Origin of the sequence: Novosphingobium rosa NBRC 15208, assembly GCF_001598555.1 — a bacterium.
Classification (GTDB): Bacteria; Pseudomonadota; Alphaproteobacteria; order Sphingomonadales; family Sphingomonadaceae; genus Novosphingobium; species Novosphingobium rosa.
Genome location: NZ_BCZE01000009.1, coordinates 57,672 through 172,010, shown reverse-complemented (window position 1 = coordinate 172,010; position 114,339 = coordinate 57,672). Strand labels below are relative to the sequence as shown.

Genomic DNA, 114,339 nt, shown 5'->3' with positions numbered 1-114,339 from the left:
ACAGGCGCTCATCGGTGAAGACGTCGCGACGGCAGCGGATCACGCCGGCCTCGCGGTCATCGACGATGGCCTGTTCGAGCGCGGTGAGAAGATCACTGGTCATGGTGCATTCTCCCTTCAGGCCGCGGCGCGGGCGCGGGTGGAGAACTCCTCCTCACCCTTGTCGTGAGCGTGCTGCAGCACGAAATCGAAGCCGATATGCGCGGTGTCACCCTGGCGGTTGGGGACCGGCAGCAGGCCTTCACGCGTGCCAAAGGCGAAATCGTCGGCGGCGAAGGGATCGTCGCCGAAGTTGATCTGCGTGGTCAGCGTGCGGAAGCCCGGCGCCTCGACGAAGAAATGGACATGGGCGGGGCGATGGCCATGACGGCCCAGCGCGGCCATCAGCGTATCGGTCGCGCCGCCCGGCGGCACCGAATAGCCATTGGGCATCTTCGAGCGGAAAGCATATTTGCCATCGGCGCCCAGCTTGATGCGGCGGCGGTTGTTGAAGGGCGTCTGCTCGGTGGTGGGATCGAAATGCGAGTACCAGCCCTGCGAATTGGCGTGCCACACATGCAGGATCGCGTCCTTCACGGGGTTGCCCTGAGGATCGGTGACGCGCCCGCCCATCAGCAGCGTGGTGGTGTCATCCGGATCGTCGGTGAGGTTGACTTCGCTGCCGCCATCGACCAGCGGCGCGCCCGCGACATAGAGCGGCCCCTCGATGGTGCGCGGCGTGCCGCCCGAAAGCCCTGCTTCGACATCCTTGGCGTCGAGGAACAGGTCCATGAAATGTTCAAGGCCGGTGCCGGCGGCCAGCAGGCCCATTTCCGGGCCGCTCTGGGCGAGATAGTTGACCGCGCCCCAGAACTCGCTTTCCGAAATGTCATGGCGCACGATGACCGTCATCGACGCTTCCAGCAGATCGCGCATGATCGCCTTGAGGCGCTGATCGCCCCCGGGTTCTTTGCTGCCGCTGGCCCGGTCGAGCAGGGTCTGGATGGCAGGGGTCTGGATAAAATCTTCTGTCACTTTATCTCTCCCGACTTATCGTTGTGGCCTGTGGGTCTGCGGCCAGAGGGGAAAATCAGCGGTCATCCTCGTGAATGGCCGAGGGGTGGCGGCACAGGGGCGCCACGGTGATGTCCATGAAAGGGTAGAGCGGCAGGGCCATCAGCAGATCGTGCAGATGGCTGTTGTCGCGCACATCGAAGATGGAAACATTCGCGTAGAGGCCCGCCACCCGCCAGATATGGCGCCAGATGCCCTGGCGCTGCAGATCCTGCGAGAAGGCCTTTTCCTTCGCCTTGAGGCGCTCGAACTCTTGCGGGTCGAAGCCCGGAGGAACGCGCACGGTCATCTCAACCTTGAACAGCATGTCAGGCTCCCTGCAGCGCGGCGCTGCGGTGTTGGGTCTTGGTGGCATCGCGGCGGTAGGCAGCCACCTTGTCTTCATCGAGCTGGACGCCGATCCCGGGGCGGGTCGGCACCTGAAGCTGGAAATCGGCATAGGTCAGCGGCCGGGTGACGATATCGTCCGTCAGCAGCAGCGGGCCGAAGAGTTCGGTGCCCCATTCCAGCTCCGGGAAGGTCGCGAAGACATGCGCCGAGGCCGCCGTGCCGACCGAGCCTTCCAGCATGGTGCCGCCGTAAAGACCGATACCGGCGGCATCGGCGATCATGCCCACGGCATGGGCGGGCAGCAGGCCGCCGGACTGGGCGATCTTCACGGCATAGATCCGGGCACCGGCACGCGCGGCGATGTCGAAGGCTTCAAGCGGCCCGTGCAGCGCCTCGTCGGCCATCAGCGGGATGACATGTCTGGCCGAAAGCCGCGCCATCGCCACCACGTTGAGCTTGCCGATCGGCTGCTCGACCAGATCGACGCCCGCATCCTGAAGCAGGGCCATGCCGCGATCGGCCTGAGCCTCGCTCCAGCCCTGATTGACATCGACCCGCACGCTGGCCCGGTCGCCCAGAGCGCGCTTGATGGCGGCGACATGGGCGACATCGGCCTCCACGCCGCGCTTGCCGATCTTCAGCTTGAAGATGGCATGGCGCCGTGCCTCAAGCATGGCCTCGGCCTCCTCGATATCGCGGGCCGTATCGCCGCTGGCCAAAGTCCAGGCGACGGGGAAGGCATCGCGGCGGCGACCGCCGCCGATCAGTTGCGAGACCGGCACCCCAAGGCGCTTGCCCTGCATATCCAGCAGCGCGGTTTCAACCGCGCATTTGGCGATGTGATTGCCGGCGACATGCTTGCCGATGCGGGCCATCACCGCGCCGACCCGGGTCAGATCCTGCCCCTGCAGAAGGGGCGCAATGTAGGTATCGATGGCGAGTTTGATGCCTTCGGGGCTCTCGTCGCCATAGCTCAGGCCACCGATGGTGGTGCCCTCGCCAAGGCCCTCGATCCCGTCGTCGTCCATCAGCCGCAGCAGCACCATCGCCTGGGCATGCATGGTGGCCATCGCCAGAATATGCGGGCGGATCGTGGGCAAATCCACGATGAAACTGTCGATGTGGGCCAGGCTGGCCATAACCGCTCCTGCATCTTGTCTGGTCTTGGTGAGGCAGGGCTACTCCTCCACAGGGAGTCTTGGCAAAGATCATTGAGGTCTATATGCCATACCTGAAAGGTATTACCGATGGACCTGCGCCAACTGCGCTATTTCAAGATGGTGGCCGACGAGCGCAATTTCACCCGCGCCGCGCAGCGCCTGCATATCGCCCAGCCCCCGCTCAGCCGCCAGATTCAGCAGCTTGAGGCCGAACTGGGCACCAGCCTGTTCGACCGCGATGCCCGCCCGCTGGGGCTGACGCCAACGGGCCGCCTCTTCTACGATCAGGCCAATCAGGTGCTGAGTCGCGTGGAAGACATGCGCTCGATGATCACCCGCGCCATCGCGACACAGCAACGCAACTTCGTGATCGGCTTCGTCGCCTCCACCATGTACGCGCGCCTGCCCGATCTCATCCGGGAGTTTCGCAAGGTCGCCCCCGAGGTCAATCTCAGCTTCGTGGAAATGGGCAGCATCGAACAGATTTCGGCGCTCAAGGAAGGGCTGATCGATGTCGGCTTCGGCCGCATCCGTTTCGACGATCCTGCTGTGCGGCGCACCATTCTGCGCAACGAAAGGCTGGTGGTCGCCGTGCCGATGGACCATCCCTTCACGCGGGAGACCGCCCCCATCCCGCTCTCGCGCATCGCGACCCAGCCGCAAATCCTCTATCCGCGCGCGCCGCGCCCCAGCTATGCCGATCAGGTGCTGTCACTGTTCCATGACAACGGGCTGGAGCCCACCATTGCTCACGAGGTGCGCGAGTTGCAGATCGCCGTCGGGATGGTGGCCGCGGAGGAGGGTGTCAGCATCGTCCCGGAATCCGTTCACCAGTCGCGCACGGTTGATGTCTGCTACCTGCCCATTGCCGAAACGCTTTCGTCACCGGTCATCATGAGCCACCGGGTCAACGATATCTCGCAGGAACTGGCGATCATGGCCACGGTGATCGCCACCACATACAGAAGGTGGGACTATCCTGTTCCCGATACGATCACCGAGATGGCGGAGAAATCGGGCCTGATGTAGCGGCCGCTGTCGAAATCACAATCATCTGATATTGAACACTTTTCAAGCTAGACAAGAATCCGGCGGCAAGGCGGCATACACGAAGGGTATCGCGGTCATACTTATATAGTTTTGGACCGCCCCGTGAGCTTCACCCTAGGCTTGCGATGGAAGAGGGCAAAACCCTGTCCGTCGATGATCCATAAAATCCGAAAAATGCCATGGGAGAGTACGATGAAGCCAAGTGCCTTCATCCGATAGCGCTCACGCGCGCCTTACGAAAACTCACGAATTTTAAAAATGAACAGCGCGTGATCGGGCGATGACCTCGCACCGGATCATCAGTTGTGTCCTGAAGGGAGACAGCCATTTGGCCACCACCAGCCTCAAGGCGCGCATGTCGATCCTCGCATGCTGCGCAGCCATCCCGGCGACCGCCGCGCATGCCACGGAGAACGGCACGCAGCATTACCCGGTCGGCCTGCTGACCGCCTCTCAATCGATCATGCCCGAACCCGGCCATGCGACGGTCCAGAATTACGACGTCATCTATGACGCCGATCGCATGAATGACGGCAATGGCAACAAGCTGCTTCCCGATTTTCACCTCAATGTGAAAGTGCAGGCCACCCGCTTCATCTACACCTGGCCGATCGAAATGAACGGACTGACCATCAGCAGCGGCAGCGCGGTCAACTTCTACGACACCAGCCTGAGCATCGGCGCCGAACACGGCGAGCGCTTCCAATTGGCCGACACCAATTTCTCGCCGATCATGCTGCGCTGGACCAACAAAAAGAACCTGCATGTGATGGTGGCCGCCAACGTCTGGGCGCCGACCGGTTCCTACAAGGCGAACCGGCTGGTCAATGCGGGCCTCAACTACTGGTCGGGCGATCTTGAGGCCGGCTTCACCTGGATGCCCACAAGGCGCTGGGAAATCGGCGCGGACAGCTGGACCGGCTTCGCCTTCAACCGCAACAATGCCACCGGCTACACATCGGGCAACACCTTCGATGTCGACTTCGTGGTCGGCTATCGCCCGCTGGTCAGAAAGCCGCAGCTCCAGCTGGCGCTGACCGGCGACTTCTTCCGCCAGTTCAGCGACGACAAGGTCAATGGCCTGAAGGTCGGCGCCGATGGCTTCCGCGGCAGGCAGATGGCGCTTGGGCCCAGCATCCGCTGGGATTTCCGCCCGGGTCTGGCGGTTCTCTTCAAATATCAGAAGGAATTCGACGTGCGCAACCGGCCCGAGGGCGAGAAGTTCTGGCTCGAACTGGCCGTACCGCTCGGCAAGTCGCATCGCGGGTGACCGCCAGTGGCCAGACCAGCTTTCCCCCTGCATCTCGCGCAACAAGCTCACCCCCAACAGGAGCAGTAGAATGCCCTCAGAAAAGTTCGACGTCGTGATCGTAGGCAGTGGCGCGGCCGGCTGCGTGGTGGCCGATTATCTGGCCCGCCACACCAGCGCCTCGATTGCCGTGCTGGAGGCAGGCGGCAAGGACAATGATCCGATGATCCATATCCCCGCCGGCTATTCGGCGATCCTTGCCAAGGACCGCCATGTCTGGGCCTATGATACAGTGCCGGTCCATGGCTCGGTCCGGCGCTACCGCATGGGCAAGGTCGTGGGCGGCGGCAGCTCGATCAACGCCATGTGCTATGTGCGCGGCCAGAAGCAGGACTTCGACATCTGGCAGGAGGCGGTGGGCGATACCGGCGACTGGTCATGGGAGACGATGACCGCCACCTTCATCGAGCAGGAACGCAACGACACCTTCCACAATGCCCATCACGGCATCCATGGCCAGCTCTCGGTCGAGCTGCCCAAGGGCATCAACGAGCTGAACCTGCGCTGCATGAGGGCCTTTCAGGAATACGGCCTGCCGTACAATGCCGATTACAACGGCGAGCGTCAGGACGGTGTCTCGCCGGTGCAGACCAACACGCTCAATGGCAAGCGCTGGAGCGCCGCCGTGGCCCACCTCAACCAGCATCTGGCCAGCGGACGCGTCAAGCTACTGACCAATCGAACCGTCACCAAGGTGCTGGTCGAAGGCAAGCGCGCCACCGGCGTGAGGGTGCTGCACGATGGCGCCGAGCAGGAGATCCATGCCGATCTGGTGATCGTTTCGGCAGGCGCGGTGCAATCGCCCAAGATCCTGATGCATTCGGGCATTGGCCCGCGCAAGCATCTCGAACAGTTCGGCATCACGGTGAAGCTGGATCTGCCCGGCGTCGGCGAAAACCTGCACGACCACCCCATCATCCCGATCTCCGCCTATGTGAAAGGCAAGATCGGCTATCAGAGCGCCGCGCATGGCTTCGGCTCACTGGTGGCGGGCGCACGCTATTTGCTCACCAAGGACGGCCCCGCCTCGGGCAACGGGATCGAGACGGTGTCCTATTGGGATCCGCTCGATCCGGGCAACGAACAGCCCACGGTCCAGTGCTATCATGAGCCGATTATCGCGCTCGACGGGCTCAATGCCACCGGATCGCGTTCCGGCGTGACCTTCGCCACCGTGGTGCTGCAGCCCAGAAGCCGCGGTACGGTGCGCCTGGCCAATGCCGATCCCACCTCCATGCCGCTGATCGATCCCAACTTCATCGGCGATGCCTATGACCTCAAGGTGGGCGTCGCTGCGGTCAAGGCGGTGCGCAAGGTGATGAGCCAGGAATCGCTGGTCGACATCATCGAGGAAGAGGTTCTTCCCGGCACGGACAAGCAGAGCGACGAGGAGATCGCCGACTTCGTCAAGGCGGTGGCCACCACTATGTGGCACCCGGTCGGCACCTGCCGCATGGGCACCGACGATCTTGCCGTGGTCGATGCGACATTGCAGGTCCGGGGCATCGATGCGCTGCATGTGATCGATGCCTCGATCATGCCCACGATCACCAGCGGCAACACCAATGCGCCGACGCAGGCCCTGGCGCTTCATGCCTCGAAGATGCTGGTATCGCGTTACTTCGCATGATCTGAACACCCGGCCCGAAAGGGGACGCGGCAGCGGTCCTTTTTCGGGCATCGGGCCTGCCTGTCTCCGTCCCGGAGGCAGATATCCGCCTTCCCGATCGAGGAAGCGCCCGGCCTCTTCCCGCTTACAAAGCGCACATCGCCGCCTGCCATCGCCCTCCCCGCAAGGGCGCCCCTGCCTGTCAGCTTTTGGGCTGCAATCGGCAGACTGGTTCAGAGCAGCCAGCACCAGATCGCAAGAGAACGCGGCCACGATGGGCACGCCTTGCACAATGCTTGCGCCAATCGCCATGCCCCGGACCGCTCCTGCCATCGGCGCCAGCCCGCTCGATCGGCTTACCCGCGTTCATTTTTTCATATTATTCAATTCATTGATCCAATACTGAACATTACGGCATTATTATAATTTGCCAATGTTGGTCTTTTCCTGACCAAGTCAACGAAACCGTCACAGATCAGTCATCTGATCCGCCTAGTCCGCAGCTCGTCAAGTTCGCGTTGCACTTTCTTTTCATAACACAGGGTCCATCCTATGCTCACCCGCTTCTTGGGGTCGACGGCGCTTGCCGTCTGCTGTCTTGCGTCCGCCTCTGTCAGCCATGCCGCTTCCGCCCCGGCCTATGCCGTTGTGGACAAGGTGGCCGGTGCCGATGGCGGCTGGGATTTCGCCAATGTCGATCCCGTGCGCGGTGTGCTGTATGTCGCGCGCAGCAATGCGGTGATGGCGATGGACATCGCCACGCATAAGGTCACCGATGCGCTCGCCGCAGCTGATGGCAGCCATCAGGCCGTGGCCATCGATGGCGGCAAGACCGTGGTGCAGACCGACGGCAAGACCGGCATGACGCGCTTTATCGACGCCGCCACCGGCCATATCGACGCGCAGGTGCCCAGCGGCCAGAAGCCCGACGCCGCCTTCTATGACGCGCAGACCGGCAAGGTTGCCGTGATGAGCCCCGGCAATGACACGATCACCACCATCGATGCCAAAAGCCGCAAGGTGGTGGGCACGATGACGCTGGCGGGCGGTCTGGAATTCGCCGTCAGCAATGGCAAGGGCGGCGCCTTCATCAATCTGGAGGACGCGGCCAAGATCGCCGAAGTCGATCTGGCCAGGGGCAGGCTGCTGCGCAAGATCGACCTGCCCGGCTGCGAGGGGCCCACGGGTCTGGCCCGCTTCGCGCACGGCACGCGGCTGATTTCGGCCTGCGCGAACGGTGTGGCTCTGGTGGTTGATACGGCCAGCGGCAAGACGCTGACCACCCTGCCGATCGGCAAGGACGCCGATGCCGTGCTGCTGGACGAAGCGCGCGGCCTGGCCTTCGTGCCCTGCGGCGGCAGCGGCACGCTGGTGGCTCTCTCCATCGCCGATGCCAACAAGGTGACCGTGGCGCAGGTAATCCCCACGCAGGTGGGCGCCAAGACCGGCGCCGTCGACCCGCGTGACGGGCGCATCTATCTGCCCACCGCCACGCTGGCCACGCCCGAGCCCGGCGCCAAGCGCGGCAAGCCGCTGCCCGGCACCTTCACCATCCTGATCGTGGCCCCCAAGGCCTGACGCAAGCTTTCCCAAAGGAATACACCATGAAGCGCTTTCTCTCCCTCGCGCTGGCTTGCGCCGCCCTCCCCGCTGTTGCGCAGGCCGAAGCCCCCAAGCATCTCGACTATCTGGATGCCGCCAAGTTCACCCCTTCGCAGATCCTTCCGCCGCCTGCCGCCCATGGCTCGGCCTCCGAGGCTTTCGAGCTGGAAACCCTGCACCGCCTGCTCGCCAAGGCCAGCCCGGAGCGTCTGGCGCAGGCCAAGGTGGACAGCGACAATGAGAACCCCTCGCTGTTCAACAATGTCGTCGGCTTCGATCTGAAGACCAAGCCCGCCACCTGGGCGTTGCTGACGCTGGTGCAGTCCGAGGGCGATCTGGCAGCGGACAAGAGCAAGACCTTCTTCCACCGCATGCGCCCCTACAGCGCCGATCCCTCGATCCCCTTCTGCGAGCACAAGCCCGATCCGGCCAAGCCGGAATACCGCTCCTATCCCTCGGGCCATTCGACGCTGGGCTATTCGGTGGGCTGGGTGCTGGCGCATCTGATGCCTGCCAAGGCGGATGCCATCCTCGCCCGCGCCGCCGACTATGCGATGAGCCGCGAATATTGCGGCGCGCATTATGCCAGCGACACCGAGGCCAGCCATGTCATCGGCACGATGGTGGGCATCGACCTGCTCGCCGATCCGCGTCTGGCCGGCAAGATCGCTGCCGCGCGTGCCGAACTCTCCAAGCCGTAATTCCTTCCTTCAGGGGGCTTTTATCATGATTTCTCTTCCTTCATTGCTGAAGGGCGGCACGGCGCTGGCCGCCGTCCTCGTCGCCACCTCTGCTCTGGCCGCCACAGAGCCCGCACCCGCACCGGCGGACAATCCCGCCGATCCGCAATCGACCAGCGCCAATCAGGCCGGTCAGGCCAATGACAAGCAGGCGCTGACCTCTTCGGACATCATCGTGCTGGGTTCGGGCACGGCGCAGGCCGCCCCGCTCTCGGCTTCGCTGACCACCACCCAGCCGCAGTCGGCGGTCAGCCGCGACTTCATCGACAACGCCAATGCCGCCTCGGACTTCAACGAGCTGATCGCGCTGACGCCCAGCGTCTCGATCACCGGCACCGGCAACGGTCTGGGCTTTGGCGAGACCAAGGCGGTGATCCGCGGCTTTCAGGATGGCGAATACAACGTCACCTATGACTCGATCCCCTTTGCCGACACCAACAACCCCACCCATCACTCCACCGCCTTCTTCCCCTCGGACACGATCGAGACCATCGTGGTCGATCGCGGCCCGGGCAACGCCAGCCAGCTAGGTCAGGCCACCTATGGCGGCAACCTCAACATGTATTCGCGCGGCGTCAGCGACAAGCGCGGCGTGATGGCCGAAGGTCTGCTGGGCAACTGGAACAGCGCCATCGGCCGTTTCGAACTCCAGAGCGGCAAGATCGACAGCCTGAACGGCGCCAAATTCGTGCTGGCCGGGCAGTATCTGCGTTCAGACGGTGCGCTGACCAATTCGCCGGTCAATTCCAAGAACCTGTTCTTCAAGGGCGTGGTGCCCATCGGCGAGCATAACACGCTGACCATCCTGAGCACCTACAACCGCAACTTCTACTATCAGTCCGACGTGCTGAAGGGCGCGAGCTGCGGCGCTCAGGTTTCGGGCGAGGCCACGCTGAAGGCCACCAATTGCACCGCCAGCTCCAACATCGGCCAATATGGGCTGAATTATGGCATGGGCAGCGATCCGACGAAGCAGGATTACTGGAAGTACAATCGCACCGACAAGGCCACCGACTTCTCCTATCTCCGCCTGCAGAGCGAGCTGGGCAGCGGTTTCTCGATGGACAACCGTGTCTATATGTACGGTTACACCAACAACACGCTCTCGGGGAACACCACCAAGGTGCTGAAGGGCGCCACCAACGGTGTCGTGCCGAGCTTCTCCGGCGCGGGCACCGCGGCCTCGCCCTATGTGCCCAATGCCGTTGCGGGCATTCCCGGCTACAACAAGCTGAACAAGTATCGCGTGCTGGGCTACATCGGCCAGGTCGATTACACCTTCCAGTACGGCAAGGTGAAGGTCGGCGGCTGGTACGAGCATGCCAACAGCTGGCGCCACACCTGGGATTTCGACTGGGCCACCGGCCTGCCCAGCTATGACCAGAACGCCAATCTGGGTACGGCGGCCACGTCGCAATATCCCTCGATCTCGATGGCCAATCTGAAGTATGAGCAGAATTCGAGCTGGGATCAGTTCCAGCTCTTCGGCGAGTTCGAAATCCGACCCACCGATACGCTCTCGGTCACGCCCGGCGTGAAGTATGTGAACTTCAACCGCGGCGTGAACGCGCTGGTCAATGCCGACGCCAACCGCTCGCCCTCGAACAATTCGCACACCTGGACCAAGACTCTGCCCTTCGCCACTATCAACTGGCAGCCGGTGCAGAATCTGTCGGTCTATGGCCAGTATGCGCAGGGCATGTATGTGCCTGATCTGTCGAGCTTCTACACGCCCACCACCGGCACCGGCAGCTCGGTGCAGCAGAGCACCGCTCTGGCTTCGGTCAAGCCGCAGACCTCGACCAACTATCAGCTGGGTTCGGTCTGGCATGGCAAGAAGGTCTCGGTGGACGTCGATGTCTACAAGATCGACGTGAACAACAAGATCGCCACGGACAATTCGGTCGGCGCCATCTCTGGCGCGCTGGTGAACATCGGCAGCGTGCATTACAAGGGCGTGGAAGGCCAGCTGGCCTATATGCCCATCGAAGGGCTGACGCTGTTCGGCAATGGCTCCTACAACTATGCCCATTCGGGCAGCACGAGAGCGCAGATCGCCAAGGCGCCGTTCAGCACGGCGGCGGCGGGGCTGATCTACAAGCACCATGGCACCCGCGTGTCCTTCAGCCAGAAGTTCACCGGACCGCAGTACGCCACCGAACTGTCCGCCGCCGTGACCACCACCACCGGCATCCGCATGTATCGCCTCAGCCCCTACAGCACGGGCGAGTTCGCGATCAGCCAGGAGATCGGCCAGCACTTCCGCATCGGCGCCACCGTGTCGAACGTGTTCAACAGCCGGGCGATCACCGCCGTGTCGAATGGCGGCACGACCGTGGTGGGCGGCCAGACCTATTACGCGGGTGCAGACCAGTTCAACTTCCTGCCGCCGCGTTCCTTCCTGATGGATGTGCGCGTAAAATACTGATTTCACGCCACGGGCCGGTTGCAGTCTGGTCGCCGCTGCAACCGGCCTTCTTGTCGCAGACATGGCCTCAAGATTGTCATTTCCCAACCTTGCGATCCGGTGATGGCGCTTGCCCGCGCGGTCTCATACAGGGGACCGATCCCCACCGGCAGACCTTTTCAGGACAACAGACCAGCATGCCTTCCCAGCCCGCCACCTCGCCTCAGGACGATGCATCCGCACTGGCCAAGGTGCCCGCCGTCACGCTGGGCTTCTGGGTGATAAAGATCCTGGCCACCACGCTGGGCGAAACCGGCGCCGATCTGTTCACCCAGCAATATGACATGGGCTATGCCGCCGGCATCGCGCTGTTCTGCATTCCGCTGCTGATCCTTGTCGCCGCGCAGATCCGCGCGAAAGGCTTCCATTCCCTGCTCTATTGGGCGACCATCCTGGCCTCCACCACGGCGGGCACGGCGCTGGCCGATTTCTTCGACCGTTCGCTGGGCATCGGCTATACGGGGGGCAGCGCGGTGCTGCTGGCCTGCGTCGCCGGATCGCTGCTGGCATGGCGGCTGGTGCTGGGTACGGTCTCTGTCACCAGCGTTTCGGAGCCGCGCGCCGAGGCTTTCTACTGGCTGACCATCACCTTCTCGCAGACGCTGGGCACCGCGCTGGGCGACTGGTCGGCCGATGACGGCGGATTGGGCTATCTGGGCGGCGCGGCGGTGTTCGGCGGGGCGCTGCTGGTGCTGGCGCTGATGTATCGCCTCACCGCCCTGTCGCGCACCGCGCTGTTCTGGGCCGCCTTCATCCTCACCCGTCCGCTGGGCGCCACCGTGGGCGATTTCCTCGACAAGCCGCTCGCGCAAGGCGGGCTCAACCTTGGGCGCGACATGGCCACGCTGGTGCTGCTGGCCGCCATCGCTCTGGCGCTGTGGCTGGTGCCGCAAAAGGCGGGCAAGGCGCATTAAGGGGCGCCCGATCCGCAAGACCGCCGCTCCAGCCTGATCGCCCTGACGAAGCACGCCAGAGACAGGCTGCCGCCAGTCTGATAAATGTCGAGGCGATGGAGGCCGCGCCACCGTCGCCCTGACGGCCTCACCTCATTGCGGATCATCCAGACTGAACTGGTCGTCATCCTCGTGATAGGTGAAGATTTCTGCGTAGCGGCCCCAGTTGGTCACGGTCTTGAGCGTTTCATCGGCGAAATCCTCGCTCATGTGGTCTTCCAGCTCGTCGCGGAAACGGCGGGCGGGGGCCTTGTGGCTGGCGCGCTCATCCAGAATGCGGCGGATGTGCTGGGCCAGCGGCACATGGGCCAACAGGGCCTCGCCGAACATCGCCTTGCGCTGATCGACCTCGGCCTGCGCATAGCGGCGCGCGGCGGGGGTCAGCAGCAGCTGCGCGCCGCGCAATTCGGCGAAGCGCAGCAGTTGCAGCGTTTCGGCCATGGGAAACAGGTCGTCGATCTCGAAGTTCAACGAATCCGCCAGTTCGGCCATGCTCGCCTTGCCGTTGAAGGGCGTGCCATCGACCTCCTCAATCAACCCCGCCAGCGTGTTGGTGGAGACATGGGGCAGCACCATCGCAATGCCGGTGCCGGGGAACAGCCCGTCACGCGTGGCCTGGGCCTGAGCGGGCCGGGCTGTCATGCGGGCATAGATGTCGTCCACCAGCGCGCGGAAGGGCGGGTCCAGCCGGTCGCGCGGGCGCGGGATGTCGACCTTGATCTCGGCCACCACACGGCCCGGATTGCTGGAAAAGACCAGAATGCGGTCGCACATCTGCACCGCTTCCTCGATGTTATGCGTGACGATCAGGATCGACTTGATCGGCATCCGTCCCTCCGACCACAGATCGAGCAGATCGGTGCGCAGCGTTTCAGCGGTCAGCACATCGAGCGCGGAAAAGGGCTCGTCCATCAGCAGCAGCGCGGGATTGACCACCAGCGCCCGGGCCAGCCCGACACGCTGGCGCATGCCGCCTGACAGCTCCTTGGGATAGGCGTTCTCGAAACCGTCGAGGCCGATCAGATCGATGGCGGCCAGCGCGCGCTGGCGGCGCTCCTCGGGCGGAACCTTCTGGGCTTCGAGGCCCAGCTCGACATTCTGCTGCACCGTCAGCCAGGGGAACAGGGCGAAGGTCTGGAACACCATCGCCACGCTGGGATCGGGGCAATCCTCGCTGGGGATGCGCTCAACGCTGCCCTCGCGGGGATGGATCAACCCGGCGATGGAGCGCAGCAAGGTGGACTTGCCCGAGCCCGAACGGCCCAGCAGGCCGACGACCTCATTCTGGTTGAGCGTGAGGTTCACATCCTCCAGCACCAGATGGCCGCCCGGCGGGGGCCCGTAATAATGGTTGAGGCCCCTCACCTCGATCAGCGGCAGCGGGCTCTGTGTTGCAAGAGTGGCCATGGGAAATCTCCGGAAATTTTTGAATCAGGACAGGCTCAGGCGGCGCTCGCCAAAGGCGTAGAGCGGCCGCCAGACCAGACGGTTGAAGCCGAGAACGAAAAGACTCATCACCCCGATGCCCAGCGCCACCTGAGGCACATGGCCATCGGTGGTGGCCTGCGCGATATAGGCGCCAAGGCCATGGGCCTGCAGATGGCGATCGCCCCATGTCACGGCTTCGGCCACGATGGAGGCGTTCCACGAGCCGCCCGAGGCGGTCAGCGCACCGGTGATGTAATAGGGGAAGATCGCGGGCAGAGCGACCTGCCGCCACCATTGCCAGCCCTTCAGCCCGAACATGTCGGCCACCTCGCGCAGATCGGTGGGAATGGCGCTGGCCCCGGCGATGACGTTGAACAGGATGTACCACTGCGTGCCCAGGATCATCAGCGGCGAAAGCCAGATATCGGGCATCAGCTGCCAGCGCACGATGGCGATCACCGCGAAGGGAAACAGCACATTGGCCGGAAAGGCCGCGAGGAACTGGGCGATGGGCTGCACCGCCTCGGCCAGACGCGGGCGCAGGCCGATCGCCACGCCCAGCGGCACCCAGACCACGCTTGCCAGCGCGATCAGCACGATCACGCGCAGCATCGTCAGCGTAGCGAGCCCCAGCACCCGCGCCACCTCCATCAGGCTGAGCGCGGAGAGGATATAGCGCGCAGTCCAGCACAGAACGGCGGTCACGCTCAGCCAGATCGCGGCCTGCCAGAGGCGCCCGGCCCATGGGTTGGGCTGACGGGGCGAGATGGCGCGGCGGGGGCGCAGTGTTGGCTCCAGCGCCAGCAGCAGATTGCCGAGCTCCGTTACCGGGCGGAAGATCAGCGGCAGCAGCCGGGTGCGGCGCAGCAGATCGAACAGCCAGCTGGCGGGGCGTTCGCTGCCGGCCGTCTGCTCGAAGCGGAAGCGGTCGGCCCAGGCGACGATGGGGCGGAAGAACAGCTGGTCATAGGCCACGATCACCAGCGCCATCATGCCCACCGCCCAGCCCACGCTGCGGAAGTCCTGATGCGCGATGGCGATGGCAAGGTATGATCCAATGCCCGGCAGGGTGACGGTGGTGTTGCCCACGGTGATCGCCTCCGAGGCCACCACGAAGAACCACCCGCCCGACATCGACATCATCGCATTCCACACCAGCGCGGGGGTGGCATAGGGCAGGTCCAGACGCATGAAACGCCGGATCGGCGGCAGGGCGAAACCCTGACAGGCTTCCTCGAGATCGCCGGGCAGGTTGCGCAGCGACTGATAGAAGCTGAACGCCATGTTCCACGCCTGAGAGGTGAAGATGGCAAAGACGCTGGCCAGCTCCACCCCAAGCACATTGCCGGGAAACAGGTTCATGAAGAAGGTGACCGTGAAGGTCAGAAACCCCAGGATCGGCACCGATTGCAGGATATCGAGCGCGGGCACGATGATCTGCCCCGCCGCCTTGCTGCGCGCCGCCAGCGTGGCCACCACCAGCGTGAAAAGGGTGGAGGCCAGCAGCGCGGCGAACATGCGCAGCACGGTGCGCAGCGCGTAATAGGGCAGTTGCGCGGGATCGAGCGTCACCGGCGCCAGATGCAGCGAGGAGAGCGGCTGGATCGCCCCCTCCGCCCCGCGAAACACCAGCAGCGCCAGCGCCGCGAGCAGGGCAAAGGCCAGCGCATCCTCGCGGCTGGGGCGAGAGAGGCGCAGCATCCGGGAAAAGACCGGAAGCGCGCGGGGAGCATGGCGCTCAGCCTTCATGGGCCGCCTCCCCTGTGCGAGAGGCAGCCAGCGGCGCGCCAGCATGGGTCATAGCAATAAAACAGGTCATGATCGGGTCCTTGGAACGGGAAGCGCGCTTCCCGCCCGGGCCGACCACGGATCAGATCACGCGCGCGGTCCCGCAGGGGAAAGCTGCTTGCGGCGACGCAAGGCGAAAAGCAGGCTGCGAGGGCCTACTGTCGCATTCGTCGGCGTTTTGCTGGCAACTTCGTGGCATGGTTGGTCCTTCTGAAATCGAGCGCCCCACCATGGCGGAGCGACTCGACTTGGGCGCTTCTATACCCTAGGGGAGTATGCCATCAAGGCTTAAAGGGCAGAGCATGGGTCACGTTGCGTCGGAAAAGCAGAAGCTCCTCAACCGGCTCAAGCGGCTGCGCGGGCAGATCGATGCGCTGGAACGCGCGGTGGACGGCGAGGTGGAATGCGCCAAGGTGCTCCAGCAGGCCACCGCCTGCCGGGGGGCGCTGGAGGGCTTTATCGCCGAAGTCATCGAGGACCATATCCGCGAGCATATGGTGGACCCGCAATTGCCGGGCAGCGACCCCAAAGTGCAGGCAGCGGAAGAGCTGGTGGCCATCATCAAATCCTATCTGCGATAGAACCCCGTTCCGCCTTGCCTGAGGTTCGGGGCCGCAACGCCGCCTGACGGGCCTGCATCACCAGACATGTCGCCAGTGCTGCGCGCGGCCCGGCAAAGGCCATGGCATGCACCGCATCGGCCATGGTGCGGCGATGCTCGGTTTCGGGATCGAGCGGTTCGGCAGGTTTCGCCCCCCGTCCCTCACGCCGCCTTGCTGCCTGCTCGCAATCGCGCTTCCAGCCATCACGCAGGCTGCTGCCGCCGATCAGCAGCAGCAAACCAAGACTGCCCAGGAAGAAGGTCAGCATGCCGAGCCCTCCCTCCAGCGCCGTCGCCGGGCCGGAGGCATGAGCTTGCCAGACCGCGCGATGAACGCATGTGCTGGCGCCGGCCCCCGCCATAAAGGCAACGCCCGCCAGCCGATGCAAAAGGTCGCGATGGTTCATGTCGGCATCCTTTCCTTGGGGGTGGCGGCGTTCACCCGCAGCAAGGACAATCGGCCCGTGATCCGGGCTTTCGGTTCCGCGGTAACCGATCGCACAGGGCGCTGGGGCTTGCGGCGAGGTGCACGATGCTCAACGCTGGCCATGATGGCGTCCAGCCTCCGGTTTTAGCCGCTGCCCGGTGACGGCGACGGGCATGAGTGCGATAATAGGCGGCCAGCAGGGCGCCCCACCCGGCGATCATCAGAACCAGCATCACGCCGCCACCTTGGCGCCGCGCGGGGTTCGCGTCTTGTTGCGCACCCGGCGCATCGGCAGGCTGCGGGTGTGGCGTTTGAAGTAAACGATCTCCAGCAAGGTCGGCCAGATTTCCAGCGAGGCACGGATCAGCCCCACCTCATCATCGACGATACGGCTGACATTCTGCTGGAAGAAATCCGGCTCGAAATCATAGAAGGTGCGCGACAGGCCCGCGGCGAACTGGCCCAGCGCCATGCGCCGGTCATCATGGCGCGCATGATCGATGGCGGCCAGCACCCGGGCGTGCAGCGAACGGGCATCGTCCAATATCTGCTGGCTATCCTCCAGCGAGACATGGCCGTCATAATCAAAGGCGATGCCCCATTCGTCGGTCTTGCGCAGGGTGGAGCGGAACTTGCGCTTCAAAAGCCCGCAGATCGCCTCGTTGAACACCTCGGCGGCCAGCGGATTGCGCATATAGGCGTTCTTGATGTGGGTCTGCGCGGAATCGACATGCGCCGCCACAAAGCCCGATTGCTGGATCCACAGGCGATAGATGTAATCCTCGAAACGCAGCCTTGTGGGGAAGAAAGGCGGCAGGCCGGTGGTGTTGTCATAGCCCGCCACGCCGCAATCCATCCGCCAGTTCACATTGGTGAGGCATGGGCGGAAATTGACCATCACATAGGTGTCGTTCAGCCTTTCGGCGTCGATCTCTTCGGGATCGTCGAGGAACATGTCGACGTAATCGACCGCATCGATGTCATTGGTGCCGGTGCGGAAGGTCTGGGCCATCTTGATGATGCCGCCGCGCGGCAGCGTGCCGGGCTGCAGCGCCAGCGCATTGTCGCGGCAGAAGCCCAGCGAGGTGTTGCTCTCCAGATCCATCGCGGAATCGAGCAGCAGCTCGCCCTGATCGTAATTGGCGGGAGCCTCCGCCACGGTGCGGCCCAGCACATCGCGGAACGAGGCGAGGATGTCGAAAGACTTGCGGCTGTGGCCATTGGCGCCGCGCGGGATCAGCTTGCCTCGGCTGACCTCGTTTTCGCCCAGAGCCTCGGGGCTGTCCTCGATCAGCGCATAGGGGCGCATATCGTCGTCGGCGCTGACCATCAGGTCGCCCAGCGTGTACATCAGCGTGAAATTGCGGTTGCCGCCATAGCTGGGGCGGAACAGGTTGCGCACCAGCATATCCAGCTTGCGGTCTTTCAGGCGGCGGCAAATGTAGCCGAGGAACTGCTCCTTTTCCGCCGGCCCCACATACCACACCTCATTCTGGGTGCGGGTGGCTTCCAGCGTGTCGTAATATTTCTGATGGTTGGCGATGGAGGAATCGTCGAAGACGGTGATCGGCGCGCTCTGGCCGCAGCGGGAGAAGTTTTCGTCATAGGCTTCGACGGTCTCGCCCACATCACGCAGGCGATAGGTGGGGATCACGAAATGCAGCTGTTGTGTGGTCACGGGGACACGTCCATCCGGGCGGCGCGCCGATCTCGGCGCCGGGGACGGTCTATCTAGGGCGGCACGGCATAGCGCTTCCAGCCGACAAAACTCTGTTTCACATTGTATTTGCATAGTGGCCGGGGCGACATCAGACCTCCGCCCCGGCGCGACGGGGCGGAGATCCTGTTGCCAAGCTTAGCGCCGCATCAGCGCGTCTCCCCCAAGGTGACGACATTGTTGCGCTGGGTCACCTCCGGCGAGCCGGTCGAAACCCGAACGCGCAGCGTGGCGGGGGCGCCGCCGGGAACGGTCAGCGTCACCTTCGCGGTTTTGGCGCGCAGGTCGCCCGGGGCCTCCAGCGCGGGGACGGCAGCGGTGGCGAGCACCTTGCCCTCCGCCGTTTCCAGCATCACCTTGCCCGCAGGCGCAGCCACCGAGCCAAGGCTATGGACGGTCACCGAGAGTTGGTTGCCCTTGCGCACGACATCGTCAGCCCCGATGCCAAGGTCCGGGCGATGCTCGGGCTGGGTGTCGGCCTTCTGCCTGAGGCGGAAGGTCATGACGGTGGTGGCGCCGGGGGCGAAGCTGACGGGCAATGAACCGCTGCGCTCCAGCTCCACCATGCGCGTGGCGACATCGCCCTGCGCAACATCGCCGCCAGAGGGAGCGATGCCCTGTGTCATCTCCCATTGGCCCGCCGTCACGTTCCACGTGCCCATATCAGCGCGCTGCTCGCTGGGCGTGGTGTTGTAGGCCACCACGGTGAAGCGCTCGGGCGTGGCGTCGCGCACCAGAATGGCAACCTTCACCGCCGCCTCGGGATCGGCAAAACGCCAGCTGACGGCATTGCCCGGATAGGACTGGCCGCGCTTCAGGCCGATGCCGCCAAGGCGTTCGCGCTGAAGCAATTCGTTGGGGGCCTCCACGCGGTCGGTCCACCAGTGGCCCTGCGTGTACATATACATGTGCTGGCTCTTGTCGGCGATGCCATGGGCGTTGAGCGCTTCCAGCCAGGCGTGGTCACCCGTGCTGTTCCACGCCTCGAAGCGGGAGAAATCATCGCCGCCCTTCGCCTTTTTCAGCACCGCATCCTTCCAGTCGGCGCGCTTGCCCAACGCCGTAACGGCATTCTCGTTAAGCTCGGCCAGAGCACCGAAATTATCCTTGCCGACGCGCGCCAGCACCGGGCGCAGATATTTGTCATCGCCGGTAAAGCGCCACGCCGCCCAGGCCGACTGCATTGGCACCGAGGCGCCGCCACCATCGCCCGCCCGCTCGGTGTCATGGTCGAAGCTGATATCGTTGGGGAAACTCCAGAGGCCGTTGGCCCCCTGCTTGCCATGAGCCAGCAGACCATCGATCACCCCCGTCACCAACCCGCGCGCTGTGGGATCGGCGTTGAAGGTGCCCAGCAGGATCGGGCTATGCATGATCACGAAGCCATAGGGCTTCTGCCATGCCCATGGCTCGTCATGGTAAATCTTCCGTCCACCATACCAGCTCGACGAGATATGCATATGGCCCGCCGGGTTCACCCGGATCAGCCCGCCCAGCGCTTTGACCGTGGCCATGATGCGCTCGACCGCCTTGGGTTCGCCCCAGTTGAGGTAGAGCCGCTCGGCATCGGAATTGATGCCTTCCTCATAGACGTGGAGTTCATCGCTGGTGATATAGCTCAGCCCGTTGACGATCATCCCGTTCTTGTAGACCGCATCGGACAGCGCCCGCAGCGAGACATTGATCTTGTCCGGATCGACCCCCATCAACGCAAGGCCGGGCCATTGCTCGACCAGATCGGTGTCGTCGGAAATGCCGCCGCCGAAATCGCCATAAGGCACCTGGCGGTTGTCGATCCACCAGTTCACAAACTGGCGGGTGAGTTTCAGATCCTCAAGCTGGCGGAACGCCCAGAGCGGCATGCCTGCTGGCGCTTCAGGTTGAACGAAGGGCGGCAGCTGGTCCTCGGAATAGCCGATATCGGCCCAATAGCGACGTGCCTCCAGATTGTCGGGATCGACGCGCAGCAGATCGGTGATGTCGCCATAGAGCCGCTGATACAGCCGGGCGCGCTTGGAGGCGGTGTGTTCCTCCACCAGAAAGGCCCAATTGTCCTTCACCTGATTGAAGCGGTCGGCGATATGCTCGATCTTGGCCGCATCACGGTCCTTGAAGACCATGCGGACGTTCATGCCATCGATGGACTTCGGCCCGAAATCCGGCGCTGCCGAGGCAATGGTGAGATAGAGGCTGTCAGCGGTGAGGATACGGTCGCGCAGGTCGAGCCAGAGCGTGCGCGCCTCGCCCGGGCGGACCGAAACCTGCACATCGATCATGTCGCGGTCCGGCCAGATCGGATCTTTCACGCGGATGTCGAGCGGGATCAGCCCCTGCGCATTGGGTTTGGCGTCCATAGCAGGCAGATCGAGCGCGATGCCGTCCAGCCCGTCATGCACATTCTCCCAACCATAGTTCCAGGCGCGGGCCAGCGGCCGATCCGCCGGGGCATCGCCAAAGTTCGAGGGGATCAGCACATGGACCAGCGGCAGATCATCGGCATTGCGCCGCGCCTTGCCCGAAGCCCCCGCAGCACCCGCACCCACCGCCGCCTTCACGCCACTCGTCGGCAAGGCGACCACGGTGGCGCGTTCATTGGCAGGATAGCGGCCCGCGATATGGGCATTGAGCGACGTTAGCGCCCCCAGATCCGATGCCGCATCGGCCCGCACGGTGTAGCTGAGCTGGAACGTGCCCTTGGGCACCTCGCCGGCATGGATGTTGTAGGCCCAGATCTCCTGAATGGGCTGTTCCTGCATCACATTGGTAAAGCGCAGCGTGCCGCCCGTCGTGGTCGGCGTATCGGTCAACGAATGGACCACGCCTTGCGGGCGCGTCGCCAGCTTCTTCCATGCGGACCGGCCATCGCCCGACCATTCCAGCGCACCATAGGCCGCGCCACGGATTTCCACGCGGTTGAAGGCGGCATCCCTGGGCACGGTCAGCTGATAGGTCTTGCCGCCTTCGACATAGACGTTCCAGTCGGGCAGCTCGAAATAATCGTCACGCCCCGGCAGGCGCGAGCGGTTGTAGACGCCGGGCCAGGTGGTTTCGGCAATGCCGTCCACGCCCTTCCACATCCATTCCTTCAGATCCTTGGCGTCGGCGAATTCCACCTTGCGGATGGTGGTGACCTTGCTCTCCAGCGGCGCGGGGCTCTGCGTGTCCCAGCCGAAGCGGTGGAGCCAGGCCTTGCGAATATCCGCCGCGACAGGCGCAGGGCCCCCAGCAGGTTGCTGCTGCGCGGCCAGTTGGGCCACCTGATCGCCGCTAAGCATATGGTCATAGACGCGAATATCGTCGAGATCGGAGCCGCGCATGAAATTGTAGCGGCTTTGCACCTGATGCGGCGCGATCACGCGCCCGGCCAGACCGAACTGATCGAGCGCCATATCGAGATCGGCGGCCTGTTTCTTCGCGGCCACCTCCTTGCCGTCCCAGAACAGGCGCACGCCCTGGGTCTCGTCCCAGGCGAAGGCGATATGGTGCCAGGCATCGGGGCCCAGCGACGTGGACATCGGCGTGGGCATCGTCCAGCTGACACGCACCCGCGAAAGGTTGGCATCGGTGACGAAGGCGTCGAAACCATGGCCGTTCCAGTCGAGGCGCAGAAAGGCCATGTCCCAGCTGGAATGGTCGCCCGCCCCGGCGCGGAAGATCACGAAAGGCGCCTCGCCCACCGGCGTATGGCTGCGCCAGAAGAAGGAAAGTGTGCCGCGCTGGGCATAGATATTGCCCGGCGCATTCCATGCGACATAGCCGCCATCGGACCAGCGCCCCGCCCCTCCGATAGCGCCGTCTTTCACAATGGACACATCGCTGCGGAAATTGGGCGCGGCGTCACCGCCCGAGACGGCCGCATCGAAACCGGTGTCAAGCGGTGCGCGGAACAGCAGCCCGTCAGGCGCCTGTGCCTGAACAGGAGCTCCCACAGCCGCGGCCACGCAGGCGCTGGCCAGCGCGATCCGCGAGCAGGCAAGCTTGATCGCGACGTGCCATCGGGGATGCGCCATGGGGGTTCCTCTCTCTTTCCGGATATCCGGTTTGTTGCTCTTTGCGTCAGCTTATGACACCGGTATCATAAGGGCAAGCCCCCTTGCCGACGAAATCATGCAGCATCGCGCTGCCCTCTCGCCGCAGAACGTCATGGGAGTGCGAAGAGGTGCCACCTCGCCTGACGCGTCCTTCAAATCTTCCTTAAAAACAGCGCTCCTAAAACCTTGCCCTGAACAATCATTCTCCTTACGCCAAGCCTATGGCGGCTCCACCTCTCAGCCTGCGCGGCGTGTATGATTCCCTGCGCGTGCCGACGCTGCGGGATCTGGTCTTTTCCGCCAAGGCCTATCTGGCCACCGCTCTGGCGCTGATCGTGGGCTTCAGCCAGAACCTCGAAAATCCCTATTGGGCCGTGCTGACGATCTACATCGTGCTGACCCCTCCAGAGAGCGGCGCGATCCGCTCCAAGGCGCTGTTCCGCTTTCTGGGCACCATCGGGGGCGGCATGCTGATGATGGGGGTGACGGGCCTGCTGGGTGACCAGTTGGGCGTGTTGATTACCGTGACGATCCTTATCATCACCGGCGCCACCTTCCTGAAGCAAACAGATCGGACGCCCGCCAACTATCTGTGGTTCTCCGGCGGGATTACGGCGGGCGTGGTGGGCCTCACCAATCTGATGCAGCCCACCAATGTCTTCGATTACGCCACGGCGCGCATGGGCGAGATTTCGCTGGGCATTCTGGCCATCGCGGCGGTCGACAGCGTGTTCTGGCCCCGCCCGATGACGCCCGATTTCCTGAAAACCATGGCCGACTGGCGCGGGCAGGCGCGCAATTGGCTGGTCGATGCGCTCAGCCTGACCGCCGCGCAATCCAGCGACGAGGACCGCCGCAAGGTGCTCAGGCAGGGCCTGCGCGATATGACCAAGGCGGTCGGCGTGATCGATGCCAAGGCAGTGCAATTGCCCTTCGATGTGGTGGCCATGGCGCCGCGCGGGCGGCAGCTCAATCTGGTGCGGCGGCAGGTGGTGGAGTTGATCGCCGACCTTGCCGGGATCGAGATCTGGGCCCGCGCCCTGCGCCACGATCAGACCCTGCACACCGATCTGGGCGAGGCGCTGGATCAGGTCAGCCGCTGGATCGAGGCCTCGCCCGATCAGCCCGATGACCGGACCGAGGCCCATGCGGCGGAAGGCGAAGCGCTGATCGCGGCGCTGAACGCCCGCCACGATGCGCTCGACCCGGTTGGCGGGCTGGTGCTCTCGATGGAGCGGGGCCTGCTCTCCCGCCTTGCCGCCTTTGTGCGGGACTGGGCTGGTCTGTCGCTGGCGCTGCGCGCCGTCGAAACGGGAGGAAAGCTATCCCCCCGGCTCGATCAGGTGGCCCGTCAGGCCAAGCCGGTGCGCAGTGTCGATTACCTCGGTGCGCTTTTCGATGTGGCGCCGATGCTCCTTTCAATGGGGCTGACCGCCACCATCTGGTACTGGACCGCATGGAGTTCGGGCGGCGGGGCGCTGCTGTTTTCCATGATCGGCTGCGTCTTTCTGGTCGGGCAGGACCGCATTCTGCAATCCAGCACGGGCTTGCTGAGCTGGATTCTGACCGCTTTCGGCCTCGTGTTCCTCTATCAATATGCGATCCTGCCTCAGGTCACGGATTTTCCGGTGCTGATCGCGGTGCTGGGCTGCGCCTTGCTGCCGTTCGGCCTGATGATGGCGATGAGCACGGCGGGCATGCTGATCTGCGTCTACATCTTTGCCTTCCTCGGCCTGCAGAGCGCCTATGCCGCCGATTTCAACCAGAGCCTGCAGACGCTCAACGCCTCGCTGGCGGGGCTGCTGATCGCTTTCGCCTGCCTGTATCTCTGCAGCTATGACCATGCCCGCTTCGCCGCGCGCCGGTTGCTGCTGGCGGTGCGGCGCGACATTCTGGACATCGCCCGCAGCCGCCGCATCCCCGATCGCGAACGCTTCCTCTTTCTGGCCATCGACCGGCTGGCGCTCTACTTCCCGGCGGCGGAGCAGATCTTCGGCGAAGGGCAGTTGCCACGCGTGCGGATGATCGACGATTTCGGCATCGGCATCAATCTGCTGACCCTGCGCCACAGCGAGCCCGAGGTCTCCCCCGCCATGCGCACGGTGCTGCAAGGCCTGCGCGCTCAGGCCGAAGAAACCTATCGCGCCAAGCTGAAAGCGCGCTCCGATGGCGGGGCGCTGCGCGAGCTGGTCGATGCGGCGCTCGACAATCCGGCGCTTCTCACCGAAACCACCCGCGGCCGCCTGATCGAGGCGTTGACCGGCATGCATCTGGCCCTCCATGACGAACAAGCCCCGCCACCCGGAGAACTCATCCCATGATGGCCCATGACTTCCTGATCGGCGGCGTTGTACTCTCGCCCATCGTGGCACAGCTGCTGATCGCGCTGCTGCTGACGGGCCTGCTCTCGATCCTGCTGAGGCGGCTGGGCTTTTACCGCCTTGTCTGGCATCGACCTTTGGTTGAACTCTGTCTTTTCTGCATCCTTCTGGGGACGATTGTGGCTCTGACACCCGATGGCCAATCTCTGCGCGACGCTCCGGCGGGAGCGGCCCGATGACCCGGCTGCTGCCCACCTTTGGCCGCGTGCTGCTCACGCTGCTGCTGCTTGCCGGGGCGGTGCTGGCGCTGGTGATCGTCTGGCGCCATTATGAGGACGATCCCTGGACCCGCGACGGCAGCCTGCAGGCCGATGTGGTGCAGGTCAGCGCCGATGTGGCCGGGCTGGTCACACAGATCCATGTGCATGACAACCAGCCCGTCCACGCCGGAGACCTGCTCTTCACCGTCGATCAGGAGCGCTATGCGGCGCAGCTGGCGCAGGCCGAGGCGGCGGTGGTCAGCGCTCAGGCCACCATCGGCAATGCGCGGGCGACCATCACCAACGCCAAAGCCACGCTGGCCAATGCGCAGCGCGAAAGGGCGCGCTATGTCAGCCTCGGCAATCTGGTGAGCCAGGAGGAGCGCGACACCCGCGTCACCACGGTGGAGAAGGATCAGGCCGCGCTGGCGCAGGCTCAGGCCGGGCTCGATCAGGCGCAGGCGGGGCTGAAGCAGGCGCAGGCCAATCTGCGGCTGGCGCAGGTCAATATGGATCACTCGGCGGTGCGGGCCAGGGTGAACGGCTATATCACCGGCTTTTCGATGCGGCCGGGCGATTATGTCGCGGCGGGCAGCCCGCAATTCGCCCTGCTCGACACCGACAGCTTCTATGTGCTGGGCTATTTCGAGGAAACCAAGCTGCACCGCTTCGCGCTGGGCGACCGGGTGCGGATCGAGCTGCTGGGCGACAAGCGCCCGCTCTGGGGTCATGTCGACAGTCTGGCGGCGGGCATCACCGACCGCCAGCAGAACGCCTCGGAGGTGCGCCTGCCCAACATCACGCCCACCTTCAGCTGGATCCGGCTGGCGCAGCGCGTGCCGGTGCGCGTGGTGATCGATGCCGTGCCGCCCGATATCCGCCTTGTCGCCGGGCGCACCGCCACCGTCACCATCCTGCCCACCCGCGACCGCGTGACCCCGCGCAACGCGCCGAACTCGACGCTGGTGCCCAACACGGCGCCGCTCAACCGGGCGCCTGCCCACCCATGAGAGCACTTCTCCCCCTCCTCGGGCTGAGCATGGCGCTGGCCGGATGCGCCGTCGGCCCGAACTATCGTGCTCCGACGCTGCTGGATCATGGCACGCCGCCCGATTCTTTCACCGCCGGGGAGGAACCCGCCTATGACCGGCAGGCCGCTCTGCCCCCGCATTGGTGGCGGCTCTATGACGACCCGCTGCTCGACGGACTGGAGGAAAAGGCGCTCGCCCATAACACCGATCTGCGGGTGGCGCTGGCCAGCCTGCAACAGGCCGAGGCGGCGCTGCGCGGCGCTCAGGCCGCCCGCACGCCGCAAACCAGCCTGACGCTTGATCCCTCCTATGGACAGGCTTCCGGGGACGCGAAGGGTTCGCCGGTCGCGCTTTCGCCCGGCGCAGCCTATGCCGGGCTGGAGAGCGTCTCCTACAATCTCGACCTGTTCGGCGGACTGAAACGCTCGATTGAAGCCAGCAGCGCCGATCTGGGCGCGGCGCGGGCGGCGCTCGATCTGGCGCGGGTCAATGTCGCGGGGGCGACCGCGAAGGCCTATGTCGCGGTCTGCGCGGCGGGGTTGCAGATCGCGGTAACCAACCGCTCGATCGACGTCACGCGCCAGTCGCTGGCGGTGACGCAGCGCCGCTATGACGCCGGGATCGCCGGGATCAACGATGTGATCCGCGCCCGCACCCTGCTGCGCCAGACCGCCGCCGCCCTGCCCGCGCTGGTCGCCCAGCAGCGCAGCGGGCTGTTCACGCTGGCCACGCTGACCGGCGATGCGCCCGAGACCCTGCCCGAAGCCGTCGCCGCCTGCGCCACGCCGCCGCTGATCCGCAGCCCGATCCCCATCGGCGATGGCGCGGGACTGCTAGCCCGCCGTCCCGATGTGCGTCAGGCCGAGCGCAAGCTGGCCGCGGCGGTGGCCGGGATCGGGGTGAGCACGGCGGCGCTTTACCCTTCGGTGAGCATCGGCGGATCGCTTGGCACCACCGCGACCAGACTGCCCGACGTTGTGAAGGATCGCGGATTTCAGTGGAATGTCGGCCCGCTGCTTGCGTGGAATATTCCCAATCTCAGCCGGGCGCGCGCTCAGGTCAGGCAATCCAACGCGGCGGCACGCGGGGCTCTGGCCCAGTTCGACGGCACCGTACTGACAGCCTTGCGCGAAACCGAAACGGCGCTGACCACGCTGGCGCGCCAACTCGATACCGAGCGGCAACTGACCGATGCGCGCAACGATGCCGCCACGGCCAATGCCAACACCGCAAAGCTTTATGCCGGGGGGATCGGGCAGTTTCTCGATACGCTGGATGCCGAGCGCACGCTGATCGGGGCCGAGAACGCGCTGGCCAGCGCGACGGCACAGGTCTCGCAGGATCAGGTCACGCTGTTCATGGCGCTGGGCGGGGGCTGGCAGGACGCGCCGCCTGTTGCTGATACCTCACTGGAGAGGGTGACGGCGCCCGGCAAGGCGAAGCCCGCGTCAGGCCCATGATGCGAACCGGAAGGGGTGATTGAGATGACTGCGCTCTCCGCGATCTTCTACTTTCTCAGCCAGCACTCCATTCTGGCCTTGCCGCTGATCGGGCTGTTCTGGCTGGGGGTCGGGGCGCTGCTGGCAAGGCTGACCGGGCGGACCGCGTGGTTGTCGCTGGGCATCTTCGGTTTTGTTGCCGCGATGCTGAATGTCTTTCTGGGATCCTCGGTCAACGCGGTGTTCGTGAATGCCTTCGGAGTCCGCGGCTCCGGCGTGGTGACCAGCGCCCGGGAAACCAGTTCGCAGCTGAACGATCAGCCGGTCTGGGCCTATGATGCGGTGATCACCACCGCTGATGGCCGCGATATAAAGACCGGTTTCGACACCATGTCGATCAGCCTCTATCCGCCGCGCAATGAAATCGACGTGCCGCCCACCGGCGAGCGCTTTGTGATCAAATACGTGCCGGGCTTCGAGCGAAATGTCGCGGTGATGCGCGATGAATCCCCTTTCGGCAAGCGCCTGCTGGTGGCCGAGGCCCGCATCCCCGTCGATCGCGCCGCCAACCAGTTGGCCGCCAGCCCGCATAACGCCGGTTTCAAGACTGAATATCGCGAGGCGTTGCAGACTTTCCTCGCGCACTATGGCAGCGTTGCGGATCAGGAGTTGGTTCAGCATTATCGCGCGGAACTGGCTGGGCTGCGGTAAACCTCGAGGATATCTTCAGGGATCGCGTGCGGGAGCAGCTTTTCGGCGTGAGCCCGCTACGGCGGTCATTGCGGTGATCGGATTAGCAGGGCTGCTGCAAATCAGGTTGTCGCTTATCAGGTGGATGCAGCAGAGGTAACGCCTGCTCTCCCTGATAAAGCTGCCATGCAAATTCGAAAGCCTGCCCCGCCAATCCGGCGTAAAGACCGACACCGAAGGGATTGCAAAGGGCGCCGGAAGCATCCTGCCCCGAGACGGCTAGCTCGATTTGATCTTGATGCCCCGGCCTTCAGCGTGAGCGCTCAGCGTGAAGAGCAGATCGCTCTTGGCCTGCGTCACCGATGTTCCCGGCCTGGCGTAGACCCTCAGGTTGAAGGTCCACTCATCCTCGCCCAGCGTGGTCAGGTACAGACGCGGCGCGGGCTCATCGCGCAGACCCTTGGCATCCTTGCAGAGGTCCAGCACGGCATCGCGCGCCTCTGTCGCTGACGGGCAACCGGTGACCGTCAGCGCCAGATCGAGGCGGGACGACATCAGCGTATCGGGCTTGTTGGCCACTTGCGACGAAATAAACGCCGAGTTCGGCACAATGGCCGTGCCGCCATCGGCTGTCGCCAGTTCGGTGGCGCGCACGCGGATGCGGCGGATGGTGCCCTCCGCGCCCGAAACCGCAACCCAGTCGCCTTGCTTCACCGGGCGCTCGATCAGCAGGATCACGCCCGACACGAAATTCTGGATGATCGACTGCAGGCCAAAGCCGATGCCCACCGACAGCGCGCTGGCGATCAGCGTGATCTTTTCCAGCTGCAGCCCCAGCGTGCTGGTCGCGCTCAGCAGAGCGATGATGATGCCCACATAGCTGAGCCCCGTGACCAGCGAGGTGCGCACGCCGATGTCCAGCGAGGTCGAGGGCAGGAAGCGGTTTTCCAGCCAGCCGCGCATGATCCGCGTCAACGCCACGCCCACGATCAGCACCAGCACCGCCATGCCCACCGTGCTGGGAGATAAATGGAGCGAATGCACCGAACTCAGCAAGGGAGCGGGCCTCAGCTGATCCACCACCACCGCCTGATCGCCATGCAGCGGCGCGGTGACCAGACCGATGGCGAAGAGCCAGACGATCACCGTCAGCAAGGCGCTGCCCAGCAAGGCCAGCTGCTTGATGCGCGCACGCTTCACCCCGACCACGCCGGTGGCGAAGCGCCCGATGGTGCGGTCGGTGTCGAAGAGTTGGGAGAGCAGGGCGTCGAAAAAGCGCGTCAGCAGCCAGGCGATGGTCAGCACCAGCCCGGCCCACAGCAGCTCCTGGAGCACCATCATCGCGAAGCGGGTGTGGCCCAGCACAAAGGCGGTGCAGCCCACCGCCAGCGCGACCCAGACCAGCGCCGTCATGCCGAAGATCGCGGGGACGGCGGGGGCCGCGCCGCTTTCGGGGATAGCCTCGGCCTGTCGTTCCCGCGCATGGCCCGCCTGAATGAGGAAGCGCGCGATGACGATGGTCTCGATCAGCACGATCACGCCTTGCGCGACGATCCAGCTGGTCTGCGCGGCATGCAGCAGTTGGGCCAGCTGGTCGATCACATGGGTCAGGCCCAGCATCAGCGCGGCGGCAAAGGGGTAGAAGCCGATGGCTTGGCCAAGTCCGGGCGGCAAGGGTAGAGGGCGCAGCGCCTTGTTCTCCGGCGAGCGCAGCGCCCGGCCCACGCCCAGCCCCAGCCCCGCCATGCCGATCGCCACCGCCAATGCATGGGCCAGCACTTGCGTTTCGGGCAGCTGGGTCAGCGTCAGGTCCAGCGCGCCCAGCGCGATCTGTCCGGCCAGCACCCACAGCAGCGTGGTGATGACCACCGCGCCCACCGCCTTCAGGGCGATCGCCAGCCTTTCTTCAAGCGAGGCCGCCTCCAGCATGGAGGCGAGGCGTCCCAGTGCCCAGAGCCGGAACGGCCAGGCCAACACCAGCGCAGCCCCCAGCATCGCCACCAGCAGCGGAAAACCGAAAGCATCGGTGAAGGGCATGGCCAGCTGCCGCGTGATGAGCGAGAGCGCCGTCCCCGCATCGCGTGACAAGGCCTCGGGGATCGACAGCCTGACATCGCTAGCCACCTGAGCCTGCGCGGGACCTGCCGCCATCAACGCCCCCGGGATCAGAGCGGAAAAGCGGGCCATCGCCCGCGTCCGGCGCGGAGCCTTGGGGGAGCTTGGTTTGGGCATGCGTCAACCTTCGTCTTGTCTGCGATGGCGTGCCGGACATGCGGCGCGCGGCGTGGCGCTCTGCCGATGGCCAGATCCGCCCTGGTCTTCGCAGAAACGTTCGAAAGCCGGTTAAGTTCTTGCGATGCTTGACCAAGGGGTGGTGAAGGCGGGGCGGCTACGCCTTTCCATCATGATGTCTTTTGACATGATCCGCGCTGGATTTGCGGAATCCCATCTCGGCCAGATGATCGAAGGTGGACTGCGCTTCCTGCCTCGCTTTCTCCATCGAGGCAGGGCGTTTCAGGGCTTCATAGGCGGATCGGCTGAGCGCCTGCGCCTTGGCGGCGAGGCGATGCCAGTTCAGAAGATTGATCACAAGACATGCCTTTCACGTCGCCACTCTCTCATGAAGGCAAGCGCTCAGGCTTCGCGATGTTTCCTTCAGGCCAGCCCTTCAACCAACCGCCGCACCAGAATGCGCCAGATAGGGGCGCATGATCGGCCAGATATCGGCGGCCCTGGCGCCTTCCTCGATGGCGGCCGGGCTCGCGCGCCCCTCGCGCAAGGCGCGGCGCAGGGCGTGGGAGGCGGTCTCGCGGTCGACCAGACGCGGATGCCGGAACACATCGGCCAGCGTCTTGACCAGCCCGAAGACCGGCACATGCACCCCGCCGATTACATGCGTTTCCACCCCCTGCCGCAGAAAGGATGGCGCAAAACGCACGATCCGCAGTGGCGGGCAGGACGGCGCCGGGGCCCAGTCGTTCGGGCCGATGGCAATCCAGACGCGCGGGTGCTCCTCATCGATCAGACCGTGAAACATCAGCGCGGAGATCATCGCGATGACGCCTTTGGGCACGCGCATGGAGGCCACGGCCAGCTCGTGATGGTGGTGAAGATCGACAAGGCAGCGCTGATAGAGCCCGCGCGACAGGCGCTCCAGATCGCCATCCTCCACCGCGCGCGAGAGGGCGGCGGCAGTGACGCCGGCCTGTTTCAATTCGCTCGCCCGCATCACCGCGCGGGTGCGGAACAGGGCCAGCAGCTTTTCGCGTTGGGACTCTTCGCTCATCGGGCATGCCTCCTGCGCGGGAGGGTCTATCAGAGCCTTTCTTGGCCGAGGCCTGCCCTGCCCCTAAGCAGCTTTACGGTTTATCGGTTGCGATCAGGCGCAAGTTCGCTCAGTCTCGCGATCAGCGGCGTCAACAGATCGACCGGCACGGCCGGATCGGCCTTGGCCAACGGGACCCGCTCCAGCATCATCTGCGTCCCGGCGACCAGCGCCAGAAAAGCGCGGACCGCCCTCGCGAAGAAGCGATCATGGCCCGCGCCGAAAGCCTGGTACGGCTTGGGCTGGTGAGAAAGCAGCATTGAACAATGGACGCGCCCGGCATGCGCCAATGATGAAATGATCGATGCGCCCCGGATATCGATACAATCGGCGACGCAAGATGATCGTCGATATTCATCCCTAAACCCGCCGCATCATTGCAGAATATTCAACTTATCATCTGAAAATATTTTATCGTTAAATTGTTATTAACGCTGATTTTTATTTTTATCTGAAAAATATTCAACAAAATCCATCTTTGCATTACAGATATTTGTAATTCATTGTTTTCAATAAGCATCTTGCAAAGATGGATTTTTCAAGCAAGCCACAGTCCCATTGATGGACAATCGCCTCATATCCTCGCCATTTACTTTGACAGATCATGCGCCGAAGCTATGGAGGCGGGGGAACCTGTTGCATCATAACGGTCGGATTCGTCATCCTTTCGGCTATGATACCAAGTGGGACAGGTTTGGGGGCTTCCGGGTGATGGCGCAATATACGGTTTTGGGAATCGACGATCACCGCCTGTTTCAAGCCGGCCTTGAACTGCTCATCATCAAGAATTTCCCGTCCGTCGCCTTTCGCGCGGCCTCCTGCATCGAGGATGCGCTTCAGGCAGCCGACCTCTCTCCCGACCTGATCCTTCTGGATCTCGACCTTTCGGGCATGTCCGGCATCGATGGCGTGCCCCTGCTGCGCCTGCGCTGGCCGCAGTGTCGCATCGTGATCGTCAGCGCGAAGATCGACATCTCGCTGATGCTGGCGGCCAACGATCACGGTGTCGACGCCTTCATCTCCAAGGCCGAGCCGCCCGAGCGGGTGGTGGAAATCATCCGCGCCCTGACCCTGAGCAGCGGTCAGGGCGAAAGAGCGGCCAATGACATGCTCACCCGCCGCCAGACCGAAATCGTCACCTACTTGCGTGAGGGCTATTCGAACAAGGCCATCGCCCATGTGCTTGGCATTTCCGAATTCACCGTGCGCGGCCATGTGCAGACGGTGATGAAGGCCTTTGGCGCCCGCAACCGCACCGAAGTGGCGTTTGAAGCGCAAAAACGCGGATTGCTATGATCCCGATGCCCACCGCAACCGCCGAACCGGCGGATGCAGAGCTTGAACACGCCATCCTCGTCGAACGGCTCAAGCTGATCTATGGCATGCTGCGTAACGCCAATGCCTCCACGCTGCTGCTCTCGCTGCTGATCGCCGTTTTTCTGCGCCATGAGGGCGTCGTCATTCTGTGGTGGCTTGGCTGGCAGATCGCCTTCAAGGTCACGCAGGTCATCGACCTCAAATATCGCGTGTCCGATGCGCTGATCGAGCAGGCTCCCCAGCGTTACACCTATCGTCTGATCCTCTGGGAAATTCCGCAGGCCATGGCATGGTGCTGCCTGTATTTCCTGATTCCCGCCAGTTCGCATCCGGCGGAATGCTTTATCGTGCTGATTTCCCTCGCCGGCATCGTGGCGGCCTCCACCACCACCTATGGCCCGCATTTCGGGGTGCTGGCCAGCTATCTGTCGGTCTATTACGCCGCGACGGGCCTTGCCGTCATCATGGCCGGCAAGGGCATGCCCGCCTATCTGGGCGAAACCGCGACGGTGATCGTGCTCTATATCACCGGCATCGGCTACAATGGCTACAAGAATGCGGCGGCCTGTCGCAACTCCATCCTGCTGGGGCTGGCCAATGCCAGCCTCGCCCGCAAGCTGGAGCAGGAGGCGGCCAGCGCCCGCGCCGCGCACCGGCTCGCGGCGGAGGCCAATGAGGCGCGCTCGCGCTTTCTGGCGGCGGTGGCGCATGACCTGCGCCAGCCGATGCAGGCCATCGCCCTGTTTCTGGCCACGCTCGACAGCATTGCGGAGCGCAGCCTGCGCCTGCGCATGATCGGTCAGGCGCAGGAAGCCCTCACGGGCGCGTCGGACATGCTCGACATGCTGCTGGATTTCTCGCGCTTCGAGACAGGCATGGCCGCCCAGAAGCGCGTCTTCCCCTTGCAGGATCTGTTCAACCACCTGGAAATCGAGATCGCGGGCAGCGCCGAGGCCAAGGGGCTGGTCTATCGCACGCGTGAAACCCCGGCGCTGATCAACAGCGACCCGGTGCTGCTCCATTCGATCCTGCGCAATCTGCTCTCCAATGCGGTGCGTTACACGCAGACGGGCGGCGTGCTGATCGCGGCGCGGCGGCGCATGGGGGAGCTGGTGATCGAGGTGTGGGACACGGGCCGGGGCATCGCCGAAGATCAGCATGAGGCGATCTTCGAGGAATTCCGCCAGATCGACGATCCGGCGCAGCAGCAAAGCCATGGCCACCAGCGGCAGGGGCTCGGCCTTGGTCTGGCGATCGTGCAGCGGCTGGCCTGGGTGATCGGCGCAAGGGTCTCGCTGCAGTCGCGCATCGATCAGGGCAGCGTTTTTCGCCTGACCCTGCCGATGGAAGATACCGTTTCATTGCCCCCTTTGGCTGAAACGCGCCGTGAAGCGCCTTTGCCCTTCCCGCACCACCATCCGCTGGAGCTGTAAGGGCATAAGGGCACTCGCCCTGCCTTTATGCCGGGCTGATGGTCACCGTCAGCAGGATCGGCTGCGCGGCATCGATCGCCTTGGCCTGCACCAGCGACCAGGGATTGCGGACGGCTGCCGCATCACTTTCCGTGCGCTGGGCCAGACCGTTGACGATATCGAAACGACGGCTGCCGACCAGCAGCGCACCATAGTCGAGATTGGTGAAATTGGAGCTGACCCGATAACCGCTCGGGTCATTACAGATTTCCTGCACCATCCCCAGCGAGGCCTGCCCATCCTGCAGATAGACGCCCTCGGGCGCAGGGGAGCTGATCTTGCAGAACATCGGCACAACGGCCGTCAGCCGCAGATGGAAGCCGGACTCTCCGGCCATGGCGGGCGTTGCCATTGGCAGGGTCGCCAGCGCGGCGGCAACTGCCGCAGACCGAAGGACATACATCGTGGTGTTCATGACTTGGCGCACCCGGACTGATGAAAGCGAACCACTCCCTACCGTTGCGCCCGTAAATTTTCAGTGAAACCCCCGCGATTCTTCGCGGAAAAATGCAGCTATGCATCCAATATGGTTAACGAACCGCTAACCAGGATTCGACAAAGCGTGTTAAACACGGGTCGTCTCGAAAATAGACAAAACAGTACATTTTGACTGTTTTCATCCACCAATTCCGGTCATTCTGTATTATGGATTAAGATCTGATAAACCATTAGGAAGTGGGTCATCGGAGGGGGCAAGGCAGCATTCTTCCTCGAAAGTTTTCTGCCTTTTTCCAAATTTTCCAAATTCATCCAGTCGGCACGATGCCTGCATCGGGCCGGTGAAGAAGGCCGCTTGCACCTCGCAAACTTCATTCCAGACATTCACGTCATCCCGAATTATCGAAAGAGGGCTCCTTGCGCAAACTCATCATCATGCGGCGTTTGAAGAGCCCCTGTGCAGCAGCATTCTTCATGCTGTGTTCAGCGCAAACCGCTCTGGCATCCATTGCGGTTCCCGTGATCGACGTGCCCGAGGGCGCCACCCATGGCGTGCAGTTCGGCGTTACGGGGCATATCACCGCGAAGTGCTCGCTGGAGGCCAGTTCGCCCAACGTCAATCTGGGTGACATTCTCGATCCCGCCAATGGCGCCGCCGCCGCGCGCCGCGCCTCGGTCCCCATCACCTATCAGTGCAATGCGCCTTTCGACGCTTCCGTGACCTCGCTCAATGGCGGCTTGAGGTTCCAGGGCGCCGGGGTGACGAATTTCGTCGATCTGGTCAGCTATTCCATGGCCATCGACCTTCAGGCCGCCGGCGCCATCACGCTCAGCTGCACCGCCACCCAGATGAAGGGCGACATGGCGCGCGGCAACAGCGGCTGCCACGCCACCTCGGCCCCGGGCACCGGGCTGGGCGGCGGCCGCACGGAGCTGGTGATCAACACGGCGGCCGGCTCCCAGCCGCTGCTGCAAGGCACCTATTCCGACATCATCGCCATCCGCCTGACCCCCAGGCTTTCCAGCTGATCCCACCAGATATGCCGGTCAATCGTCGGACCGGTATCCCGCACGGCAGGCCCGTTCGGACCCCGCTCTCACGACGACCGAATTTCAAACACTGCTCGAAACAGCACCGAAAGGAAGTATCATGCGTCTGATCGCTACCTCGCTGGCCGCTCTGGCCCTGCTCTCCACCCCCGCTTTCGCCCAGTCCACCCCCACCGCGCTGGGCGGCGGTGACGGCATCTCCGGCCTGGTGCTGGGCGCCACCGCCGGCAACTACTGCCAGCTGGGCCAGGTCAACTCGACCAACGTGCAGGCCACCAACGCCACCGCCACCACCCCCACCGGCAACACGTCGGACGTCAATCTGGCGATCAACCTGCAGGACGTGAATGACAACATCGCGCCCTGGTCGGCCAACATCACGATCCCCAACTCGGTCTGCAACCACGCCTACAGCCTGACGGTCCAGTCGACCTACGGCGGCCTGCACTATGTCGGCAGCGAGAACGGCCCGACCAACTTCTCGACCAACGTTCCCTACACCGTCCAGGCCACCTTCGGCACCGGCGTGTCCGTGAACCAGTCCTCGACCGCCCTGCAGAGCCGCGGCGTGTCGTCCAGCAATGCTTCGGCCTATGCCGGCAGCGCCACCATCGTGCTGACCGGCGCGCAAGACACCACCAAGTACCTGCTGCAAGGCAGCTACTCGGACGTGGGCGTGGTCACCATCGGTCCGCGCGTCTCGTAATGGGACAATAAAGGCCGGATTTTCCGGTCCGGCCTGAAGCAAGGGGCGGCATCGCGCCGCCCCTTCTTTTCAAAATTTAAACGACATTTCCCCCAAAGCGCTCGCCATCACTGAACGACCATCACTGAGCAGGGGGGCAGCAGCCATGATCGAAGGTTCATCAATGAGATTCACAGTTCTCAGGCGTGGCGGTTTCGCTGCCTCTGCCATGGCCCTCGCTTTCGCCGCCGCTCCGGCTCAGGCCATGCTGGTCCAGCCCATGGTCATCCGCATGACCACCGCCGGTCAGGGATCGAATGCCGCCATCACCGTCGTCAACGACAAGAACCGGCCCGACACCATTCAGGTCAAGGTTTCCAAGCTGACGGTGAACGAGACCGGCGCCCCGGTCGTCGAGCCGATCAAGGGCGACGATTTTCTGATCTTCCCGCCGATCGCCACAATCGAGGCCGGCAAGACGCAGGTGTTCCGCGTCCGCTGGGTGGGGGAGCCGAAGCTGGACAAGGCCCAGCTTTACATGATCACGTCGCAGGAGGTGCCCGTCGACCAGCAGGCGAGCGGCGTTCAGGTGGTCTATGCCATCCAGACGCTGGTGGCCGTCAGCGCGCCCGGCATGACCGCCACGCCCGAGCTGGTGTCGCAGACCCCTGCCGAGCATGACATTCCCGCCAGCCCCCAGGGGCCCGCGCATCATGATGTGGGTCTGGATGTGGTGATCGGCAACAACGGCAACAACGCACTGTTCGTCTCCGATTACAGCCTGCGCCTGCAGGACGACAAGGGCTTCAAACAGGACCTCTCGCCCGTGGATGTGGAGCATGCGGTGGGCCTGGGGCTGGTGCCGCCGGGCGGCCGCCGCCAGATGTTCATCCCGGTGAAGGACTTGCCCAAAACCGGCCCTGTCACCATCACCTTCCGCAAAGACGATAAGGGCTGACGCTCCACCGTGCTGCAGTTTCTTATCCTGACAAGCCTGCTGGACGGCCAGCCCGGCGGCACGCCGCTGCTGCCGATGATGGCCGCCGCCAGCAGCACCACGAGCAGCAGCGGGCCCGCGGGCAAGCCTGCGTCGCGCCTCAACCCCACCGGGCGCACGATCGTGCTCAATGTGCCGCTGCGCTCTACGGTGCCGCTGGGCGATGTGGACATCACCATCGCCCCGGATGACACGCTCTCGATCAAGACCGAGGATCTGGCCATCGCGCTGGCCCACACCGTCCGGCCCGACAAGCTGGACGATCTGCGCGCCGCCGGTGATCCCAACGGGCAGATCACGCCTTTCGCCCTCCTCAAGCTGGGCTATCTGGTTCATTACGACGCGGGCAATGCCGAGCTGGTGGTGGAGATCGATCCGGCCAGCATGAGCAGTCGCGACCTCAATTTCGGGCGCGAAGGCTTTCGCAAGATCCAGCCCGACCACTCGCAGCCGGTCAGCGCCTTCATCAACTACCGGCTGGGGGTGATCTCCCGGATTTATGGCGATGGCTCGCACAATCCGGGCGTGGTCGGCGATGTCGAGGCGGCCGGGCGCCTGTCGCACCGTCTCGGCTTCGAGAATTACTTCACCTTCGACAGCACGGCGGACCGCCCCTTCCTGCGCAACGCCAGCCGTCTGATCTACGATCTGCCCTATGACGGCATTCGCGTCACGGCGGGCGATCTGGTCAGCTCCACCACCGCCTTTCAGGCCGATCAGCAGATCTCGGGCATCAGCGCCAGCCATCTGCGCAGCCAGCTTGCCGGGCTGACCACACCGCCGGGCCTGCATGGCCGCAGCCTGGTGATCGAGCGCGATTCCGACGTTCAGGTGATGGTCAATGGCCTGATCATCGGCGCCATGCATCTGGCGCCCGGCAATTACGATCTGCGCAACCTGCCGATCACGCAGGGCGCCAACAATTTCACGGTGATTGTCACTGACAACACCGGGCAGCGCCGCGAATATGCCTTCTCGCTGGTCAACTCCGCCCAGCTGCTGACGCCCGGCCAGAGCGAGTTCAATGTCTCGGTCGGCGTGCTGGCCCCGCTGGGGCTGAGCGGCCCGCATTACACCTCCGAACCGGCGATGCAGGGCTATTACAACCGCGGCCTGACCGAGACCCTGACCATGGGCGTCAATGTCGAGGCCACCAAGCGCATGCAGCTGGTGGGCGCCTCGGCGATCATGGGGCTGCCGCTGGGGCTGATCTCGCTCGACCTGTCGGGCAGCCATGCCTATGGCAATATGAGCGGCGGCGCGGTCCGTCTGCAATATTCCTATGCCCGCCCGCCCCGCAACGGCGGTCAGAGCGCCAATCTCGACATCTATGTCGAATATGATTCGCCGCATTTCCTGGTTCCCAGCGCGGCGGGCACGCTGACCCCGCCCCAGACCTTCCTGCCCGTCACCGGTTTGAACAGCTTCGATCTGAGCACCTACAACACGCGGGCGCTCCAGCTCTCGGTCAATGCTTCGGTGCCCCTGATCAAGCGCGTGAGCCTGCGCCTGACCGGCAGCTATTCGATGCAGCGCACCCTGGGCGACACCGGGCTGCTCTCCGCGCAGCTGGTCTTCCCCGGCCCCTTCCGTTCCACGCTGGGCGTTGGCGCGGATTACAATTTCGCCCCCAGGCCCACCGAAGGCAGCGGCGTGGTGCTGGCGCGCGGGCTCAGTTTCCAGTTCAGCCTGACCAAGCGCTTTGGCGCCAATGCCGTACTGAGCGGCAGTGGCGACCGCTTCAACCAGCAGGCCAACTTCAGCCGCACGCCAACACGGGCCGTGGATGACTGGTATCTCAACGCCAGCGCCATGCGCGACACATCGAACACCGCCGGCGCCGACACGCGCAACACCACCGCCAGCATGGTCGCCGGTTACGAGACCAACCGTGGCGACGTGGAAGTGAGCGCGACCAGCAACCTGTCCTCCTCGGGCAAGCTGCAGAGCCAGCAGATCGGCGCCTATATGCTGGGCAGTCTGGTCTATGCCGGCGGCGCGGTGGGCATCGGCCCGCGCATCGACGACGCCTTCGCGATCTTCACCCGCGATCCCTCGCTCGACGGGCACCAACTCACCATCGTCGACCGCTACGGCCATCTGGTCCGCTCTCGTTCGGGCACCTTCGGGCCTGCGGTGCTGCCGCTGGGCTCCTACTCCGATGCGGTGGTCACCTATGACGTGGCGGACCTGCCCGCCGGCTACGATCTGGGCACCGGCTCGGCCGAGGTCTATCCCTGGCTGCATTCCGGTTACCGCATCAAGGTCGGCTCGCCCGACAACATCTCGGCCTTCGGCACGCTGCGCGACGCGGAAGGGGCGCCGGTCGGCCTGCGCACCGGTCAGGCGCGCAATGTGGACGCGCCCGGCAAGCCGCCGGTCACGGTCATCACCAATGACGAGGGCCGTTTCGCCCTGTCGGGCGTCGGGCCGGGCACCTATCGCCTCGAAATGCCCGGCACGCCCGCGCTGGTCTACACGTTGAACGTCACCAAGACCCCCGATATGCTGGTGACGCTGGGGACGCTGCGCCCCGATGGTACGAAATGAGCCAAGGCATGACACGAAAGGGATTCATGATGTCCAACCGCGCCCTGGCCCCCAAGATGCTGGCCCTGCTGACCCTCTCGCCACTCGCCCTGCTAGCCCCGGGGCAGGCCCGGGCGGCGGATGGATGCCAGCTGACCAGCCTCATCGTCTCGGGCATTTCGGCCAGCTACGATCCCTTCGATCCCTCGCCGGCCATCTCGCCGGTGCAGATCAGCGCGCGCACCAGCGGCGGCGATTGCGGCGGGGCGCGCCTGCAGATGGTGCTGGTCAACAGCCAGACCAGCCCGGAAACCGGCGCCAGCGCGCGTCTGGTGCAGGGCAGCAGCGCCATTCTCACCAATGTGACCATCGCCGGGCAAGCCGCGCCGGTGGTTCAGGAAACGCAGGCCTTCACCGCCAATCCGGCCAGCCTGCCGGTCGGCAATGCGGGCAGCCTTGCGGGTAACGCCACGCTGGGCATGTCCGTGCGCGAAGGGCAGGTGGCGCGGCCCGGTTTCTACAGTGCCTCCTTGCAAATCGCGGCGCAGCTGGTCGACCGTAACGGCCATGTGGACTCGCAGATGACGGTGCCGGTGCTGCTCTCGCTTTCGGTCATCCCCTCGATGCGGCTGGTGGGCGGCAACATGCGGCTGATCGATCTGGGCGAACTGACGGACAACAAGGAAAGCGCGCAATTCGCCTTCACCGCCTATGCCAATGACGATTACGCTCTGGTCGTCAGCTCGCAGAACGGCTTCCAGATCAAGCGCCGCAGCAGCCCGAACACGCCCGGCGTGCGTTACAGCCCCGTGCTGGCCAATGCCTCGCTCAGCAGCGCGGACAGCAGCGGCGCGATGCGGGCCCAGTTCGCGCCGCCGCTGGGCGGCATCCAGCATCATCAGGTCAGCATCCGGGTGGGCGCCGTGGATGGTCTGGCGGCGGGCGATTACAGCGATGTGATGACGCTGCAGATCCAGCCGAAAATCTGAAGGCCTTCGGCGCGCTCTTGACAGATCGCCGCCGCGCGCGCCCAGAAGGCGTGATGGATCGCGATGAGCAACCGAGTCCGCAAGAGGCAGAGGATGGCCCGCCGCCCGCGCACAGCAAGCGCGGACTGGTCCTGACGCGTCTGGCGCAGGGCTATGGTCAGGCGCTGCATCGCTTTTTCGAGCGGCGGGTGAGCGTGAAGGCGGACGTGCCCGATCTGGTGCAGGACGTCTATCTGCGCCTCAGCCGGATGGACGATCCGACCGCCATCGAGAAACCGGAGCATTTCCTGTTCGTCACCGCCGCCAATGTGCTGAAGGACAGCGCGCGGCGGGCAGCCGTGCGCGACACGAAATTTCACGACGAATTGCGTAACGATCTGGTGCTGCCAAGTTCGGATATTCCCGCGGACCGCGTCTTGGAAAGCAAGGAGGCGGCAATCCGGCTACAGGCCGTGCTGCTGGAGCTTCCCGAACGCAGCCGCGATGTCTTTGTCTTGCGCGTGATGGAAGGGTTGAAGATGGCCGATGTCGCCCGCGCGCTGGGCGTTTCCACCCGCGCTGCCGAAAAACACCAGGCGCGCGCGCTGGCGCATGTCGCCGCAGCATTCGAGGACTGGCGCCATCGCTGAGGATGCTCTCCTGACGCAGGCGGCGCTCTGGCATGAGCGGATGCAGGCCCCCGGCCCCGCCCCCAGCCCCTCGCTACAGGCCGCCTTCGCGGCATGGCATGACGCGAGCCCGCTGCATGCGCAGGCCTATGCGCGGGTCGGCGCCGCTCAGACGCAGGCCGCCCTGCTGGCCGAGGAAAATCCGCTGCTGGCCCTGCGCCAGCAGACCCTCGCCCGCACCATGCTGGTCCGCCCGGCGGCGCGGCGGCGTCAGGCGATGATGGTCGCTGGCGCTCTGGCGCTGGTTGGCACGCCGCTGGCCGCCTACAGCATCCATGCATGGAGGGCCTCTCACGCCGAGGCGCCCACCATCGAAAGCTTCCACACCGATGTGGGCCAGCAGGCCGATGTGACCCTGCCCGATGGTTCGCTGGTCACGCTCGACACCAACAGCCGGCTGGAAGTGCGCTTTGCTTCGGGCGAGCGTTCGATGCGGCTGGAAGGTCAGGGCTGGTTCCGGATCAAGCCCTCGGCCACGCCATGGCGGATCGCCGTTGCCGGGCAGGATTTCACCGCCGCGCAGGGCAGCTTCGATCTGCGCGGCGATCCGGGTCAGCTGCGCGCCTATGCCGCCAGCGGCACATTGAACATCAGTGATGACGGCACGCAGGCAACCCTGGCCCCGGGGCGCTTGCTCACCCAGCGCGGCAGCGACCGGGTGGTGCGCGATCTGCCCGACCCGTCCGCCCTCACCAGCTGGCGCGAGGGCATGCTGCAGTTCCAGAACCTCTCGCTGGGCGAGGCGGTGAGCGAGTTCAACCGCTATCGCCGCCAGCCGATCCGCCTGACCGATCCGCGCGCCGGAGCTTTGCGCATCTCCGGCGCGTTCCGCACGGGGGACAGCACACGCTTCCTCGATGCGCTCTCCAGCGGATTTCCGGTGCGGGTGCGGGATGACGGGCATGAGGGCGTCACCGTCACCGCGCGCTGACCCCCTGCTCTAAATCATTGTCAGACAGGGCCTGAGGCTGGCATTCTGACGGCGCGCCGCAACGCGCCGGTTTCCGGCATGGCGCAGACAGGGACAACCGATCCGAAACATTCGGACAAAAAAATATGAAAAGGGGGTTCGGGTTTTGGACAAGCCTGCGTCTTGTCCCTTGAAGGCCCCGCATCTGACGGAGCCGCGAGGGAAGAGGGGAATGCCATGGCTGCGCGGGAGGATGCGGATCGGCTGTTATGCAGCGCTTCTGCTCTGCGCCATGCCTCGCGTTGCGCTGGCAGGACAGGCCCTGCCCTTCGACATCCCCGCCATGCCCCTGTCCGAGGCGCTGGTGCTGTTCGCCAAGCAGAGCCATCGCGCCATCCTTTTCGCGCCCACCGATGCGCGGGGCCGACGCTCCGTAAGGCTGCATGCGCGGCTCGATCCGGACAAGGCGCTGGCGCAGCTGCTCAAAGGCTCGGGCTGGCAGGCGCGCGCCGCGCCGGGCGGCGCCTATCTGCTGGAAGCGACGCCCATGGCTGAGCCCCGCACGCCCGCGCCGCGCCCGCGCCCCATCTTCACCGATGCCGAAACGCTCGCCCCGGCGCAGATCGCCGTGACCAGCGATATCGTGGTGGTCGGCACGCCGGGCGGCGGCCAGCGTCGCCAGCAGGCCGCCTTCGCCGTCACCACCATCGACCGGCCCGCCATCGATCAGCTTGCTCCCTCCAGCACGGCGGAGGTGCTGAAACTGGTGCCCGGGCTGACGGTCGAGACGTCGGGCGGCAAGAATGGCGCCAACATCTTCGTGCGCGGCTACCCTTCGGGCGGCGATGCGGAATATGTCACCTTACAGAGCGAGGGCGTGCCTTTCTTTCCGCCCGCCACCCTGTCTTTCCTTGAAAACTCGCAGCTCTATCAGATGGATGAGACGGTGCAGCGGGTCGAGGCCGTGCGCGGCGGCACGGGCGCGCTGTTTGCCTCGGGCCAGCCGGGGGTGACGGTCAATCTGGTGCAGCGCGAGGGTGGCGATCATCGTGAAGGCATGATCAAGGCCACGCTGATCAGCGATGGCGAGACTCGCGCCGATGGCTATCTCTCCGGTCCGCTGGGGCCTCGCACCAGGGCCATGATCGGCGGCTATGTCACGCGCGGCGACGGCATCCGCTCGCCCGGTTTCGACGCGGATCGCGGCGGGCAGATCACCGCCAATCTGCGGCAGGATCTGGGCTCGGGCTCGCTGCTGGTCTTCGGGCGTTATCTCAACGATCGCAGCCAGTGGCTGCTGCCCATCCCGCTGCAGCAGAACGGGCAGAGCATCAGCGCTTACCCCGGTTTCAGCGCCAGCAGCGGCACGCTGGCCGGGCCTGACACGCAGCGCGGCACGCTGGGCGATGGCACGCGCTATGATCTGGCCGATGGCCGCGGCGCGCGGATCGTGCAGCTGGGCGGCAATCTGGAACTGCGTCCGGCGCATGGCCTGATCCTGCGCGACAAGATCAGCTGGCTCTCCGGCCATGCCGACACCACCGGCCTGGTGCCCGACAACACCCCGCCCCAGAGCGCCGCCGATCTGGCCGCCGGCATGGGTGGCCGCATCGGATCGCTGGCCACGGCGACAGGCCAGCCCATGTCCGCCAATCAAAGCGTGGTCGAGGCAGGCATCTGGACCATCACCAAGCGCATCGACGCTCTGGTCAACGATGCCACGCTGGAATGGACCACCGGAGCCAGCAAGGCCACCGTCGGCATCTATGCCACCACCTATGGCTCGCGCGACCGCTGGAACATCGGCAATGATCTGCTGCTCACCGCCGAGCCTCATGCCCGCCGCGTCAACATGGTGCTGGCCGATGGCCGCGCCGTCACCCGCGACGGCTTCACCAGCGGCGCCAGCTTTCTGGTGGATGCCAGCTACTCCGGCAACGATCTGGCCTTTTATGGCGTGGAAGAACTCAAGGTCACCGACCGCCTGCGTATCGATGGGGGCCTGCGCCACCAGAGCCATGCCGTGGACGGCACCATCGCCGACACACGCCCGGCAGGCCCCGGCGGCCTCGATGGCGATCCGCGCACGCTTTACGACAACAATGATGTGGTCTTCACCGGCACAGCCACGCCCTTGCGCTATCGTGGCGGCGCATGGAGCTGGACGCTGGGCGCCAATTACGCCCCCACCACGCATCTGAGCGCCTTCATGCGCTTCAGCCGGGGCAACAGTTTCCCCTTCTTCGACAATCTGCGCGATGGCATCACCCTGACCCCGCAGGTCGATACGATCGAGGGCGGGGTCAAGCTTTCGACCACGCCCTTCAGCCTTTACGCCACCCTGTTCCACAACCGCTTTCAGGGTCTGGTCACCACCGTGATCACCGAGGGCGCCCCCATGGCCTCGGTCGGCGGCGCCAGCGCGACGGGCGTGGAGCTGGAAGGCCAGTGGCATCCCCTGCCCGCCATCTCCATCGCCTTTTCGGGCAGCTGGCTCGATGCGCATTACCGCCATTTCTTCACCGATGACGGTCTCACCGATCTCAGCGGCAACCGCGTGCAGCGCCAGCCGCAATGGCAAGGGCGCATCACGCCCAGCTGGAACGGGAAGCTTGGCCGCCGCAAGGCCAGCCTGTTCACCACGATCAGCTATATGGGCGACCGCTGGTCCGATGTGCAGAACCAGCAGTTGCTGCCGCATTTCGTCACGCTCGATGCCGGAGCCAGCCTCGATCTCACGCAGCGCCTGCGCCTGCGGGTCAGGGCCGAGAACATCACCAACACCATTGGCTTGACCGAGGGCAACCCCCGCACGCTGGGCGCCCAGCCGAGCGGCGCGATGTTTGCCCGCCCGATCCTTGGCCGCTCTGTGGCGGTCTCCGCCAGTTACGGGTTCTGACCATGACGAAGCAAGGCCCCCGCGCTCCCCCCTAGGCTCAGACCCGCAGCCACCACAGCACTGATTTTACACTTTCCGTCGGCCAGCGTGCCGCACGGCATGATCCCGCGCGTCCCGGGCATGGGCGCACAAAACCATAATGAAGCAGGAAGGAAGACCCATGCACTCTGCCATCTCTCAACCCCGCAAGGCGCTCGCGCTGATGCTGCTCGCCGGAACGGCGCTGGCCGCCCCGGCCCATGCCCAGCAGGCGACCCCCGCGCCTGCCGCTGACGCCGCCGCCACCCCCGAGCCGCAGGAAATCGTCGTCACCGGCAACGCCAACCGCGAGGGCCAGCGCAAGATCGACGCCTCCTACTCGATCTCCACCGCATCGGCGGCGCAGATCCGCGAGGTGCAGCCCACCTCCACCGCCGATCTGCTCAAGATCGTGCCGGGCGTCTGGGTGGAATCCTCGGGCGGTCAGGCCGGCGCCAACGTCTTTATCCGCGGCTTCCCATCGACCGGCGACGCGCCCTTCCTGACGGTGCAGATGAACGGCTCGCCGATCATCGCGCCCTCTTCGCTGTCTTTCCTCGAGAACAGCTCGATCTTCCGCCTCGACGATACGGTCGAGCGCATGGAAGTGCTGCGCGGCGGCCCCAGCCCCATCTTCAGCAACGGCCAGCCCGGCGCTACCACCAACTTCATCCTGAAGGAAGGCACCAGCCAGCCGCATCTCTCGCTGCGCGCCACCTATGGCACCGAGGGCACCTATCGCGTCGATGCCGTGGCCCAGGGCCCGATCACCGACAACACCACCTATATGATCGGCGGCTTCTATCGCTATTCGGACGGTTTCCGCCACACCGGCTTCAACGGCGATCAGGGCGGCCAGATCACCGGCAGCCTGACCCACACTTTCGATGCGGGCAAGCTGAACGTCTATGGCCGTTACCTCAGTGACCAGAACGCTTTCTATGCACCCATGCCGTTGCTCCAGACCGGGAACGGCACCTTCTCGACCTTTCCCGGTTTCGACGCGCGCACCGACACGCTGGTGGGCCGCGAGATCCGCAACACGCTGATCGAGACCGGGCCGAGCGTCAATGGCGGGCCGACGCAGAAGCTGGGCGTGGACCTGTCGAAGGGTCGAGGCGCCAATGTGTGGACGGCGGGCAGCACCTTCAGCTATGATTTCGGCGCCTTCCAACTGCAAAACAACTTCAACTTCACCAAGGGCACGTCGAACACCTTTGCCCTGTTCACCGGCAGCAATCCGCAGACCGTCTCGCAATATCTCGCCGGGGCGGGCGGCACGGGCACGGTCAGCTATGCCGACAGCGGCGTGGCGCTTTCGGGTGACCAGCAGACCATTCAGGCTGGCATCTGGTCGGTGCAGAAGCATATCCAGAGCCTGACCGACGAGCTGAAGCTCTCGCGCAAGATCTTCGAGGGCAACACGCTGACGCTGGGCGGCTATGTCGCGCATGTGACGGATCATGACGTCTGGTATCTGGGCAACAACATCCTGCTGGCGCTCGAGCCGCAGGCCCGCGTGCTCAATGCCTCGCTCAACAACGGCACGATCCTGACGCGCAACGGCTTCACCAGCGCCAACAGCTATGACGTGAACGCCTATTACGTCAGCGACAATGTGGCCGGATACCTCAGCGATGAATGGCAGATCGGCAAGCTGCGTCTGGATGGCGGCGTGCGTGTCGAGCATGTCTCGATGACCGATCACTATGAGAACAGCTCGACGGGCGATCTCGATAACAATCCGCTGACGGCCTACAACAATGGCGCGACCTATCTCAACGGCACCTATAGCGATGTGCGTTACGGCAAGACGCAGGTGAGCTGGACCGCCGGCGCCGATTACGCCTTCAACCGCCAGCTCAACGGCTTCCTGCGCGCCAACCATGGCGCCCTGATGCCCCAGTTCGACGATCTGCGCGGCAATGCCACCAGCCTGCAGAACATCAAGCCGCAGACCGCCGACCAGTATGAGATCGGCATCAAGACCTCCAAGAAGCTCTATGACCTCTATCTGACCGGTTTCTACAACCGCTTCCACAATCTGGTCTTCCAGGACATTCGCGTCATCAATGGCGTGGAGCAGAATGTGGTGCAGTTCGGCGGATCGCGCGCTTACGGCGTGGAGTTCGAAGGCGCGCTGCGCCCCGTCGAGGGTCTGCAGCTGGCCGCGCGCGGCGTGTGGCAGAATGGCAAGTTCCTCGATTTCGGAACCAATTCCGGGCATCAGGTCAACCGCCAGCCGCAGTTCCAGGTGGCCTTCACGCCCTCCTACACCCAGCGCACGGCATGGGGTAAGGCGCGCATCTTCGGCACCTTCACCCATATCGGCAACCGCTTCGCCGATCTGGAGAACCAGCAGCCGCTGGGCAGCTACAACACGCTGGATCTGGGCGCCTCGCTGGATGTGAGCGACCGCTTCTCGATCCAGGCGACGGTGGAGAACGTGACCAACACGCTGGCCCTGACCGAGGGCAACGTCCGCACCGTGGGCTCGGCCAACACCAACGGCTACTTCCTTGGCCGCCCGATCTTCGGACGCCACGGGACGATCACCGCCGCCTACAAGTTCTGATCGTGTAAACCTGCGGGCCGGTCGGATTTTCCTTGTCCGACCGGCCCTTTCCCTTGAGTGTCCGCACCATGACCAAAGCCCCCCTGCTCTCCCTCGCCGCTCTGGCGCTGGCGCTTTCCGGTGCGCCTGTCGCCGCCCAGCCTTTGTCCGTTGCCGCCCAGCGCGTTGAAACCATCTCGCAGAAGGCTGGAACGCCTGAGGACACCTATGGCGACCTCTATCGCGCCGTGGAACTCGCCCGCGTCTTCCCTGACAGCAAGACCTTTGCCGATATGGTTCCGCTCGACGGCCCGGCAGCGACCATGGCCGCCTACAAGGCCGAAAATCCGCAGGGCAAGGAGGCGCTCAGCGCTTTCGTCGCGAAGCATTTCCGCAAGATCGGCGGCGAGGATCAGCACAAGCTGACGATGCTGGAGCATATCCGCGCGCTCTGGCCCATTCTGGCCAAGCCGCCGATGGCCGCCACGCCCGGCTCATCCCTGCTGCAGCTGCCCTATGCCTATGTGGTGGCGGGCGGCCGCTATCAGGAGATGTATTACTGGGACAGCTACTTCACCATGCTGGGCCTTAAAGAGGATGGCGAGCAGCCGCTGATCGATTCCATGCTGGCCAATTTCACCAGCATGATCGAGCGTTACGGCCATATTCCCAATGGCACGCGCAGCTATTATCTCTCGCGTTCGCAGCCGCCGTTTCTGGCGCTGATGATGGACCTTTCGGACAATAAGGATCCGGTGCTGGCCCGCCAGCGCCTTGCCGCGCTCAAGGGTGAACATGCCTATTGGATGGCCGGCTCCACCTGCCTGACCAAGGAGGGCGCCTGCCAGCATGTGATCCGCATGCCCGATGGCAGCCTGCTCAACCGCTATTGGGATGCCCGCGACACGCCGCGCGATGAGTCCTATGCCGAGGATGTCGCCACCTCCGCGCAGGCCGCCCCCCGTCCGGCGGGACAGACCAACCGCGATCTGCGCGCCGGGGCCGAGAGCGGCTGGGATTACAGCTCGCGCTGGCTGCGCGATGAAAAGACGCTCTCGACGATCCACACCACCGATATTGTGCCAGTGGATCTCAACAGCCTGATGTGGAATCTGGAGGTTTCGATTGCTCGCCGCTGCAAGGCTTTGGGCGATACGGCCTGCGCACAGGATTTCACGCGCAAGGCCGAGGCCCGCAAGGCGGCAATCAGCAAATGGCTGTGGTCTGCGCCGGAACAGCGCTTCGTCGATTGGGACAGCAGCACCAAACAGCCGACCAAGGTGGTTTCCGCCGCCATGCTCTATCCGCTGTTCGTTGGCCTCGCGACACCGGCTCAGGTGCAGGCCACCGCCAGGCTGACGCGCAGCGCCCTGCTCGCCCCCGGGGGCCTGCGCACCACCACCAATCAGAACGGCCAGCAGTGGGATCAACCCAATGGCTGGGCGCCGCTGACCTGGGTGGCCATCGCGGGCCTGCATCGCAACGGTCAGGAGGAACTGGCGAGGGATCTGGCGCATCGCTGGATCGGCACCGTCGCGGCCTTCTACAACCGCACCGGGCGCATGGTCGAGAAATACAACATCGAAACCGGAGAAGCCGGTGGCGGCGGCGAATACCCCGTGCAGGACGGCTTCGGCTGGACCAATGGCGTCACCCGCGCCCTGATCGCGCTCTATCCGCAAGAAGCGCCGCACCCCTGATCCGGCAGCGCGGCGATCCGTTCAAAGATCGCCGCGCTGCAACTCAGCACTCGGGGAAATTCACCGCAAGGCCACCCTGCGAGGTTTCCTTATACTTCGCATTCATATCGCGCCCGGTGCGCATCATCGTCTCGATCACCTGATCGAGCGAGACGATATGGTGCCCGTCGCCCCGCAGCGCCAGAGAGGCCGCGTTGATCGCCTTGATCGCGCCAAAGGCGTTGCGCTCGATGCAGGGCACCTGCACCAGCCCGGCGATGGGATCGCAGGTCATGCCCAGATGATGCTCCATGGCGATCTCGGCGGCGTTCTCGGCCTGCCGATTGCTGGCGCCCATGGCAGCGGCCAGCCCCGCGGCGGCCATGGCGCTGGCCGTGCCGACTTCCCCTTGGCACCCCACTTCCGCCCCCGAAATCGAGGCGTTCAGCTTGGTCAGCGTGCCGATGGCGCTGGCCGTCAGCAGGAAATCATACATGCCGTTGCGGTTCGCCTCGGGCCAGAAGTCGCGGTAATAGCGCAGCACCGCCGGGACCACCCCCGCCGCGCCATTGGTGGGCGAGGTCACCACCCGGCCCCCGGCGGCATTCTCCTCATTCACCGCGATGGCGAAGAGGCTGACGTGATCCATGATCGCATGGGGCGCCTGACGGTTGCGGAAACGGTCGGCATCCAGCTTCTGGCGGATGCCCTTGGCGCGGCGCGGCACCTTCAGACGGCCCGGCAGGATGCCCTCGGTCTGCATGCCGCGGTCGATGCAGTTCATCATCACGTCGATGATGCGGTCGAGGTAATCGCACAACTCCTCGGCGGAGGTCAGCGCCGTTTCATTGGCGCGCACCACCTCGGCAATGGAGAGGCCATGGTTTTCGCAGATGCGCAGCAGCTGCTCGGCGGTGCGGAAGGGGAAAGGCGGCTCCACCTCATCCTCCAGCGCGGAGTCGCCGACCAGATTCTCCGGCGCGATAAAGCCGCCGCCAATAGAGCACCAGCGCTCGGCCAGCACCACCTCGCCTTGCGCATCATAGGCGCTGAAGGCCAGGGTGTTGGGGTGGACGGGGGTTTCACCCTCGCGGTCGAAGACGATATCGGTGTCGGGATCGAAGGCGATCTCACGCCCGCCGATGCGCATATGCTTCGTGGCGCGGGCCTGATCGACCAAGGTATCGATCTGTTCGGGCGCGATGCCATCGGGCAGGAAACCGGCCAGCCCCAGCACCACCGCCTTATCCGTGGCATGGCCCGATCCGGTCCACGCCAGCGAGCCCAGCAGATCGCAGCGCACCCGCGCGAAATCCAGCCCTTCCAACGCCTTGGAAAAGCCCGCCGCCGCCTTCATCGGCCCCACCGTATGCGAGGATGACGGCCCGATGCCGATGCGAAACAGATCCCGAACCCCAATCATGACGGACGCCTTATCTTTCTTCCCTGCGTAACAATGTTACTCAATAGGCGATGGCTTACCGGCTGCCTAGCCCCATGCGCATGGGGAATAACGCGCATTCCATGCCATCAGATAAAATTGCCAATGTGATTTACCGCCTTGCCATCACATCATGCTGTGATAATCAAAGGCCCATGTCACAGACTCTCATCGAACGCGTCCGCCGCCTCATCACCGATGGTGGCATGACCAAGTCCGGCCTTGCCCGCGCGGCGGGGCTCCATGCCAACACCCTGCGCGACGCGGGCGAGCCCGAGTGGAACCCCACCGCCGAAACGCTCAACAAGCTGGAGCGCTTCCTTTCGGACAATGACGAAACCCCCGTCCTCGTCTCGATCGAAGAGATCATCGAGGAAGCCCGCAACGGGCGCATGTACATCCTGGTCGACGATGAAGACCGCGAGAATGAGGGCGACCTCATCATCCCCGCGCAAATGTGCACCCCCTCCGCCATCAATTTCATGGTCACTCACTGCCGTGGCCTGGTCTGCCTCGCCCTCTCCTCCGAGCGTATCGACGAGCTGGGTCTCGAGCCGATGCACCGCCACAACCGCACCCCGCTGGGCACCGCCTTCACCGTTTCCATCGAGGCCCGCGAAGGCATCTCCACCGGCATTTCCGCTCAGGACCGCGCCCGCACCGTCTCCGTGGCCATCGACGGGTCCAAGGGTTCCGACGATATCGTCAGCCCCGGCCATGTCTTCCCGCTGCGCGCCCGCCCGGGCGGCGTGCTGGTCCGCGCCGGTCACACCGAAGCGGCTGTCGACATTTCGCGCCTCGCCGGCCTCAACCCCTCGGGCGTGATCTGCGAGATCATGCGCGAAGACGGCACCATGGCCCGCTTCGACGATTGCGTTGCCTTCGCCCGCCAGCATGGCGTGAAGATGGCCACCATCCGCGACCTGATCGCCTATCGCCGCAAGCACGACCGCATGGTTTCGCTGAAATCCGAAACCACCTTCACCAGCCGCCACGGCGGCGACTGGTCGGCCCGCGCCTATTACAACAAGGCCACCGGCGAGGAAAACATGGTGCTGGTCAAGGGCCGCATCGACCCCACCACCCCCACGCTGGTGCGCATGCACGCCACCTCGCTCTTCGCCGACCTGCTGGGCGAGGAAACCCCGCGCACCTATCTGCTCCACCGCTCGATGGAACTGATCGGCGAGGAAGGCAGCGGCGTGATCGTTTTCGTCAATCGCCCCCACAGCGATGTCTCACGCGCTTTCGAATTGCGCGAACAGGCCCGGGCGGGCAATATGAAGCCCATGGAGGAACTGCGCGATTACGGCGTGGGTGCCCAGATCCTTGCGGAACTGGGAGTTCACGAGATAACGCTCCTCACCAACACCCATCACACGCTTGTCGCGCTGGAAGGCTATGGCCTTTCCATCGCGGGTGAGCGCAGCATTCAAGGATAAGACCCATGGCCAAGTTTCTGATCGTCGAAGCCCGCTTCTACGACCATCTCAACGACCAGCTGATCGCCGGCGCCAAGGCCGCGATCAAGGCGGCCGGCCATAAGTCCGACGTCATCACCGTGCCCGGCGCGCTGGAAATCCCCGCTGCCATCGCGCTGGCGGATTCGACCGGCGACTATGAGGGCTACGTGGCCATCGGCGTGGTGATCCGCGGCGAGACCTACCACTTCGAGATCGTGGCGGGCGAAAGCGCTCGCGGGATCATGGCGCTGTCGATGGACGGCCTGCCGATCGGCAATGGCATCCTGACCGTCGAGAACGAGGAGCAGGCTCTGGTGCGCGCCGATCCGGCCCAGAAGGACAAGGGTGGCGAGGCTGCGAAGGCGGCTCTGGCACTGCTGGCTCTGAAAGAGAAGTTCGGGGCTTAAGATTTAAAAGGGAAAGTGCGAGGGGGTTACCCCCTCGCGCTCCCATCAATGTCTACGTGGTGCCCCCCGCTCCGCCTTGCGCAAAGTTTGCAGCGCCGCAGGCATGAATGATTGCCTCCGGCGGTGAGGCGTGGCGCTTCCTGGCGGCCTCACCTGCCCTTTCGTCGGGAGACGTAAAGGGGGTGCAGGGGGCGATGGCCCCCTGCTTTCATTCCTACCTTCTTACCAGATCTTCGCCCGCTTTTCCGGCGGCAGGTACAGCTTGTCGCCCGGCTTCACGCCGAAGGCATCATACCAAGCGTCCAGATTGCGCACCGTCAGAGCGCGATACTGACCCGGAGCATGGCCGTTGGTCGCCACGATGTTGCGCAGGGCAGCCTCGCGGTACTTGGTGGCCCAGGTCTGCGCGAAAGCGAGGAAAAAGCGCTGATCGCCGGTCATGCCGTTGATCACCGGAGCCTTCGCGCCGTGCAGCGAGGCGTGGTAGGCATCCAGCGATGCCGCCAGCCCGGCCACATCGGCGATGTTCTCGCTCAGCGTCAGTTCGCCCTTGATGTGCAGGCCGGGATAGGGCTCGTAGGCGTTGAACTCTTCCGCCAGCATCTTGCCTGCCGCGTCGAAACGCTTGAGATCCTGATCGGTCCACCAGTTGCGCAGGCGCCCGGTGGCGTCGAAGGCGGCGCCCTGGTTGTCGAAGCTGTGGCTGATCTCGTGGCCGATCACCGCGCCCACCGCGCCATAGTTGAAGGCGGCATCCGCCGTGGGATCGAAGAAAGGCTTCTGCAGGATGGCGGCGGGGAAGTTCAGCGCGTTCTGCACCGGCAGGTTGAGCGCGTTGACCGTCTGGGAGGTCAGCCACCATTCATTGCGGTCCAGCGGCTTGCCCAGCTTGGACAACTGGTGGGCCGTATCGAACTTGCCGGCGGCCACGGCATTGGCATAGGCATCGGTCGGGCTAACGGTCAGGCCGGAATAGTCCTCCCATGTGTCGGGATAGCCGATACCGACGATGATGCCTTTCACCTTGGCGATGGCCTCGGCCTTGGTCGAGGGGGCCATCCAGTCGAGCGCCTGAATGCGGTTGGTGAAGGCGGCCTTGATGTTGACCACCATGCCCTGAATGCGCGTCTTGGACGAAGCCGGGAAATAGCGCCCGACATAGATCCGCGCCAGCGCATCGCCCAAAGCGTTGTTCACCGCCCCAAGAGCGCGCTTGTCACGCGGGCGCTGCTGGGCAACGCCGCTCAGCACCGTGCCGTAGAAGGCGAAGCGGTCATCATCCAGCTTTTTGGGCAACACGGCGGCATATTGGCTCACCTGATGGAAGGCCAGCCAGTCCTTCCAGACCGACAGCGGCTCGGTGGCCACCAGAGCCGAAAGCGCGGGGATCGCCTTGGCCTGATAGGCCGCGAAATTGCCCGTCCAGCCGATGTTGGCCCCGGCAAGGAAGGCGTCCCAGTCCAGACCGGGGGCCTTGGCGGGCAGGTCCGCGCGGGTCCAGAGGGTGGTGGCGTGCTGGAAGTCCTCGCTCTCCTCGCGGCCGACATGGGCCTGCGCGATCTTCATTTCCAGCGCATAGATGGCGTCGGCGCGGGTCTGGGCGTCCGCCTGAGCGAGCCCGGCATCGGTCAGCAGCTTGGCGATATAGGCGCGGTACTGGCCCTGAATGGCCACCATCTTGGGATCGGTGGAGAGGTAATACTCACGCTCGGGCATGCCAAGGCCGCCCTGCATCAGATAGGGCACCACCTGCCCACCCGTCAGCGCCTGAGTCACGAAGAGGCCGAACAGGTTCTCGGTGTGGAAATTGGTGGCGTTGAGCGGATCGAGATCGGCGCGCACCTGCTGGCCGAGGACGCGGCTCAGGCTGGCCTTGTCGGTGATGGCGGCGAAGCGGTCGAGGTCGGGTTTGACCGGGGCCATGCCCTTGGCCTCGATGGCGGCGGTGTCGAGATAGGCGCGATAATAATCGCGGATTTTCTGGGCATCGCTGCCGGGGGCAACCGGCTTGGCCAGCAACTCGGCCATCACCGTCTTGAGCTGCGACTCGGTGGCGTTGGAGGCCACGAGGAAGCTGCCGACCGAGGAGCGATCGGCGGGAATTTCGGTGGCCTTCAACCAGGCGCCGTTGGCGTAGGTGTAGAAATCATCTCCGGGGCGGACCGATTTGTCCATGTCCTTCACCTGCACCCCGGGATTGGCCGGAGCAGCGCCAGCCTGTGCCGGAAGCGCGGCGAACAGAAGGGCGCAGCCTGCCGCCATGGTTCCGCAGCGGATGAAGATCCGGCTCATCCTTGCGCCATCATGCTGTTTCATCCAGAGATTTCCTTTCGCATTGCAGCCATGGAAGCACGCTTGATCACAGAAGAACAAGCGGCTTGCGACAATTGGCCGGTCCTGAATGCCTCTGTCCCTAGGCCTGTGGGTGAACAATGCAATCACAGTGTGAACCACCCCCGCTGGCCGCGCGGCCAGAGCGCCGATACGGGGCGGCAGGCTTATGTCGGGCGACAAAATGCGCGTGCAAAAACGGCAGAATTCCGCTATGTGGATGCACTTAGCTGCACCACAGCGAAATTGTGGAGCCCTTTGATCTATGCTCGATCCCATGCGCGACACCGATCTTCCAGAGAGCATGCCGAACGGCCAATGGCTGCGCGCCGTGGCCTTGCGTGAGACTCTGCGCGACGGATTGCAGCAGCTGGACGGCATGGGCGCCGATCTGGCGGCAGCGCATCTGGCAGCCACCATCGATGCGCTGACCCAGCATTTCCATCTCGACTGATATGAAACAACCGATTCGCGGATGATCGATTGCACCGCAAAGCCATACGGAAAGCAGTGGAAAACCCCCACCAAATTGACTGCTCGTGTCAAAATGGATGAATTTTCCATCCATTTTCGGTTGGACGTATCGCGGCTTAACTCCATATTAACTCCGGATCGAGTCCTCGCGATTCGAGCGCAATTCATCACGGCGTGAAAGGCCAAGGGAGTTGGAGGAGTTATGAATGCTACGTTCAAACGTCTTCCCGGTCACCGTCAGGAACATGAAGCGCCGCAGGATACTGAAGCGCGACTGCGCGGCATCGCCCATTCGCTGGAACTATTAGTCGGCGAATTGCAATTGGTGGCGGACAGCCACCCCACAACGCCTGTCCGGTCCGATGACGATGCTCTGGACCGCGCGATCCAGATCTATCGCGACCGCCGCCGCCGGGAACAGATTTTTGGCGACGCCACGCTGTTCGGCGAACCGGCATGGGACATTCTGCTCGATCTCTTCGTGGCCTCGCGCCATGAGAAGCGGATCGCGGTGACCAGCGCCTGCATCGGCAGCGCGGTGCCCGCCACGACAGCGCTGCGCTGGATCAAGATTTTGGAAGAACGCGGCCTGATCGAGCGCGAGGTCGATGAAATCGACGCAAGGCGCATCTTCGTGCGCATTTCACCCCGGGGCAGCGCCCTGATGCAGGAATTCCTGGCAGGCTAACCCCCACAGCTGGAGAGCCGGGGCGCCACAATCGGCACCCCCTGCCCTGGCGCCGGAAGACGTGATGGGAGCGCGAGGGTGTAACACCCCCGCACTGTCCCTTTAGCTCACTTCAGCAGACGACCAAAAGCGCCCTTGCCGGCGTAATGCGCGCCCGAGCCCAGCTCTTCCTCGATGCGGATCAGCTGGTTGTACTTGGCAAGCCGGTCCGAACGGGCCAGCGAACCAGTCTTGATCTGACCGCAGTTGGTGGCGACGGCCAGATCGGCAATCGTCGAATCCTCGGTCTCGCCCGAACGGTGGCTCATCACGGCGGTGTAGCCGGCGCGCTGGGCGATGCTCACGGCTTCCAGCGTCTCGGTCAGCGTGCCGATCTGGTTGACCTTCACCAGCAGCGAGTTGGCCAGGCCCTTCTCGATGCCCATGGTCAGGCGCTTGGGGTTGGTGACGAAGAGATCGTCGCCCACCAGCTGCACCTTGTCGCCGATCTTGTCGGTCAGGGCCTTCCAGCCCTCGAAATCGTCCTCGCTCATGCCGTCCTCGATCGAGATGATCGCATAGTCCTGCGACAGCTTGGTGAGGTAATCGGCGAATTCGACCGGCGAGAGCGAGAGGCCTTCGCCGCTGATCTCATACTTGCCGTTCTTGAAGAATTCGGTGGCGGCGCAGTCCAGCGCCAGATGCACATCGGTGCCCAGCTTGAAACCGGCCTTCTCCACCGAGGCGCCGATGAAATCCAGCGCGGCGCGCGTGCTGGCGATGTTGGGGGCAAAGCCGCCCTCGTCACCCACGGCGGTGGCCAGCCCCTTAGCCGACAGGTCCTTCTTCAGCGTGTGGAAGATCTCGCTGCCCCAGCGCACGGCCTCGGCCAGCGAGTCAGCGCCCACCGGCATGACCATGAATTCCTGGAAATCGATGGGGTTGTCGGCATGCTCGCCGCCGTTGATGATGTTCATCATCGGCACGGGCAGCACATGAGCCGAAACACCGCCCACATAGGAATAGAGCGGCAGGCCGCGCGCATCCGCCGCTGCCTTGGCTGCGGCCAGCGAGACGCCGAGGATGGCGTTGGCGCCCAGACGGGCCTTGTTGGGGGTGCCGTCCAGCTCGATCATGGCCAGATCGAGGTCGCGCTGGTCTTCGGCGTCACGGCCTTCGAGCAGTTCGCTGATCTCGTCGTTGACGGCATCGACGGCCTTGAGCACGCCCTTGCCCATGTAGCGGCTCTTGTCGCCGTCGCGCAGCTCCACGGCCTCATGCGCGCCGGTGCTGGCACCCGAGGGAACCGCGGCACGACCGAAGCTGCCATCTTCCAGCAGAACATCGACCTCGATCGTGGGATTGCCACGGCTGTCGAGAATTTCGCGGGCATGGATATCGAGAATCGCGGTCATGGCGGGTTCATCTCCTCTGGACCAATTCAAGGGTCTTTCGTGACTGCTCCTTAGCAGCCAAGCCTTGGCAGGCAAGCTGCATTGCAGCATGATGGACCCAGGGAGCCTTTGCAGCGTTCCTGTAACGAGCAGGCGATTCCCGCCAGACCGATGCCCCGCATGAGGAGGACAAAGCCATGGCCAAGACCGAAGCTACCGAACACCTTGAACAGTCCGCCAAGGACACCGCCAACTCGGCCGTCGAGACGATCCACGCCGCCAAGGATGTGGCCGGGGAAGCCGCCGCAGATGTCAAGGATCACGCCAAGGCCCGCTTCGCGCAGGCGCTGGATGAAGCCAAGGCCAGCGTGTCGGCACTCGGCAAGATGGCGCAGGAGCAGACCGAAGCCTATCGCGAGAAGCTGGCTGCCGCCGATCTCACCCATTCGGCCAAGGAACTGGCTGCTGACGCCGCCAGTCGCGCCGCCGCGCTTGCCACCGACGGCAAGTCCAAGGCCAGCGATCTGCTGACCAGCCTGGGCAAGGTGGTGGCCGACAATGCCGGTGTGGTGAACGACAAGCTGGGCGAAAAATACGGCGATTATGCCCGCGGCGCCGCGCGCTCGATCCAGGAAACCGCCGCCAAGCTCGAATCCAAGGATTTCACCGAGCTGGGCGAGGATGCCAAGGGCTTTGTGCGCGCCCGTCCCTTCGTGGCGCTGGGCATTGCGGCCGTGGCCGGTTTCCTGGTCGCCCGCGCTCTGACGCCGACGCCGGATGCGACAGAAGAAGCCTGAGCACTGCTGACCGCAGCTTGATCCGCGCGGGGGGAGCGGCGGCCAGCGCCGCTCTTCCGTGCTGCTGCGTGTCAATGGGGTGTGTTCAGGGGGCTTGCAAGAATGGCGCACAGGCATGAGTGTGGGGCATGAGTGATGAAACCGAAGCGCCTGAAACCAACCAGCATGAAGGCGAGGGCAAGCGCCCGATGGCCCTGACTTCCGAGATCGAGGGGCTGATCGCCGCCGCGCGCGAGGCTTTCTCCAGCGAGGTGGCCTATCAGCGCGCCCGCGCCATTCTGGCCAGCAAGATCGCCGGGCGGATCGCCGGTCTGGCGGCGCTGGCGGCGGCTTTGGTGTTCTTCCTGCTGCTGGCGCTGGTGGTTGGGCTGCTGCTGGCGCTCGCCCCGCTGCTGGGCACGTGGCAGGCGCTGGGCATCGTGGTGCTGGCGCTGCTGCTGGGCATGGCTTTGGCGGCATGGGCCGCGCTGCGCGCATGGCGGCGCCTGAAAGGCGTGCTGACCGGAAAGGCCAAGCCATGATCGAGGACGATGATCTGGCCGTGCTGAAGGCCCGGCGCGACATCTCGCGCGCCAATCTGATCGAACGGGTGGGCGAGGTGCGGCATCTGGCCGCCAACCCCGCCACGCTGATCAGCCGCGCCCGCGCCGATCTTGAGCATGGCACCCGCAGCGCCACCTTTCAGGCGCTGGATATCGCCAATGACAACCGCGGAATCGTGGTCGCCACGGCCTCGGCGCTGATGCTGTGGCTGATGCGCCAGCAAGTGGCGCGACAGATCGCGCTGCAACTGGGCCACAAGCTGGGCGACAGCGCGATAGAGGCCAGCAAGGCGTTGGTGGAAAAAGCCCCGGGCTGGGCCGAGACATGGGGCGGCAAGGCGGTGGACAAGGCCGCCGGCATGTGGTCGCGCTTCCGCAAAAAGCATTGAAGCCCCCACTTGCCCTGCCCCAGCCCCCGACCTTCGGCTAGTCCGGTGATTACCGGGGGTGCGAGAGCTTGGCTTTCGTTACGGCGCGATGCTAAGAAGGGCTTCCTCTCCCCCATTCATGGGATATGCAATGCAGAAACTACACCTCGTGATCGGTGGCCGCGTGAAAGATCCGCAGGGCCTCGATTTTGTTGACCTCAAGGCTCTGGACTATGTCGGCGTCTATCCCGACTACGCTTCGGCCGAGGAAGCCTGGCGCGGTGCCGCCCAGCGCAGTGTCGACGATGCCGAGATGAAGTATGTGGTGGTCCATCTCCACCGCCTGCTGGACCCGGCCACCGACGACTGAGCCGAACCACACGAAAAAGGCCCCGAAACCGGGGCCTTTTTTATGGGCAGCGGCAGGACGGAAACGCCCTGCCCTCCCCCGAGATATCGGTGGCGATCAGATAAATTCGATCTTGTTCACCACATAGAAGCGCTCGCCGGCAGGCACGCTCACCTCGACCTCGTCCTCGATGCGCTTGCCGATCAGCGCGCGCCCCAGAGGCGAGTTATAGCTGATCTTGCCGCCCTTGGCGTCGGCCTCATAGGTGCCCACGATCTGATAGCGCACCGGCTTGTCGTCATCGTCGAGCAGCGTCACCGTGGCGCCGAACACCACCTTGTCGCCCGAAAGCGTGGTGGGATCGATGATGGTGGCGCGGCTGATCTTGTCTTCCAGATCGGCGATGGTCGCCTCGACCTGACCCTGACGTTCCTTGGCCGCGTGATATTCGGCGTTTTCCGAAAGGTCGCCATGAGCGCGCGCTTCCTCGATCGCATCCACGATCTGCGGGCGCTCCTCACGCAGCGCCTTCAGCTCGGCGTTCAGCTTTTGATAGCCTTCCGCCAGCATCGGCAGCTTTTCGACACTCGCCATGTTCCGTCATCGTCCTTTTCAAGGCCCTCCCGTTTCAGCGACAGGTTTCCCTAACCCGTTGGATAATCTCAACGGGTTAAAGCCGATCGCTGGTGTGGGGAGGGCGTGATCGATCAACTATAATAGGACTGGAGCGGACAAACTTCAAGTTTCGCGCGCGAAAGAGCCTCGATCGCATCCACAGCCGCGACACTGGCCGCCGCCGTGGTGAAGGAGGGCACCCGGGTGGAGAGCGCGATCTGGCGGATCGACTGCGAATCCTTCAGGCTCTGCCAGCCTTCGGTGGTGTTGAAGATCAGCGCGATATCGCCATCGACGATCTTGTCGACGATATGCGGGCGCCCTTCGGCCACCTTGTTCACATGCTCCACGGCCACGCCCTGATCGGCCAGGAACTTCGCCGTGCCGCCCGTGGCGACCAGCTTGAAGCCCAGAGCCACCAGCTTGTGCGCGGCAGGCAGGATCACCGGCTTGTCGCTGTCCTTCACCGAGACGAAGACCGTGCCGCTCTGGGGCAGCCTGGTGCCCGCGCCCAGCTGGGCCTTGGCAAACGCGGTCGGGAAATCCTTGTCGATCCCCATCACCTCGCCGGTGGACTTCATTTCCGGGCTCAGCACCGGATCGACGCCCGCAAAGCGGTTGAAGGGGAACACGGCTTCCTTGACCGCCACATAGGGCAGATCGCGCTTGAAGGGCTCGAAGGTGGAGAGCTTCTCGCCCGCCATCACGCGCGCGGCGATCTTGGCCACCGGCTGACCCAGCGCCTTGGCGACGAAGGGTACGGTACGGCTGGCGCGCGGGTTGACCTCGATAAGGTAAACCTCGCCATCCTTGACCGCGAACTGGATGTTCATCAGCCCCTTCACGCCCAGCGCCAGCGCCAGCAGATGGGCCTGACGCTCCATCTCGGCGATGATGTCGGCGGGCAGCGAGTAAGGCGGCAGCGAACAGGCCGAGTCGCCCGAGTGGATGCCGGCTTCCTCGATATGCTGCATCACGCCCGCGACGCGTACTTCCTCACCATCGCACAGCGCATCGACATCGCATTCCACGGCATCGCGCAGATACTGGTCGATCAGCACCGGGCTGTCGCCCGAGACCTGCACGGCGGTGGTGATGTAGTCATCGAGCTGCTGCAGGCTGTCGACGATCTCCATCGCGCGGCCACCCAGCACATAGCTGGGGCGCATCAGCACCGGGAAACCGATGCGGGTGGCAGCGGCGACGGCTTCGTCGCGGCTGCGCGCGATACCGTTGGCGGGCTGCTTGAGGCCCAGCTTTTCCACCAGATCGGCGAAACGCTCGCGGTCCTCGGCCAGATCGATGGCATCCGGGCTGGTGCCCAGGATGGGGATACCGGCATCTTCCAGCGCCTGTGCCAGCTTGAGCGGGGTCTGCCCGCCGAACTGCACGATGACGCCCAGCAGCTCACCCTTCGACTGTTCGACGCGCAGGATTTCCAGCACGTCCTCACCGGTCAGCGGCTCGAAATAGAGGCGGTCCGAGGTGTCATAGTCGGTGCTGACCGTTTCCGGGTTGCAGTTGACCATGATGGTTTCATAGCCGACCTCGGCCAGCGAGAAACAGGCGTGGACGCAGCAGTAATCGAATTCGATGCCTTGACCGATACGGTTCGGACCACCGCCAAGGATCACGACCTTCTTGCGATCCGAAGGCGCAGCCTCATTCTCGGGCTCGCCGAACAGCGGCGCCTCATAGGTCGAGTACATGTAGGGCGTGATCGCCTCGAACTCGGCGGCGCAGCTGTCGATGCGCTTGAAAACCGGGTGGACGCCCAGACGCTCACGCAGCTTGCGCACCTCGGTCTCGCTGGTGGCGCCGGCCATGGCTTCCACCACATCGTGCAGCAGGCCCGAGCGAACCGCATTGGCACCCGCCACCGGATTCACCGATTTGACCGCCAGCTTGGCCAGGCGCTTGTCCGAAAAGCCCATGGCTTTCAGGCGACGCATGCCCGCCGCATCGGTGGGCAGGCCGTGGCATTCCACATTGGCTTCCTCGGCAATGATCTCTTCGATGTGGCGCAGGAACCACTTGTCGAAGTGCGTGATCGCGTGGATGTCCTCCACCGTGAAGCCCTCGCGGAAGGCCTGCGCGGCGACCAGCAGACGGTCGGGCGTGGCGCGCGAGAGGGCGGCGGTGATGTCGTCACGCGCGGCGCCGACCAGCGCATCGACGCGGTTGAAACCATCCAGACCGGTTTCCAGCCCCCGCAGCGCCTTCTGCATCGATTCCTTGATGTTGCGCCCGATGGCCATCACCTCGCCCACCGACTTCATCGCGGTGGAGAGCAGCGGCTCGGCGCCCTTGAACTTCTCGAAGGCGAAGCGCGGGATCTTGGTGACGACATAGTCGATCGAAGGCTCGAACGAGGCAGGCGTGGCGCCGGTGATCTCGTTGGTCAGCTCGTCCAGCGTGTAGCCCACGGCCAGCTTGGCCGCGACGCGCGCGATGGGGAAGCCGGTGGCCTTCGACGCCAGAGCGGAAGACCGCGACACGCGCGGGTTCATCTCGATAACGATCAGGCGGCCATCCTTGGGATTGACCGCGAACTGCACGTTCGAGCCGCCAGTTTCCACGCCGATCTCGCGCAGCACCGCCAGCGAGGCGTTGCGCATGATCTGATATTCCTTGTCGGTCAGCGTCAGCGCCGGCGCGACGGTGATGGAATCGCCCGTATGGACGCCCATCGGATCGACGTTCTCGATCGAGCAGATGATGATGGAGTTGTCGTTGCGATCCCGCACGACCTCCATCTCATACTCCTTCCAGCCGAGCAGCGATTCCTCGATCAGCACCTCAGTGGTGGGGCTGGCATCCAGACCGCTGCGGACAATCGCCTCGAACTCGGCCTTGTTGTAGGCCACGCCGCCGCCGGTGCCGCCCATGGTGAAGGACGGACGGATGATCGAGGGCAGGCCCGTGCGCTTGAGGATCTCGAAAGCCTCGTCCAGCGTGTGGGCCACGCCGCTGCGGGCGGATTCCAGACCGATCTTGTCCATCGCCTCGCGGAAGCGCTGGCGGTCCTCGGCCTTGTCGATGGCGTCGGCATCGGCGCCGATCATCTGCACGCCGAACTTCTCCAGCGTGCCGTCGCCGAACAGCGCCAGCGCGGTGTTGAGCGCCGTCTGGCCGCCCATGGTGGGCAGCAGGGCCAGCGTGTCATCCGGGCGCTCGGCGCGCTCGCGCTCGATGATGCGGGCCACGATTTCGGGCGTGATCGGCTCGATGTAGGTGGCGTCGGCCATCTCATGGTCGGTCATGATCGTGGCCGGGTTCGAGTTGACCAGGATGACCCGGTAACCTTCTTCCTTCAGCGCCTTGATCGCCTGCGTGCCCGAATAGTCGAACTCGCAAGCCTGGCCGATGATGATGGGCCCCGCGCCAATGACGAGGATCGAATTGATGTCAGTGCGTTTGGGCATCAGTCAGCCTTCTGCAGATAAGTTGGATCGCCGATCGTTCCCCATTTCGAGTTGGGATAACCGGCATTCTTGAGCTTTTTCAATAGGCAGGCCGCTGCTTTAAGGTCTGCCGCTGTCGGTGCGGTGTGCTTTCGGGCGGCAGATCGGTTCACATGACATGCATCGGCCATGGCCTGATTGTCCTGCCCCTCGATCTGCTTTTGCGTCGCAGGCTGCGCATTCGAGTACACCGGCTGGAAAGCCAGTGCCACCCCCATGGCAGCGAGCGCCGCGTGCTTCACACCTTGGCCTCCAGCATCCCCACAAACTTCTCGAACAGATAGAACGAGTCCATCGGCCCGGGCGAAGCCTCGGGGTGGTACTGCACGGAGAAGGCATTCTTGCCGGTGATCGACAGGCCGCAGTTGCTGCCATCGAACAGCGAGACATGGGTTTCCACCACGCCCTCGGGCAGGGTTGCGCTGTCCACCGCGAAGCCGTGGTTCATCGAGGTGATCTCGACCACGCCTTCCTGCGTGCGCTTGACCGGGTGGTTGGCGCCGCGATGGCCCTGATGCATCTTGATGGTCCTGGCGCCCGCCGCGATGCCCAGCATCTGGTGGCCAAGGCAGATGCCGAAGAGCGGCACGTCACGCTCCAGCAGGCCCTTGATGACGGGCACGGCATATTCGCCGGTCGCCGCCGGATCGCCCGGGCCGTTAGACAGGAACACACCGGCAGGCTTCAGCGCCAGAATATCTTCCAGCGAGGTCTGGGCAGGCACCACCGTCACGCTGGCGCCAGCGGCGACCAGATTGCGGAAGATGTTGTCCTTCGCGCCATAGTCGATCGCCACCACATGCGGGCGCGGGTCGCCGGAGGGGCGGCCATAGCCCTGCCCCAGATGCCAGACCGAGCCTTCCCAATCCTCATTGGCGGTGCGGCTGACCACCTTGGCCAGATCCAGACCTTCAAGGCCGCTCCAGGCCTGAGCCTGGGCGATCAGCGCCTGCAGGTCGAAGTTGCCTTCGGGATCATGGGCGATCACGGCGTTGGGCGCGCCAGAGAGGCGAATGCGGCGGGTCAGGGCGCGGGTGTCGATGCCCGAGATGCCGATCTTGCCCTTGGCTTTCAGCCACTCGGGGAACTGGCCCTGGGCGCGGAAGTTGGAGGGCGCGGTCACGTCTTCGCGCACCACGCAGCCCACCGCGCCATCGACCTGCGATTCCAGATCCTCGTCATTCACGCCGACATTGCCGATGTGAGGGAAGGTGAAGGTCACGATCTGCCCGGCATAGCTGGGGTCGGTCATCACTTCCTGATAGCCGGTCATGGCGGTGTTGAAGCACACTTCGCCAACCGCGCTGCCCACGGCACCGAAACCTCGGCCCCACAGCACGCTGCCATCGGAAAGCACCAGGACAGCCGTTGCATCGGCAGGTTTAGGCGCAAGCGTAGGGGCGGGGTCTGCCATAGGGGGCGCTCCGTTCTAGGGGTTTCGGGCATGGTTGCTAAGGCCCGCCCGCTAGACCCCGCACCCCCATCCGTCAACCCTCCATCACGTGGGTAACACTTGGGGCAGCAGGCCTATCAAATCGGGAATTTTCCCGCTAGTCTGGCCCGCTTGCGCTGCAATGCGGCGGAAATGTTACGAAATTCAGGAAAGAACGAGACAATGATCCGCGACTCGATCAAGGCCGCTCAGGTTACCGCCATGAAATCCGGCGACAAGGAGCGCCTGGCCGCCGTCCGCCTGATCCTTGCCAAGATCAAGGACAAGGACATCGAACTGCGCACCGCCGCGCAGACGCCGGACGATGATACGCTGGTGGTCGATGTGCTGCAGAAGATGGTCAAGCAGCGCCGCGAATCGATTGCGATGTATGAGCAGGGCGGCCGCCCCGAGCTGGCCGCCGCCGAAGCATCGGAAGTGGCGGTGATCGAGAGCTTCCTGCCCCAGCAGCTTTCCGAGGACGAAACCAAGGCCGCCATCGAGGCGATCAAGGCCGAAGTGGGCGCCACCGGCATCCGCGATATGGGCAAGGTGATCGCCGAGCTGAAGGCGCGCCATGGCGCCGTGCTGGATATGGGCAAGGCGAGCGGTCTGGTGAAGGCCGCTTTGGCGTAAAATGGGGCTCTGGCGGCGCTATCTCGACTGGCGCCGCCGCCATATCGCGGCTCTGGAGCTGACGGCGGATGGCTTTCGCCTGGCGCATGGCCGGGCGAGCCGGGTGGTGGCTTGGCGGGATATAAGCCAGATCACCGCCTTCAAGCGCGATCTCTATGCCTTCGACTGCATCTGCCTGTTGCTGGCCACGCCGGACGGTGTGGTGGAGGTGGATGAGCAGATGGCTGGTTTCGTCGCCGTCCGCGAGGCGATGGAAGCGCATTTCGGCTTTGCCCCCGCATGGTATATCCAGATCATGACCCCGGTGTTCGAGCCGACACCGCTTCACCTCTACCGCCACCCTGACCTTGCCGAGCCCGCCCCATGAGCCTCTCCCCCCAATGGATCGACGAGTTGCGCAGCCGCATCACGCTCTCCAGCGTGATCGGGCGGACCGTGCGCATCCTCAAGGCCGGGCGCGAGTTCAAGGCCTGCTGCCCCTTCCATGGAGAGAAGACCCCCAGCTTCACCATCAATGACGAGAAGGGTTTTTACCACTGCTTCGGCTGCGGGGCGCATGGCGACGTCATCCGCTGGATGACCGAGCAGCGCGGCCTCTCCTTCATGGATGCCATCAAGGATCTGGCCGAGGAAGCCGGGATGGAAGTCCCCGCTCCCGATCCGCGCTCGGCGGAAAGGGCGCAGAAGCAGGCCGGGCTGCATGATGCGATGGGCGCGGCTCAGGCCTTTTTCGTGAGGCAGCTGGAGGGCAGCGAGGGCGCCACGGCGCGCGCCTATCTCGCCACGCGCGGCTTCCGGCGCGACATCATCGACCAGTTCGGTTTCGGCTATGCGCCCGAGGGGCGTCAGGCGCTGAAGGGTGCCCTTACCGATTTGCCCGAGGCCCTGCTGATCGAGGGCGGATTGCGCATCGTGGTCGATGGCAAGGAGCCTTACGATCGCTTCCGGGGCCGGTTGATGCTGCCCATTCAGGATGCGCGCGGGCGGGTGATCGCCTTTGGCGGGCGCATTCTCGACAAGACCAAGACCGATGCGCCCAAGTACCTGAATTCACCCGATACGCCCCTCTTCGACAAGGGGCGCACGCTTTACAACCAGCATCGCGCCTCCCCCGCCTCGCGCCAGAGCGGGCGGATCATCGTGGTCGAGGGCTATATGGACGTGATCGCGCTGGCCAATGCGGGGTTTGCCGATGCGGTGGCGCCTTTGGGCACGGCGCTGACCGAAACGCAGATCGAGATGCTGTGGCGGATGGTGGAAACGCCGATCCTCTGCTTCGATGGCGATGCGGCGGGGCAGCGCGCCGCCATGCGCGCCGTCACCCGCGCCCTGCCTTTGCTGCGTCCGGCCCATTCGCTGCGCATCGTGCGGATGCCGCTGGGCCAAGATCCCGACGACCTCATCAAGGCCCATGGTCCGCAAGCCATGGAGGCCATGCTGGGCGAGTCCCAAAGCCTGCTCGACACGCTGTGGGTCCATGAGCGCGACGCCATCCCCACCGACACGCCCGAGGCCAAGGCCGGGCTGAAGGCGCGGCTGATGGCCCATGTCGACACGATTGCCGACAAGGACATCAAATCGCTCTACCGCAGCGAATTGCTGGAGCGTTTCTCCGCCTATGCCTTCCCGCGCCGCGATCAGGGTCTCGGCAGAGGCGGCCCGGCGCCACGCGCCACGCGCGAATGGCAACCGCCGCGCAAAGGGGGCCGCTTCGGGCGGGACTTCGTGCCGGATGTACCGCATCCGCGTACTTCGGCCATGGTGGCGCGCGTGGCGCCATGGCGCGCGGCGGCGCTGGATGCGGTGGTGGTGGGGCTGATGCGCCTGCCCGCCGTGATCGGCGCCCAGATCGAGGCGTTGACCGGCCTTGCCAATGAAGATGCCCGCATCGACGCGCTGATCGATGCCTCTATGCATGGCGAGGCTCTTGAACCGGAACGAATCGCTACCATATTCGCTGAGCGGGGTTGGTCCCTTCCCCGTCAGGAACCGATCAAGGGCATGGGCTTTATCTTCCTGCAAGAGGATGCCCTGCAGCATGAAGGCGGCAGCGCCATGGCTCAACTGGTTGACGTGATCGCCGTGTTGACCGAAAGGCCGCAGGTCGAACGCGCGCTGGCTGCGGCCTCGGCGCAGGCGGCTTTCAGCGATGCAGCCTTCGCCGAACAGCAGCGCTTGCGCATGCGTTTGAACGATGTGCAAAAAAGGGAACTGGATTTGAAGGCGCGACTCGGGCAAATGGCTCTCGCGCAATCCGCAGCCGATGACGTATCAGGCGGCTTGAATTCGTAAATGGGAGCCGCAAGGCCCCCTTCAAGATGGCGAAATGATGGACGAAGAGATTTCTGGCGCCGAAATGTCGGGCAATGATCGGGGTGAAGGTGGCGATGCGCCCCTGATCGACCTCAATGAAGCCTCGATCAAAAAGCTGATCGCCCGTGCCAAGCGGCGCGGGGTCATCACCTATGACGAGCTGAACGAGGCCCTGCCGCAGGACCAGATGTCGTCCGAGCAGATCGAGGACATCATGGCCGCGATCAGCGAGATGGGCGTGAACATCGTCGAAAGCGACGATGACGCGACCGATCCCGAGGACCGCAAGGCCGAGGATGCCGAGGACGAGGAGGCGGTCGACGATCGCCCCGATCTGGTCAAGAAGAAGGAAACGGTCGAGCGGACCGATGACCCTGTGCGCATGTATCTGCGCGAGATGGGCGCCGTCGAGCTGCTGAGCCGCGAGGGCGAAATCGCCATCGCCAAGCGGATCGAGGCCGGTCGCGACACGATGATCCTGGGCCTCTGCGAAAGCCCGATCACCTTCCACGCCATCATCCAGTGGTCCGAAGCGCTCAACAATGGCGAGATGCAGCTGCGCGAGATCCTCGATCTCGACGCCATGCTCTCCAAGGAGCCGCAGCCCGAAAACCTCAATGAGGACGGCGAGGACGACGACAACGGCGAGATCAGCGAATCGACCGCCGGGCCCTCCTACAAGGAGGAGGAAGAGGTCGAGGAAGAGGAATCCGCCGATGAGGAGGATGAGGACGGCATCGAGCGCCGCGCCCGCCGCCCCGCCGAGGAAGAGGAAGAGGACAACACTCTTTCGCTCGCCCAGATGGAGGCGCAGCTCAAGCCCGAAGCGCTTGAGAAGTTCGCGCTGATCACCGATCTGTTCCTGGCCTTCGAGAAGATCCAGTCCGAACGCCTTGATTTCATGAGCGTGGGCAATGATTTCCCGCTGGACCGCGAGCAGACCTATCAGCAGCTGCGCGAGGATCTGACCGCGCAGGTGGAAAGCGTGCAGTTCCACGCCAGCAAGATCGAGTACCTGGTCGACAACCTCTATGCCTTCAACCGCCGCCTGACCGCGCTGGGCGGTCAGATGCTGCGTCTGGCCGAGCGTCACAAGGTGAGCCGCAAGGACTTCCTCGACCTCTATGTCGGGCGTGAGCTGGACGATGCGTGGTTGTCCTCGGTCGCGACCAAGGACAAGAAATGGGCGGCTTTCGTCGCCAATGAAGGCGATGCCGCCGAACGTATCCGTTCGGAAGTGTCGGACATTGCCGCCAACACCGGCATGGCCCTGCCCGAGTTCCGCCGCATCGTGAACATGGTGCAAAAGGGCGAGCGCGAGGCACGTATCGCCAAGAAGGAAATGGTCGAGGCGAACCTGCGTCTCGTGATTTCCATCGCCAAGAAGTACACCAACCGCGGCCTGCAGTTCCTGGATCTCATTCAGGAAGGCAACATCGGCCTGATGAAGGCGGTCGACAAGTTCGAATACCGCCGTGGTTACAAGTTCAGCACCTATGCGACCTGGTGGATCCGTCAGGCCATCACCCGCTCGATCGCCGATCAGGCGCGCACCATCCGTATCCCGGTGCATATGATCGAGACGATCAACAAGCTGGTGCGCACCAGCCGCCAGTTCCTCCACGAGCAGGGCCGCGAGCCCACGCCCGAGGAAATGGCCGAGCGCCTCTCCATGCCTTTGGAGAAGGTGCGCAAGGTGATGAAGATCGCCAAGGAGCCGATCTCCCTCGAAACGCCGATCGGCGACGAGGAAGACAGCCACCTGGGCGATTTCATCGAGGACAAGAACGCCATCATCCCGGTGGATGCCGCAATCCAGTCCAACCTGAAGGAAACCGTGACCCGCGTGCTGGCTTCGCTTACTCCGCGTGAGGAACGCGTGCTGCGCATGCGCTTCGGCATCGGCATGAACACCGATCACACGCTGGAAGAAGTCGGCCAGCAGTTCTCGGTGACGCGCGAACGTATCCGTCAGATCGAGGCCAAGGCGCTGCGCAAGCTCAAGCACCCCAGCCGCTCGCGCAAGATGCGCAGCTTCCTCGATCAGTAAGATGCGTTCAGCCAGACTGATCGCTGCTGTTGCCGCGCTGGCATGGGCCTCTCAGGCCATGCCGGTGGCGGCGCAGGGAAATGGGGCTCCGGCGGCTGCGGCTGCCGGGGCCTCTGTTCCCAATGAGGCCAGCCTCAAGCTCTCGCGGGAGATCATCGCGGTGGCATGGCCGGAAGATCAGCGCATGGTGATGATGCGGCGCATGCAGGATGCCATCCTGGCGCCGATGAAGGCCAATATGCAGCTGCCGCCGGAACTCAACGATCCGGGCCTGCATAAAATCCTGCAGGATTACATCGACAATGTGCCGGAAACCATGGCTCCGGTGATGGCGCAGCATATGCCCGCCCTGTTCGAGGCGATGGCCCATGCCTATGCCCGCAACTTCTCGATGCCGGAGCTGGAGCAGATTCTGGCCTTCGCGCATACACCTGCGGGCGGGAAATTCTTCTCGCGTTCCAGCACCTTGCTGCAAGACCCGGATGTGGCGGCGGCCAATGGGGTGATGATGCGCGCCGCGCAACAGGCGACGATGCAGTCGCTGGGCGAGATGCAGGGCAAGGTCCGCGCCTATTTCGAGGCCCACCCCGAGGCAGCGGCCAAGATGAAAGAGCAGGCCGAGAAGAAGGCGCACTGATCGCTGCCGTCCTTCCCTCTGAAATACGGTATTTTTCCTGCATTATTCACGCGGCATTCACGTGTGAAATGATCCCTTCGGCTGGCTCCACGATCAAGGACCAGCCATGCGCCGGACCGTTTCTTTTGCCCTCATCGCCCCCTGCCTTCTGCTGGGCGGATGCGCCACAGCCTACACCGACACCGCCGCTTTGTGCGAACGCGACGCAGGCTGCAGCAGCAGGCCGATGCCCAGCGGGCAGAACGGCATTCAATGGTCTCCCGTGAGCCATAATCGCGCCTGGTCCTTCGGCGGCCCCTCGCCCCTGCCCTGAGGCATCCCCAGGGTGGAGGCCCTTCCGCCACGCAAGAGCATTAAAACAGCGATTGCCTCGGCCAAGACTGGCCCTTTGTTGCATTCCGCTCTATGGGCACCTGCGAATCCCGGCCAAGAGGAACCCGCAGCCCCATGCGCATCGCTATCGCGTCCGACCACGCCGCCTTCGATCTGAAGGCCGAGCTTGTCACCTTCCTGCGCGAGGAAGGCCATGAGGTGAGCGATCTGGGCCCTGAAAACGCCGACCGCGTCGATTACCCCGATTACGGCTACAAGCTGGGCGATGCCATCGCCAAGGGCGAGGCCGATTTCGGCGTGGCCCTGTGCGGCAGCGGCATCGGCATTTCCATTGCCGTCAACCGCAACCCGGCGGCCCGCTGCGCTCTGGTGAGCGAGCCCTATTCGGCCACGCTGGCGCGTGAGCACAACGATGCCAATGTCATTGCGCTGGGCGCGCGCCTCACCGGCATCGACATGGCCAAGGCCTGCATTTCCGCTTTTCTTGCCGGGCAGTTCGCCGGCGGCCGCCATGGCCCCCGCGTCGACAAGCTCTCGAACCCCTCCTGCTGAAGGACACGCACATGACCGCCACCATCACCGATGTTCGCCCCACGGGCTTCTTCACCGGCACGCTGGCCGAGCGTGATCCCGAGATCACCGGCTGGATCAACAAGGAGCTGCAGCGCCAGCGCGACAAGATCGAGCTGATCGCTTCGGAAAACATCTGCTCAACCGCCGTGCTGGAAGCTGCCGGTTCGATCCTGACCAACAAATACGCCGAGGGCTATCCGGGCCGCCGCTATTACGGCGGTTGCGAGTATGTCGATCACATCGAGAGCATCGCCATCGAGCGTGCCAAGCAGCTGTTCGGCGCGCAGTTCGCCAATGTGCAGCCCAACTCGGGCAGCCAGATGAACCAGGCGGTGTTTCTGGCGCTGCTGCAGCCCGGCGACACCTTCATGGGCCTCGACCTCAACTCGGGCGGTCACCTGACGCATGGTTCGCCGGTGAACATGAGCGGCAAGTGGTTCAACCCCGTCGCCTATGGCGTGCGTGAGGACAACCAGCTGATCGATATGGATCAGGTGGCCGACATCGCCCGCACGCATAAGCCCAAGCTGATCGTCTGCGGCGGCACCGCCTATTCGCGTCCCTGGGACTGGAAGCGCTTCCGCGAGATCGCTGACGAGGTCGGCGCCTATCTGATGGCCGATATGAGCCATATCTCGGGTCTGGTCGCGGGCGGCGTGCATGAGAGCCCGGTGCCTCACGCCCATGTCACCACCACCACCACCCACAAGTCGCTGCGCGGCCCCCGCTCGGGCATCATCCTGACGAATGACGAGGCGCTGGCCAAGAAGTTCAACTCGGCGATCTTCCCCGGCCTGCAGGGCGGCCCGCTGGTCCACATCATCGCCGCCAAGGCCGTGGCCTTCGGTGAGGCGCTGACCCCCGAGTTCAAGGCCTATGCCCGTCAGGTCAAGGCCAATGCCCATGCGCTGGCCACCAGCCTTCAGGCCGAGGGTCTGGGCATCGTCTCGGGCGGCACCGACAACCATCTGATGCTGGTCGACCTGCGCCCCTTCGGCGCCAAGGGCAAGCATGCCGAGCATGCGCTCGACCGCGCCGCCATCACCTGCAACAAGAACTCGATCCCCTTCGACAGCGAGAAGCCCCTGCTGACCAGCGGCATCCGTCTGGGCACGCCCGCCGGTACGACGCGCGGCTTCGGCGAGGCCGAGTTCACGCAGATCGGCAAGTGGATCGCGGAAGTGGTCGCCGCGCTGGGCAAGAACGGCGCCGAGGGCGATGCCCAGATCGAGGCCGCCGTGGAAGCCAAGGTGCAGGAACTGTGCGCCAGCTTCCCGATCTATCCCAACCTGGCTTATTGATCGGAAGCCTGAACCTTGCGTTGCCCTTTCTGCGCCCATGACAACACCCAGGTGAAGGATTCGCGTCCCGCCGAGGACAACACCGCGATCCGCCGCCGCCGCCAGTGTGAAAACTGCGGCGGCCGGTTCAGCACCTTTGAGCGCGTGCAGCTGCGTGAGGTTTTCGTCATCAAGAGTGGGGGCGTCTCGGATGCCCCCACCCGCCGCGAGCCTTTTGATCGTTCCAAGATCGACAAGTCCGTTTCTTTGGCCTGCCGCAAGCGCGGCATCGCGCAGGAGCGGCTCGACCAGCTGGTCAGCGGCATCCAGCGTCAGATCGAGACCATGGGCGAAAACGAGATCCCCAGCCACACCATCGGCGAGATGGTGATGGAGGGCCTGCGCCAGCTCGACAGCGTGGCCTATATCCGCTTCGCCTCGGTCTATCGCGATTTCTCCGAAGCGCGCGACTTCGAGGAATTCGCCAGCAATGTGCGCGATATCGGGAGCCGGGCCCATGACTAACAAGCCCGTTATCGTGCTGGTGCGCCCGCAGCTGGGCGAGAACATCGGCAAGGCCGCGCGCGCCATGCTCAACTTTGGCCTGACCGACATGCGGCTGGTCTCCCCGCGTGACGGCTGGCCCAACCCCAGCGCCGGTCCTGCAGCCTCGGGCGCCGATGTGGTGCTGGAACGGGCGCAGGTCTTCGAAACGCTGGCCGAGGCGGTGCATGATTGCGCCCATGTCTATGCCACCACCGTGCGCAAGCGCGGCGTGACCAAGCCGGTGCTGACGCCCGAGGAAGCCTCGCGCGAGATCCACGCCAATGCTGTGCATACCCAGGAATTTGGGGCACGCAGCGCCATCGTTTTCGGCCCCGAGCGTTCGGGTCTGGAAACCGACGATGTGGCGCTGGCCCGCGCCATCATCACCGTGCCGATCAACCCGGAGTTCGCCTCGCTCAATCTGGCGCAGGCGGTGATCCTGTGCGCCTATGAATGGTCCAAGGGCATCGGGCGCGGCGGAGAGCTGGCCCAGCCCACGCAGGAAGAGCTGCTCCCCCCTGCCCCGCAGGATGAGCTGGAAGGCATGATCGGCCATTTCGAGGCCCTGTTGGAGCCCAAGGGCTATTTCTTCCCCGAAAGCCGCGCCGCCGCCACCCATCGCACCCTGCGCTCCATGCTGACCAAGCCGCAGTGGAATCATCTGGAAGTGCGCACCATGCGCGGCATCCTCTCCGCTTTGGGGCGCGAACGCCGCGACTGACACGTTCAAGGCGCTTGACGCGGGCGCAACATCCCGCTAACGGCCCGTCCCTACATGGAGCCCGCCCTTACCGGCGGGCCTTTCCATTGGCCCCGCACTCCGGTGAAGCGGTGGCCGCCTGCGAGAGTCGCTCGCAGGGTGCGCGCCGGATGAAACAGACCGGCGCCCGGTGCTTGCAAAGAGCATCGGCCGGGCATGCAAATAGGAAGGAATGGCCTTTGTCGAAGCGCCACGCATCTAAGTACAAAATCGATCGCCGCCTTGGCGAGAACATCTGGGGCCGTCCCAAGAGCTCGGTCAACCGCCGCAGCTACGGCCCGGGCCAGCACGGCCAGCGCCGCAAGGGCAAGGTTTCGGACTTCGGTCTGCAGCTGCGCGCCAAGCAGAAGCTCAAGGGCTACTACGGCGACGTGACCGAGAAGCAGTTCAAGGCCACCTATCAGGAAGCCGCGCGCCTGAAGGGCGACACCGGCCAGAACCTGATCGGTCTGCTGGAGCAGCGTCTGGACATGGTCGTGTACCGCGCCAAGTTCGCGCCGACCATCTTCTCGGCCCGTCAGATCGTGTCGCACGGTCACATCTTCGTGAACGGCGTGAAGTGCAACATCGCTTCGCGTCGCGTGCGCCCCGGCGACGTGATCTCGCTCGGCAAGAAGGCCAAGGAAATGGCCCTGATTGCCGAAGCTCAGGTTCTGCCCGAGCGCGAAATCCCCGACTATGTGGCCGCCGAGGCCGACAAGGCGACCTTCGTCCGCGTCCCCACGCTGGACGAGGTGCCCTACCCCGTGAAGATGGAACCCAATCTGGTCGTCGAGTTCTACTCGCGCTAAGATTTCGGTTTCCTTTTCGGAACGAACAGGAAAGGCGGTGGCTTCGGTCACCGCCTTTTTTGTTGGGCTTTTCTGTTGCCTGTCTTCCGGCCTTTGCTTCACACTGGCGGCCCGCCGGCCTGACAGATGGAAAGCAATCCCCCCATGCCCCCGCCAGACGCGCCCGCTCCAGATCCCGCAACGCCCCGCCCCGGCCCGTCCATCACCGAGAGGCTGCTTTTCGCGATCCCCGCCGCGCTGGTCTATGGCCTGATCATGTACGCGCTGATCTGGAGCGGGGATGCTTCGAACAACCCTTTGCCCTTCTTCGGCGGGCTGCTGTTCTTCCCCATGGCGATTGCCAGCGTGGCCTCCATCGCCGCCGATCCGCGCGGGGAAGGCCGCCTCAAGCGGCATATCAAGATCGGCTGGATCTGCATTACGCTGTTCATCGTGCTCTCCTTCGTGGTGCTGCGCGAAGGGGGCATCTGCGTGGCGATGGCCAGCCCCTTCTTCTATGCGGGCGCGGCGCTGGGATCGTGGCTGACCTTTCTGTGCCTGCGCAAGCTGCGCTCACGCTCGGTGGCCTCGTGCTTCATGGCCCTGCCGCTCTTCGGCCTGCCGGGCGCGCCGGCGGCTCCGGCGCCGCCGCTGGAGGATCAGGTGCAAACGGTGATGGAGATCGACGCCCCGCCTCAGGTGGTCTGGCGCAACACGGTGGAAATCCCCGACATCAGGCCGGAGGAACGCAGCTGGACCTTCAGCCACAGCATCGTCGGCGTGCCCCGCCCCGTCGATGCCCGTATCGACGGGCAAGGCATTGGCGCGGTGCGCCATCTGCACTGGACCAAGGGCGTCACCTTCGAGGAAATCGTCACCGGCTGGCAGCAGGATCGCGCGCTCGACTGGACCTTCCGCTTCGGCCCTGCCTCGATCCCCAAGGCCGTGGAGGGGCATATCAAGGTGGACAGCCCCTATCTCAAGCTGCTGGGCGGGCAATACCGGCTCTCTCCCCTGCCCGGAAACCGCACGCGGCTGACGCTGACCACCCGCTACCGCATCGCCACCCCCATCAACGCCTATTGCGACCTGTGGGGCCATCTGTTCCTCAATGACTTCCACGGCGTGGTGCTCAAGGTCATCCGCCAGCGGTCGGAACGGCAGGCGCATCGCGCGTGAAAGCGATGATCCTAGCGCAATATCATGAAATGGAACCCAAACCCGCCCCCCGGCATTGAAGAGAGGACAGGCATCGGGGCGATGCCACCAAGCGATCACAACAGGGGCAGCCATCGATGGACAGGAGCGAAGGGGCACCGGCTCACGAAACGCAGGCCGAAACCTTCCGCCGGCTTTCCCCCAAAGCCTGGCGCAAGGCCCTGTGGGACAGCTGGCAGGAAGCCAGCAATGACAACATCGCGCTGATCTCGGCGGGCGTGGCCTTTTACGCCTTTCTGGCGCTGGTGCCTCTGCTGGGCGCGGTGGTGCTGACCTATGGGCTGGTCGCCGATCCGGACACGGTGGTGCGTGACATGAAGGCGCTGACATCGGTGATGCCGCCCGATGCCTCGCATTTCGTGGGGCAGCAGTTGATGGAGGTGGTCCAGACCTCCAGCGGCAAGAAGGGCTTTGGCGCGATTTTCGCGCTGGCGCTGGCGCTGTTTGCCGCGCGCAACGGCGCCGGGTCGATCATCACCGCGCTCAACATCGCCTATGAGGTGAAGGAGCGGCGCAGCTACATTCTCGTCACCCTGCTGGCCATCGGCACCACCGGGCTGGCGGTGCTGACCGTGATCGTGGCCATGGTGGCGATCACGGCGCTGGGGCATCTGCAAAGACTGGTGCCCGGCGCGCCCATCGTACTGCTGGTGCTGGGCAAGCTGACCACCTATGGCATCCTTGGCCTGAGCGGCACGGCGGCCTCGGCGATCCTGTATCGCTATGGCCCATCGCGCCGTCATGCGCGCTGGGTGTGGCTCAATCCGGGCTCTTTGCTGGCGTCCGTCTGCTGGATGCTGCTGGCTCTGGGCTTTGGCGTCTATGTCGCGCGTTTTGGCAATTACAGCGCCACGTATGGCTCGCTCAGCGCGCCGGTGGTGCTGCTGACATGGCTCTATCTCTCGATCTATGTGCTGCTCTTCGGCGCCGAGCTGAATTGCGAGCTTCAGCGTCACGCCACGCCAAGAGAGGCGGAATAAAGTTAAGGCGCGATGCATCCTCACGCCGTCTCAGGCGTTCGCAACAGTCCAGACCCACGCCCTGACCGGGGCTTGGCCACACAGGCAGGAGAACGGTTATGGGCCAGACAACCGATGGAAGCACGATGGTGCTGGTGGTTGAGGACGAGCCGATGATCCGCATGAACGGCGTCGACCTCCTCGAGGATCAAGGTTACCGCGTGCTGGAAGCCGCCAGCGCCGACGAGGCCATCGCCCTGCTGGAGCAGGCCCCCGATGTGCGGCTGATCTTCAGCGACATCGATATGCCCGGCAGCATGAACGGCGTCGAACTGGCCGAGCTGGTGCATCGCCGCTGGCCGGGCATCCGCCTGCTGCTGACCTCGGGCCAGCAGAAGGTGAGCGGCGAGGATATGCCCGAAGACGGGCGCTTCCTGCCTAAGCCCTATTCGCAGGGCGATGTGATCCATGAGGTCAGGGCCCTGCTGGGCCGCTGACGCCAGAAGCCCTCAAGATGCCAGGCAGGAGAACCACCATGGCCACCACCCCCGAACCGCCGAACGGCCCTCAGCCGGATGCACCGCAGGTGCCGCATCCCTCGGGCGTGCCCTATAGCCCGAGGCCGCCCAGAGAGACGCCTTTGGACGATCCCCTGCCCGATCAGGACGGCCCCGGCCCCGCCTGAAACACCTCTTTACACCGCCTGCGAGGCATTCATTAACCGTTTTCGGGCAGAGAATGGGCATGTCGGTGTCGCCCCGCTCCCCTGCTTCCTCTCCGCTGTTCAAGGCGCTCTTCGCAGCGGGCGCCTATTTCCTGTGCAGCGCCATCGCGCTGCAGTTGACGCGCTTTGACGGCGGCGTCGCCATTGTCTGGCTGGCGGGCGCGGCGCTGTTTTCGCTGCTGTCGATCACCCCGCGCCGCCGCTGGTGGCAGTTGCTGCTCACCTGCCTGCCCGCAGGCGGCGTGGCGATCGGGCTGTTTGGCTTCGGCGGCTGGCTGACCCTGCCTCTCGCCCTGATCGGCGTGGCCGAGGCCTGGGGCGCAGCATGGCTGATGAAGCGCGCCCACCCCCGCTTCGGCCGCTTCGAGTCGGTGACCGAGGCCTTGCGCTTCATCCTCATCGTCGGCCTGCTGGTGCCTGCCGTCAGCGCATTGGCCGGGGCGCTCTGCGCGCATCTGGCCAAGGGCATCCCCTATGGCGCGGCGTGGCGCGACTGGTTCACCGCCCACGCCCTGGGCTTCGTGGTCTTTTCCCCGCCGCTGCTGCTGGCCATGCGCGGACAGATCGGCAGCTGGCTGCGCAGCGTGCGCCACGCTCAGGCGCTGGAGGCCGCCGCTCTGCTGGGTGCTGTCACGCTCTGCGCGGCGATCACCTTCGGGCAGGATGTGGTGCCGCTGGTGGTGCTGCCCATCGTGCCGATGGTGGCGGCCACCTTCCGGCTGGGGCGTTTCGGGGCTGTCGCCTCGGTGGTGATCCTGCTGGCGGTGGGCCTTGGCTGCTCGCTGGCCGGGATGGGGCCGACGATGCTGCTGCATGCCACCATGACGCTACGACTGGAGGTGCTGCAGATCTATTTCGCCTCGGTGGTGGTGATCCTGCTGCCGCTGGCCGGAGAGCTGGAGGCCCGCCAGCGCCTGCTTCGGCAGCTCCGCGCCGCCCACGCCCTCCACCGCCTGATCATCGAGCGCACCAGCGATGTGATGATGCGTCTGGGGGCCGAGGGCACGATCCGCTATGTCTCGCCTGCCGCGCTGCGCGAATGGGGTTACCGCCCCGAAGAGCTGACGGGCCGCTGCGCCTATGACATCGTGCTGGCCGCCGATCTGCCCGCCGTGGTCGAGGCGCGCCACCGCAGTCTCGCCAACCCCGAACAGACCATCAGCGTGGAATATCGCCTGATCCGCAAGGACGGCAGCGCGGTCTGGATGGAAAGCCATATGTGCGCCGCGCCGGGGGCCGATGGCCGGCCCAATGGCACGATCTCGATCATCCGCGACACCACCCGCCGCCGCATGGCCATGGACGAGCTGGAACGTCAGGCCATGACCGACCCGCTGACGGGTCTGGCCAACCGCCGCGCTTTCGATGCCGCGCTGGACGCGGCGGTGAGCAGTGGCCATGGCGGCTGTCTGGCGCTGTTCGATCTCGACCATTTCAAACATATCAACGACCGCTACGGCCATGCCACCGGCGACCGCGTGCTGACGCTGTTTGCCGCCGTGCTGCGCGGCACCGCGCCCCATGGCGACCGTGCCGGCCCGATGGTCGCAAGGCTGGGCGGCGAGGAATTCGCTGTGTTGTTCCGCCATGCCTCGCTCGATCAGGCGCAGTTGCTGTGCGAGAGGGTGCGACTGCGGCTGGCGGACAGCGAGAGCCGCTCGCTGACCGGCGAGACGGTGTCGGTCACCGTCAGCGCGGGTCTGGCGCCGCTGACGGCAGGCCTGAGCGTGGAGCAGATCCTGCGCAGCGCCGATGCCGCGCTCTATCGCGCCAAGGATGGCGGGCGCAACCGGCTGGCCATCGCGGCCTGATCCTATAAGACCCCGGCCAGCGCATCGGGAAAGGGCCAGCCCCATTCGCGATGCAGTTCGGCATAGACCTCCATAAAGGCCCGCAGCGCCGGGGAACGGTCATGCTTGCGGAAGCGGATCAGCAGCGGCACGCGCAGATCCTCGACCAGCGGCGCGAAACCCACGCCGGGCCTGCCCGCCAGCCTGACCGTATCCGGCACGATGCAGACGCCGCCCCCCGCCGCCACCATCACCAGCGCCGTTTGCAATTCACGCAACTCGGTGATGGATTGCGGGGTGAGATCGCGCTCGCGAAACGCTTTGAGCACATGATCGGCATAGCCGGGGCGCGGCCGCTTGGGATAGAGCAGCTGCGGGCGCGGCGCCAGTTCGGCCAGCGCCACCGCGCGCCCTTCCGCCAGCAGCGGATCGCTTTCCGGCAGGGCCACCCACAGGGGCTCCTCGCGCATCACATCATGGCGGATCAGCGGATCTTCGATGGCGATGCGGTCGAAGCCCAGATCAAGGCGGCCATCGACCAGCGCGGAAGCCTGCTCGGCGCTGTCCATTTCGGCCAGCCGCAGATCGATCTCGGGATGGCGCTCGCGAAAACGCGCGACGATTTGCGGGAAACGCACATAAAGCGTGGAGGGCACCATGCCGATGGTGAAGCGCGTGCGGGGCCGCCGCGTGGCCTGATGGACCACGGCCTGCAGGCGCTCCATCGCTTCGGTGACCATGCTGGCCTGCTCATAGAGCAACTGGCCGATGGCGGTGAGGCGCAGCGGGCGCTGCTCCCGCTCGAAGAGCAGCGCGCCGATTTCCGCCTCAAGCTCCTGAATACGGCGGCTGAGCGGGGGTTGCGCCATATGCAGGCGTTCAGCGGCGCGGGTGAAGCTGCGTTCCTCGGCCACGGCCCGGAAATAGCGCAGGTGGCGGATATCGATGTTCATGCTTCCTCGACATGAAAGCCCTTCATCTTCCCACTATTCGCCAAATCCCTGGCCATTTCCACCATCATTATACCCATCTGGTATATTTTTACATCGAGACGATCCTGTCCCCCGCCCCTCCACGGGCCTATTCCGGACCTCGGCGATACAACGCCTTTGGAGATGTGTTATGAACCATGCTTTCCTTCTCGCCGCCGCGCTGCTGGGGGTGAGCGCCCCCGCCATGGCTTCGCCCATCGTGGTGTCGGCCCAGCCGCTCAGCTTCCGTGGTCTGGAGTTCAACCATGCCGGGCAGGAGCGCGTCGATTATGCCAGAGCCGCGCTGCATGCGGCCATTCCGCAGGGCTCGGCCCTGTCCAACGCCCGCGCGCTGCTGACCCATGCCGGGGCCCGCTGCACGCAGCATCAGGCAGACCGCATGACCTGCGTCGCCAATTCCTTCGAAGCGGTGGACGAGATGCTGCATGACGTCAGCTGGACCATCCATGTCAGCCATGATGGGGATGCCGTGACCGCCCTCTCCGTGGAGCGCCAGTCGATCGGCAGCTGAAGCGCGGATACGATAAGGCGCATGCAAGCGACGCGGAAAGGTGGGATGGGCAAAATCCGCCTTCCGCGTCGACGCCTTGTTTCCTATTCATCGAGTAGGAGATTGTCCCGCAACGCTTGTTTCCTCGCCTGACAGAACATCTTTATTCCTATTTAAAAAGTAGGATATAATCTGGCCATGGCGATCCCGCCCGATGGAGACAATCATGACCATTCCCATCCAGAGCCTTGATGTGGCCTCTGCCGCTCTGGACAGCAAGGTGAACGCTCTGGACACCACGCTGGCCGAGGTGCGCGGCGCCCTCCAGCGGCTGGACTATGGCCATATTGCGATCACCATCCACGCGGGCAAAGTGGTGCAGATCGATGTTACGGAGAAAAAACGCTTCGTCTGAAAGGATCAGGCCGCCTCCCGGCTTCCCAGAAAATTCACGGCAATGCCCGGCAGCACGCCGCCTGCCAGCGCCTGCACATCCCAATTGGTCATGCGCACGCAGCCGTGGCTGGCGGTCTTGCCGATGTTGTCGGGTTCGGGCGTGCCGTGCAGGCCATAGCTGGGTGCGTTGAGATCGATCCACACCGCGCCGACCGGATTGTTCGGCCCCGGCTTGATCACCAGCTTGCCCGCCGAGCGCGGTCCCCATTTCAGCTTGGCCGGATCATAGGTGTAATCGGGGTGCCATGCCACGCCCACCACCTTGTGATCGCCGCTGGGCGAAGGACGCTCGGTGGAGCCTACGGTGGCGGGATAAAAGGCGATCAGCGTGCCATCCTTGCCATAGGCGCGCACGGATTCCTCCGCCTTGGCCACCTCGATCCGCGCCACATCGCCCTTGGCGAAAGCGGGCGCATTGGCATCCACCACCAGCAGGCGCTGACCTGCCTTGGTGACATCGACACCGGGGTTGAGCGCCTTCAGAAGATCCTGGCTCATATGAAAGCGCTCGGCCAAAGCTTCGAGCGGGGTGCTGTATTGCGGCCCGCCGGGCAGAGCGGCCAGCTTGACGAAATCCTCGCCCACATCGGGCGCGAAAGGCCCCTGCACATCCTGAGGCGTCAGCGTGTAGATCTGCGCCACCCCGCGCCCACCCTGAGCTTGCGCCAGCAGCGCCTGCCATGTCTTGCCATCGATGGCGCCATTGCCGGGCAGGTCATGCGCGCTCTGGAAGGCGGCGACGGCATGGCGCAGATTGGTGCCCAGCTTGCCGTCGATCACGCCGGGCGAGAAGCGCGCCCGGGCCAACAGCACCTCGGCGCGGATGATAAAGGGATCGGGCGCGGGCTGCGTGCCGGTCCTGGCGGGCGTGGGGGCGGGTGTGGGCGCCACGCCGCTTGGCAGCGGCAGCGCCTGATTGATCCGCGCCAGATCGCCCGCGCGCGGATCGGCAGCGGGCGCGGCGCTCGATCCAGCCGATGGAGAGCTCTGCTGGGCCTGCCCTGCCGCCTGCCCCGAGCCATTGTCGCAAGCGCAAGCCAGCAGGGTCAGCGGCCAGAGGACAAGCTCTTTCTTCATGATATCACGACCCTTTATGGTTGATCTTCCCTTTCGAAAGCGCCGCGCGCAGGGCTTTGTTCCACGCCATGCCCCCCCTGCCCGCAGGGGCAGAAGGCTGACAAAACGCTTCATCCACGGTTCAGCCGAAAGGGATAGGTTTTCCCCCATTGATCTTCCCTGCAGGGCAAGTGTGGACGAGGAGCTTTCTGATGATCCGCCTTTCGATGATCCGACTGTCACCCAAATTCCTGATCGGCGCCGCAGCGCTCTCGCTGGCGGGCGCCTGCGCGGCTCAGGCGGCGACCGCCAAGCTGCACACGATGCTGGTCAATCTGCCTGACGGCTCGGTGGCGCAGGTCAGCTATGCCGGCGATGTGGCGCCGCGCATTGCCATCCAGCCCATCGACGCCCGGCAGGACGCCGCCATGCCCCTCGATCAGGCGAACATGGCGATGGCCGATCCCTTTGCGCAAATGGCGCTGATGTCGGCGATGATGGACCGCCAGGCCGATGCCATGATGCAGCAGGCCTCGGCCATGCAACAGGCGGCGGCGCATGGCGCGGTGCCAGGCATGACCATGACCGGCACGGGCAAGATGCCTGAGGGTGTGCAGATGACCTATGTCTCGACCACCACCGATGCCAATGGCTGCACCCGCACCACCTCCTATTCCTCGGACGGTTCGCAGGCCGCGCCCAAGGTGACCGAGGCCGCCTCGCATGGCTGCGAGGCCAAGCCGGTTGCGCCTTCCGGCCCCGCGCAGCGAGAGGCCCCCGTCTCGCCGGACCGCAAGGTCTGAGCCTTCTTCCCATTCCCGGTCTTCAGGCGAGCGGTGCCCCAATGGGCGCCGCTCGCTTGCGTTTGGCGCGGCATAGCGGGGCAAAGAATTTCTTGTAAGACTACCATATCAATAGAGTTTAAATGAAATTCATCGCAGCCCGGTCACGACCCTCAGGATGGAAAGATATGGTTCACAACGCTGCCCATCCTCTGCCTGCCGCCTTTCCTTCCTCACCCCATCTGCCCATCGCCATTGTCGGCGCGGGCTTTTCCGGAACGCTGCTGGCGATCAATCTGCTGGCTCAGGGCGCGCATGTCGTCCTGGTGGAGCGCCAGCGCGAAAAGCTGGCGCGCGGGCTGGCCTATCAGACGCATCAGCCCGAGCATCTGCTCAATGTCCGCGCCAACAACATGAGCGCCCATGCCGACGATCCGGACCATTTTCTGCGCTGGCTGGACCATGCCGAGAAAGGGCGCGAAACCGATCTGCTCTCCACCGATAAGCAGCCGCATACGCTCAGCGAGGAACAGGCCAATCGCTTCGTTCCGCGCGTCCTCTATGGCCGCTATCTGCGCGAGCAGCTGATGAAGGCCATGGCCAATGCCCCGGCGCGCTTCACATTGAAGGAGCAGGATGCCGTCGCCGTGGAATGGCGGCAGGACCGCGCCGTGCTGCAACTCGACAGTGGCGAGGTGGTGCATGCCGCCTCGCTGGTGCTGGCGACGGGCCATATCGAACCGCAGCCTTTGCCCGTGCTGGCCCATCTGCCGCCCGATCTGGCGGTGAGCAATCCATGGTCGCCCCGCGCCATCGCCGGGCTTGGACCCGAGGATCATGTGCTGCTGGTCGGCACCGGGCTGACGATGGTGGATGTCGCCATGTCGCTGGAGGAAGCGGGCTGGCGGGGCAAGATCACCGCCTGCTCGCGCCGGGGGCTGTTGCCGCGCGTGCATGCCGAAACCGGGCCGCATGCGCCGCCGGTGTTCCCGCCGCAAAAGCATGGGTCATGGCTGCTGCGCTATCTGCGCGAGAGGTCTCTGCAGGTCGACTGGCGGCAGGCCGTCGATGAAATCCGCCCCCATGCCCAGAGCCTGTGGCGGCTGCATGACAAGAACGAACAGGCCCGTTTTCTGCGCCATCTACGCCCTTGGTGGGATGTGCATCGCCATCGCATGGCGCCTCAGGTGGCGCAGCGTCTGGCGGCCATGCATCGCGAGGGGCGGCTGACCGCCATCGCCGGGCGCATCCAGACGGCGGAGCAACAGGGCCATGGCGTGCATGTCACGCTTCAGCCGCGCGGCACGGAGCGGGTGGAGGCGCTGAACGTCTCACGGATCATCACCTGCACGGGGCCTCAGGGCGATATTGCGGTCAAGCCCGCCCCGTTGCTGGCCAATCTGCTGGCGCAGAAGCGCGCCCGCCCCGATGCGCATCGCATGGGGCTGGATGTCGACCGCTTGGGCCATGTGCTGAACACGGCGGGCCAGCCCCAGCCGCGCCTCTTCGCCGTAGGCCCCATGACGCGCGGCGAAGCGTGGGAAACCATCGCCGTGCCGGATATCCGCCGTCAGGTCTGGCAACTGGCCCGCACGCTTACGGACACGCACTGGGTCGAAGGTGATGGACTTTAGGGGCATGGCGGCAAGCCAGCGCTTGACCCGGTGAGGGCGGGCCAATACCCCGCAAACATGCACGATATCCGATTCATCCGCGAAAACCCGCAAGCCTTTGACGCAGGCCTCGCCCTGCGCGGACTGGCTCCCCTGGCCGACAGCATTCTGGCCGCCGACGCCCAGTCGCGTTCGATCCAGAACAGTCTGCAGGAGCTGCTCGCCGAGCGGAACGAGGCCTCCAAGGCCATCGGTCAGGCCAAGGCGAAGAAGGATGAGGCGCGGGCCGCCCAGCTGATGGAACGCGTCGGCACGCTGAAGGAAACCATCCCTGCTCTGGAAGCCCAGCACCGCGAGGCGGCGGAAGCTGTCAGCGCGCTGCTGGCCGGCCTGCCCAACCTGCCCGCCGAGGGCGTGCCCGAAGGCAAGGATGAGGACGAGAACGTCGAGGTCAAGCGCTGGGGTAATCCCAAGCCTGCCGAGGGCGCGAAAGAGCATTTCGACATCGGCGCGCCCTTGGGCCTCGATTTCGAAAGCGCCCAGAGCGTTTCGGGCGCGCGTTTCGCCTATCTGCGCGGCGGTGTGGCGCGGTTGAGCCGCGCGCTGGGCCAGTTCATGCTGGACACCCACACCAGCAAGTTCGGCTATGAGGAGGTCGCCCCGCCCGTGCTGGTGCGCGACGAGGCGCTGTTCGGCACCGCCCAGCTTCCTAAATTCGCCGAGGATCTGTTCCAGACCACCGATGGCCGCTGGCTGATCCCCACCGCCGAGGTGAGCCTGACCAATCTGGCGCGCGACCAGATCGTGGAAACCGCCACCCTGCCCCTGCGCTTCACCGCACTGACTTCGTGCTTCCGCAGCGAGGCCGGGGCGGCCGGCAAGGACACGCGCGGCCTGATCCGCCAGCACCAGTTCGACAAGGTGGAGCTGGTCTCGATCACCACGCCCGAAGAATCCGATGCCGAGCATGAGCGCATGACCAGCGCTGCCGAGCATATCCTCGAAACGCTGGGCCTGCCCTATCGCCGCATGCTGCTCTGCACCGGTGACATGGGCTTCTCGGCGCGCCGCACCTATGACCTTGAGGTCTGGCTGCCGGGTCAGGGCAAGTATCGCGAGATCAGCTCCTGCTCGAACTGCGGCGATTTCCAGGCCCGCCGCATGGATGCGCGCTACAAGCCCGAAGGCCAGAAGAGCACGCGCTTCCTGCATACGCTCAACGGCTCGGGCCTGGCCGTGGGCCGCACGCTGGTCGCTGTGCTGGAAAACTACCAGAACGAGGATGGCAGCGTGACCGTACCCGAGGCGCTGCGCCCCTATATGGGCGGCCTCGACGTCCTGCGCCCCTGATCTGATTTTACACGAAAGTTGCCCCCATGCGTATCCTGCTGACCAATGACGATGGTATCCACGCCCCCGGCCTGAAGGTGCTGGAAGCCATCGCCCGCCAGCTCTCCGACGACATCTGGATCTGCTGCCCCGAGGAGGAACAGTCGGGCGCGGGTCACTCGCTCACGCTCAGCCGCCCGGTGCGCCTGCGCCAGTATGAGGAGCGCCGTTTTGCCGTCAGCGGCACGCCGACCGATTCGGTGACCATGGCGCTGAAGAAGATCCTGCCCGAAAAGCCGGACCTGATCCTCTCGGGCGTCAACCGCGGCGCCAATCTGGGCGATGACGTGACCTATTCGGGCACCGTTTCCGCCGCGATGGAGGGCGCGCTGGCCGGAATCCGTTCGATCGCGCTCAGCCAGGTCTATTCCAAGGAAGGCATGGGCGATTCGGTGTCCTTCTCGGCGGCGGAAGCATGGGGATACAAAGTTTTACAGCCATTGGTGAATGCCCCGATTGCGCCACGCACGTTGGTTAACGTAAATTTCCCTCCGATCGCAGGCGATCAGGTAGGGGGCATTCGCGTGGTGAGGCAGGGTTTCCATGATTACGCGCGCGGTTCGGTGGTCGAGGGCACCGATCCTCGCGGCTATCGCTACTTCTGGTTCGGCCTGCACGGCATCGAGCACACCACCGGCCACAAGACCGATCTGGAGGCGATTGCCGATGGCTTCATCTCGGTGACGCCGCTGCAGCTCGACCTGACGCATGAGGCCTCTCTGGCGGCGCTGGGCGCCCGGTTCCAGGCGTGAGGGCGCTGCCGCTGCTGGCAGCAGCACTGGTCATCGCCGCCCCTGCTTTCGCTGCGCCTGAAAAAACGCCTGCGAAAAAACCCAAGGCCGAAGCCAAGGGCGAAAGCGACGTCCCGCTCGACCGCGAGCATGTCCATATGGTCAAGCCCGGCGAGACGCTGGGCGGCATCGCTCACCGCGCCAAGGTGCCGCGCATCCTGATCATCGAGGCCAATGGCATCAAGCCGCCCTATGACGTGCATGCCGGGCAGCGCCTGATGTTGCCCCGCACCCGCCGCCATACGGTGAAGGAAGGCGAGACCGGCTTCGACATCGCCTATCGCTATGGCGTGCCGCTCTCCTCCATTCTGGTGGCCAATGGGCTGAAGGACGGCACCAAGCTGGATGTCGGCCAATCGCTGCTGATCCCCACGATGCTGTCCTCGGGCAAGCAGCCCGCCGCGCCCGCGGACGACAAGCCCGCCAAAAAGGACAAGCCCGCCGCCGAGAGCGACGCCGCCGACACCCCCTCCCCGCGCGAGGCCAAGGCGGATCATGGCGACGGCGGTTCGGCCAAGGCAGCGCCGCGCTTCTCATGGCCGCTGAATGGGCCGGTGCGCCGTGGCTACACCGCGCGCGGCAAACCCAACTTCCACGACGGGCTCGATATCGTTGCGCCCGAAGGCAGCGCCGCGCGTGCTGTTGCCTCGGGAACGGTGTTGTTCGCCAAGGAAGAGCCGGACAGCTTCGGGCGGCTCGTGGTGATCGATCACGGCAATGGCTGGCAGTCGGCCTATGGCTTCCTGAGCAAGATCACCGTGAAGGAAGGCGATCCCGTCAAGGCGCATGAGCGAGTCGGGCTGGTTGGCCATTCGGGCAAGGCCACGCGCGACGAGCTGCATTTCGAGATCAGGCAGGACAATCATCCCGTCGATCCGGCAGGGCTGTTGCCCAAGCATCTTGCCGAGAAGAAGGTGGACGAGAAAGTCGCCGCTAAAAAGGTCGTGAAGAAGAAGTGAGAATGCGAGGGGATTATCCCCTCGCGCTCCCATGAGTGTCTGCGTAGCGCCACGGGTTCAGCCTTGCGCCCAGATTGCCGCGCCGCAGGCTTTGAAACGAGAAAAAGGCGCCAGGGCATAGCTGCCTGCGGCGCCTTTTCTTGCGCAGGTGGAGAGGCAGGGCACTCCGATGGGGAAACGCTGACCGTGCGTCGGAAGACGTTATGGGAGCGCGAGGGGGTAACCTCCTCGCTTTTATTCTTCCTAATCCCTTACTTCAAAACCCAAAACACCGTCCCCATCCCGAGGAACCCGACCAGCCAGTAACCGGCATCCACCAGCGTTTCCTTCCAGGCCACGCCATGCCGCCCATCGGCCACCACCTGTGCGGGGATGATGATGGAAAGCGCAAAGCCCCCGCTCATCATCCAGTAAAGCCACGGCTTCACCGCCAGCGCATCCACGCCCACCCGCGCAAAATTATGCCCGATGAGCGAAGCCGGGAAGAACAGCGCCAGCAGCCGCCACGCTGGGGGAACTGACCGGCGGAACAGGGCATACCATGGCCAGGCGATGCCTGCGGCCACCGCCGCTGCGAGGATCACCGCGATCCAGTTGACGGGGCCCATGGGTGCAATCCTTTCGCGCGCATTCTCGATATAACGCCAGCAGTAGCGTTTTGGGCGCTTTGGGTGTAGGGGCCCGTCCGTTATGTCCAGCGAAAACACGATCACCGTTCTTCCCGATGCTCCCAAGGTCGGCATGGTCAGCCTTGGCTGTCCCAAGGCCCTTGTCGATTCCGAGCGGATTCTCACGCGTTTGCGGGCCGATGGCTATGCGATGAGCCCAGACTATGCCGGCGCCGATGTGGTGCTGGTGAACACCTGCGGCTTCCTCGATTCCGCCAAGGAAGAATCGCTGGCCGCCATCGGCGAGGCGATTGCCGAAAATGGCCGCGTGATCGTGACAGGCTGCATGGGCAATGAGGCCGATGTGATCCGCGCCCGCTTCCCCGATGTGCTGGCCGTGACCGGCGCGCATCAGTATGAGCAGGTGGTCGATGCGGTGCACACCGCCGCGCCGCCCTCGCAGGGGCCTTTCGTCGATCTGATCCCGAGCCGCGATGGCGAGGTGAAGCTGACGCCGCGCCACTATTCCTATCTGAAGATTTCGGAAGGCTGCAACCATTCCTGCTCCTTCTGCATCATCCCGCAGCTGCGCGGCAAGCTGGCGAGCCGCCGCATCGATGCCGTGCTGCGCGAGGCGGAAAAGCTGGTCGCGGCGGGCACCAAGGAACTGCTGGTCATCAGCCAGGACACCTCGGCCTATGGCGTGGATATTCGCCATGAAAGCCGCATGTGGAAGGGCCGCGAGGTGCGCGCGCATATGACCGATCTGGCGCGCGAGCTGGGCAATCTGCGCATGGCTGACGGCACGCCGCCCTGGGTGCGCATGCATTACGTCTACCCCTATCCGCATGTGGATGACATCATTCCGCTGATGGCCGAGGGGCTTGTCACGCCGTATCTCGACATTCCCTTCCAGCATGCCGCGCCCAATGTGCTGCGCGCCATGAAGCGCCCGGCCAATGAGGCCAAGGTGCTGGAACGCATCAAGTCATGGCGCGAGATCTGCCCCGATCTGGCGATCCGCTCCTCCTTCGTGGTGGGCTTCCCCGGCGAGACCGAGGAAGATTTCCAGTATCTGCTCGACTGGCTGGATGAAGCGCAACTCGACCGCGTCGGGGCTTTCCGTTTCGAGCCTGTCGAGGGCGCGACGGCCAATGATCTGCCCGGCGCCGTGCCCGAAGCGGTCAAGGAAGAACGCTACATGCGCCTGATGGCAAAGACCGAGGCGATCAGCGCCGCGCGTCTGGCCGCCAAGATCGGCCGTACCATCCCCGTCATCATCGACGAGGTGGGCGAGGCCGATGAAGAAGGCGATCGCGGCGCCACGGGCCGCAGCCAAGCCGATGCGCCGGAGATCGACGGGCAGGTTCTGCTGCGCGACGTGCCTGCGGATCTGGAGCCGGGCGACATCGTCCGCGTCCACATCGAGGACGCCGATGCGCATGATTTGTTCGGTGTGATCGTGGAAGGCTAACGCTATACCGCGACGAAGCGTGCTTTATCATAGGACGAACTGAGGGAACGAAATCCTGAGTTGCATTTTTTGCATTGCACTACGTCATTTTCGCATTTGCAACAACAACCGTTTTCATGTCTAAGGAAGGTGCCTTTCAGGCATCCTCTCCCAAAACTTTCATAGCCCGGTCGCAAGACCGGGCTTTCTTTTTATGGGCATCCGGCAGGCAAGGTCCGGCCTTCTTTTTAAACATCATACCGCCGGGCAATTGCCGCGCAGGCCAAGCCATGTCACCTTGTGGCCCATGTTGCTTTCAGCCCTTGTCCTGCTGATGCAGGCCGCTCCGCCCATCCCTCAGGACGCCATCAAGGCGCAGATGGGTGCTTGCGGCTTTCCCAAGGCTCAGGTCGAGGAAGCCTATGACAGCTTTGCGGTCACGCTGAACCCGGCCACGCCGCCCAGCGATCAGCAGCTCGAATGCGCCGCCAAGCTGATGGTGGCCGACAAGCTTTGGCCGGGCGACAATCCTCCCGCCCTCGCCCAGCAGCTGCGCCGTTTCCTGCTGCCCGCCATGCTGAATGCGGGGGAAGACACGCGCCAGCAGATGATCGAGCGCGACCAGCTCGCCCCCCAGATCACCAGGCTGGAGGCTGTGCGCGACGACGCGCCCGCTCTGGCCCGGCAATTGAGCGAGTTTTGCGGCCCCTCCAGCAAACCCATGCTCAAGCTGGTCACGCCTCCCGGCGCGGCGCGCCCCAGCCTGGCGCTTGGCCGCATCGCCAATCACGGCCAGAACGCCGCCGAGACTGATAAGGCCTTTCTCTGCCTGCTGAAATTCTCCTCCGCTGCCGATCTGCACATCGGCTTTGTCGGAGATGAGGGCCCGGCCCGCGATCCAGCCCCAGCCCCCCTTCCCAGCGGGCCGAAGCCCCGCTAGTCCTTGCCGCCATGTCAGAGTCCCGCATCTACACCGCCGCCCTGATCGTGATCGGAGACGAGATCCTCTCGGGCCGCACGCATGACAAGAACATCGCCCAGATCGCCAGCTGGCTGGGCGTGCAGGGCATCCGCCTGCGCGAAGTACGCGTCGTGCCCGACGTGACCGAGGCCATCGTCGAGGCGGTGAACGCCCTGCGGGTGCGCAACGATTACCTCTTCACCACCGGCGGCATCGGCCCCACGCATGACGACATCACCGTCGATGCCATCGCCGAAGCGCTGGGCGTGCCCGTGGTGATCCATGAGGAAGCCCGCGCCATCCTTGAGGCCTATTACACCGGCAAGGGCAGCACGCTGACCGAGGCGCGCCTGCGCATGGCCCGCGTGCCCGAAGGCGCCGATCTGATCCCCAACCGCTATTCCGGCGCGCCCGGCATCCGCTGGGGCAACATCTACATTATGGCGGGCGTGCCCATGATCACCGCGGGCATGCTCGACGCGCTGACCGGATCGCTGGAAGGCGGCGCCCCGGTGCTCTCCGCCACGCTGGGCTGCTGGGTGGGCGAAAGCGAAGTCGCAGACCTGCTGGGCAACACCGAAAAGGCCTTCGCCGGCGTGCAGATCGGCAGCTACCCCTTCTTTCGTGAAGGCAAGACCGGCGTGAACTTCGTGATCCGCTCCACCGATGCCGGGGAACTGACCGCCTGCACCAGCCAACTGGCGCAGGATCTGGCCGCTCTGGGCCATCCCGCCATCGAGGGAGGCATCTGATGCTGCTCCCCCTGCTGATGACGCTGCAGGCCGCTCCCGAAGCGCCTCACACCAAGCTGATCGACCAGTTCGAGGCCACGCTCTCCAGCACGGACAGCGCGACCATGGCCCTTACCCAATGGTGCGAGCAACGCAAGCTGGCCCCCGAGCCGCGCATCGCCGCCACCCTGGTGAAAGGCGAGGACGCCCTGCCCGCCCCCGATCTGCCCGATACGCTGGGCACCGAAGACCCCGGCTATCGCCATGTGCGCCTCAGCTGCGGCCCCCATGTGCTGTCCGAGGCGCACAACTGGTACAACCCCGCGCTGCTCACCCCCGACATGAACAGCGTGCTGGCCACCACCGACACGCCCTTCGGCAAGGCCGTGGCCGCCCTGCATTTCCGCCGCGAAAAGCTGGCGACCCGCCGTGGCCCGCTGCCCGGCTGCCCCGCCGACACCATCCTGGCCAACCGCGCCCTGCTGCGCCTGCCGGACAATCGCGTGCTCGCGCTGGTGCTGGAGTGCTATACATCGGCCAATCTGCGCTGATACGGCGCGACTGCCCATTGCACCGGCGAACAGCTCGCCTTACCTTGGCTGGATGACTGTGGCCCCTACACTCGACGCCCAACACCTCGACGGACGCCTGCTGCTGGCCCTGCCCGGCATGCCCGACACCCGGTTCGAAGATGCCGTGATCGCCCTGTGCCTCCACAATGAAGAGGGTGCCATGGGCATCGGCGTGGGGCATGAGCTGGACGGCATCTCGCTTCATATGCTGCTGAAAGACCTGGATATCGATCCGGGCGAGGCTCCCGACGCCGCGATCCATTTCGGCGGCCCGGTCGAGCCGCAGCGCGGCTTCGTCATCCACTCGCCCGATTACACCGGCGCGGGCACGATTACACCAAGCCCCCTGTGGTCGGTGACGGCGAGCCGGGAAATCCTGACCAACATCGCGCAAGGCGAAGGGCCCAGGCAGTGGCTGATCGCGCTGGGCTACTCCGGCTGGGGCGCCGGACAGCTGGAAGACGAAATGCGCGAGCATGGCTGGTTCGCGGCGGACAGCCATGCGGAAATCTTGTTCGACACACCGGTGGATGATCGCTGGCATGCGATCTGGGTGGCGGAAGGGATCGATCCTTCGCATCTATCGGGGCAGACAGGCCGGGCTTAAGAGATTTGGAAAAGAGAGAATGCGAGGGTCATCACCCTCGCGCTCCCTTTAATGTCCACGTGGCGCCTCGGGTTCGGCCATAGAGCAACGTCGCTGCGCCGCAGGCATCAATTGCCAGCATCCCCCTGCATCCAGACCATGATTGCCGGCGGCGCCTTGCCCCGCACAGGTGGAGAGGTTGGACGCCATATTTCGACGCCACTGCCTTCTCGTCGGGAGACGTAAAGGGAGCGCGAGGGTGTAACACCCTCGCTTTTCCTCTTCCTTCCCAAAACCCAAAAGAAAAGGCCGGAAGGTTTCCCTCCCGGCCCAATCTTGTCAGCAAGGGGCTGAAATCAGCCGCCGTGCACCTGGCTCAGGTCGACCTTCAGGCCGGGGCCCATCGAGGTCGAGAGACCGATCTTGCGCAGGTACTTGCCCTTGGCGCCCGACGGCTTGGCCTTGACGATGGCATCGACGAAGGCGTCGAAGTTGGCGCGCAGCGCTTCGTTCGAGAACGAGAGCTTGCCGATGCCGCCATGGATGATGCCGGCCTTCTCGACGCGGAACTCGATCTGGCCGCCCTTGGCAGCCTTGATCGCTTCAGCGACGTTCGGGGTCACGGTGCCCAGCTTCGGGTTCGGCATCAGGCCCTTGGGACCCAGCAGCTTGCCGAGGCGGCCCACGACGCCCATCATGTCGGGCGTGGCGATGACGCGACCGTAGTCGAGGTTACCGGCCTGCATGTCTTCCAGCAGATCCTCGGCGCCCACGCGGTCAGCGCCGGCGGCCAGAGCGGCCTCGGCCTTGTCACCACGGGCGAAGACGGCAACCTTGACGTCCTTGCCGGTGCCCGAAGGCAGGGTGACCATGCCGCGGACCATCTGGTCGGCGTGGCGGGGGTCAACGCCCAGGTTCAGCGAGATCTCGAGGGTCTCGTCGAACTTGGCGCTCTTGAGGTCCTTCAGGAACTGGATGGCATCGTCGATGCCGTGCAGGTTCTGGTTGTCACCCAGCTTTTCGGTGAGCGACTTCTGCTTCTTGGTCAGCTTGGTCATGATGTCAGGCCTCCACAATCTTCAGGCCCATCGAACGGGCCGAACCTTCGATGATCTTCGCGGCGGCGACGATATCGTTGGCGTTGAGGTCCTTCATCTTGGACTCGGCGATCGCTTCCAGCTGAGCGCGGGTGATCTGGCCGATGCTGTCCTTGCCGGGAGCCTTCGAACCCGACTTCAGGCCCAGAGCCTTCTTGATGAAGAAGGTGGCGGGCGGGGTCTTCGTCACGAAGGAGAAGGACTTGTCCGAATAGACCGTGATGATGGTCGGCAGCGGGGTGCCCTTTTCGACTTCCTGAGTCGCGGCGTTGAATTCCTTGCAGAAACCCATGATGTTCACGCCGCGCTGACCCAGTGCGGGGCCGATCGGCGGGCTGGGCTTTGCTTCACCAGCTGCGATCTGCAGCTTGATGTAACCGTCAATTTTCTTGGCCACAGTGGCCTCCTTTCACTCTGTCGGGGATGGTTTGGGCCAGCCCCCTCAAGTCAAGCGGTCAAGCGGGGCGAGGCCCCTCCCGCACGGACACCCGGCAGCGCATGCCACCGGGAAGCGGTGCCCTTAGACGGATCACGGGGAAAAGCAAGCGGAAATCCCCTGCCTGCACGCCCCCGCCTGCACAAAGCAAAAAGGCGGACCACCCATCGGTGGCCCGCCTTTTGCAAAGAAACCGCAGCGAAGCTTACTTCGAGAGTTCGACGTGCTCGAAATCCAGCTCGACCGGCGTGGCGCGGCCGAAGATCGAAACCGAAACCTTGACGCGGTTCTTGTCGAAATCCAGTTCCTCCACGATGCCGGTGAAGCTGCTGAACGGGCCATCGAGCACCTTGACCGAATCGCCGATCTCGTAATCGACCGCGACATGCTTCTTGACCTGCGTGGCGACCTGCTCGCGGTTGCCGAAGTAACGCTCGGCATCGCGCTCGCTGATGGCCTGCGGCTTGCCGTTCAGGCCCAGGAAGCCGGTCACCTTGGCGGTGTTCTTGACGAGGTGGTAGATGTCGTCGTTCATCGTCAGCTTGGCCAGCACATAGCCGGGCATGGTCTTGCGCTCGACCTGAACCTTCTTGCCGCGCTTGACCTCGGTCACCTGCTCGGAAGGCACTTCGATCTGCTCGACCAGCTGCTCCAGACCCAGACGCTCGGCCTCGGTGATGATGGCTTCCTTGACCTTGCTCTCAAAGCCGGAATAAGCGTGAATGATATACCAGCGGGCCATGCTTGCCTCTTATTCGTCAATGGTTTGCGCCATAAAGCGCGTAAATCGGGTGAAGTCAGGCGGGCCGTATCAGGCCAACCTGTTTACGCCAGAGACAGCAGGAACTGCACCAGCTTGCCGAACACCGTATCGATGCCCAGGAAGAACACGGCCAGGATCAGCATCAGAATGCCCACGAAGATGCCCGTGGTCAGCGTTTCCTGACGGGTGGGCCACACCACCTTGCGGGCCTCGACCTTCACCTGGTTGATGAATTCGCCGGGGCTCGTCTTGGCTCCGTCATTGGCGGCGCGGTCGTTCATGCCTGTCATATTCCTTGGCGATTAATCCTGCCTTCCGCCATGGGCTCCGCGCCGCCCCGGATCAGGTCCGGGAGGGGCTTTAAGAACATCCATGTCGGGAAGTTCCACAGGACTTAATGCGCGCGCGCGGATTTTGCAAGCGCATGACGCAAGGTAAGCCCGGCGCTGCCAAAGCTGCCGTCAATTGGCGTCATGCATCCCGCGCTGATAGGGGCTGCCCTCAAGCTTGAGGTCGGGCATGTGCGAGAGCTTGCGGTCGATGGCGCGCTGCGCGGGCGAATCGGGCAGGCGCGGCTTGCTGCAACGGTCCGGCACCACACCGGTGTTGGGCAGTCTGGCCAGCCACACGCCCCTGCCCTGCCACACCACTTTCGCCTTGTCGGGCAGCGTTTCGGGCGCCTTGGCCCCCACATAAAGCAGCCAGTCGGCATGATAGGCCGGGCGGATGCAGTCGAGCCGCACCGGCTGATGGATCGACTGCAGCAGGCGGTGCGAGGGATCGGCGAAACCGGGCCCACCTTCCTTCACATGCAGCATATGGATGTGCGGAAGGGCGAAATTCATGTTCACCAGCGCGTGGCGGCGGATCACCAGATAGCCGCCGACATGCTCCTGCTTGTTGAACCACCAGAATTCACGCGGGGTCAGCACCACGCTGGCCACCTTGGCGCCTTCGGGGATGACATCCAGCGCCTTGAGGATTTCATCCGTATCGGCGGAATCCTGCTGCCAGCTCAGCGTGGTGGTGGCCAGACGCACGGCATACAGGCCAACAGGGCCGCTCAGCACCCACCACGGGGCGCACCAGTCGATGGCCATCACGCAGACCATCAGTCCGGTGGTGATGAGGCGGTAATCGGCCAGATCGCCGCCCGAGATATGGCGCGGCACCACCCAGCTCAGGATGATGAGGCCAAGACCCGCCCAGCCCAGTCGGCCATCGATCCAGAAGCGGCCATCGAGGAAGCCCCAGCCCCCGCGCCAGCGCTTCAGCGCCCATGACAGGGCCGAAAACAGCACCGCCAGCGCGATCACCGCCCCCATCACGCCCAGCGAGATATGGTCGAGCCACCAGTTGGAATCACGCATCGCGCGTTCCCAGGTGGAGGTCTTGTAGAGCCACCAGAAGCGGCCATAGCTGTTGTCGCTGGAAGTGCCGGGGATCAGCACCATCACGATGATCGGCGCGAACATCGGCAGGCTGGTAAGCGCCGGGCGCCACCAGCGGCGCCAGCCCTCGTCCAGCCGCTGGCTGAAATCGGCGCCCGCCACCATCACGATCAGCACGGCCCAGGCCGAGATATGGCTGACCCACACCGCGAAACCCGCCACCAGCAACAGCAGCCAGCGCCAGTCCATGGCGCGCTGCCAGGCGCCGCGCGGGCCCATCTCTACCCAGGCGGCGAAGAAGATCAGCGCCAGCGCCTGCCCCAGCGCGTAATTGACCAGCCCCAGATTGAGCATCGGCGACCAGATGAAGGACAGGCCCAGCAAGGTGCCCACGCCGATCCGGCGGCGCAGCGCCCATTCGCTCCAGACGATGCCGATGCCCGTCAGCGGCGGCACCAGCGCGACGATGATCTTCGCGCCCGTCTCCAGCCCGAACATCTTCGCAAAGGGGAAGATCAGCAGATCCACGCCCAGATTGCCGGTCCATTTCCAGTCGAAGCTGTAATAGCGCGCGAACCATGGATTGGCGCCATGATCGAGCATGACCGCATAGCGCGCCATATGCGCGGGAAAATCGATCATCTCGGTATGCGGCGCCATCAGCACCGGCAGCGCCGAGGCCAAAGCAAGGATCAGCGCCGCCCACACCGATGCCGAGCGATACCAGGATCGCGACCGGATCAATGCCTCATCGGCCGTGCGAAGCAACATGCAACCCATCCCTCCGGCGCTGCCACAAGGCTGGCGCCGCCTCCATTCGGACCACGCGGGATCGCAAGAGCGATCCGCAAACCACGCCTGTTAGCCGCCAGCCTGCCGAAATCAAGCCATCGGCTGCATCACGGCGGTGATCACCGTGCCAAAGTGGCATGTTGTCCACCGCCTGTCACCTTGCGGATCGTCCGGATCCCTGGCGGCAAACGGCGACACCGTCGGCCTGCCCGGTATTCATGCGGAGGGGCTGTTGGGGCAACAGGCGCGACTGAACCGCTCGCAACAGGCATCTCGCTGATTTTACGACCAAGCCGGGGTAAACGCCTCTTTAACCAGAGGAAGTTAGCCAGCAGGCGCCGCAAGGGAGCCCCCCGCCCATGATCGATGCCAGACGATTCGTCCTTATCGCCACCGCCCTGTGCGTGGCCGGAACCAGCGCTTTGCTGACGGCGACTCATCTTTCGCTCGATGCCAGCCATATGTCGATGAGCCTGCCGCTGCTGGCAGTGACGCCATTCCTGCCGCTGGCGGTCTATCGCTCCGAAGGCATCGTCTGGCTGGACCGCGTGGTCTGCGGCTTTGCCTGCTTCGGCCTGTTCATCCTGATCACCTTCACCGGCTGCATCGCCTCCTACGGCATGGCGGCGCTGAGCCATGGCTGGGTCGATGAGCATCTGCTGGCCGCGGACCGGATCATCGGCCTGAACTGGCTGGATTATTGGAATTTTGTTCAGCACCACCCGCTGCTGAACGCGATGCTTCTCAAGGCTTACACCTCGATCATCACCAGCCCTGCCCTCATCATCGCCGCGCTGGCCCTGACGGGCAGGTTCGATCGCCTCTACCGCTTTCTGGCTGCCGATCTGCTGAGTCTGCTCGTCACCGATATCTCGCTGGCCTTTGCCCCCGCCACCTCGGCGGCAGCCTCTTTCCTTCCGCACGACCTGCCAAACTTTCCCATGGCGGGCCTTGCCCATGTCGCGATCATCGAGGGCCTGCGCTCGGGCACGCAGACGACCATCGATCTCAGCGCCCTGACCGGGCTGATCGCCGTCCCCAGCTTCCACGCCGCGGCCTGCACGCTCTATGCCTGGGCGACATGGCCGCTGGGCAAGCTGCGCTATCCCTTTCTCGCGGTGAACATGGCGATGCTGCTGTCGACGCCGATCCATGGCGGCCATTATTTCAGCGATGTGATCGCGGGCGTCCTTGTTGCCCTGCTGGCCATTGCCGTCAGCCAGCGCTTCAGCGTTTCTGAGATGTCGCCGCGCCGGCGCGAGGCCGCGCCAGATGCCACCGCTGTGGGCGCACCAGCCTTCACCTGACACCATCATGGGCTAAAAATGGATGAGGCGGTTTGCAACTTGTGCAAACCGCCTCATAAAACCCACATCGCCATGAAACATGGCAGGAGCGGAGGGACTCGAACCCACGGCCCTCGGTTTTGGAGACCGATGCTCTACCAACTGAGCTACGCTCCTGTGGGGTGGGCGGCCTCTAGATCGGAGTGGCAGGGATGGCAAGGGCAAAGACAGGGCATGGGCATAAATTTCCTGCCTTACCCACAGGCTGCCTCCATTTCGGTGCGCTTCATGGCTGGGTCGGACGCGGCAAAATGCTATGATGAGGCATATGGACGATCGCCAAAGCCCTCTTATCGACCCATCGCTGGTGATGCTGGCCTATCGCAGCGGCATCTTCCCCATGGCCGACCGGCGCGACGATCCCGATATCTTCTGGGTGGAGCCCAAGCGGCGCGGCATCCTGCCGCTCGATGGCTTTCGCTGTTCGCATTCGCTGGCGCGCACGCTGCGACGGGGGAAGCTGGAGGTTACCTGCAATCAGGCTTTCACGCAGGTTCTGGCGGCCTGCGCCGCGCCGCGCATGGCCTCGGCCAATGATTCGGACGAATCGGGGGGCGAGACATCAGAGGGCGAGACCTGGATCAGCCATCGCATCGCGGGCACCTATGAAAGGCTGCATGCGCTCGGCTCCGCCCATTCCATCGAATGCTGGCAGCGGGATGAAGAGGGCAAGCGCGCGCTGGTCGGCGGGCTTTACGGCGTCGGCTTCGACCGGGTGTTCTGCGGGGAGAGCATGTTCTCGCGCGTGAGCGAAGCCTCGAAAGTGGCGCTGGCCTGGCTGGTGGTGGCGCTGCGCATGGGCGGCGTGGAATTGCTGGATTGCCAGTTCATCACGCCGCATCTGGCGTCCCTTGGCGCGATCGAGATCAGCCAGAAGCGCTATCTCACCCTGCTGCGCCACGCCCAGCGCGGCACAGAGCCTCACCCGGAGCTTCAGTTGGTGGGCGGAGCGTCGCCGCCATCGGCCTCATTGCCGCCCGGCAGCACCGGCGGCGGCGTGACGACCGGCGGCGCGCTGGCGCTGCCCGAAGCCTTCGGCGCCTTGGAGGCGGCCTTGAAATCCTCGGGCGCCTCTTCCTCGCCGGGGAACTTCATCGCGCAGTCCTTGACCCAGACATCATAGACCGGGTGCTCGACCACATTGAGCGAAGGGCTGTTCTTGAACAGCCAGCCCGAGAAGACCTTGCGCCACACCAAAGGCTGCGACACGCTGGTCCGCTCATGCACCAGCACCTGTACGAAAGCGCCGATTTCCTGAGGGCTCTCCCAGGGCGCGGTCTTCTCGCAGGTGGCCAGACGGACCACAACATTGCCGATGGTGCGCTGCTCGCCCGATTTGAGCTTGAACTCTTCGGTGAGATTGTTGCGCTTGTTGATGATGCCCAGCGTGGCGACGCGGTCTTTCACCGGCGTGCCATATTGCGTTTCCACCGTGCCGCCCGCCGGGCGCGCAACGGCCTTGGGCGCATCCTTGTCCGCACTGTCGCCGCCCATGCCGATCTTCTGGCACCCGGCCAGCGCCAGAGCGGCACAGCCGAAAGCCAGCGGCGCCCCGATTCGCAAACCGGACACTCGCAGGACGGAAAAAGACATGCGTGAGGGCGCCGGGCTCAGCTTGGGCTCAGGCGTCCGGCGACCAGGCTTCGTAATCGCCCGTCGAAGCAGGACGATGACCGCCAGCAGCCAGCGAACCGGCAGGGTGATGCGCCTTGGCGGTGCCGGTGGCGTTGGGGGTGTATTCCACCTCCCAGATGCGCGGCGGGGGCAGATGGCTCTCGGGCACGCCATCATAGGAATTGTGCAGCCAGCCGTGCCATTCGGCGGGCACGCGGCTGGAATCATTGCTGCCGTTGTAGATCACCCAGCGGCGCTCACGCCCGGCAAACGGGCTGTTGGCGCCAGCGGGAATCTTCTTGGTGCTGCGGTAATACTTGTTGCCCTGAAAGTCGGTGCCGACATGCTCACCGTGCCGCTTGTTGTTGAGCCAGGTTCCGAACGTCGAACCGTTCCACCAGGTGAAGAGCATCGGACACATCCTTCAAAAACGAAGACAGGGCTTGGGCGCTATGGAACGCCAAGCATTACCCCCGCCGCCTAGCGGAGGAAAGGGGGCAAGGGCAATAGGCGATAAGGCGAAAGAGGCGTCAAAAAGAGCAGGATCAATCCCAAAAACCTTGAGAGGGTGCCTCTCCGGCTTCTGCCGCCCATTCTTCCGCCTCGTCGGGAGAGGTTTGCGCCAGCAGGGCACGCGCCACGCCCATCGCATGCCCGGCGCGCAGCAGGCTGGCCATCTGCTTTTCGCGCAGCGCCGGATCAAGCCTTTCCCCCTCCCCCAGCCCCCGTGTGTAGGGCCCCAGCCCCTTGCGCCGCGCCAGAGCCAGCACCGCGCGCCGCGCCGCACTTTCGTCGGGGGTGCAATCGGAGCGGATCGCCTCGCCAATGCCCGCCGCATTCAAATCCTGAGCGATGCGCCTTGCCCCATAGCCCCGGCGCAGCAGGCTGGTGGAGCGCATTCGGGCAAAACCCGCATCGTCGACGTAACCAAGGTCGGCGAAACGGGCGATTACGGCGGCGATGGCCGCGCGCCCGTCACCCTCGCCATCCCAGCCGCGCTCCTGCAGCTTGCGGGCCAGATAGGCCTCCAATTTGCCCGCGCTGGTGGCGAAACGCGCCACATAGGCCAGCGCCATCTCCTCCAGCTTCGTGGCCGTGAGAGGGCGCGGCGCCTTGCGCTCCCGGCCCTGCCTGTGGCGTGATGGTAAATCCTCACCGCTGTCCATAACTGCCTCATTCACCTGCGCTTGGCCATAATCGTGCCACAGTCGCCCCTCAAGGGGGAGGCTGAAGCCGCCTTCACCGGATGGCAACAGACAGTTTTTGACACCGGCCTTCCGTCTCTCGCGGCCGAATCAGCCGGTAAATTCAAGGGACGCTGCCCCCAGCGCCCCGCCGGAGGATGCGAGAGGAGGGCCGAGACCGATGGACCCGAGACCCATGACGCAAGACGTGCTTGATCGTAGTGACACCCTTCAGGCCACCCCCAATGGCTGCGCCCTGCCGCGCCGCCTCTCCGATTTCGGCACGTTTGGCGAGGCGCTCGATTACGCGGCCACGGGCACGCGTGGGTTGAACTTCCACGATCCGCGCGGCAACCTCACGCGCCCCTATCCCTTCAGCGAGCTGCGTCAGGATGCGCTGGATGTCGCCTATCGCCTGATCGCGCGCGGCGTGAAGAAGGGCGACCGCATCGCCCTGGTGGCCGAGACCGGCGCGCAATTCGCGGCGCTGTTCTGCGGCACGGTCTATGCCGGCGCCTGGCCGGTGCCGCTGCCCCTGCCCACCAGCTTTGGCGGCAAGGACAATTACATCGACCAGCTGGCGGTGCAGCTGCGCAGCTCGGACCCGTCGCTGTTCTTCTATCCGCCAGAGATCGCGGCGATGGGCGATGCCGCCACGGCGGCCCATAACGAAGCCAATGGCGCCGCCTGCAAGGGCGAAGGCTGGGATGTGCTTTACGCCGAAACCCCGGCGCAGACCGCCCTGCCCGAGGTTTCGGGCGAGGACATCTGTTACCTGCAATATTCCAGCGGCTCGACGCGCTTTCCCCATGGCGTTGCCGTCACCCATGCCTCGCTGCTCAACAATCTGGCGGGCCATGGCGAGGCGATGCATCTGATCGAGAGCGACCGCTGCATCAGCTGGCTGCCCTGGTATCACGATATGGGTCTGGTCGGCTGCTTCCTCTCGGTGATCGCCAATCAGGTCTCCACCGACTATCTGCGCACCGAGGATTTCGCCCGCCGCCCGCTGGCGTGGCTTGACATGATCAGCCGCAACCCCGGCACCTCGATCAGCTATTCGCCCACCTTCGGCTATGACATCTGCGCCCGCCGCATCTCCAGCCAGAGCCATGTGGACGAGCGTTTCGACCTCCATCGCTGGCGTCTGGCCGGCAATGGCGCCGACATGATCCGCCCGGACGTGATGCAAGGCTTCGTCAACGCCTTTGCGCCCGCCGGTTTCCACGCCAATGCCTTCCTGCCCTCCTATGGTCTGGCCGAGGCCACGCTCTCGGTCACCATCATGCCGCCGGGCGAAGGCATCCGTGTCGAGCTGGTCGAGGAAGAGCGCCTGTCGGGCACGCCGCGCGATCTCTCGCGTCCTGCCCGCTACCGCGCCATCGTCAATTGCGGCAAGCCGGTGAAGGACATGCTCGTGGAGATCCGCGACGGCGCCGGCCGCATCCAGGCCGACCATCACATCGGCAAGGTGTGGTGCAAGGGCCCCAGCGTGATGCACTCCTATTTCCGCGATCCCGAAGCCACGGCGGCCTGCATGGTCGATGGCTGGCTGGACACCGGCGACATGGGCTACAGCGTGGACGGCTATCTGTTCATCGTGGGCCGCGCCAAGGACATGATCATCATCAACGGCAAGAACCACTGGCCGCAGGACATCGAATGGGCCGTGGAGCAGCTGCCCGGCTTCCATCAGGGCGACATCGCCGCCTTCAGCCTGGAAACCGAAACCGGCGAGGAAACCGCCGCCGTGCTGGTGCACTGCCGCGTCTCCGACCCCGATGAGCGCCTGAAGCTGAAGAATGCCGTGGCCGAAAAGGTCCGCGCCATTCTGGGCCACCCGGCGGTGGTCGAGTTGGTGCCGCCGCGCACCCTGCCGCGCACCTCTTCGGGCAAGCTGAGCCGCGCCAAGGCCAAGAAGCTCTACCTTTCGGGCGAGATCGAGCCGTTGCAGCTGGCGGCATGATCGCGCCCCGCTGAGGACTGGCTCGTGGAACGGCCCGGTGCGAGAAACGCACCGGGCCGTTTTGCTGTCCTGATTGGGTGCATCCGGAATGGAGGGGCTGAGGCCCGGATTTACGGCGTGGCGACTCTTGGGCCCTGATTTGCCTTCGTAACGGTTGCTTCGCCGCCTTGGCGATCAAGGTTCCGCTGCGCATGGTTGGCGCCGATGGTTCCCGCCATAAAGGAAGCGGCCTTGAGCAAACGCCCTCTGCTGATCTTTTGCGATACGCTGGTCAATCTGGGCGATCTGGCCCTGCTGGCCCAAAGCGTGGCGGCGGGGCGCAATCAGGGGCGGCAGGTCTATGTCCGCCAATGGGCGCCCCCGCCGCCCATCATTGCCCGGCAGGTGGAGGCGCTGGGGGCTTCGATTGTCTCGGGCCGCGCTCCAGCGGCGCTGCTGCGGCTGGCGTCGCGCTGCGATGCCGTGATCGGTGGCGGACAAATCGTGCGCAGTAATGTCTCGCTTGCCAGCCTGATCGCCATGATCTGGGCCCTGACGCTGGTGCGGCTCGGCGGCGGCAGGGTTTCGGGCTGGGGCATGGGCGTGGGGCCGGTGCGCGGATGGCGAACGCGCTTTCTCTGGCGGTTGGTGTTCCGCCCCGGCGAGCGGATCGCGGTGCGTGATCCCCTCTCTCTCGATCATGCAAGACGCCTGTTTCCCGCCCGCGCCGTAGTGCAAAGCGCCGATATGGCCTTTCTGGCAGGCGCTCTGCATCACGATCTCACGGCAGAAGAAAGCGAGCGCACCAGCGTGCTGATCGCTCCGTGCATCGAGGGCAGCGAGGGCCGCTCGATCGATGGCGAGGGTTTTCCCACCCTGCTGGCCTGCGTCAGGCAACAGATGCCCAAGGCTCCGCTGGTGCTGGCTTGTCATGATCCAAGGCCAGAAGTCGATGGGGGAGCCGCCGACTGGCTGATCGCCTATTACGACCTCAATGATGCCCGGAAGCTGGATGACGGACAGCTTGCAACCCTGTGCGAAGCCTATCGCGAGGCGGTGCTGACCGTCACCAACCGGCTCCATGCCAGCATCTTCACCCTACTGTCTGGCGGAGCCTTGCTGGTGGTGGATGATGGATCGGACAAGATGCGCGCATTGTGCCGCGATTTTGCCATTCCCTCGATCCGGATCAGCGGGCCGCCCGATGCCGACCTGATCGGCAGAACCGTGGCAGCAGCCGTGAATTTCGACCGCAAGGCCCGGAAAAAAGCCATGCTGCGGATCGCGCGACGGGCTCAGAGCAATCTGCTGGCGCTGGGCGATCATGCCGCCACGCAGCCTGTCGAGAGGCAGGGACGGATCGCAACGCGGAGCCGCCCTACCTTCCGTCAAGCGCCTTAGTCTTGCAATACAGCTTGCAGTCAACGGCGTGATGCCCCACATCATAAGGCCATTCATGTCGTTGACGAAAAGCAGGTGCCCATGGCCTCCACGCCCACGCAACTCGATGCCCCCGCCATCACGCTGACCCCGCCCGATCCGGTGCCGGTGGTGGCGCCCGCTCAGGCCGCCGGGCTTGTGCCGCTGTCGAGCGAGCAGACCAGCAAGCTGGACCAGAAGGTGGATGCCTTTGTCGCCGATCTGGTGGCGCAGGATTCGGCCAGCCCGGAATTCGGCAAGCGTGTCGATCAGCTCACCTCCATGGGCCGCAAGGAAATCGCGGCGGCGGCAGGGCTTTCCAACCGCTTCCTCGACCGGCCCGTGCGCGCCATGGACAAGGACAGCGGCGTGGGCGCCAATCTGCTGGCGCTGCGCAAGACGGTCGAGGATCTCGATCCGGGCAAGTCGGGCCTTATGGGCAAGCCGCGCAAGCTGCTGGGGATCATCCCCTTCGGCAACAGCGTGAAGAAATATTTCGACGGCTATGTTTCAGCCCAGGGCCATATCAAGGCCGTGCTGGACAAGCTTGCCAGCGGCAAGGACGAGCTGCTGATGGACAATGCCGCCATCGATGTGGAGCGCGGCAAGCTGTGGGAGGCGATGGGCAGCCTCGAACAGATGATCCACATCTCCAAGAAGCTGGACGAGAAGATCGAGGACAAGGCCAACGACCTCGACGCCACCGATCCCGCCAAGGCCAAGGCGCTGCGCGAATCGGCGCTGTTCTACACCCGCCAGCGCACGCAGGATTTGCTGACGCAAATGGCAGTGACGGTGCAGGGCTATCTGGCGCTCGATCTGGTCAAGAAGAACAATGTCGAGCTGATCAAGGGTGTCGAGCGCGCCAGCACCACCACCGTGGGCGCGCTGCGTACCGCCGTGACCGTGGCGCAGGCCATGACCAACCAGCGGCTGGTGCTGGGGCAGATCACCGCGCTCAACACCACCACGGCCAACATCATCGATTCGACCAGCGCCCTGCTGAAGGACCAGACCAGCAAGATCCACGAGCAGGCCGCCAGCAGCACCATCCCCGTGGAAACGCTGCAGCGCGCCTTCCAGAACATCTATGACACGATGGACACGATCGACACCTTCAAGCTGAAGGCGCTCGATTCGATGAAGCAGACGGTCAACACCCTCTCGGGCGAGGTGGAGAAATCGCGCGCCTATATCGCCCGCGCGCAAGGCACCGCCCAGGCGCAGGTGGCGCATGACACGCCCAACCTGCTCTCGCTGGAAGGCTGACCCATGGCGGACTCAGCCCGCGATTCCGATGCGATTCTGGCCGCCGCGCGTTCGACGTTGAACCAGCAGCGCGCCGGTGGCCGCCGCGTGCAAGGAGCGATCGGCCAGCGATCGGCCGCAATCCGGCGTGAGGCGCAGTGGCGCCAGCTGCGCAAGATCATGGTGGCGTTGATCGCGGGTCTGGCGCTGATCGGCATGGGGTCGTTTATCCTGCATGCCATCAGCACCGTTCTTGTGGTGGTCGTGCTGGCGTTGATTGCCGTGACCGTGCTGGCGTTGGGGCGACAGGTGACTGTCAAAATCCCCAAGCTTGAAGACCTGCGCAAGGCTCCGGCCAAGACGCTGGTGGGCAACACGCAGCTCTGGCTGGAGGCCCAGCGCCCAGCCCTGCCCGCGCCAGCGCTGAACTTGGTCGGCCAGATTGGCGGGCAGCTGGATCTGCTGGGCACGCAGCTCGACAAACTGGACGAAAGCACGCCCGCTGTGGCGCAGGTCCGCACTTTGGTCGGCCAGAACCTGCCTGATCTGGTGAATGCCTACACCGCGATCCCTCAGCCACTGCGGGGCCAGAAGCAGGGCGATGCCTCGCCTGACGAGCAATTGGCCGCCAGCCTTGGGCGGATCAGCACCGAGATCGACAGCGTTACCCGTCAGTTGGCCGAGGGTTCGATCGACAATCTCGCCATCCAGACAAGGTTTCTGGATTACAAGTACGGTGGGGATGAGGTTTCCAAGGGATAAAAAGAAAAGCGAGTGGGTTACCCCCTCGCGCTCCCATAACGTCTTCCGACGACAGGGCAGCGGCGCCGAATTGAAGCGCCTCGCCTCTCCACCTGCGCCACCCAAAGCGCCGCAGGCTTCAAATCAGTATCTGCCTGCGGCGGGCGACCTTGCTCCAAGGCCGAACCTTGAACACAACGTAGACATTAATGGGAGCGCGAGGGTGTAACACCCTCGCACTTATACTTTTTTTAAACCTTCAAGCCTTGGTCTTGATCAGATGGTCCACCACCCCCGGATCGGCAAGGGTGGAAATATCGCCCAAAGAGGACGTATCCCCCTCGGCGATCTTGCGCAAAATCCGCCTCATGATCTTGCCCGAGCGCGTCTTGGGCAGGCCCGGCGCGAAGTGGATCACATCGGGCGTGGCAATCGGCCCGATCTCCTGCCGCACCCATGCGATCAAAGCCTTGCGGGTGGCTTCATCGCCCTCAACGCCCGCGTTCAAAGTGACATAGGCATAGATGCCCTGCCCCTTGATCTCATGCGGCATGCCCACGACGGCAGCTTCGGCCACCTTGGTGTGGGCGACCAGCGCGCTTTCCACCTCGGCAGTGCCCATGCGGTGGCCCGAGACGTTGATCACGTCATCCACGCGGCCCGTGATCCAATAGTAGCCGTCCTCGTCGCGGCGGCAGCCGTCGCCGGTGAAGTACTTGCCGCGATAGGTGGTGAAATAGGTCTGGAAGAAGCGCTCGTGGTCGCCCCAGACGCTGCGCATCTGGCCCGGCCAGCTTTGCGCGAGGACAAGGTTGCCCTCGGTGGCGCCGTCCAGCACCTTGCCGTCGGCGTCCACGATCTGGGGCACCACGCCGAACATCGGCCAGCTGGCGCTGCCGGGCTTCAGCGGCGTCGCGCCGGGCAGAGGGGTGATCATCTGGCCGCCGGTTTCGGTCTGCCACCAGGTGTCGACGATGGGGCAGCGGCCCTCGCCCACCACGTGATAGTACCATTCCCAGGCTTCGGGGTTGATCGGCTCGCCCACGCTGCCAAGCAGGCGCAGGCTGGAGCGGCTGGTCTTCTTCACCCATTCGTCGCCCTCGCGCATCAAGGCGCGCAGGGCGGTGGGAGCGCCGTAGAAGGTGGTGACCTGATAGCGGTCCACGATCTGCCAGAAGCGGCTGAAATCGGGGTAATTGGGCACGCCCTCGAACATCACGGTGGTGACGCCATTGGCCAGCGGGCCATAGACGAGATAGGAATGCCCCGTCACCCAGCCCACATCGGCGGCGCACCAGTAAATGTCGTCAGGGCGCGTATCGAACACATACTCATGGGTCATGGCGGCCCATGTCAGATAGCCGCCGGTGGTGTGCATCACCCCCTTGGGCTTGCCGGTCGAGCCGCTGGTGTAGAGGATGAACAGCGGGTCTTCCGCGCCCATTTCTTCGGGCGGGCAATCGGCAGACACGCCGTCGCGCTCGTCCAGCCACCAGACATCGCGGCCTTCCACGATCTCCACCGGGTTCTGCGCGTGGTCGACCACCAGCACGGCGGACACATCGGGGCACTGCTCCAGCGCCTTGTCGACATTGGCCTTCAGGGGGACCAGCTTGCCGCCACGGTTGCCGCCATCGGCGGTGATCACCAGCGTGGAGCCGCAATCGAGGATGCGCCCGGCCAGAGCATCCGGGCTGAAGCCGGCAAAGACGATGGAATGGATCGCGCCGATGCGGGTGCAGGCCAGCATGGCGACGGCCGCCTCGGGGATCATCGGCAGATAGATGGTGACGCGGTCGCCGCGCTTGGCGCCCAGCTTTTTGAGCACATTGGCGAAGCGGCACACCTCGGCATGCAACTGGCGATAGGTCAGGCGGACGGTCTGGCTGGCGTCGTCGCCTTCCCAGATGATGGCGGTATGCTCGCCGCGCTCGGCCAGATGCCGGTCAAGGCAATTGGCCGAGACGTTCAGCGTGCCGTCGGTGAACCAGCCGATGCCAAAATCGGCCTCATCGAAGCTGGAGGTGTTGAGCTGCGTCCAGGGCCTGATCCAGTCCAGCCGGGCGGTTTCCTGCCGCCAGAAGGCCTCGGGCTCCTCGATCGACTGGCGGTATTTGTCGGCATAGGCTTCCGCCGAGATCAAGGCGCGCGCCGCCCATTCGGCGGGCACGGGGTAGGTGGTGGACACGATCAGGCTCCCATTCTTATGCGCGCCGGTTGGAACGGTCCGTCAACCGGCATGGGGCAGTCTTCGCGGTTGCCACGCCCGCGTCAAGGGGGATCAAGGTCTTGGAGCCGCCCCGTAAAACCAGCTTTGCCGCCAACCGTGCAATTGCTCGACAGGGCGGCCCGAACTGTCGGTGGCCGGGCGGAAGCGGAAGCGGTCCTGCGCCAGCTTGCAGGTGATAGCATCGCTGTCGGCATCGCCCGAGCTTTCGCGCACATGGCAGTCATGCGCGCGGCCATCCACGCCCACGGTGAAGACGATCAGCGCGGAATGGCCGATGCGCGCGTCCCGCCCGGAGCGCGGATAGTCCTTCGCCGAATCGATGTTGCCAGCGGTCTGCACCAGCGCCGATCCGCCGCCACCGCCCTGCCCGGCTCCGCTGGCGCCATTGCCACCGCCGGCGCCGGTTGCGCCAGCGCCCGTGCCCGCTCCCGCATCGCGCATGCCCGAGGTGTCGGCAGCGCCAGAGGCAGCCACCTGAGGCGCGGGCGGGCGGATCAAAGGAACAAGGGGGACAGGCGCGATCACGGCGCGCGGCACGGCATGGACACCGGCGGCACCGCTCAAGGCCGCAGCTTGCGGCGCGGCATGAAGCAGCGTTTTTGTCGGAGATGGCGGCGGGGGCGGCGGCGTATCTTCCACCACAAACGCCGCGAGCGCATTCTGCCTGACCGCCTGCCGCGCCGCCGGGCTCAGGCCCAGCAGCAGCACGGCCAGCACCAGAGCCTGCACCACGAAAGCCAGCGCGGCGCTGCCCGCACGCGCCTGCCAGCCATTGGCTCCGTGCCAATGGCCCGGATCATGAGGGACCGGATCGACCTTCAGGCTCATCCCCCGCTTCTAGCACGCAGGGGATGAGCCTTTGGTTAATTACTTGTTGCTGGCAAGGAAGGCCACAATGTTGGCGCGGTCCTTCGCATCGGCCACGCTGATCACCATCTTGGTGCCCGGCACCAGCTTGCCCGGAGCCTGCAGGAACGTATCGATCTTGGCAGGCGTCCACACGATGCCCGAGGACTTCAGCGCGGGCGAATAGAGCGCGAAATCGCCGGCCGAACCGGCCTTGCGGCCCACAACGCCATTGAGATTGGGCGCCAGCGCCGTGGGCTTCTGGCCCTTGTTCAGCACATGGCACATCTGGCAGCGTGCCTTGACCAGCGCCGCCCCCGCCGCCGCGTCACCCGCCGCATAGGCCGGCATGGCAGAGAGCAAAGCGGCAGACACGAAACCACCCAGAGCAACCGAACGCAGTGACACAAACATTGCAAACTCTCCGAATCATGCGGAAATGCCTCCGCGTTGTGGCGGGGAGTGTCACAGGGTGGTGGCCGGGATCAATCCGCTATTCACCTGCGGCATGCATATCATCTATCCTGCGGATTGCAGGGGGAGATCGAAAAAGAACATGCGAGGGGGTTACCCCCTCGCGCTCCCATTCCGTCTCCCGGCGATGGGGCGGCGGCACCGAGAGGTTGCGCCCAGCCTCTCCACCTGCGCAAAGCGCCGCAGGCTTTTGATGCCTGCGGCGCCAAGAATGCGTGCCCCGCCGCATAGTCAGGGCGCAACGTAGACATTAAAGGGAGCGCGAGGACGCCATAGCTTGTCGCTCGCGACAAGCGCTCGCTAAGGGGCCCTCGCATTTCTCTTTTCTTCAGAGCCTTTCGATCTTCTGCGTCGCCTCATCGATGATCTTGGCGATGTCGAAACCGATGTCGCTGTCGGCGCCTTCGCGGCTCAGACGCTCCATCAGAGCGGCCTTCATGTTGTGGACCGCACGGCGCACGGGAGCGTTGTCGGTGCGGCTGTTGGCTTCGCCCAGCTTGGCGAGACGGGCGAAGAGCGCCTCGATAGCCTCCTTGTTGGTCTCGACTTCGGCGCGGCCTGCATCGGTCGGCACCCACTGGCGCTTGGAGCCGGTGCCGCCTTCGGCATGCTCAATCATCTCTTCATCCTCGAGCAGCGAGAGCAGCGGGTAGAGCACGCCCGGGCTGGGCGTATAGGCATCATTGCTGCGCTCGGCGAAGAGGCGCTTGAGCTGGTAGCCATGCTCGGGCTTTTCGACCAGCAGGGCGAGCAGCATCAGCCGCAGTTCATCACCGGTGAACATCTTGCCGCGACGGCCGCGACCGAAACCATCGCCCCGACCACCACCGCCGAAACCACCCCCGAACGGGCCACCAAAGCCACGCCCGAAGCCTTCGCCATCGGGGCCGTCGAAACCGCCGCCGAAGCGACCGGCGAAGCGACCGGCGAAGCGCTCGCCGAAGCCGCGCTCCATCATCATATGCATCATGCGGGCAGCGCGGCCATGGCCATGTCGCTCGCCGTGTCGCTCCGCATGGCGTTCATGCCTTTCACCATCGCCGCAGCGACGTCCGTGAAAATGCCTCATCATTCTTTCTCCTGTGAGTCTTGTCATGAGGAGAAGATACGCCTTACTCACGATCTTTCAAGATATATCTTGAATGGTTTTTAGAGGCACAAGAAAGGCGGCGCGGGGCTGATCCCCACGCCGCCTGTCCTGTTGCGCCAAGCTGTTGTTATTCGGCGGAAACGCCTCCGCCCAGCGCCTGATAGAGCGCCACCGTATCGGCAAAGCGGCTGCTGCGCGCCACCACCAGCGCCGCCGCCGCCTGTGCCCGCGCACTCTGCGCGTTGAGCAGGTCGAGCGTGCCCACCCCGCCCAGCTCAAGCTGGCGGCGGGTGAAGGTCAGCTGGCGCGAGGCGGCATCGTCGGCCCGCGCGGCGGCGTCCAGCGCCCGCCCGTCGCCCGACAGCCCCGCCAGCGCATCCGACACATCCACGAAGGCCTGCAACACGCTGGCGCGATACTGCGCCTTGGACTGGTCGAAGGCCGCCTTGGCCGCGCGCTGCTGGTTGAGCAGCTGCCCGCCATGGAAGATCGGCTGGGCGACATTGCCCATCAGCGTCCAGAACAGATTGCCGCCCTGGAACATCTGCGAGAAGGTCTCCCCCTGCCCGCCGACATTGGCTGCGAGGCTGAGCGCCGGCAGGCGCGCCGCAATGGCGCTGCCGACATCGGCTGCCGCGCCCTGCATCGCGGCCTGAGCCGCGCGCACATCGGGCCGCTCCGCCACCAGCACTGAAGGCACCGAGACCGGCAGGTCGGCGGGCAGATGCAGTTCGGACAGCTTGGGCAGCGTAGGCAAAGGCGTGCCCGGCGCCACGCCCATCAGCGCGGCGATCAGCGCCTGCTGGTGCAGCTGGCTGCGTTCCAGTGCGGGCAGAGCCGTTTCAGCCGTCGCCAGCTGGGTTTCCTGCGAGGCAATGTCCGAAGCGCCCACCGCGCCCAGCGCCTGACGCTTCTTCAGCAGATCGAGCACGCCGCGCGCCGAGGCAATCGCCTCACGCTGCGCCGCCACCTGATCGGCCAAAGCCGCCTGCTGCACCACCGCCAGCACCAGATTGGCCACCACGGTGGTACGGGCAGCGCGCGTCCGCCATGCCTGAGCGGCAGCGGCAGCACGCGCGGATTTCACCTTGCTGGCCACCCCGCCGAACACATCGAGCGGGAAGGTTACCGAGGCCGTCGCCGTATGCAGCGTATAAAGCGTCTGGTTGGGATCGGCCAAAGGCGGCGAGATCACATTGGAGACCTGCGCGCGCTGCACGCCATAGCCCACATCGACCTGAGGCAGGCGATCACCCGCAGCCGCCCCGGCCAGCGCCTTGGCCTGACGCAGGGCAGCGTCAGCCGCCGCCACATCATTGTTGGCCTTCAGCGCAGACTCGACCAGCGCATCCAGATCGGCATTGCCGAAGCCCTTCCACCATTGCGTGGGCACCTTGGCGCCTTGGGTGAAGTGCTGCGGCTCACCGCTGACCGGATCGACCGGCAGGATCTCGGCATTGCCGGCCCCGGTGGGGGCCAGCGAGACCGGGGTTTCAGCCTTGGGGCCGAGCGACGTGCAAGCGGCCACAGCCCCCAGAGTCAAAGCCATTGGGGGCATCATAAGGAAAAGACGTTTCATCACGCGCCCTCCCCCTGCGCTTCGATGGTGTGATGCGGATCGCTGCCATGAGCGCCGCGATCGTTGGGACCAACGTGACGGCTGAACTTCTCGACCAGCACCGGCAGCACCAGCAAGATCAGGATCGGGGCCAGCGTCATGCCGCCCACCACCACCAGAGCCAGCGGCTTCTGCACCTGAGAGCCGATGCCGGTGGCAACGGCGGCAGGCAGCAGGCCGATGGCGGCGACCAGACAGGTCATCACCACCGGGCGCAGACAGTTGCTGACGATCACATGACGCGCCTCGGCCCGGCTGGAGCCTTCGTTCAGCGCCTGGTTGAAGGTCGTCACCACAAGGATGCCGTCCATCACCGCAATGCCGAACAAGGCCACGAAACCGATCGCCGCCGAGATCGAGAAGGCCGTGCCCGTCAGGGCCAGCGCCATCACGCCGCCGATGATTGCCATGGGGATCACGCTGAAGGCCAGCATCGAGTCGCGGAAGCTGCGGAAGTTGGCCATCAGCAGGCCAAAGATCATCAGCAGGCTGATCGGCACCACGATCTCCAGACGGTTCACGGCGTTGGTCAGATTGCCCATCTCGCCCGCCCATTCCAGATGATAGCCCGGCGGCAGGATGACGTTCTTCTGGATGCGGGCCTGCGCCTCGCCCACCGCGCTGCCAAGATCGCGGTTGCGCACCGAGAACTTGATGGGAACGTAACGCTCCTGATGCTCGCGATAGATGAAGCTGGCACCCGTGGTGAGCTTGATATCCGCCAGTTCGGAGAGCGGCACCTGCATCATCCCGCCATTGGGATTGGTGACGCCCACCGGGATGCGGCGGATCGCTTC

The 114,339-nt window shown here is 64.6% G+C and carries 104 protein-coding genes, 1 tRNA gene and 1 pseudogene (2 of these 106 running past the window's edge); 67 read left to right on the top strand and 39 right to left on the bottom strand.

What is annotated here, in order from left to right; genetic code table 11:
- The 4 genes in view from SR3_RS04360 to SR3_RS04345 are tightly spaced (at most 55 nt apart) and all read right to left on the bottom strand, a layout consistent with a single transcriptional unit that may run on beyond the window.
- Window positions 1-103, bottom strand: partial view of a Rieske 2Fe-2S domain-containing protein gene (locus SR3_RS04360; RefSeq protein ID WP_068081225.1) — the start only. The gene continues 1,238 nt to the left of window position 1, outside the view; only the first 103 of its 1,341 coding nucleotides appear in the window; it begins with the start codon at window positions 101-103; its stop codon lies off the left edge, out of view.
- Window positions 104-117: 14 nt separating this feature from the next.
- Window positions 118-1,014, bottom strand: coding sequence for a dioxygenase family protein (locus tag SR3_RS04355; protein ID WP_068081222.1), 897 nt, complete (start codon window positions 1,012-1,014; stop codon window positions 118-120).
- A 55-nt stretch (window positions 1,015-1,069) separates the two neighbouring features.
- Entirely contained in the window at window positions 1,070-1,360 is a 291-nt protein-coding gene (gene catC, locus SR3_RS04350; protein WP_068081219.1) for a muconolactone Delta-isomerase, read from the bottom strand.
- A gap of 1 nt (window position 1,361) precedes the next feature.
- Window positions 1,362-2,522 (bottom strand): muconate/chloromuconate family cycloisomerase, encoded by a 1,161-nt coding sequence (locus SR3_RS04345; protein ID WP_068081216.1) that lies wholly within the window; start codon window positions 2,520-2,522, stop codon window positions 1,362-1,364.
- A gap of 108 nt (window positions 2,523-2,630) precedes the next feature.
- On the opposite strand from SR3_RS04345, the gene SR3_RS04340 reads away from it, so the two are divergent.
- The 7 genes from SR3_RS04340 to SR3_RS04310 all read left to right on the top strand — a co-directional run bounded on the left by SR3_RS04340 (window position 2,631) and on the right by SR3_RS04310 (window position 12,234).
- Entirely contained in the window at window positions 2,631-3,572 is a 942-nt protein-coding gene (locus SR3_RS04340; RefSeq protein WP_068081213.1) for a LysR family transcriptional regulator, read from the top strand.
- A gap of 349 nt (window positions 3,573-3,921) precedes the next feature.
- The gene (locus SR3_RS04335) at window positions 3,922-4,863 is read left to right on the top strand and encodes a SphA family protein (protein ID WP_169805557.1); all 942 of its coding nucleotides are present in this window, start codon (window positions 3,922-3,924) and stop codon (window positions 4,861-4,863) included.
- A 70-nt stretch (window positions 4,864-4,933) separates the two neighbouring features.
- Complete coding sequence (locus tag SR3_RS04330) at window positions 4,934-6,532, top strand: GMC family oxidoreductase (RefSeq protein ID WP_068081207.1); 1,599 nt, start codon at window positions 4,934-4,936, stop codon at window positions 6,530-6,532.
- Window positions 6,533-7,063: 531 nt separating this feature from the next.
- Window positions 7,064-8,089: a YncE family protein gene (locus SR3_RS04325; protein WP_068081205.1), complete on the top strand. Its 1,026-nt coding sequence runs from the start codon at window positions 7,064-7,066 to the stop codon at window positions 8,087-8,089.
- Window positions 8,090-8,115: 26 nt separating this feature from the next.
- On the top strand, window positions 8,116-8,814 hold the full coding sequence (locus tag SR3_RS04320) for a phosphatase PAP2 family protein (protein ID WP_068081202.1): 699 nt from the start codon (window positions 8,116-8,118) through the stop codon (window positions 8,812-8,814).
- A 25-nt stretch (window positions 8,815-8,839) separates the two neighbouring features.
- Entirely contained in the window at window positions 8,840-11,281 is a 2,442-nt protein-coding gene (locus tag SR3_RS04315; protein WP_068081199.1) for a TonB-dependent receptor, read from the top strand.
- Window positions 11,282-11,457: 176 nt separating this feature from the next.
- Window positions 11,458-12,234, top strand: a complete 777-nt coding sequence (locus SR3_RS04310) for a COG4705 family protein (RefSeq protein WP_068081198.1) — start codon at window positions 11,458-11,460, stop codon at window positions 12,232-12,234.
- 132 nt (window positions 12,235-12,366) lie between these two features.
- On the opposite strand, the gene SR3_RS04305 is transcribed toward SR3_RS04310, so the two are convergent.
- Together SR3_RS04305 and SR3_RS04300 are read right to left on the bottom strand one after the other, a co-directional pair.
- Entirely contained in the window at window positions 12,367-13,680 is a 1,314-nt protein-coding gene (locus SR3_RS04305; protein WP_068081196.1) for an ABC transporter ATP-binding protein, read from the bottom strand.
- Between the two features lie 24 nt (window positions 13,681-13,704).
- On the bottom strand, window positions 13,705-15,450 hold the full coding sequence (locus SR3_RS04300) for an ABC transporter permease (protein WP_068081364.1): 1,746 nt from the start codon (window positions 15,448-15,450) through the stop codon (window positions 13,705-13,707).
- Between the two features lie 341 nt (window positions 15,451-15,791).
- Between SR3_RS04300 and SR3_RS04295 the strand changes: the two genes are divergently transcribed.
- Window positions 15,792-16,070: a metal/formaldehyde-sensitive transcriptional repressor gene (locus SR3_RS04295; protein WP_068081194.1), complete on the top strand. Its 279-nt coding sequence runs from the start codon at window positions 15,792-15,794 to the stop codon at window positions 16,068-16,070.
- On the opposite strand, the gene SR3_RS04290 is transcribed toward SR3_RS04295, so the two are convergent.
- The 3 genes from SR3_RS04290 to SR3_RS04280 all read right to left on the bottom strand — a co-directional run bounded on the left by SR3_RS04290 (window position 16,051) and on the right by SR3_RS04280 (window position 22,244).
- Window positions 16,051-16,497, bottom strand: coding sequence for a hypothetical protein (locus SR3_RS04290; protein ID WP_068081188.1), 447 nt, complete (start codon window positions 16,495-16,497; stop codon window positions 16,051-16,053). The genes SR3_RS04295 and SR3_RS04290 overlap by 20 nt on opposite strands.
- Before the next feature lie 252 nt (window positions 16,498-16,749).
- Window positions 16,750-18,195, bottom strand: coding sequence for a hypothetical protein (locus SR3_RS04285; protein WP_068081186.1), 1,446 nt, complete (start codon window positions 18,193-18,195; stop codon window positions 16,750-16,752).
- 188 nt (window positions 18,196-18,383) lie between these two features.
- Window positions 18,384-22,244 (bottom strand): LamG-like jellyroll fold domain-containing protein, encoded by a 3,861-nt coding sequence (locus SR3_RS04280; protein WP_068081184.1) that lies wholly within the window; start codon window positions 22,242-22,244, stop codon window positions 18,384-18,386.
- A gap of 242 nt (window positions 22,245-22,486) precedes the next feature.
- On the opposite strand from SR3_RS04280, the gene SR3_RS04275 reads away from it, so the two are divergent.
- From SR3_RS04275 to SR3_RS04255, 5 genes are read left to right on the top strand one after another with little or no spacing between them, the layout of a single operon-like run.
- Complete coding sequence (locus SR3_RS04275) at window positions 22,487-24,586, top strand: FUSC family protein (protein ID WP_068081181.1); 2,100 nt, start codon at window positions 22,487-22,489, stop codon at window positions 24,584-24,586.
- Window positions 24,583-24,825 (top strand): DUF1656 domain-containing protein, encoded by a 243-nt coding sequence (locus SR3_RS04270; RefSeq protein WP_068081178.1) that lies wholly within the window; start codon window positions 24,583-24,585, stop codon window positions 24,823-24,825. Before SR3_RS04275 ends, SR3_RS04270 begins: the two co-directional genes overlap by 4 nt.
- Window positions 24,822-25,856 (top strand): biotin/lipoyl-binding protein, encoded by a 1,035-nt coding sequence (locus SR3_RS04265; protein ID WP_068081175.1) that lies wholly within the window; start codon window positions 24,822-24,824, stop codon window positions 25,854-25,856. Before SR3_RS04270 ends, SR3_RS04265 begins: the two co-directional genes overlap by 4 nt.
- Window positions 25,853-27,337, top strand: coding sequence for an efflux transporter outer membrane subunit (locus SR3_RS04260; RefSeq protein ID WP_084454902.1), 1,485 nt, complete (start codon window positions 25,853-25,855; stop codon window positions 27,335-27,337). Before SR3_RS04265 ends, SR3_RS04260 begins: the two co-directional genes overlap by 4 nt.
- A 24-nt stretch (window positions 27,338-27,361) precedes the next feature.
- Complete coding sequence (locus SR3_RS04255; RefSeq protein WP_068081169.1) at window positions 27,362-28,027, top strand: hypothetical protein; 666 nt, start codon at window positions 27,362-27,364, stop codon at window positions 28,025-28,027.
- 258 nt (window positions 28,028-28,285) lie between these two features.
- Here SR3_RS04255 and SR3_RS04250 read toward each other — a convergent pair whose 3' ends face one another.
- The 4 genes from SR3_RS04250 to SR3_RS04235 all read right to left on the bottom strand — a co-directional run bounded on the left by SR3_RS04250 (window position 28,286) and on the right by SR3_RS04235 (window position 31,591).
- Window positions 28,286-30,238, bottom strand: a complete 1,953-nt coding sequence (locus SR3_RS04250) for a mechanosensitive ion channel family protein (protein WP_157098622.1) — start codon at window positions 30,236-30,238, stop codon at window positions 28,286-28,288.
- A gap of 157 nt (window positions 30,239-30,395) precedes the next feature.
- Entirely contained in the window at window positions 30,396-30,596 is a 201-nt protein-coding gene (locus SR3_RS04245; protein WP_068081163.1) for a hypothetical protein, read from the bottom strand.
- Between the two features lie 78 nt (window positions 30,597-30,674).
- A complete protein-coding gene (locus SR3_RS04240; protein WP_068081161.1) occupies window positions 30,675-31,292 on the bottom strand; it encodes a type IV toxin-antitoxin system AbiEi family antitoxin domain-containing protein in 618 nt (205 codons plus the stop codon).
- Between the two features lie 80 nt (window positions 31,293-31,372).
- On the bottom strand, window positions 31,373-31,591 hold the full coding sequence (locus tag SR3_RS04235; RefSeq protein WP_068081156.1) for a hypothetical protein: 219 nt from the start codon (window positions 31,589-31,591) through the stop codon (window positions 31,373-31,375).
- 376 nt (window positions 31,592-31,967) lie between these two features.
- Here SR3_RS04235 and SR3_RS04230 point away from each other — a divergent pair, with 376 nt between their 5' ends.
- Together SR3_RS04230 and SR3_RS04225 are read left to right on the top strand one after the other, a co-directional pair.
- Entirely contained in the window at window positions 31,968-32,627 is a 660-nt protein-coding gene (locus SR3_RS04230; RefSeq protein ID WP_169805556.1) for a response regulator transcription factor, read from the top strand.
- A 5-nt stretch (window positions 32,628-32,632) separates the two neighbouring features.
- Complete coding sequence (locus SR3_RS04225) at window positions 32,633-34,081, top strand: sensor histidine kinase (RefSeq protein ID WP_169805555.1); 1,449 nt, start codon at window positions 32,633-32,635, stop codon at window positions 34,079-34,081.
- A gap of 25 nt (window positions 34,082-34,106) precedes the next feature.
- On the opposite strand, the gene SR3_RS04220 is transcribed toward SR3_RS04225, so the two are convergent.
- Complete coding sequence (locus SR3_RS04220) at window positions 34,107-34,535, bottom strand: hypothetical protein (RefSeq protein WP_157098621.1); 429 nt, start codon at window positions 34,533-34,535, stop codon at window positions 34,107-34,109.
- 440 nt (window positions 34,536-34,975) lie between these two features.
- On the opposite strand from SR3_RS04220, the gene SR3_RS04215 reads away from it, so the two are divergent.
- The 10 genes from SR3_RS04215 to treF all read left to right on the top strand — a co-directional run bounded on the left by SR3_RS04215 (window position 34,976) and on the right by treF (window position 49,557).
- Window positions 34,976-35,587 carry a hypothetical protein gene (locus SR3_RS04215; protein WP_157098620.1) on the top strand — a complete coding sequence of 204 codons (612 nt, stop codon included), beginning with the start codon at window positions 34,976-34,978 and terminating at the stop codon, window positions 35,585-35,587.
- 121 nt (window positions 35,588-35,708) lie between these two features.
- A complete protein-coding gene (locus SR3_RS04210) occupies window positions 35,709-36,314 on the top strand; it encodes a hypothetical protein (protein ID WP_068081146.1) in 606 nt (201 codons plus the stop codon).
- A gap of 163 nt (window positions 36,315-36,477) precedes the next feature.
- Window positions 36,478-37,251, top strand: a complete 774-nt coding sequence (locus SR3_RS04205) for a fimbria/pilus periplasmic chaperone (protein WP_169805554.1) — start codon at window positions 36,478-36,480, stop codon at window positions 37,249-37,251.
- A gap of 9 nt (window positions 37,252-37,260) precedes the next feature.
- A complete protein-coding gene (locus tag SR3_RS04200) occupies window positions 37,261-39,840 on the top strand; it encodes a fimbria/pilus outer membrane usher protein (RefSeq protein ID WP_068081140.1) in 2,580 nt (859 codons plus the stop codon).
- A gap of 8 nt (window positions 39,841-39,848) precedes the next feature.
- A complete protein-coding gene (locus SR3_RS04195; protein ID WP_157098619.1) occupies window positions 39,849-40,808 on the top strand; it encodes a hypothetical protein in 960 nt (319 codons plus the stop codon).
- A 53-nt stretch (window positions 40,809-40,861) separates the two neighbouring features.
- Entirely contained in the window at window positions 40,862-41,437 is a 576-nt protein-coding gene (locus tag SR3_RS04190) for an RNA polymerase sigma factor (RefSeq protein ID WP_084454899.1), read from the top strand.
- Window positions 41,400-42,407, top strand: a complete 1,008-nt coding sequence (locus SR3_RS04185) for a FecR family protein (protein WP_084454898.1) — start codon at window positions 41,400-41,402, stop codon at window positions 42,405-42,407. The genes SR3_RS04190 and SR3_RS04185 overlap by 38 nt, the downstream gene beginning before the upstream one ends.
- Before the next feature lie 271 nt (window positions 42,408-42,678).
- Window positions 42,679-45,285, top strand: coding sequence for a TonB-dependent receptor domain-containing protein (locus SR3_RS04180; protein WP_245653766.1), 2,607 nt, complete (start codon window positions 42,679-42,681; stop codon window positions 45,283-45,285).
- A gap of 160 nt (window positions 45,286-45,445) precedes the next feature.
- On the top strand, window positions 45,446-47,878 hold the full coding sequence (locus SR3_RS04175; RefSeq protein ID WP_157098617.1) for a TonB-dependent receptor: 2,433 nt from the start codon (window positions 45,446-45,448) through the stop codon (window positions 47,876-47,878).
- Between the two features lie 68 nt (window positions 47,879-47,946).
- A complete protein-coding gene (gene treF, locus SR3_RS04170; protein WP_068081131.1) occupies window positions 47,947-49,557 on the top strand; it encodes an alpha,alpha-trehalase TreF in 1,611 nt (536 codons plus the stop codon).
- 43 nt (window positions 49,558-49,600) lie between these two features.
- On the opposite strand, the gene SR3_RS04165 is transcribed toward treF, so the two are convergent.
- Window positions 49,601-50,959 (bottom strand): L-serine ammonia-lyase, encoded by a 1,359-nt coding sequence (locus tag SR3_RS04165; RefSeq protein ID WP_068081128.1) that lies wholly within the window; start codon window positions 50,957-50,959, stop codon window positions 49,601-49,603.
- A 173-nt stretch (window positions 50,960-51,132) separates the two neighbouring features.
- Between SR3_RS04165 and ribB the strand changes: the two genes are divergently transcribed.
- Both ribB and ribH read left to right on the top strand, forming a co-directional pair.
- On the top strand, window positions 51,133-52,419 hold the full coding sequence (gene ribB / locus SR3_RS04160) for a 3,4-dihydroxy-2-butanone-4-phosphate synthase (protein ID WP_068081125.1): 1,287 nt from the start codon (window positions 51,133-51,135) through the stop codon (window positions 52,417-52,419).
- A 5-nt stretch (window positions 52,420-52,424) separates the two neighbouring features.
- Window positions 52,425-52,847, top strand: a complete 423-nt coding sequence (gene ribH / locus SR3_RS04155) for a 6,7-dimethyl-8-ribityllumazine synthase (protein ID WP_068081122.1) — start codon at window positions 52,425-52,427, stop codon at window positions 52,845-52,847.
- Window positions 52,848-53,069: 222 nt separating this feature from the next.
- Here the strand turns inward: ribH and SR3_RS04150 are convergent, their stop codons facing one another.
- Entirely contained in the window at window positions 53,070-55,163 is a 2,094-nt protein-coding gene (locus SR3_RS04150; RefSeq protein WP_084454897.1) for a M13 family metallopeptidase, read from the bottom strand.
- Window positions 55,164-55,443: 280 nt separating this feature from the next.
- Between SR3_RS04150 and SR3_RS04145 the strand changes: the two genes are divergently transcribed.
- Window positions 55,444-55,632, top strand: a complete 189-nt coding sequence (locus tag SR3_RS04145; protein WP_068081120.1) for a hypothetical protein — start codon at window positions 55,444-55,446, stop codon at window positions 55,630-55,632.
- Window positions 55,633-55,854: 222 nt separating this feature from the next.
- Window positions 55,855-56,340 carry a helix-turn-helix domain-containing protein gene (locus SR3_RS04140; protein WP_245653765.1) on the top strand — a complete coding sequence of 162 codons (486 nt, stop codon included), beginning with the start codon at window positions 55,855-55,857 and terminating at the stop codon, window positions 56,338-56,340.
- A gap of 107 nt (window positions 56,341-56,447) precedes the next feature.
- Here the strand turns inward: SR3_RS04140 and eno are convergent, their stop codons facing one another.
- On the bottom strand, window positions 56,448-57,734 hold the full coding sequence (gene eno, locus SR3_RS04135; protein ID WP_068081118.1) for a phosphopyruvate hydratase: 1,287 nt from the start codon (window positions 57,732-57,734) through the stop codon (window positions 56,448-56,450).
- A gap of 176 nt (window positions 57,735-57,910) precedes the next feature.
- Between eno and SR3_RS04130 the strand changes: the two genes are divergently transcribed.
- The 4 genes from SR3_RS04130 to SR3_RS04115 all read left to right on the top strand — a co-directional run bounded on the left by SR3_RS04130 (window position 57,911) and on the right by SR3_RS04115 (window position 59,790).
- The gene (locus SR3_RS04130) at window positions 57,911-58,510 is read left to right on the top strand and encodes a hypothetical protein (protein ID WP_068081115.1); all 600 of its coding nucleotides are present in this window, start codon (window positions 57,911-57,913) and stop codon (window positions 58,508-58,510) included.
- A 128-nt stretch (window positions 58,511-58,638) separates the two neighbouring features.
- The gene (locus tag SR3_RS04125; protein ID WP_068081112.1) at window positions 58,639-59,031 is read left to right on the top strand and encodes a hypothetical protein; all 393 of its coding nucleotides are present in this window, start codon (window positions 58,639-58,641) and stop codon (window positions 59,029-59,031) included.
- Window positions 59,028-59,441: a hypothetical protein gene (locus SR3_RS04120; protein ID WP_068081109.1), complete on the top strand. Its 414-nt coding sequence runs from the start codon at window positions 59,028-59,030 to the stop codon at window positions 59,439-59,441. Before SR3_RS04125 ends, SR3_RS04120 begins: the two co-directional genes overlap by 4 nt.
- A gap of 130 nt (window positions 59,442-59,571) precedes the next feature.
- The gene (locus SR3_RS04115) at window positions 59,572-59,790 is read left to right on the top strand and encodes a DUF4170 domain-containing protein (protein WP_084454896.1); all 219 of its coding nucleotides are present in this window, start codon (window positions 59,572-59,574) and stop codon (window positions 59,788-59,790) included.
- A 96-nt stretch (window positions 59,791-59,886) separates the two neighbouring features.
- Here the strand turns inward: SR3_RS04115 and greA are convergent, their stop codons facing one another.
- From greA to carA, 4 genes are all read right to left on the bottom strand, one after another.
- The gene (gene greA / locus SR3_RS04110; RefSeq protein WP_068081107.1) at window positions 59,887-60,363 is read right to left on the bottom strand and encodes a transcription elongation factor GreA; all 477 of its coding nucleotides are present in this window, start codon (window positions 60,361-60,363) and stop codon (window positions 59,887-59,889) included.
- 113 nt (window positions 60,364-60,476) lie between these two features.
- A complete protein-coding gene (gene carB / locus SR3_RS04105) occupies window positions 60,477-63,809 on the bottom strand; it encodes a carbamoyl-phosphate synthase large subunit (RefSeq protein WP_068081104.1) in 3,333 nt (1,110 codons plus the stop codon).
- The gene (locus tag SR3_RS04100; RefSeq protein WP_068081101.1) at window positions 63,809-64,090 is read right to left on the bottom strand and encodes a hypothetical protein; all 282 of its coding nucleotides are present in this window, start codon (window positions 64,088-64,090) and stop codon (window positions 63,809-63,811) included. Before SR3_RS04100 ends, carB begins: the two co-directional genes overlap by 1 nt.
- A complete protein-coding gene (gene carA, locus SR3_RS04095) occupies window positions 64,087-65,262 on the bottom strand; it encodes a glutamine-hydrolyzing carbamoyl-phosphate synthase small subunit (RefSeq protein WP_068081099.1) in 1,176 nt (391 codons plus the stop codon). The genes SR3_RS04100 and carA overlap by 4 nt, the downstream gene beginning before the upstream one ends.
- Window positions 65,263-65,463: 201 nt before the next feature.
- On the opposite strand from carA, the gene SR3_RS04090 reads away from it, so the two are divergent.
- The 15 genes from SR3_RS04090 to SR3_RS04020 all read left to right on the top strand — a co-directional run bounded on the left by SR3_RS04090 (window position 65,464) and on the right by SR3_RS04020 (window position 79,890).
- Entirely contained in the window at window positions 65,464-65,916 is a 453-nt protein-coding gene (locus SR3_RS04090) for a GatB/YqeY domain-containing protein (RefSeq protein WP_068081096.1), read from the top strand.
- Between the two features lies 1 nt (window position 65,917).
- Window positions 65,918-66,283 (top strand): hypothetical protein, encoded by a 366-nt coding sequence (locus tag SR3_RS04085; RefSeq protein WP_068081093.1) that lies wholly within the window; start codon window positions 65,918-65,920, stop codon window positions 66,281-66,283.
- Window positions 66,280-68,208, top strand: coding sequence for a DNA primase (gene dnaG / locus SR3_RS04080; RefSeq protein ID WP_068081090.1), 1,929 nt, complete (start codon window positions 66,280-66,282; stop codon window positions 68,206-68,208). The genes SR3_RS04085 and dnaG overlap by 4 nt, the downstream gene beginning before the upstream one ends.
- A gap of 37 nt (window positions 68,209-68,245) precedes the next feature.
- Window positions 68,246-70,279: an RNA polymerase sigma factor RpoD gene (rpoD, locus tag SR3_RS04075; RefSeq protein ID WP_407668148.1), complete on the top strand. Its 2,034-nt coding sequence runs from the start codon at window positions 68,246-68,248 to the stop codon at window positions 70,277-70,279.
- A 1-nt stretch (window position 70,280) separates the two neighbouring features.
- On the top strand, window positions 70,281-70,916 hold the full coding sequence (locus tag SR3_RS04070) for a DUF2059 domain-containing protein (protein ID WP_068081088.1): 636 nt from the start codon (window positions 70,281-70,283) through the stop codon (window positions 70,914-70,916).
- Between the two features lie 447 nt (window positions 70,917-71,363).
- The gene (gene rpiB / locus SR3_RS04060) at window positions 71,364-71,801 is read left to right on the top strand and encodes a ribose 5-phosphate isomerase B (protein ID WP_068081080.1); all 438 of its coding nucleotides are present in this window, start codon (window positions 71,364-71,366) and stop codon (window positions 71,799-71,801) included.
- An 11-nt stretch (window positions 71,802-71,812) separates the two neighbouring features.
- On the top strand, window positions 71,813-73,123 hold the full coding sequence (gene glyA, locus SR3_RS04055; RefSeq protein WP_068081077.1) for a serine hydroxymethyltransferase: 1,311 nt from the start codon (window positions 71,813-71,815) through the stop codon (window positions 73,121-73,123).
- Window positions 73,124-73,138: 15 nt separating this feature from the next.
- Window positions 73,139-73,627, top strand: coding sequence for a transcriptional regulator NrdR (nrdR, locus tag SR3_RS04050; protein WP_068081075.1), 489 nt, complete (start codon window positions 73,139-73,141; stop codon window positions 73,625-73,627).
- Window positions 73,620-74,369: an RNA methyltransferase gene (locus SR3_RS04045; protein WP_068081072.1), complete on the top strand. Its 750-nt coding sequence runs from the start codon at window positions 73,620-73,622 to the stop codon at window positions 74,367-74,369. The genes nrdR and SR3_RS04045 overlap by 8 nt, the downstream gene beginning before the upstream one ends.
- Window positions 74,370-74,587: 218 nt before the next feature.
- A complete protein-coding gene (gene rpsD / locus SR3_RS04040) occupies window positions 74,588-75,199 on the top strand; it encodes a 30S ribosomal protein S4 (protein WP_068081069.1) in 612 nt (203 codons plus the stop codon).
- A 144-nt stretch (window positions 75,200-75,343) separates the two neighbouring features.
- Window positions 75,344-76,357, top strand: coding sequence for an SRPBCC family protein (locus SR3_RS04035; RefSeq protein WP_068081066.1), 1,014 nt, complete (start codon window positions 75,344-75,346; stop codon window positions 76,355-76,357).
- A gap of 116 nt (window positions 76,358-76,473) precedes the next feature.
- A complete protein-coding gene (locus SR3_RS04030) occupies window positions 76,474-77,376 on the top strand; it encodes a YihY/virulence factor BrkB family protein (RefSeq protein ID WP_068081064.1) in 903 nt (300 codons plus the stop codon).
- Between the two features lie 98 nt (window positions 77,377-77,474).
- The gene (locus SR3_RS04025) at window positions 77,475-77,852 is read left to right on the top strand and encodes a response regulator (RefSeq protein WP_068081061.1); all 378 of its coding nucleotides are present in this window, start codon (window positions 77,475-77,477) and stop codon (window positions 77,850-77,852) included.
- 38 nt (window positions 77,853-77,890) lie between these two features.
- Window positions 77,891-78,040 carry a hypothetical protein gene (locus tag SR3_RS31085; protein WP_157098616.1) on the top strand — a complete coding sequence of 50 codons (150 nt, stop codon included), beginning with the start codon at window positions 77,891-77,893 and terminating at the stop codon, window positions 78,038-78,040.
- 59 nt (window positions 78,041-78,099) lie between these two features.
- On the top strand, window positions 78,100-79,890 hold the full coding sequence (locus tag SR3_RS04020; RefSeq protein ID WP_157098615.1) for a sensor domain-containing diguanylate cyclase: 1,791 nt from the start codon (window positions 78,100-78,102) through the stop codon (window positions 79,888-79,890).
- A gap of 2 nt (window positions 79,891-79,892) precedes the next feature.
- On the opposite strand, the gene SR3_RS04015 is transcribed toward SR3_RS04020, so the two are convergent.
- Window positions 79,893-80,822 carry a LysR family transcriptional regulator gene (locus SR3_RS04015; protein WP_245653764.1) on the bottom strand — a complete coding sequence of 310 codons (930 nt, stop codon included), beginning with the start codon at window positions 80,820-80,822 and terminating at the stop codon, window positions 79,893-79,895.
- A gap of 169 nt (window positions 80,823-80,991) precedes the next feature.
- Between SR3_RS04015 and SR3_RS04010 the strand changes: the two genes are divergently transcribed.
- Window positions 80,992-81,372 (top strand): hypothetical protein, encoded by a 381-nt coding sequence (locus SR3_RS04010; RefSeq protein WP_068081055.1) that lies wholly within the window; start codon window positions 80,992-80,994, stop codon window positions 81,370-81,372.
- Between the two features lie 205 nt (window positions 81,373-81,577).
- Window positions 81,578-81,766 (top strand): YezD family protein, encoded by a 189-nt coding sequence (locus SR3_RS04005; protein ID WP_068081054.1) that lies wholly within the window; start codon window positions 81,578-81,580, stop codon window positions 81,764-81,766.
- A 5-nt stretch (window positions 81,767-81,771) separates the two neighbouring features.
- Here SR3_RS04005 and SR3_RS04000 read toward each other — a convergent pair whose 3' ends face one another.
- Window positions 81,772-82,884 carry a L,D-transpeptidase family protein gene (locus tag SR3_RS04000; RefSeq protein WP_068081052.1) on the bottom strand — a complete coding sequence of 371 codons (1,113 nt, stop codon included), beginning with the start codon at window positions 82,882-82,884 and terminating at the stop codon, window positions 81,772-81,774.
- A 191-nt stretch (window positions 82,885-83,075) separates the two neighbouring features.
- On the opposite strand from SR3_RS04000, the gene SR3_RS03995 reads away from it, so the two are divergent.
- The 5 genes from SR3_RS03995 to SR3_RS03975 all read left to right on the top strand — a co-directional run bounded on the left by SR3_RS03995 (window position 83,076) and on the right by SR3_RS03975 (window position 88,397).
- On the top strand, window positions 83,076-83,666 hold the full coding sequence (locus SR3_RS03995; RefSeq protein WP_157098614.1) for a hypothetical protein: 591 nt from the start codon (window positions 83,076-83,078) through the stop codon (window positions 83,664-83,666).
- A gap of 167 nt (window positions 83,667-83,833) precedes the next feature.
- Window positions 83,834-85,279, top strand: a complete 1,446-nt coding sequence (locus SR3_RS03990) for an FAD/NAD(P)-binding protein (protein ID WP_068081050.1) — start codon at window positions 83,834-83,836, stop codon at window positions 85,277-85,279.
- Between the two features lie 57 nt (window positions 85,280-85,336).
- Window positions 85,337-86,608 carry a serine--tRNA ligase gene (serS, locus tag SR3_RS03985; protein ID WP_068081047.1) on the top strand — a complete coding sequence of 424 codons (1,272 nt, stop codon included), beginning with the start codon at window positions 85,337-85,339 and terminating at the stop codon, window positions 86,606-86,608.
- A 26-nt stretch (window positions 86,609-86,634) separates the two neighbouring features.
- On the top strand, window positions 86,635-87,399 hold the full coding sequence (surE, locus tag SR3_RS03980; RefSeq protein WP_068081044.1) for a 5'/3'-nucleotidase SurE: 765 nt from the start codon (window positions 86,635-86,637) through the stop codon (window positions 87,397-87,399).
- Complete coding sequence (locus tag SR3_RS03975) at window positions 87,396-88,397, top strand: peptidoglycan DD-metalloendopeptidase family protein (protein WP_068081041.1); 1,002 nt, start codon at window positions 87,396-87,398, stop codon at window positions 88,395-88,397. Before surE ends, SR3_RS03975 begins: the two co-directional genes overlap by 4 nt.
- 251 nt (window positions 88,398-88,648) lie before the next feature.
- On the opposite strand, the gene SR3_RS03970 is transcribed toward SR3_RS03975, so the two are convergent.
- Entirely contained in the window at window positions 88,649-89,005 is a 357-nt protein-coding gene (locus tag SR3_RS03970) for a hypothetical protein (RefSeq protein ID WP_068081038.1), read from the bottom strand.
- Window positions 89,006-89,087: 82 nt separating this feature from the next.
- On the opposite strand from SR3_RS03970, the gene rimO reads away from it, so the two are divergent.
- The 5 genes from rimO (at window position 89,088) to SR3_RS03945 (ending at window position 93,329) form a co-directional block, all read left to right on the top strand.
- Window positions 89,088-90,479, top strand: coding sequence for a 30S ribosomal protein S12 methylthiotransferase RimO (gene rimO, locus SR3_RS03965; protein WP_068081036.1), 1,392 nt, complete (start codon window positions 89,088-89,090; stop codon window positions 90,477-90,479).
- A 286-nt stretch (window positions 90,480-90,765) separates the two neighbouring features.
- Window positions 90,766-91,398, top strand: coding sequence for a hypothetical protein (locus tag SR3_RS03960; RefSeq protein WP_068081028.1), 633 nt, complete (start codon window positions 90,766-90,768; stop codon window positions 91,396-91,398).
- Window positions 91,399-91,409: 11 nt separating this feature from the next.
- Entirely contained in the window at window positions 91,410-92,171 is a 762-nt protein-coding gene (locus SR3_RS03955) for a competence/damage-inducible protein A (protein ID WP_068081025.1), read from the top strand.
- Window positions 92,171-92,701, top strand: coding sequence for a hypothetical protein (locus tag SR3_RS03950; protein ID WP_068081023.1), 531 nt, complete (start codon window positions 92,171-92,173; stop codon window positions 92,699-92,701). Before SR3_RS03955 ends, SR3_RS03950 begins: the two co-directional genes overlap by 1 nt.
- 52 nt (window positions 92,702-92,753) lie before the next feature.
- On the top strand, window positions 92,754-93,329 hold the full coding sequence (locus tag SR3_RS03945) for a YqgE/AlgH family protein (RefSeq protein ID WP_068081020.1): 576 nt from the start codon (window positions 92,754-92,756) through the stop codon (window positions 93,327-93,329).
- A gap of 335 nt (window positions 93,330-93,664) precedes the next feature.
- On the opposite strand, the gene rplA is transcribed toward SR3_RS03945, so the two are convergent.
- The 5 genes from rplA to SR3_RS03920 all read right to left on the bottom strand — a co-directional run bounded on the left by rplA (window position 93,665) and on the right by SR3_RS03920 (window position 97,766).
- The gene (gene rplA / locus SR3_RS03940) at window positions 93,665-94,366 is read right to left on the bottom strand and encodes a 50S ribosomal protein L1 (RefSeq protein WP_068081017.1); all 702 of its coding nucleotides are present in this window, start codon (window positions 94,364-94,366) and stop codon (window positions 93,665-93,667) included.
- A gap of 4 nt (window positions 94,367-94,370) precedes the next feature.
- A complete protein-coding gene (gene rplK / locus SR3_RS03935; RefSeq protein WP_068081014.1) occupies window positions 94,371-94,802 on the bottom strand; it encodes a 50S ribosomal protein L11 in 432 nt (143 codons plus the stop codon).
- A gap of 244 nt (window positions 94,803-95,046) precedes the next feature.
- Window positions 95,047-95,583: a transcription termination/antitermination protein NusG gene (gene nusG / locus SR3_RS03930; RefSeq protein WP_068081011.1), complete on the bottom strand. Its 537-nt coding sequence runs from the start codon at window positions 95,581-95,583 to the stop codon at window positions 95,047-95,049.
- Between the two features lie 83 nt (window positions 95,584-95,666).
- A complete protein-coding gene (gene secE, locus SR3_RS03925; RefSeq protein ID WP_068081008.1) occupies window positions 95,667-95,885 on the bottom strand; it encodes a preprotein translocase subunit SecE in 219 nt (72 codons plus the stop codon).
- A 180-nt stretch (window positions 95,886-96,065) separates the two neighbouring features.
- Window positions 96,066-97,766: a hypothetical protein gene (locus tag SR3_RS03920; RefSeq protein WP_068081005.1), complete on the bottom strand. Its 1,701-nt coding sequence runs from the start codon at window positions 97,764-97,766 to the stop codon at window positions 96,066-96,068.
- A gap of 380 nt (window positions 97,767-98,146) precedes the next feature.
- Here SR3_RS03920 and SR3_RS03915 point away from each other — a divergent pair, with 380 nt between their 5' ends.
- A complete protein-coding gene (locus tag SR3_RS03915) occupies window positions 98,147-99,094 on the top strand; it encodes a phosphatase PAP2 family protein (RefSeq protein WP_068081002.1) in 948 nt (315 codons plus the stop codon).
- An 80-nt stretch (window positions 99,095-99,174) separates the two neighbouring features.
- Here the strand turns inward: SR3_RS03915 and SR3_RS03910 are convergent.
- Window positions 99,175-99,250, bottom strand: a tRNA-Trp gene (locus tag SR3_RS03910).
- Window positions 99,251-99,401: 151 nt separating this feature from the next.
- On the opposite strand from SR3_RS03910, the gene aat reads away from it, so the two are divergent.
- The gene (aat, locus tag SR3_RS03905; protein ID WP_068080999.1) at window positions 99,402-100,256 is read left to right on the top strand and encodes a leucyl/phenylalanyl-tRNA--protein transferase; all 855 of its coding nucleotides are present in this window, start codon (window positions 99,402-99,404) and stop codon (window positions 100,254-100,256) included.
- A 35-nt stretch (window positions 100,257-100,291) separates the two neighbouring features.
- On the opposite strand, the pseudogene SR3_RS30405 reads toward aat, so the two are convergent.
- The 3 genes and pseudogenes from SR3_RS30405 to SR3_RS03895 form a co-directional block, all read right to left on the bottom strand.
- Window positions 100,292-100,627 (bottom strand): annotated as a pseudogene (locus tag SR3_RS30405) (DUF2155 domain-containing protein); the annotation flags it as partial.
- 127 nt (window positions 100,628-100,754) lie between these two features.
- Window positions 100,755-101,159, bottom strand: a complete 405-nt coding sequence (locus tag SR3_RS03900; protein WP_245653763.1) for an NADH:ubiquinone oxidoreductase subunit NDUFA12 — start codon at window positions 101,157-101,159, stop codon at window positions 100,755-100,757.
- A 133-nt stretch (window positions 101,160-101,292) separates the two neighbouring features.
- Window positions 101,293-101,913 (bottom strand): RecX family transcriptional regulator, encoded by a 621-nt coding sequence (locus SR3_RS03895; protein ID WP_068080993.1) that lies wholly within the window; start codon window positions 101,911-101,913, stop codon window positions 101,293-101,295.
- Between the two features lie 199 nt (window positions 101,914-102,112).
- Here SR3_RS03895 and SR3_RS03890 point away from each other — a divergent pair, with 199 nt between their 5' ends.
- The 4 genes from SR3_RS03890 (at window position 102,113) to SR3_RS03875 (ending at window position 107,305) form a co-directional block, all read left to right on the top strand.
- Window positions 102,113-103,897, top strand: a complete 1,785-nt coding sequence (locus tag SR3_RS03890) for a fatty acyl-AMP ligase (RefSeq protein ID WP_245653762.1) — start codon at window positions 102,113-102,115, stop codon at window positions 103,895-103,897.
- 231 nt (window positions 103,898-104,128) lie between these two features.
- Window positions 104,129-105,277, top strand: coding sequence for a polysaccharide pyruvyl transferase family protein (locus SR3_RS03885; RefSeq protein ID WP_068080986.1), 1,149 nt, complete (start codon window positions 104,129-104,131; stop codon window positions 105,275-105,277).
- Between the two features lie 81 nt (window positions 105,278-105,358).
- Window positions 105,359-106,564, top strand: a complete 1,206-nt coding sequence (locus SR3_RS03880; RefSeq protein WP_068080984.1) for a toxic anion resistance protein — start codon at window positions 105,359-105,361, stop codon at window positions 106,562-106,564.
- A gap of 3 nt (window positions 106,565-106,567) precedes the next feature.
- On the top strand, window positions 106,568-107,305 hold the full coding sequence (locus tag SR3_RS03875) for a hypothetical protein (protein ID WP_068080981.1): 738 nt from the start codon (window positions 106,568-106,570) through the stop codon (window positions 107,303-107,305).
- 238 nt (window positions 107,306-107,543) lie between these two features.
- Here the strand turns inward: SR3_RS03875 and acs are convergent, their stop codons facing one another.
- The 4 genes from acs to SR3_RS03855 all read right to left on the bottom strand — a co-directional run bounded on the left by acs (window position 107,544) and on the right by SR3_RS03855 (window position 111,591).
- On the bottom strand, window positions 107,544-109,475 hold the full coding sequence (acs, locus tag SR3_RS03870; RefSeq protein WP_174549126.1) for an acetate--CoA ligase: 1,932 nt from the start codon (window positions 109,473-109,475) through the stop codon (window positions 107,544-107,546).
- 90 nt (window positions 109,476-109,565) lie between these two features.
- Window positions 109,566-110,342, bottom strand: a complete 777-nt coding sequence (locus tag SR3_RS03865) for an energy transducer TonB (RefSeq protein WP_068080978.1) — start codon at window positions 110,340-110,342, stop codon at window positions 109,566-109,568.
- Between the two features lie 39 nt (window positions 110,343-110,381).
- Entirely contained in the window at window positions 110,382-110,774 is a 393-nt protein-coding gene (locus tag SR3_RS03860) for a c-type cytochrome (RefSeq protein ID WP_068080977.1), read from the bottom strand.
- A 388-nt stretch (window positions 110,775-111,162) separates the two neighbouring features.
- Window positions 111,163-111,591, bottom strand: a complete 429-nt coding sequence (locus SR3_RS03855; protein WP_245653761.1) for a PadR family transcriptional regulator — start codon at window positions 111,589-111,591, stop codon at window positions 111,163-111,165.
- On the opposite strand from SR3_RS03855, the gene SR3_RS32355 reads away from it, so the two are divergent.
- Complete coding sequence (locus SR3_RS32355) at window positions 111,556-111,987, top strand: hypothetical protein (RefSeq protein WP_245653760.1); 432 nt, start codon at window positions 111,556-111,558, stop codon at window positions 111,985-111,987. The genes SR3_RS03855 and SR3_RS32355 overlap by 36 nt on opposite strands.
- Window positions 111,988-112,051: 64 nt before the next feature.
- Here SR3_RS32355 and SR3_RS03850 read toward each other — a convergent pair whose 3' ends face one another.
- Window positions 112,052-113,473 carry an efflux transporter outer membrane subunit gene (locus SR3_RS03850; RefSeq protein ID WP_245653759.1) on the bottom strand — a complete coding sequence of 474 codons (1,422 nt, stop codon included), beginning with the start codon at window positions 113,471-113,473 and terminating at the stop codon, window positions 112,052-112,054.
- A gap of 29 nt (window positions 113,474-113,502) precedes the next feature.
- On the bottom strand, window positions 113,503-114,339 hold the 3' portion of the coding sequence (locus SR3_RS03845) for an efflux RND transporter permease subunit (RefSeq protein ID WP_068080975.1). The gene runs 2,340 nt beyond the window's last position; only the last 837 of its 3,177 coding nucleotides appear in the window; its start codon lies off the right edge, out of view; it ends in the stop codon at window positions 113,503-113,505.

What these genes read in the sequence shown, in the direction of transcription:
- catC (WP_068081219.1), bottom strand. Translation starts at nt 1,360, where the DNA reads ATGCTGTTCAAGGTTGAGATGACCGTGCGCGTTCCTCCGGGCTTCGAC.
- SR3_RS04345 (WP_068081216.1), bottom strand. Translation starts at nt 2,522, where the DNA reads ATGGCCAGCCTGGCCCACATCGACAGTTTCATCGTGGATTTGCCCACG.
- SR3_RS04340 (WP_068081213.1), top strand. Translation starts at nt 2,631, where the DNA reads ATGGACCTGCGCCAACTGCGCTATTTCAAGATGGTGGCCGACGAGCGC.
- SR3_RS04330 (WP_068081207.1), top strand. Translation starts at nt 4,934, where the DNA reads ATGCCCTCAGAAAAGTTCGACGTCGTGATCGTAGGCAGTGGCGCGGCC.
- SR3_RS04325 (WP_068081205.1), top strand. Translation starts at nt 7,064, where the DNA reads ATGCTCACCCGCTTCTTGGGGTCGACGGCGCTTGCCGTCTGCTGTCTT.
- SR3_RS04320 (WP_068081202.1), top strand. Translation starts at nt 8,116, where the DNA reads ATGAAGCGCTTTCTCTCCCTCGCGCTGGCTTGCGCCGCCCTCCCCGCT.
- SR3_RS04315 (WP_068081199.1), top strand. Translation starts at nt 8,840, where the DNA reads ATGATTTCTCTTCCTTCATTGCTGAAGGGCGGCACGGCGCTGGCCGCC.
- SR3_RS04310 (WP_068081198.1), top strand. Translation starts at nt 11,458, where the DNA reads ATGCCTTCCCAGCCCGCCACCTCGCCTCAGGACGATGCATCCGCACTG.
- SR3_RS04305 (WP_068081196.1), bottom strand. Translation starts at nt 13,680, where the DNA reads ATGGCCACTCTTGCAACACAGAGCCCGCTGCCGCTGATCGAGGTGAGG.
- SR3_RS04300 (WP_068081364.1), bottom strand. Translation starts at nt 15,450, where the DNA reads ATGAAGGCTGAGCGCCATGCTCCCCGCGCGCTTCCGGTCTTTTCCCGG.
- SR3_RS04295 (WP_068081194.1), top strand. Translation starts at nt 15,792, where the DNA reads ATGGGTCACGTTGCGTCGGAAAAGCAGAAGCTCCTCAACCGGCTCAAG.
- SR3_RS04290 (WP_068081188.1), bottom strand. Translation starts at nt 16,497, where the DNA reads ATGAACCATCGCGACCTTTTGCATCGGCTGGCGGGCGTTGCCTTTATG.
- SR3_RS04280 (WP_068081184.1), bottom strand. Translation starts at nt 22,244, where the DNA reads ATGGCGCATCCCCGATGGCACGTCGCGATCAAGCTTGCCTGCTCGCGG.
- SR3_RS04275 (WP_068081181.1), top strand. Translation starts at nt 22,487, where the DNA reads ATGGCGGCTCCACCTCTCAGCCTGCGCGGCGTGTATGATTCCCTGCGC.
- SR3_RS04270 (WP_068081178.1), top strand. Translation starts at nt 24,583, where the DNA reads ATGATGGCCCATGACTTCCTGATCGGCGGCGTTGTACTCTCGCCCATC.
- SR3_RS04265 (WP_068081175.1), top strand. Translation starts at nt 24,822, where the DNA reads ATGACCCGGCTGCTGCCCACCTTTGGCCGCGTGCTGCTCACGCTGCTG.
- SR3_RS04260 (WP_084454902.1), top strand. Translation starts at nt 25,853, where the DNA reads ATGAGAGCACTTCTCCCCCTCCTCGGGCTGAGCATGGCGCTGGCCGGA.
- SR3_RS04255 (WP_068081169.1), top strand. Translation starts at nt 27,362, where the DNA reads ATGACTGCGCTCTCCGCGATCTTCTACTTTCTCAGCCAGCACTCCATT.
- SR3_RS04250 (WP_157098622.1), bottom strand. Translation starts at nt 30,238, where the DNA reads ATGCCCAAACCAAGCTCCCCCAAGGCTCCGCGCCGGACGCGGGCGATG.
- SR3_RS04240 (WP_068081161.1), bottom strand. Translation starts at nt 31,292, where the DNA reads ATGAGCGAAGAGTCCCAACGCGAAAAGCTGCTGGCCCTGTTCCGCACC.
- SR3_RS04235 (WP_068081156.1), bottom strand. Translation starts at nt 31,591, where the DNA reads ATGCTGCTTTCTCACCAGCCCAAGCCGTACCAGGCTTTCGGCGCGGGC.
- SR3_RS04225 (WP_169805555.1), top strand. Translation starts at nt 32,633, where the DNA reads ATGCCCACCGCAACCGCCGAACCGGCGGATGCAGAGCTTGAACACGCC.
- SR3_RS04220 (WP_157098621.1), bottom strand. Translation starts at nt 34,535, where the DNA reads ATGAACACCACGATGTATGTCCTTCGGTCTGCGGCAGTTGCCGCCGCG.
- SR3_RS04210 (WP_068081146.1), top strand. Translation starts at nt 35,709, where the DNA reads ATGCGTCTGATCGCTACCTCGCTGGCCGCTCTGGCCCTGCTCTCCACC.
- SR3_RS04205 (WP_169805554.1), top strand. Translation starts at nt 36,478, where the DNA reads ATGAGATTCACAGTTCTCAGGCGTGGCGGTTTCGCTGCCTCTGCCATG.
- SR3_RS04195 (WP_157098619.1), top strand. Translation starts at nt 39,849, where the DNA reads ATGACACGAAAGGGATTCATGATGTCCAACCGCGCCCTGGCCCCCAAG.
- SR3_RS04190 (WP_084454899.1), top strand. Translation starts at nt 40,862, where the DNA reads ATGGATCGCGATGAGCAACCGAGTCCGCAAGAGGCAGAGGATGGCCCG.
- SR3_RS04185 (WP_084454898.1), top strand. Translation starts at nt 41,400, where the DNA reads ATGTCGCCGCAGCATTCGAGGACTGGCGCCATCGCTGAGGATGCTCTC.
- SR3_RS04180 (WP_245653766.1), top strand. Translation starts at nt 42,679, where the DNA reads ATGCCTCGCGTTGCGCTGGCAGGACAGGCCCTGCCCTTCGACATCCCC.
- SR3_RS04175 (WP_157098617.1), top strand. Translation starts at nt 45,446, where the DNA reads ATGCACTCTGCCATCTCTCAACCCCGCAAGGCGCTCGCGCTGATGCTG.
- treF (WP_068081131.1), top strand. Translation starts at nt 47,947, where the DNA reads ATGACCAAAGCCCCCCTGCTCTCCCTCGCCGCTCTGGCGCTGGCGCTT.
- SR3_RS04165 (WP_068081128.1), bottom strand. Translation starts at nt 50,959, where the DNA reads ATGATTGGGGTTCGGGATCTGTTTCGCATCGGCATCGGGCCGTCATCC.
- ribB (WP_068081125.1), top strand. Translation starts at nt 51,133, where the DNA reads ATGTCACAGACTCTCATCGAACGCGTCCGCCGCCTCATCACCGATGGT.
- ribH (WP_068081122.1), top strand. Translation starts at nt 52,425, where the DNA reads ATGGCCAAGTTTCTGATCGTCGAAGCCCGCTTCTACGACCATCTCAAC.
- SR3_RS04150 (WP_084454897.1), bottom strand. Translation starts at nt 55,163, where the DNA reads ATGAAACAGCATGATGGCGCAAGGATGAGCCGGATCTTCATCCGCTGC.
- SR3_RS04145 (WP_068081120.1), top strand. Translation starts at nt 55,444, where the DNA reads ATGCTCGATCCCATGCGCGACACCGATCTTCCAGAGAGCATGCCGAAC.
- SR3_RS04140 (WP_245653765.1), top strand. Translation starts at nt 55,855, where the DNA reads ATGAATGCTACGTTCAAACGTCTTCCCGGTCACCGTCAGGAACATGAA.
- eno (WP_068081118.1), bottom strand. Translation starts at nt 57,734, where the DNA reads ATGACCGCGATTCTCGATATCCATGCCCGCGAAATTCTCGACAGCCGT.
- SR3_RS04130 (WP_068081115.1), top strand. Translation starts at nt 57,911, where the DNA reads ATGGCCAAGACCGAAGCTACCGAACACCTTGAACAGTCCGCCAAGGAC.
- SR3_RS04125 (WP_068081112.1), top strand. Translation starts at nt 58,639, where the DNA reads ATGAGTGATGAAACCGAAGCGCCTGAAACCAACCAGCATGAAGGCGAG.
- SR3_RS04120 (WP_068081109.1), top strand. Translation starts at nt 59,028, where the DNA reads ATGATCGAGGACGATGATCTGGCCGTGCTGAAGGCCCGGCGCGACATC.
- SR3_RS04115 (WP_084454896.1), top strand. Translation starts at nt 59,572, where the DNA reads ATGCAGAAACTACACCTCGTGATCGGTGGCCGCGTGAAAGATCCGCAG.
- greA (WP_068081107.1), bottom strand. Translation starts at nt 60,363, where the DNA reads ATGGCGAGTGTCGAAAAGCTGCCGATGCTGGCGGAAGGCTATCAAAAG.
- carB (WP_068081104.1), bottom strand. Translation starts at nt 63,809, where the DNA reads ATGCCCAAACGCACTGACATCAATTCGATCCTCGTCATTGGCGCGGGG.
- carA (WP_068081099.1), bottom strand. Translation starts at nt 65,262, where the DNA reads ATGGCAGACCCCGCCCCTACGCTTGCGCCTAAACCTGCCGATGCAACG.
- SR3_RS04090 (WP_068081096.1), top strand. Translation starts at nt 65,464, where the DNA reads ATGATCCGCGACTCGATCAAGGCCGCTCAGGTTACCGCCATGAAATCC.
- SR3_RS04085 (WP_068081093.1), top strand. Translation starts at nt 65,918, where the DNA reads ATGGGGCTCTGGCGGCGCTATCTCGACTGGCGCCGCCGCCATATCGCG.
- dnaG (WP_068081090.1), top strand. Translation starts at nt 66,280, where the DNA reads ATGAGCCTCTCCCCCCAATGGATCGACGAGTTGCGCAGCCGCATCACG.
- rpoD (WP_407668148.1), top strand. Translation starts at nt 68,246, where the DNA reads ATGGACGAAGAGATTTCTGGCGCCGAAATGTCGGGCAATGATCGGGGT.
- SR3_RS04070 (WP_068081088.1), top strand. Translation starts at nt 70,281, where the DNA reads ATGCGTTCAGCCAGACTGATCGCTGCTGTTGCCGCGCTGGCATGGGCC.
- rpiB (WP_068081080.1), top strand. Translation starts at nt 71,364, where the DNA reads ATGCGCATCGCTATCGCGTCCGACCACGCCGCCTTCGATCTGAAGGCC.
- glyA (WP_068081077.1), top strand. Translation starts at nt 71,813, where the DNA reads ATGACCGCCACCATCACCGATGTTCGCCCCACGGGCTTCTTCACCGGC.
- SR3_RS04045 (WP_068081072.1), top strand. Translation starts at nt 73,620, where the DNA reads ATGACTAACAAGCCCGTTATCGTGCTGGTGCGCCCGCAGCTGGGCGAG.
- SR3_RS04035 (WP_068081066.1), top strand. Translation starts at nt 75,344, where the DNA reads ATGCCCCCGCCAGACGCGCCCGCTCCAGATCCCGCAACGCCCCGCCCC.
- SR3_RS04030 (WP_068081064.1), top strand. Translation starts at nt 76,474, where the DNA reads ATGGACAGGAGCGAAGGGGCACCGGCTCACGAAACGCAGGCCGAAACC.
- SR3_RS04025 (WP_068081061.1), top strand. Translation starts at nt 77,475, where the DNA reads ATGGGCCAGACAACCGATGGAAGCACGATGGTGCTGGTGGTTGAGGAC.
- SR3_RS31085 (WP_157098616.1), top strand. Translation starts at nt 77,891, where the DNA reads ATGGCCACCACCCCCGAACCGCCGAACGGCCCTCAGCCGGATGCACCG.
- SR3_RS04020 (WP_157098615.1), top strand. Translation starts at nt 78,100, where the DNA reads ATGTCGGTGTCGCCCCGCTCCCCTGCTTCCTCTCCGCTGTTCAAGGCG.
- SR3_RS04015 (WP_245653764.1), bottom strand. Translation starts at nt 80,822, where the DNA reads ATGAACATCGATATCCGCCACCTGCGCTATTTCCGGGCCGTGGCCGAG.
- SR3_RS04010 (WP_068081055.1), top strand. Translation starts at nt 80,992, where the DNA reads ATGAACCATGCTTTCCTTCTCGCCGCCGCGCTGCTGGGGGTGAGCGCC.
- SR3_RS04005 (WP_068081054.1), top strand. Translation starts at nt 81,578, where the DNA reads ATGACCATTCCCATCCAGAGCCTTGATGTGGCCTCTGCCGCTCTGGAC.
- SR3_RS04000 (WP_068081052.1), bottom strand. Translation starts at nt 82,884, where the DNA reads ATGAAGAAAGAGCTTGTCCTCTGGCCGCTGACCCTGCTGGCTTGCGCT.
- SR3_RS03995 (WP_157098614.1), top strand. Translation starts at nt 83,076, where the DNA reads ATGATCCGCCTTTCGATGATCCGACTGTCACCCAAATTCCTGATCGGC.
- SR3_RS03990 (WP_068081050.1), top strand. Translation starts at nt 83,834, where the DNA reads ATGGTTCACAACGCTGCCCATCCTCTGCCTGCCGCCTTTCCTTCCTCA.
- serS (WP_068081047.1), top strand. Translation starts at nt 85,337, where the DNA reads ATGCACGATATCCGATTCATCCGCGAAAACCCGCAAGCCTTTGACGCA.
- surE (WP_068081044.1), top strand. Translation starts at nt 86,635, where the DNA reads ATGCGTATCCTGCTGACCAATGACGATGGTATCCACGCCCCCGGCCTG.
- SR3_RS03970 (WP_068081038.1), bottom strand. Translation starts at nt 89,005, where the DNA reads ATGGGCCCCGTCAACTGGATCGCGGTGATCCTCGCAGCGGCGGTGGCC.
- rimO (WP_068081036.1), top strand. Translation starts at nt 89,088, where the DNA reads ATGTCCAGCGAAAACACGATCACCGTTCTTCCCGATGCTCCCAAGGTC.
- SR3_RS03960 (WP_068081028.1), top strand. Translation starts at nt 90,766, where the DNA reads ATGTTGCTTTCAGCCCTTGTCCTGCTGATGCAGGCCGCTCCGCCCATC.
- SR3_RS03955 (WP_068081025.1), top strand. Translation starts at nt 91,410, where the DNA reads ATGTCAGAGTCCCGCATCTACACCGCCGCCCTGATCGTGATCGGAGAC.
- SR3_RS03950 (WP_068081023.1), top strand. Translation starts at nt 92,171, where the DNA reads ATGCTGCTCCCCCTGCTGATGACGCTGCAGGCCGCTCCCGAAGCGCCT.
- SR3_RS03945 (WP_068081020.1), top strand. Translation starts at nt 92,754, where the DNA reads ATGACTGTGGCCCCTACACTCGACGCCCAACACCTCGACGGACGCCTG.
- rplA (WP_068081017.1), bottom strand. Translation starts at nt 94,366, where the DNA reads ATGACCAAGCTGACCAAGAAGCAGAAGTCGCTCACCGAAAAGCTGGGT.
- nusG (WP_068081011.1), bottom strand. Translation starts at nt 95,583, where the DNA reads ATGGCCCGCTGGTATATCATTCACGCTTATTCCGGCTTTGAGAGCAAG.
- secE (WP_068081008.1), bottom strand. Translation starts at nt 95,885, where the DNA reads ATGAACGACCGCGCCGCCAATGACGGAGCCAAGACGAGCCCCGGCGAA.
- SR3_RS03920 (WP_068081005.1), bottom strand. Translation starts at nt 97,766, where the DNA reads ATGTTGCTTCGCACGGCCGATGAGGCATTGATCCGGTCGCGATCCTGG.
- SR3_RS03915 (WP_068081002.1), top strand. Translation starts at nt 98,147, where the DNA reads ATGATCGATGCCAGACGATTCGTCCTTATCGCCACCGCCCTGTGCGTG.
- aat (WP_068080999.1), top strand. Translation starts at nt 99,402, where the DNA reads ATGGACGATCGCCAAAGCCCTCTTATCGACCCATCGCTGGTGATGCTG.
- SR3_RS03900 (WP_245653763.1), bottom strand. Translation starts at nt 101,159, where the DNA reads ATGCTCTTCACCTGGTGGAACGGTTCGACGTTCGGAACCTGGCTCAAC.
- SR3_RS03895 (WP_068080993.1), bottom strand. Translation starts at nt 101,913, where the DNA reads ATGGACAGCGGTGAGGATTTACCATCACGCCACAGGCAGGGCCGGGAG.
- SR3_RS03890 (WP_245653762.1), top strand. Translation starts at nt 102,113, where the DNA reads ATGGACCCGAGACCCATGACGCAAGACGTGCTTGATCGTAGTGACACC.
- SR3_RS03880 (WP_068080984.1), top strand. Translation starts at nt 105,359, where the DNA reads ATGGCCTCCACGCCCACGCAACTCGATGCCCCCGCCATCACGCTGACC.
- SR3_RS03875 (WP_068080981.1), top strand. Translation starts at nt 106,568, where the DNA reads ATGGCGGACTCAGCCCGCGATTCCGATGCGATTCTGGCCGCCGCGCGT.
- SR3_RS03865 (WP_068080978.1), bottom strand. Translation starts at nt 110,342, where the DNA reads ATGAGCCTGAAGGTCGATCCGGTCCCTCATGATCCGGGCCATTGGCAC.
- SR3_RS03860 (WP_068080977.1), bottom strand. Translation starts at nt 110,774, where the DNA reads ATGTTTGTGTCACTGCGTTCGGTTGCTCTGGGTGGTTTCGTGTCTGCC.
- SR3_RS32355 (WP_245653760.1), top strand. Translation starts at nt 111,556, where the DNA reads ATGCTCGGGCTTTTCGACCAGCAGGGCGAGCAGCATCAGCCGCAGTTC.
- SR3_RS03855 (WP_245653761.1), bottom strand. Translation starts at nt 111,591, where the DNA reads ATGCTGCTCGCCCTGCTGGTCGAAAAGCCCGAGCATGGCTACCAGCTC.
- SR3_RS03850 (WP_245653759.1), bottom strand. Translation starts at nt 113,473, where the DNA reads ATGGCTTTGACTCTGGGGGCTGTGGCCGCTTGCACGTCGCTCGGCCCC.